The 115,343-nt window shown below is 61.5% G+C and carries 89 protein-coding genes and 2 pseudogenes (1 of these 91 running past the window's edge); 41 read left to right on the forward strand and 50 right to left on the reverse strand.

The features are described 5' to 3' along the window. Positions 1-9 precede the first annotated feature (9 nt). The 5 genes and pseudogenes from KEC16_RS06195 to KEC16_RS06215 form a co-directional block, all read right to left on the reverse strand. On the reverse strand, positions 10-399 hold the full coding sequence (locus tag KEC16_RS06195) for a DUF4238 domain-containing protein (RefSeq protein WP_211546939.1): 390 nt from the start codon (positions 397-399) through the stop codon (positions 10-12). A 55-nt stretch (positions 400-454) separates the two neighbouring features. Continuing rightward, positions 455-4,339 carry a hypothetical protein gene (locus KEC16_RS06200; protein WP_211546941.1) on the reverse strand — a complete coding sequence of 1,295 codons (3,885 nt, stop codon included), beginning with the start codon at positions 4,337-4,339 and terminating at the stop codon, positions 455-457. A 256-nt stretch (positions 4,340-4,595) separates the two neighbouring features. Beyond that, entirely contained in the window at positions 4,596-5,483 is an 888-nt protein-coding gene (locus tag KEC16_RS06205; protein WP_211546943.1) for a HEPN domain-containing protein, read from the reverse strand. Positions 5,484-5,775: 292 nt separating this feature from the next. Continuing rightward, positions 5,776-6,575 (reverse strand): annotated as a pseudogene (locus tag KEC16_RS06210) (IS5 family transposase). Positions 6,576-6,647: 72 nt separating this feature from the next. Continuing rightward, a pseudogene (locus KEC16_RS06215) lies at positions 6,648-6,899 on the reverse strand (transposase); the annotation flags it as partial. Positions 6,900-7,053: 154 nt separating this feature from the next. On the opposite strand from KEC16_RS06215, the gene KEC16_RS06220 reads away from it, so the two are divergent. Further along, a complete protein-coding gene (locus KEC16_RS06220; RefSeq protein WP_211546945.1) occupies positions 7,054-7,389 on the forward strand; it encodes a DUF6916 family protein in 336 nt (111 codons plus the stop codon). Here KEC16_RS06220 and KEC16_RS06225 read toward each other — a convergent pair. The 4 genes from KEC16_RS06225 to KEC16_RS06240 form a co-directional block, all read right to left on the reverse strand. Next, on the reverse strand, positions 7,382-7,936 hold the full coding sequence (locus KEC16_RS06225; RefSeq protein ID WP_211546947.1) for a GNAT family N-acetyltransferase: 555 nt from the start codon (positions 7,934-7,936) through the stop codon (positions 7,382-7,384). The two genes, KEC16_RS06220 and KEC16_RS06225, sit on opposite strands and share 8 nt — an antisense overlap. 91 nt (positions 7,937-8,027) lie before the next feature. After that, positions 8,028-8,597: a phage tail protein gene (locus KEC16_RS06230; RefSeq protein ID WP_211546949.1), complete on the reverse strand. Its 570-nt coding sequence runs from the start codon at positions 8,595-8,597 to the stop codon at positions 8,028-8,030. 30 nt (positions 8,598-8,627) lie between these two features. Next, positions 8,628-9,179 carry a phage tail protein gene (locus KEC16_RS06235; protein ID WP_211546951.1) on the reverse strand — a complete coding sequence of 184 codons (552 nt, stop codon included), beginning with the start codon at positions 9,177-9,179 and terminating at the stop codon, positions 8,628-8,630. Positions 9,180-9,228: 49 nt separating this feature from the next. Next, the gene (locus KEC16_RS06240) at positions 9,229-9,759 is read right to left on the reverse strand and encodes a phage tail protein (RefSeq protein WP_211546953.1); all 531 of its coding nucleotides are present in this window, start codon (positions 9,757-9,759) and stop codon (positions 9,229-9,231) included. 367 nt (positions 9,760-10,126) lie between these two features. Here KEC16_RS06240 and KEC16_RS19975 point away from each other — a divergent pair, with 367 nt between their 5' ends. The 6 genes from KEC16_RS19975 (at position 10,127) to KEC16_RS06270 (ending at position 22,501) form a co-directional block, all read left to right on the forward strand. After that, on the forward strand, positions 10,127-16,063 hold the full coding sequence (locus tag KEC16_RS19975) for a cadherin-like domain-containing protein (RefSeq protein ID WP_211546955.1): 5,937 nt from the start codon (positions 10,127-10,129) through the stop codon (positions 16,061-16,063). 31 nt (positions 16,064-16,094) lie between these two features. Then, positions 16,095-17,816, forward strand: a complete 1,722-nt coding sequence (locus KEC16_RS06250; protein WP_211546957.1) for a TolC family protein — start codon at positions 16,095-16,097, stop codon at positions 17,814-17,816. A gap of 2 nt (positions 17,817-17,818) precedes the next feature. Then, positions 17,819-18,580 carry an efflux RND transporter periplasmic adaptor subunit gene (locus KEC16_RS06255; protein ID WP_211546959.1) on the forward strand — a complete coding sequence of 254 codons (762 nt, stop codon included), beginning with the start codon at positions 17,819-17,821 and terminating at the stop codon, positions 18,578-18,580. Continuing rightward, positions 18,577-19,908 carry an efflux RND transporter periplasmic adaptor subunit gene (locus KEC16_RS06260; protein WP_211546961.1) on the forward strand — a complete coding sequence of 444 codons (1,332 nt, stop codon included), beginning with the start codon at positions 18,577-18,579 and terminating at the stop codon, positions 19,906-19,908. The genes KEC16_RS06255 and KEC16_RS06260 overlap by 4 nt, the downstream gene beginning before the upstream one ends. A gap of 3 nt (positions 19,909-19,911) precedes the next feature. Further along, positions 19,912-22,014, forward strand: a complete 2,103-nt coding sequence (locus KEC16_RS06265; protein ID WP_211546963.1) for a site-2 protease family protein — start codon at positions 19,912-19,914, stop codon at positions 22,012-22,014. A gap of 172 nt (positions 22,015-22,186) precedes the next feature. Then, a complete protein-coding gene (locus KEC16_RS06270; RefSeq protein WP_211546965.1) occupies positions 22,187-22,501 on the forward strand; it encodes a hypothetical protein in 315 nt (104 codons plus the stop codon). A 35-nt stretch (positions 22,502-22,536) separates the two neighbouring features. On the opposite strand, the gene KEC16_RS06275 is transcribed toward KEC16_RS06270, so the two are convergent. Beyond that, positions 22,537-22,839, reverse strand: a complete 303-nt coding sequence (locus tag KEC16_RS06275; protein ID WP_211546967.1) for an STAS domain-containing protein — start codon at positions 22,837-22,839, stop codon at positions 22,537-22,539. A 202-nt stretch (positions 22,840-23,041) separates the two neighbouring features. Here KEC16_RS06275 and KEC16_RS06280 point away from each other — a divergent pair, with 202 nt between their 5' ends. Further along, a complete protein-coding gene (locus KEC16_RS06280; protein ID WP_211546969.1) occupies positions 23,042-24,796 on the forward strand; it encodes a fused response regulator/phosphatase in 1,755 nt (584 codons plus the stop codon). A 22-nt stretch (positions 24,797-24,818) separates the two neighbouring features. Here the strand turns inward: KEC16_RS06280 and KEC16_RS06285 are convergent, their stop codons facing one another. Then, on the reverse strand, positions 24,819-26,144 hold the full coding sequence (locus KEC16_RS06285; protein WP_346344042.1) for a methyl-accepting chemotaxis protein: 1,326 nt from the start codon (positions 26,142-26,144) through the stop codon (positions 24,819-24,821). Between the two features lie 143 nt (positions 26,145-26,287). After that, positions 26,288-35,260, reverse strand: coding sequence for a M10 family metallopeptidase C-terminal domain-containing protein (locus KEC16_RS06290; RefSeq protein WP_211546971.1), 8,973 nt, complete (start codon positions 35,258-35,260; stop codon positions 26,288-26,290). 296 nt (positions 35,261-35,556) lie between these two features. Here KEC16_RS06290 and soxX point away from each other — a divergent pair, with 296 nt between their 5' ends. The 6 genes from soxX to KEC16_RS06320 are packed head-to-tail and all read left to right on the forward strand — an operon-like array spanning position 35,557 to position 40,138. Beyond that, positions 35,557-36,009, forward strand: coding sequence for a sulfur oxidation c-type cytochrome SoxX (soxX, locus tag KEC16_RS06295; RefSeq protein ID WP_211546973.1), 453 nt, complete (start codon positions 35,557-35,559; stop codon positions 36,007-36,009). 34 nt (positions 36,010-36,043) lie between these two features. Continuing rightward, positions 36,044-36,493 (forward strand): thiosulfate oxidation carrier protein SoxY, encoded by a 450-nt coding sequence (gene soxY / locus KEC16_RS06300; protein ID WP_211546975.1) that lies wholly within the window; start codon positions 36,044-36,046, stop codon positions 36,491-36,493. 25 nt (positions 36,494-36,518) lie between these two features. After that, positions 36,519-36,839: a thiosulfate oxidation carrier complex protein SoxZ gene (gene soxZ, locus KEC16_RS06305; RefSeq protein ID WP_211546977.1), complete on the forward strand. Its 321-nt coding sequence runs from the start codon at positions 36,519-36,521 to the stop codon at positions 36,837-36,839. A 25-nt stretch (positions 36,840-36,864) separates the two neighbouring features. Then, positions 36,865-37,683, forward strand: coding sequence for a sulfur oxidation c-type cytochrome SoxA (gene soxA / locus KEC16_RS06310; protein WP_211546979.1), 819 nt, complete (start codon positions 36,865-36,867; stop codon positions 37,681-37,683). A gap of 47 nt (positions 37,684-37,730) precedes the next feature. Beyond that, positions 37,731-39,416, forward strand: coding sequence for a thiosulfohydrolase SoxB (gene soxB / locus KEC16_RS06315; RefSeq protein WP_211546981.1), 1,686 nt, complete (start codon positions 37,731-37,733; stop codon positions 39,414-39,416). Next, the gene (locus tag KEC16_RS06320; RefSeq protein ID WP_346344043.1) at positions 39,413-40,138 is read left to right on the forward strand and encodes a cytochrome c biogenesis CcdA family protein; all 726 of its coding nucleotides are present in this window, start codon (positions 39,413-39,415) and stop codon (positions 40,136-40,138) included. The genes soxB and KEC16_RS06320 overlap by 4 nt, the downstream gene beginning before the upstream one ends. 1 nt (position 40,139) lies before the next feature. Here KEC16_RS06320 and KEC16_RS06325 read toward each other — a convergent pair whose 3' ends face one another. The 5 genes from KEC16_RS06325 to KEC16_RS06345 form a co-directional block, all read right to left on the reverse strand. Further along, a complete protein-coding gene (locus KEC16_RS06325; protein WP_211546985.1) occupies positions 40,140-40,844 on the reverse strand; it encodes a hypothetical protein in 705 nt (234 codons plus the stop codon). Continuing rightward, a complete protein-coding gene (locus KEC16_RS06330; protein WP_211546988.1) occupies positions 40,837-42,021 on the reverse strand; it encodes an AAA family ATPase in 1,185 nt (394 codons plus the stop codon). The genes KEC16_RS06325 and KEC16_RS06330 overlap by 8 nt, the downstream gene beginning before the upstream one ends. 77 nt (positions 42,022-42,098) lie before the next feature. After that, positions 42,099-43,109, reverse strand: coding sequence for an extracellular solute-binding protein (locus tag KEC16_RS06335; protein ID WP_211546990.1), 1,011 nt, complete (start codon positions 43,107-43,109; stop codon positions 42,099-42,101). 16 nt (positions 43,110-43,125) lie between these two features. Then, entirely contained in the window at positions 43,126-43,704 is a 579-nt protein-coding gene (locus tag KEC16_RS06340) for a thioredoxin family protein (RefSeq protein WP_211546992.1), read from the reverse strand. A 10-nt stretch (positions 43,705-43,714) separates the two neighbouring features. Next, complete coding sequence (locus KEC16_RS06345) at positions 43,715-44,158, reverse strand: DsrE family protein (protein WP_211546994.1); 444 nt, start codon at positions 44,156-44,158, stop codon at positions 43,715-43,717. 72 nt (positions 44,159-44,230) lie between these two features. On the opposite strand from KEC16_RS06345, the gene KEC16_RS06350 reads away from it, so the two are divergent. From KEC16_RS06350 to KEC16_RS06375, 6 genes are all read left to right on the forward strand, one after another. Beyond that, positions 44,231-45,784, forward strand: coding sequence for a fused MFS/spermidine synthase (locus KEC16_RS06350; RefSeq protein ID WP_283091887.1), 1,554 nt, complete (start codon positions 44,231-44,233; stop codon positions 45,782-45,784). A 63-nt stretch (positions 45,785-45,847) separates the two neighbouring features. Then, positions 45,848-47,107 carry an iron transporter MagA gene (magA, locus tag KEC16_RS06355; RefSeq protein WP_211546998.1) on the forward strand — a complete coding sequence of 420 codons (1,260 nt, stop codon included), beginning with the start codon at positions 45,848-45,850 and terminating at the stop codon, positions 47,105-47,107. After that, entirely contained in the window at positions 47,100-47,705 is a 606-nt protein-coding gene (gene rnhB / locus KEC16_RS06360) for a ribonuclease HII (protein WP_211547000.1), read from the forward strand. Before magA ends, rnhB begins: the two co-directional genes overlap by 8 nt. Before the next feature lie 263 nt (positions 47,706-47,968). Beyond that, entirely contained in the window at positions 47,969-49,786 is a 1,818-nt protein-coding gene (locus KEC16_RS06365; protein WP_211547002.1) for a putative bifunctional diguanylate cyclase/phosphodiesterase, read from the forward strand. Positions 49,787-49,852: 66 nt separating this feature from the next. Then, positions 49,853-50,926: a site-specific DNA-methyltransferase gene (locus KEC16_RS06370; protein WP_211547004.1), complete on the forward strand. Its 1,074-nt coding sequence runs from the start codon at positions 49,853-49,855 to the stop codon at positions 50,924-50,926. 375 nt (positions 50,927-51,301) lie between these two features. Further along, on the forward strand, positions 51,302-51,916 hold the full coding sequence (locus tag KEC16_RS06375; protein ID WP_211547006.1) for an EF-hand domain-containing protein: 615 nt from the start codon (positions 51,302-51,304) through the stop codon (positions 51,914-51,916). Here KEC16_RS06375 and KEC16_RS06380 read toward each other — a convergent pair. Together KEC16_RS06380 and KEC16_RS06385 are read right to left on the reverse strand one after the other, a co-directional pair. Then, on the reverse strand, positions 51,913-52,641 hold the full coding sequence (locus KEC16_RS06380) for a YkgJ family cysteine cluster protein (RefSeq protein ID WP_211547008.1): 729 nt from the start codon (positions 52,639-52,641) through the stop codon (positions 51,913-51,915). The two genes, KEC16_RS06375 and KEC16_RS06380, sit on opposite strands and share 4 nt — an antisense overlap. 1 nt (position 52,642) lies before the next feature. Then, positions 52,643-53,116 (reverse strand): YchJ family protein, encoded by a 474-nt coding sequence (locus KEC16_RS06385; RefSeq protein ID WP_211547010.1) that lies wholly within the window; start codon positions 53,114-53,116, stop codon positions 52,643-52,645. Positions 53,117-53,239: 123 nt separating this feature from the next. Here KEC16_RS06385 and KEC16_RS06390 point away from each other — a divergent pair, with 123 nt between their 5' ends. Then, complete coding sequence (locus KEC16_RS06390) at positions 53,240-54,826, forward strand: lysine--tRNA ligase (protein ID WP_211547012.1); 1,587 nt, start codon at positions 53,240-53,242, stop codon at positions 54,824-54,826. Positions 54,827-54,828: 2 nt separating this feature from the next. Here KEC16_RS06390 and KEC16_RS06395 read toward each other — a convergent pair whose 3' ends face one another. The 7 genes from KEC16_RS06395 to KEC16_RS06425 form a co-directional block, all read right to left on the reverse strand. Then, positions 54,829-55,290 (reverse strand): response regulator, encoded by a 462-nt coding sequence (locus KEC16_RS06395; RefSeq protein WP_211547014.1) that lies wholly within the window; start codon positions 55,288-55,290, stop codon positions 54,829-54,831. Positions 55,291-55,302: 12 nt separating this feature from the next. Beyond that, entirely contained in the window at positions 55,303-56,034 is a 732-nt protein-coding gene (locus tag KEC16_RS06400; RefSeq protein ID WP_211547016.1) for a hypothetical protein, read from the reverse strand. 40 nt (positions 56,035-56,074) lie between these two features. Next, positions 56,075-57,373 (reverse strand): diguanylate cyclase, encoded by a 1,299-nt coding sequence (locus KEC16_RS06405; RefSeq protein WP_211547018.1) that lies wholly within the window; start codon positions 57,371-57,373, stop codon positions 56,075-56,077. Between the two features lie 155 nt (positions 57,374-57,528). Beyond that, positions 57,529-60,213, reverse strand: coding sequence for a pyruvate, phosphate dikinase (ppdK, locus tag KEC16_RS06410; RefSeq protein WP_211547020.1), 2,685 nt, complete (start codon positions 60,211-60,213; stop codon positions 57,529-57,531). Between the two features lie 92 nt (positions 60,214-60,305). Then, entirely contained in the window at positions 60,306-62,378 is a 2,073-nt protein-coding gene (gene glyS, locus KEC16_RS06415) for a glycine--tRNA ligase subunit beta (protein ID WP_211547022.1), read from the reverse strand. 3 nt (positions 62,379-62,381) lie between these two features. Next, positions 62,382-63,263 (reverse strand): glycine--tRNA ligase subunit alpha, encoded by an 882-nt coding sequence (locus KEC16_RS06420; RefSeq protein ID WP_211547024.1) that lies wholly within the window; start codon positions 63,261-63,263, stop codon positions 62,382-62,384. A gap of 99 nt (positions 63,264-63,362) precedes the next feature. Further along, on the reverse strand, positions 63,363-65,090 hold the full coding sequence (locus KEC16_RS06425; protein WP_211547027.1) for a B12-binding domain-containing radical SAM protein: 1,728 nt from the start codon (positions 65,088-65,090) through the stop codon (positions 63,363-63,365). 294 nt (positions 65,091-65,384) lie between these two features. Between KEC16_RS06425 and KEC16_RS06430 the strand changes: the two genes are divergently transcribed. Genes KEC16_RS06430 through KEC16_RS06455 form a run of 6 tightly spaced genes read left to right on the forward strand, consistent with a single transcriptional unit; the run spans position 65,385 to position 71,713 of the window. Next, entirely contained in the window at positions 65,385-66,497 is a 1,113-nt protein-coding gene (locus KEC16_RS06430) for a radical SAM protein (protein WP_211547029.1), read from the forward strand. Positions 66,498-66,519: 22 nt separating this feature from the next. Then, positions 66,520-67,947 carry a class I adenylate-forming enzyme family protein gene (locus KEC16_RS06435; protein WP_211547030.1) on the forward strand — a complete coding sequence of 476 codons (1,428 nt, stop codon included), beginning with the start codon at positions 66,520-66,522 and terminating at the stop codon, positions 67,945-67,947. A 6-nt stretch (positions 67,948-67,953) separates the two neighbouring features. Beyond that, positions 67,954-69,375: an aldehyde dehydrogenase family protein gene (locus KEC16_RS06440; protein ID WP_211547032.1), complete on the forward strand. Its 1,422-nt coding sequence runs from the start codon at positions 67,954-67,956 to the stop codon at positions 69,373-69,375. Beyond that, the gene (locus KEC16_RS06445) at positions 69,372-69,614 is read left to right on the forward strand and encodes an acyl carrier protein (RefSeq protein WP_211547035.1); all 243 of its coding nucleotides are present in this window, start codon (positions 69,372-69,374) and stop codon (positions 69,612-69,614) included. Before KEC16_RS06440 ends, KEC16_RS06445 begins: the two co-directional genes overlap by 4 nt. Further along, positions 69,607-70,410 carry an AAC(3) family N-acetyltransferase gene (locus KEC16_RS06450; protein ID WP_211547037.1) on the forward strand — a complete coding sequence of 268 codons (804 nt, stop codon included), beginning with the start codon at positions 69,607-69,609 and terminating at the stop codon, positions 70,408-70,410. Before KEC16_RS06445 ends, KEC16_RS06450 begins: the two co-directional genes overlap by 8 nt. Positions 70,411-70,423: 13 nt before the next feature. Beyond that, positions 70,424-71,713: a DUF4910 domain-containing protein gene (locus KEC16_RS06455; RefSeq protein ID WP_211547038.1), complete on the forward strand. Its 1,290-nt coding sequence runs from the start codon at positions 70,424-70,426 to the stop codon at positions 71,711-71,713. On the opposite strand, the gene KEC16_RS06460 is transcribed toward KEC16_RS06455, so the two are convergent. The 12 genes from KEC16_RS06460 to KEC16_RS06515 all read right to left on the reverse strand — a co-directional run bounded on the left by KEC16_RS06460 (position 71,707) and on the right by KEC16_RS06515 (position 85,254). Next, a complete protein-coding gene (locus tag KEC16_RS06460; RefSeq protein ID WP_211547040.1) occupies positions 71,707-73,713 on the reverse strand; it encodes a motility associated factor glycosyltransferase family protein in 2,007 nt (668 codons plus the stop codon). The genes KEC16_RS06455 and KEC16_RS06460 overlap by 7 nt on opposite strands. Then, the gene (locus KEC16_RS06465) at positions 73,710-75,620 is read right to left on the reverse strand and encodes a tetratricopeptide repeat protein (RefSeq protein ID WP_211547043.1); all 1,911 of its coding nucleotides are present in this window, start codon (positions 75,618-75,620) and stop codon (positions 73,710-73,712) included. The genes KEC16_RS06460 and KEC16_RS06465 overlap by 4 nt, the downstream gene beginning before the upstream one ends. Positions 75,621-75,656: 36 nt before the next feature. Continuing rightward, positions 75,657-76,091 carry a flagellar biosynthesis regulator FlaF gene (locus KEC16_RS06470; protein ID WP_211547045.1) on the reverse strand — a complete coding sequence of 145 codons (435 nt, stop codon included), beginning with the start codon at positions 76,089-76,091 and terminating at the stop codon, positions 75,657-75,659. 188 nt (positions 76,092-76,279) lie between these two features. Beyond that, positions 76,280-77,161 (reverse strand): flagellin, encoded by an 882-nt coding sequence (locus KEC16_RS06475; protein ID WP_211547047.1) that lies wholly within the window; start codon positions 77,159-77,161, stop codon positions 76,280-76,282. Positions 77,162-77,365: 204 nt separating this feature from the next. Next, complete coding sequence (locus tag KEC16_RS06480) at positions 77,366-78,280, reverse strand: class I SAM-dependent methyltransferase (RefSeq protein ID WP_211547049.1); 915 nt, start codon at positions 78,278-78,280, stop codon at positions 77,366-77,368. 3 nt (positions 78,281-78,283) lie between these two features. Continuing rightward, a complete protein-coding gene (locus KEC16_RS06485; protein WP_211547051.1) occupies positions 78,284-79,486 on the reverse strand; it encodes an acyl-CoA reductase in 1,203 nt (400 codons plus the stop codon). Continuing rightward, complete coding sequence (locus KEC16_RS06490) at positions 79,483-80,550, reverse strand: LuxE/PaaK family acyltransferase (RefSeq protein WP_211547053.1); 1,068 nt, start codon at positions 80,548-80,550, stop codon at positions 79,483-79,485. Before KEC16_RS06490 ends, KEC16_RS06485 begins: the two co-directional genes overlap by 4 nt. After that, positions 80,547-81,899 carry an AMP-binding protein gene (locus KEC16_RS06495; protein WP_211547055.1) on the reverse strand — a complete coding sequence of 451 codons (1,353 nt, stop codon included), beginning with the start codon at positions 81,897-81,899 and terminating at the stop codon, positions 80,547-80,549. Before KEC16_RS06495 ends, KEC16_RS06490 begins: the two co-directional genes overlap by 4 nt. A gap of 3 nt (positions 81,900-81,902) precedes the next feature. After that, a complete protein-coding gene (locus tag KEC16_RS06500; RefSeq protein WP_211547057.1) occupies positions 81,903-82,139 on the reverse strand; it encodes an acyl carrier protein in 237 nt (78 codons plus the stop codon). 11 nt (positions 82,140-82,150) lie between these two features. Then, positions 82,151-83,899, reverse strand: a complete 1,749-nt coding sequence (locus tag KEC16_RS06505; protein WP_211547059.1) for a tetratricopeptide repeat protein — start codon at positions 83,897-83,899, stop codon at positions 82,151-82,153. An 18-nt stretch (positions 83,900-83,917) separates the two neighbouring features. Further along, positions 83,918-84,562, reverse strand: a complete 645-nt coding sequence (locus KEC16_RS06510) for a NeuD/PglB/VioB family sugar acetyltransferase (RefSeq protein ID WP_211547061.1) — start codon at positions 84,560-84,562, stop codon at positions 83,918-83,920. Further along, on the reverse strand, positions 84,559-85,254 hold the full coding sequence (locus tag KEC16_RS06515; protein WP_211547063.1) for an SDR family NAD(P)-dependent oxidoreductase: 696 nt from the start codon (positions 85,252-85,254) through the stop codon (positions 84,559-84,561). Before KEC16_RS06515 ends, KEC16_RS06510 begins: the two co-directional genes overlap by 4 nt. 132 nt (positions 85,255-85,386) lie before the next feature. Between KEC16_RS06515 and KEC16_RS06520 the strand changes: the two genes are divergently transcribed. Continuing rightward, on the forward strand, positions 85,387-86,472 hold the full coding sequence (locus KEC16_RS06520) for a DegT/DnrJ/EryC1/StrS family aminotransferase (RefSeq protein ID WP_211547065.1): 1,086 nt from the start codon (positions 85,387-85,389) through the stop codon (positions 86,470-86,472). Here KEC16_RS06520 and rfbA read toward each other — a convergent pair. Then, positions 86,444-87,328, reverse strand: a complete 885-nt coding sequence (gene rfbA / locus KEC16_RS06525) for a glucose-1-phosphate thymidylyltransferase RfbA (RefSeq protein ID WP_211547067.1) — start codon at positions 87,326-87,328, stop codon at positions 86,444-86,446. The two genes, KEC16_RS06520 and rfbA, sit on opposite strands and share 29 nt — an antisense overlap. 106 nt (positions 87,329-87,434) lie before the next feature. Here rfbA and asnB point away from each other — a divergent pair, with 106 nt between their 5' ends. Beyond that, positions 87,435-89,249 (forward strand): asparagine synthase (glutamine-hydrolyzing), encoded by a 1,815-nt coding sequence (gene asnB / locus KEC16_RS06530; protein ID WP_211547069.1) that lies wholly within the window; start codon positions 87,435-87,437, stop codon positions 89,247-89,249. Here asnB and KEC16_RS06535 read toward each other — a convergent pair. The 6 genes from KEC16_RS06535 to KEC16_RS06560 are packed head-to-tail and all read right to left on the reverse strand — an operon-like array spanning position 89,227 to position 97,563. Beyond that, on the reverse strand, positions 89,227-90,840 hold the full coding sequence (locus KEC16_RS06535; RefSeq protein ID WP_211547070.1) for a glycosyltransferase family 4 protein: 1,614 nt from the start codon (positions 90,838-90,840) through the stop codon (positions 89,227-89,229). The genes asnB and KEC16_RS06535 overlap by 23 nt on opposite strands. Next, positions 90,837-91,556: a WbqC family protein gene (locus KEC16_RS06540; RefSeq protein ID WP_211547071.1), complete on the reverse strand. Its 720-nt coding sequence runs from the start codon at positions 91,554-91,556 to the stop codon at positions 90,837-90,839. The genes KEC16_RS06535 and KEC16_RS06540 overlap by 4 nt, the downstream gene beginning before the upstream one ends. A 10-nt stretch (positions 91,557-91,566) precedes the next feature. Next, complete coding sequence (locus KEC16_RS06545; RefSeq protein ID WP_211547072.1) at positions 91,567-92,550, reverse strand: radical SAM/SPASM domain-containing protein; 984 nt, start codon at positions 92,548-92,550, stop codon at positions 91,567-91,569. Beyond that, positions 92,547-93,734 carry a DegT/DnrJ/EryC1/StrS family aminotransferase gene (locus KEC16_RS06550; protein ID WP_211547073.1) on the reverse strand — a complete coding sequence of 396 codons (1,188 nt, stop codon included), beginning with the start codon at positions 93,732-93,734 and terminating at the stop codon, positions 92,547-92,549. Before KEC16_RS06550 ends, KEC16_RS06545 begins: the two co-directional genes overlap by 4 nt. Beyond that, positions 93,731-96,106 carry a tetratricopeptide repeat protein gene (locus KEC16_RS06555; protein WP_211547074.1) on the reverse strand — a complete coding sequence of 792 codons (2,376 nt, stop codon included), beginning with the start codon at positions 96,104-96,106 and terminating at the stop codon, positions 93,731-93,733. The genes KEC16_RS06550 and KEC16_RS06555 overlap by 4 nt, the downstream gene beginning before the upstream one ends. Continuing rightward, entirely contained in the window at positions 96,103-97,563 is a 1,461-nt protein-coding gene (locus tag KEC16_RS06560; protein ID WP_211547075.1) for a radical SAM/SPASM domain-containing protein, read from the reverse strand. Before KEC16_RS06560 ends, KEC16_RS06555 begins: the two co-directional genes overlap by 4 nt. 416 nt (positions 97,564-97,979) lie before the next feature. Here KEC16_RS06560 and KEC16_RS06565 point away from each other — a divergent pair, with 416 nt between their 5' ends. Then, on the forward strand, positions 97,980-99,698 hold the full coding sequence (locus KEC16_RS06565) for a glycosyltransferase (protein WP_211547076.1): 1,719 nt from the start codon (positions 97,980-97,982) through the stop codon (positions 99,696-99,698). A gap of 39 nt (positions 99,699-99,737) precedes the next feature. Here the strand turns inward: KEC16_RS06565 and KEC16_RS06570 are convergent, their stop codons facing one another. Next, positions 99,738-101,645: a glycosyltransferase gene (locus tag KEC16_RS06570; RefSeq protein WP_211547077.1), complete on the reverse strand. Its 1,908-nt coding sequence runs from the start codon at positions 101,643-101,645 to the stop codon at positions 99,738-99,740. Between the two features lie 160 nt (positions 101,646-101,805). After that, entirely contained in the window at positions 101,806-102,177 is a 372-nt protein-coding gene (locus tag KEC16_RS06575; protein WP_211547078.1) for a hypothetical protein, read from the reverse strand. Positions 102,178-102,274: 97 nt separating this feature from the next. On the opposite strand from KEC16_RS06575, the gene KEC16_RS06580 reads away from it, so the two are divergent. From KEC16_RS06580 to KEC16_RS06590, 3 genes are read left to right on the forward strand one after another with little or no spacing between them, the layout of a single operon-like run. Then, positions 102,275-103,024 carry an ABC transporter ATP-binding protein gene (locus KEC16_RS06580; RefSeq protein WP_211547079.1) on the forward strand — a complete coding sequence of 250 codons (750 nt, stop codon included), beginning with the start codon at positions 102,275-102,277 and terminating at the stop codon, positions 103,022-103,024. Then, positions 103,021-103,821 carry an ABC transporter permease gene (locus tag KEC16_RS06585; RefSeq protein WP_211547080.1) on the forward strand — a complete coding sequence of 267 codons (801 nt, stop codon included), beginning with the start codon at positions 103,021-103,023 and terminating at the stop codon, positions 103,819-103,821. Before KEC16_RS06580 ends, KEC16_RS06585 begins: the two co-directional genes overlap by 4 nt. Before the next feature lie 2 nt (positions 103,822-103,823). Continuing rightward, on the forward strand, positions 103,824-104,570 hold the full coding sequence (locus KEC16_RS06590) for a class I SAM-dependent methyltransferase (RefSeq protein WP_211547081.1): 747 nt from the start codon (positions 103,824-103,826) through the stop codon (positions 104,568-104,570). 33 nt (positions 104,571-104,603) lie between these two features. Here KEC16_RS06590 and KEC16_RS06595 read toward each other — a convergent pair whose 3' ends face one another. The 3 genes from KEC16_RS06595 to metX form a co-directional block, all read right to left on the reverse strand. Then, on the reverse strand, positions 104,604-106,082 hold the full coding sequence (locus KEC16_RS06595; protein ID WP_211547082.1) for a CoA transferase: 1,479 nt from the start codon (positions 106,080-106,082) through the stop codon (positions 104,604-104,606). Between the two features lie 111 nt (positions 106,083-106,193). Then, a complete protein-coding gene (metW, locus tag KEC16_RS06600) occupies positions 106,194-106,820 on the reverse strand; it encodes a methionine biosynthesis protein MetW (RefSeq protein WP_211547371.1) in 627 nt (208 codons plus the stop codon). Positions 106,821-106,826: 6 nt separating this feature from the next. Further along, the gene (gene metX / locus KEC16_RS06605) at positions 106,827-108,002 is read right to left on the reverse strand and encodes a homoserine O-acetyltransferase MetX (RefSeq protein ID WP_211547083.1); all 1,176 of its coding nucleotides are present in this window, start codon (positions 108,000-108,002) and stop codon (positions 106,827-106,829) included. A 131-nt stretch (positions 108,003-108,133) separates the two neighbouring features. Here metX and KEC16_RS06610 point away from each other — a divergent pair, with 131 nt between their 5' ends. The 8 genes from KEC16_RS06610 to KEC16_RS06645 form a co-directional block, all read left to right on the forward strand. Then, positions 108,134-108,997 carry a chorismate mutase gene (locus tag KEC16_RS06610; RefSeq protein WP_249208876.1) on the forward strand — a complete coding sequence of 288 codons (864 nt, stop codon included), beginning with the start codon at positions 108,134-108,136 and terminating at the stop codon, positions 108,995-108,997. Positions 108,998-109,034: 37 nt separating this feature from the next. After that, the gene (hisC, locus tag KEC16_RS06615) at positions 109,035-110,132 is read left to right on the forward strand and encodes a histidinol-phosphate transaminase (RefSeq protein ID WP_211547084.1); all 1,098 of its coding nucleotides are present in this window, start codon (positions 109,035-109,037) and stop codon (positions 110,130-110,132) included. Between the two features lies 1 nt (position 110,133). Further along, positions 110,134-111,021: a prephenate/arogenate dehydrogenase family protein gene (locus tag KEC16_RS06620; protein WP_211547085.1), complete on the forward strand. Its 888-nt coding sequence runs from the start codon at positions 110,134-110,136 to the stop codon at positions 111,019-111,021. A gap of 118 nt (positions 111,022-111,139) precedes the next feature. Then, positions 111,140-111,991, forward strand: a complete 852-nt coding sequence (locus KEC16_RS06625; protein ID WP_211547086.1) for a VOC family protein — start codon at positions 111,140-111,142, stop codon at positions 111,989-111,991. A gap of 4 nt (positions 111,992-111,995) precedes the next feature. After that, complete coding sequence (locus KEC16_RS06630; protein WP_211547087.1) at positions 111,996-112,850, forward strand: alpha/beta fold hydrolase; 855 nt, start codon at positions 111,996-111,998, stop codon at positions 112,848-112,850. A 77-nt stretch (positions 112,851-112,927) separates the two neighbouring features. Next, the gene (locus KEC16_RS06635; RefSeq protein ID WP_211547088.1) at positions 112,928-113,200 is read left to right on the forward strand and encodes a metal-sulfur cluster assembly factor; all 273 of its coding nucleotides are present in this window, start codon (positions 112,928-112,930) and stop codon (positions 113,198-113,200) included. Continuing rightward, the gene (locus tag KEC16_RS06640) at positions 113,200-114,282 is read left to right on the forward strand and encodes a hypothetical protein (RefSeq protein ID WP_211547090.1); all 1,083 of its coding nucleotides are present in this window, start codon (positions 113,200-113,202) and stop codon (positions 114,280-114,282) included. Before KEC16_RS06635 ends, KEC16_RS06640 begins: the two co-directional genes overlap by 1 nt. Before the next feature lie 111 nt (positions 114,283-114,393). After that, positions 114,394-115,343: the 5' portion of a sensor histidine kinase gene (locus KEC16_RS06645; RefSeq protein ID WP_211547092.1), read on the forward strand. 751 nt of this gene lie beyond the right edge of the window; 950 of the gene's 1,701 nt are visible here — the first part of the coding sequence; the start codon lies at positions 114,394-114,396; its stop codon lies beyond the right edge, outside the window.

Raw genomic sequence — 115,343 nt, forward strand, 5'->3', positions numbered from 1 at the left:
TAGACGCCTTCACCCCTGCCGAGTGCGAGAACTTCTTCGCCGCTGCCGGATATGACCGTGATTGAGCGGAAAATGCTTTAGAAGGGCCAGCATTTTCCGCAATGGCTCCCAATCTAGGTCTACGAAATCTGAGCACAGAGTGCGCCAGATCGGCGCTCCGAACCAACTTTCCTGGGTCGCGAGCTTCTTCTCGAAGCTGTCGTCACGTTGGCCATCGGTATCCATAGGGGCGTAAAGGTGGAATTTGACGGCCACCTTCTCGATTGCCTTCAGTTCGCGATCTCCCCGTTCCCGACCGAACCGCCATATTTTGGGCCTTTTCTCGTATGGATCGGTGGCAAATGCCTTGAGGTAGGATTGGGATAGCCAGTGGCAGCGCTTCGTGGTCTGTTTTGCCATTTGCTGCTCCAATACGAGATATGAAGTCGGGTGCCGCTATTGGGGCACAACCGCGCTACGAGCCAGTCCTTGCTGCCAGGTCATACAAAGACGCACGCACGTTAGATGGCATGCTGACCGAAGCTGCCGGCGCAGCAGCCAGAAGTAGGCGCGCGGCCGCCCCCAATGTTCGGTCAGGGTGGGGGAGGACAGCTTCGATCGGCGGAACGTTAATCACAGGTACGGTGAGGCGGAAACGCGCTTGGTGGGCCAGGTGGCCCCATCCGTCGAAAATCCATGAAATTAGGGGGTCCGCAACCCGATCACTCAGTTGTGAGGCACGGACATGGAGGAGCATCCATATCCCGCACCAAAGAAAAGCGGCTGGAAGAGCGACGATATCTTGCCGAAGAGCATTGACCGCCAGAGCCGCCGCCTCGCGTTCTGTCGCGAATTCGAGTGTTCGCCCCGCCATTCGTTCAAAGAGCGGGTGCAAGGCGACAAGTTCCGGAGCTTTGAGTCCCACTTCGACTATCGTATCTACAGCCTCAAAGTTGCCGTTGATCGCTGCGGCGATTGCGAAGCTCAACAGGAAATCCGCGCCACCTCTCAGCACATCTGTCCCGGCATCTGCGTCGATACCTGCCAGCGGGATTGTGCCCCGCCTTGGATTATGAAGGTCTCCGACGAGCTCCTTCGCGCCATCCACTGAGACGAAAGCTGCCATAGCCGCATGTCGCCGAAGCCGGCTCACAAAATCCGTGGTGTCCTGCGTGCTGATGGCCTTGCGGGCTTCTGCGATAGCTCGGGACAGTTCCAGCGAAAGAATTGGCCCATCGGCTAGATAATTCCGAAATTCGCGGTAGAACCCGGTTGGTTGGGTAAGCGCCTCATCAGCGTCAGCCAGGAGGTAGAACGCCATATCCAGTGCGGCTACCGGATGTGACCTGATCGCTTCGACAGGATCCGGATTGCTGGCACAGCCCGGCGCATACTGAATGTCCATGTCTGTTTGCGAGAGGCGTCCAGTAATTTCATGGAGGAGCCACAAAACTGCATGCCGCACGACCCGATGACAATGTGCCTCGGTAAGCTCTCCATCAGGGTCTACGGTCGGCAAGAGAATTAGTGCATCGCGTAATTTCCGTATCGCGATACCGTGGTGCCCAGCGTGGTATGCTGCATGCGCCGTATCTGCGAGCAGACCGATTGCTTGAGCCCGGACCGAAGGCAAACGTATGCCCGATGCAGCAACTTGTGCGCGGTCGAACCAGTTTTGGGCCGCTTCCCAGTCCCCAAGTTCGGCAGCGCTGATGCCTGCCTCGCGTGCAATATAGGCACGTTCGAGCGGGTCTTGCCCGCCTTGTGCGGCAGCAGCGGTAAGTAGTGGCAACGCAGTCGCAAAATCACGTCGGCGCCAATGAATTTTGGCCCTTGCGCGAGACAGCGCAACGTCGGCACCGAAACGTTGCTCTGCTTCGGAAAGGCTGGCGAGCGCACGAACGGGGTCATCCCCAAATTCGTCGTAGCAAATAGCTTGAGCTATTGCACATCGGGCCGCCAGCGTTGGATTTTGCCACCCCATCGCAAGATCGACACAGGTAGCATAATCGCTGGCCGCCCCTTCCCAATCAAAACCTCCACTCCGTGATTCTTTGAGCCAGCCATGGTTAACCAAGATCGAGATGTCACCGCTGCCAAGCCGAAAGGTGGAAAAGAACCGCTCTCGGACTGCTGCGGTTTCACAATTGAGCTGTTCAAATATTTCCCTAAAGCTGCGCACGGTTCGTATGTTGCGCATTTGACTGGCGAACATTACGCCGCTTGCATAGATGTTGTCCCCTGTCGTCGACTGGAAGCCGCTAGTCGCGGCTAACTGCTCGTCGGACTGGGTAAGCTGATCGAGACGCAGCAAGAGGTTGATCCAGTTAGGGAAAAACTCCCCAGCACGCGGATGCAGAAGCAATTTGGAAAGAAGAAGCCCCTCGAATAGCGTCGCGCCTTTCACGTCCTTTCGTTCACGTTCGAGGGCTTCCCAACATTGCTGCGCTGCGACAGCCGAGCCAGAGGAAAGCAGCAGAAGCATTTGAGCAAATCTCAGCATCGCCGAAGCTGCGAGGTCTTGGGGGAAGATCGGGGCCTCATTCTTGAATGACAGCAACTCGCCAACGAAAGGTGAGAGCATGTCGAGCGTTTCGGGATTGCAGGCGATTAGGCTGGAGGCAAAAGCTACAACTAACTCTGGGGATTCGCTTTTCAGCGCGTGACGCAGCACCACTCCCGCATCGAGCACAGACACGCTGCCGCTGTGCAGCAGTGTCTTGACAATACGTTCATGGATCATCCGGCACTCAGCGGCAGGGAACACATCGTTCGCTGTCCCTTGGAGCAGTGGCGACACACGCAGCCGGTTATGCATTATTGGCTCAATCCAAGGCCCAATTAGTCTATCAAGCACCAGGCCGGCCAAAGGGATCGCCGGCCTAATTTCGCCGAGCGCCATCGCGAGTTTCCGGTCGAAGCTGCCCTCAATCACTGCTGTGCGAAACAAAAGGGTTTGCGCCTCAGCCGACATCGCTGTGACGAGCCGCTGACGAACCGCACGTCGTTCGGCGTTTAGTTCAGTCTGAGGCTGTCCACCAAGTACCGCAGCTAGGGAAGCTCGCGACCATCCTGCTGCAGCGAGATTCAAAAGGGCGGCCATAGTGAGTTGCGGATGCCCGCGTGAGGTAGCGCGATAAACCACTCCCGCGTATTTAGCTTCCCCACCAGTTATTTCGACCAGATCGGCGACCTCGTCCTCACTTAAATAGGGGATTTCCACCACAGGTGAACCAGCAGGGCAAAGCTGATGCAATGTCGTCGAGGTCGGCGCTCGATAGGTCGTGAAAATCGCGGTTTCGTCACGCCGACGAAGGCCTGCGAGCAGCCGGATTAAGAGGTCCCTTACCGCAGGGTCATCTACCTCGTTGAGATCATCCAAGATTACGCTGGCGGCTGGGGACGCAGTGAGCTCACCGATCAGGAGCGACAGGCGAGCGGCGGTTTCAGCGGCACCTAGATCACGGAAATTGGCAATCAGCCAACGTTTGTTCGTCTGTTTTGCTACGAGCCTTGCCGTAAACGATTTGCCAAGACCGGTTGCGCCCGTCGCAATCACGAGGCCGATTGTGCGACGCGTTGTATCGAGCACGGCCACCAACTCTTCGCGTGGAGTGATAATCATGGGCAGTGGCAGCTCGGAGGAAGGAGTAAGCTGGGAGGGACGAGAGAAACCAATAGCTCCAGTTTGCCATTGCAAGGTTGCTAGCAACTGTTCCTGGGGCACGGACACCAGGGTTGAGTTGTCGATCAGCTCAATAAGGTCAGCTTTACGCAACTGGCGCGAACCATCAGAGACTGCCGTCATCAACAGGCGTTCAACAACAGCAGGCAAAACCGCCTTTGCCGCTTGGCTCGACAGTCTCCGTACCGTGGCAGCGTACTCGATCAGGCCCGCTTCAAGATCCGCACGAACGTTGTCCAGGCCAGGAGCGCCGCAGAACCAGTGGATGCGGCCAAGAAATTCCCGTCTCAGGGCGTCATCAGTCAGCGCGCCAATATGAGCTTTGGTTTCGGGTTTCAGATCAAGATCAGTAAGCAGCACTCTTAGGGGGGCAACGTCGGCACCAGCCGCTGCGCGGCGCCAGTAAAGCAGCGCCGATTCATTGTCCACCCGCTGGCCCTTGCTCCGCTCAATACCGACATCGGATGTCGTCAGGTAGTGAAGAGAGACTACTCGCCCGGGGTTGCGTGTGACGAGATCAACAAAGGAATCTATGGCCGCCCTCACATTCGCGGACTGTAGCGTGATATTTCCGCTGCCGGCAGTATCCTTGACCTGGACACCGGCCAGCGCCTCACGGCTGGCAATCGCATAATCCTCTGCTACCTCGAGATAAAGGAGTTCGCCGTCGGCCAATCCCAACCATGCTAGTCCTGACGCATAAAGCTGGTAACCGTAGCCACGTAGAGCGGCTACTGCTTGGCGGGCGGGATCGCCTTGCGGTGCGTCGAGGCGCGGTCCTGATCCGAAGAGTTCCATTGTCGAACTTTAGCACAACCGATTGGGAATATCGGCGCCCCATTCGAAATCCCTAGGCAACAGGTCATTTTTGAACTTCCGGCTGACCGGCATCGCCCGCATGAGCCATAAGCACGTTGATGCCCGATTATATTTACAATGCCTCTTCATTTAGTCTGGTGGCTAGCATCTCAAAAAATGATCTAACATGATCAATGACCTCTTCTGCTTGTCGCTCGTCGTACGTCGCGCGGCCGTGTGCTACACGAACGCGCCATCCATTCTTGAAGAAACGAAATTGAGCAGACAACTCGCTGTAAAAAAGTAGGTCATAATCCCTATTTTTAGTTTTTGACGGCAAGTTTTCGATGTCTCTAATTTTTGATGAAAGCATGTTTATCATATCCTGCCATCCAAGTAGATCAATTGATCTTGGTCCTCTGCATGGAATATCCAGTGCAACAATTAGAGTGCGGACTCCAATTTCTACGGCGCGCATCGCATGAAAGACTGCAGCTGTGTATTGTGCAGCAGCAAAGCATGTTCCTGAGCTTTTGATTTCTTCATACGCCTGCGGGAAAGCATTTATTACATCGTCGCTTACGATATCCTCGCAGTCGTAATATGGCGCTCGGTGGGCTGGAACGGTTAAGAATAACTGGCTATCCATTTCCTCCAGAACCATATCGACCAGCATGGTCAGTTCAGGTTCAGTAGCGGGAGGTTCGTCCAGTTTGCGCGAAATGATTGCGGTAGAAACTGGCAGTGATAGCTCGTCGCAAAATGATAACAACGTTTCCATTTCATTTCTCAGAGCGGATACGCCGGTTTCATTGAGGCTTTTCTTGGAGGAAAATAACCTTTTAAGAAGTCCATTCTGATGAAACATACTTAAATGATAAATGAAACGCGCATCCAGCATTTGACGTCCAAGCAAAACGTAACGGACCGCGTTGATCTTAAACATATCCAGCAAGCTCCAGAGCCGGCGGGATTTGGAACGCCTATGGATGCGGTAGGGGCCGTCGGCTTTAGGCATCATAGCTCACCCCTCTGCGCATGGGTATGGGGGTAGATCTGCGGCGCATCTCCACAATCAATCCGGGGTAAAGCTGAGATTTTCGAATATGTTCGGGAAACGCCCAGCCTGATATCCGGATCAAAGGCCGAAATAGCTGGCGCGGCCTGCTGCTGTTGTCCGGCTCGCTCCTGAAACCGACAAGGCTGTTCGCCTCGGATTGGTACGCCCCAGACGCAGACAGAGAAGGGGAGTGTTTCTGGTTTCCTTTAATCTCCCTGTTCACTGGGATGAGGATAGAGTCCGTCTCGAAAGGTCATGAAGCCCGCGCCAACCGCCGGAGCATGATGCCTATCATGGCGAGTTTGACCATGGTGGCGCTGATATCGGCGCGCGTCTCGAAATCACGGGCGAGGCGGCGGTGGCGGATCAGCCAGCCGAAGGTGCGTTCGACGATCCGGCGTTTGGGCAGGAACCACGAAGCCCTTGGCGGTGTCGGAGCGCTTGACGATTTCCAGGCGGCAGCGATGCACCTGGAAGACATCAAGGGCGAGTTCGTCGCCGGTATAGCCGCCATCGGCAAACATTTTCTGGATGAACGGCTGGCGGGACCGGAGAATTGGTAGAACCAGCCTAGCCCCCTCGCGATCCTGAATGTCCGCTGCATGGACGATGACGGCGACGATCAGGCCGAGGGTGTCGACGACGATATGCCGCTTTCGGCCCCAGATTTTCTTGCCCGCATCGTAGCCGCGATCCCCCCTTTTTCCCCGCCACACTTGACGCTTTGCGAGTCAATGATGATGGCGGTGGGAGCGGCCTCCTTGCCTTCGTGTTCGCGCACCGCCTTGTGCAGCGCTCTTGGAACTGGCGCAAAATGCGGTAGACCGACTTCCATGGCGGGAAGTCCTTCGGCAACTGCCGCCACGAGCAGCCCGTCCGCAGCAGGTAAAGAACGGCGTTGAGGAACTCCCGCATGTCCGTCGTGCGCGGACGGCCACCGGCCCTGGCCGCAGGGATCAACGCGGTAATCCGCGCCCATTCGTCATCGCGCAGATCGCTCGGATAACGCTGCTCGGAGCGTTCATATCGAGATCGGTTCTCTGAAGTCCACATCGTCGCATCCGGCGGCTGTTCGAATTCGCCGAGGACAGAATCACACCGGATTCTCAGCGGTCAACCACTTTCGAGACGGACTCTCAGCAATTCATTTTGCATGCTGAACTCGGCGAACATCTTCTTCAGACGCCGGTTTTCGTCCTCCAGCCCCTTCATTTCCGAGATCATCGACGCGTCCATGCCACCGTATTTGGCACGCCACTTATAGAAGGTCGCGCTGCTCATCTGGTGTTCGCGGCACAGATCCGTCACCGGCATGCCGCCCTCCGCTTGGCGCAGGATCGCCATGATCTGCGTTTCCGTAAAACGACTCGTCTTCATCCGAATCTCCTCGTGCGTCGTGCCGAGAAAATTCTACGTCAGCATCCCCTTATTTGCTGGGGGGATTACCGTTGCGCGACTTTTCAATCCATGCGACTTTTGCGAATAAAGTTATTTGGCGAAATTGTCGACTTGCTTTCAGACGGGGGTATCAGTGGCCATCGATATCGGGACATGTATCGCGCAGGATTTTGCCGCCCATGTGGGGTCCGCATTCCACTTCCAGCATTCCTCGGGGTCTGGGATCGACTTTCACTTGCTGTCCATCAAGGACACGCCGGAATTCAAGCCGAACACCCTGTGGGCCAAGCGTCCGCCGTTTTCGCTGTTCTTCGCGGCGCCAAAGGGCCTTGAAGTCGGTCAGGGCAACTTCACATTGCAGCATCCGGTACTGGGTCCGATGATGGTTTTCATGGTCCCCATCGGCCGGGTCGGCGGCAATAATTTCGACCCCAATCAGCCGCTTTTGATGCAATGCAGCTTTAACTGACCGCGATGGCGGCCGGCTCCAGACACATAAAATCATAAGGGCCGTGTGACGCTGTGGTCTGGACAAAGCCAAGCCGCTGATAAAGCCGGCGGGCCGGGTTGCCCTGCTGCACATGCAACTCGACCCCCGCTCCGGCCCCTTCGCACAGGTTGATCAGCCAGCGGAGCAAAAGCGTGCCGCAGCCGCGGCCCTGCATTTTCGTCACCAGGGAAATATCGACAACCCGCAGCCGCCCAGGGCTGGTTTCGGCCAGATAAAGACGGCCGATGGGCTTGCCTTGGCGCAGGACAAGGCAGAACCGACGCTGCACGAATCTGTTTTCGTAATCGAAATGCTGGGCGGTGAATTGCTGCGACAAAAAGGCCCGCTTGTGCTCCTCGGGCCACGGCACCAGGGCCATTTCTCGGGCACGGGACTGGCGATAGAGATCCAGCAGAAAGGCTAAATCGGCAGGCAGGGTGATGGGGCGCAACGCAAACGGCGACGGCGGCGGATTTGCATCCACCGCCGTCAAAAGCAAAGCTTCGGCAAGCCACGTCCCCGTCATTGCCCGCGCCCCAACACTTTCATCACATCGTCCCCGCGCCGGCGCGGCACAAGCAAGCTCAGCCCCCCTTCCGTCTGGATCAGGGCGCCGGTTAGGGCCTGACGGGAAAATAGCCGTCGATGCAAATGCAAAGATTCAACGCCACGTAAGGTTGCTGATTACCGACAACCGCCGTCCCGGCGCCACCAAAAGGCGATATCGTGGTGTTCGCCATGGGAACGGCCGTGTTTTGATTATAGGCCGTATAGATGTTGCGCGGGCGTTGCCCTGCGGGTCCGCTGCCATAATAGCCTTCTGCCAGCACCTTGCCCGCTGGCAGCAAAGTTGCCGGATCATTCGCAACGGCATTGGCGGCAACGACCGCGTGAGTATGCGTCGGCAGATTGCTGGCGGAAACGACGGTTTGTAAGCTCCCCACCTTTTCGCTATAGACGCCAGCGTAACCGGCATCACCGGTGCCAATTCCCGACAAACCATAGCCCCCACGCAAATCTGGAAGATTGAATTTCTGGTTAGATGTGCTGCCAAAAGTAGTGCCGATAACGGCATACAAGGCTTGATACTGCATCACTAAAAGCTCGCTGCCGCTGCAATATGCCCAATCCTGTGGGACAAAGCTAAAACCAAACATGCCGATCTGGCCAACGAATGCTTCTGCCATGATTGTCCTCCTGTCAACGGGGGTGGGGTACTATGGCCTGTTCGGATAAAGACCTTGCACACAGATCATCGCCGTCAACGCCATGGTCGGCATCAAATTGATGATCGACGACGGATTAGCCACCCCACCAGCCTGGCTAAGGGTCTGTGGCGCCATCGCGACCACGCTGGGGGTCGTGCTGGGCAGATAGCACGACGCATTCCCCGTCCCTCCTTCGTTTGCCCCCGTCAAGAATGCATTTTGGGGAGAAGGCATTCCCGGCTGTCCCGACGCATCGGCTAGCATTGTATGAGTATGGGCAGGGATATTCGCCGTGGAAAGCGACACCAAACATGCGCCGAATTTCGTCCCTATCGAATAATTGAACGATGACCCTGTTCTTTGCCCCATCCCGACCGGAATGCGAGCGCGAAGGTCAGGTAAAGCAATGGTGTTGACCCCGTCGCCACCATAAGTGGTTCCGATCAGAGAAAAAAGAGCACTATACTGCGTTATAGACACAGTCATACCATTGCAGAGCATGAAGTTCTCTGGGGCATAATTGCCGGCAAAGAAGATAATCTCACCACAATAGGAATCCATTGGTTGGCCCCCCTGTTCTTGTGTTGCACACTGTCACATCATCCCACCCCTATGGCCGGGGAGGATAAGATCCAGCGGTGGCGATACAAAAATTCAAAGCCAGCGACGGCTGGCGATTTTCCATTGGCTGGCTGGCCCCGGCGGTACCGACGGCGATGCCGGCCATAGCCGCTTGGCTGGTCGACGCCGTGGTATAAAGACCGGTAATGGGGGTCGTTCCATTGCTCGGCAAAGTCGCCAGTGCAGCGCCCTGCGGCGACAGCACCGTTGGCGGCGTCGACATGGCGCTGGCAAGGTGCATGTGCGCCGGCAAAACGTCGCTGGGCAGAGCAATACTGTCCACCCCCCCACTATTTCCAAGCGTGCGCCCAGCGGAATTATCGGCAAAAATCGAAGCACGGCCGCGCATATCCGGTAGATTGAAAAAAGTCCGCAGATCACCACCAAAATAATTGCCGAGCAATGAAGCTAGCGCCTGATTCTGAGTGATCTGAATGGTTGCGCCGTTACATATGGCCCAGCCGGTGGGGGCAAAAGCAAAGGAATAAAGCGCAATTTGTCCGATGAATGGCTCGTCCACGATGTACCCTCCCCTAAAAGATATCATTATTGGTCAGCATCATCTCGTACATGAAACGCGAAACGAACACAGATTGCCAACGCAAACACCTAATACGCGTTAAGTATGCGAAACTTCCCCTGCGCCCGCAACCGTTCATGCTCGTCTTCTCGAAAATTTTACAGCCTTTAAATCACCGAGCGACCAGCGGAAGATATCAAAGGTGATTTCATCGTGCGAGTCAGCCCCAACAGCGGCACTATAAAATCACAAAAATCGACCGGCGATTGTAATAATATGTGACAAGGCAACGCATTCGCTTGCAGCCACAACGTGTGGATTGTAGTGTATTAGAGGGATGCCTTTAAGCCTTTAGTCGGGGACAGCCATGGCCCACCGCCAGAATTCACGCCGCCACAGCGGCCGCGCCGAAAACACGCACGAAACCGCCAAGCGCCGCCCCGCCATCGGCATCATGGCGCTTGAGCCGCGCATGATGTTCGACGGTGCCGCCGTAGTCACCGCCATCGACGCCACCACCGATACTGACACCCATGATTCGCAACACGCCACCGACGCGAACACCCCTGATGTGGACAACTCGGGCGTTGACACCCCTGTTGCAATCGCCACGGCGGCGGCGCAACCCCCGGTACGCGAAGTGGTGTTCGTCGATAGCGGCGTCACCGATTACCAGACCCTGGTGGATGCCGCCCGCAGCGACGTGACGGTGGTGGTTCTTGATGCCGGCAGCGATGGCCTGCAACAGATTTCCGACTGGCTGTCGGCCCATGCGGCGGAAACGCCCGAGGGTGGCTGGTCGGCCTTTCACTTTATCGGTCACGGTGAAGCGGGAACCGTTCATCTCGGCACCACGGTCCTCAACGATGCATCCCTGACCGCCGACGGCCAGATCTTGGCCGATATCGGATCAGCCTTGAATGCCGATGGCGACATTTTGCTCTATGGCTGCGACATCGCCAAGGGCGAGACGGGGCAAAATTTCATCGCCAATCTGGCCGTGGTCACGGGGGCCGACATCGTCGCTTCCGATGATGTCACCGGCTCCGCCGCCCTGGGAGGCGACTGGACTCTGGAAGCTGCGACCGGCGCGATCGAGACCGCATCCTTTCTACGAGAAGGCGCAGCCTATGACGGTTACGACCGCGCATTGGCTGATTACACCATCGACTTCGACAGTGGATCGGTTGTGAGTGGGAATATCGAGGTCACGGTTGACACTCGCACGCTGGTCATCAACGGATCGAATGTCGCGTTGAGCATCGAAGATTACAATGGTGACGGAAACCAATCCGCCTATGTGCTCGAATCAAACGCCGAATCAAGTGTCTCCGTTTACTTCAGTGACAATGCAAAATTTGATCTTGACGGCATTTCTTTTATTCAAGCCATTGTAAAGGCAGTCACCTGGCCCTACTCGGACGGAAACACATATACTTCCGTTAATTTTAAGATCGTCATCACCCCCTATGATGGGGCGACGGCGAAAACGGCCTATGAGTACACCCCAACCGTTGGCGAATACGCGGGGGCGGGGGCAGTTACTCTTGATAAGACAATATCCGAGGCCGATCTCGGCAGTTCATTTAACGGCATCACCAAATTCGTCGTTCAAATGGTCAACGCGACCTCCAACCCTGGCGCCGCAGTCGGATCGATCAGTTGTTTCATGGGCTGCATCGACAACATTTTGCTGACCAATGTCGGCACCGTCGCCGACATCACCGCACCGACGGTCTCCTCGGTCACGCTGCCGTCCAACAGCACCTATAAGACCGGCGACAATCTGGACTTCACCGTCAAATTCGATGAAGCCGTCACCATCACCGGCACGCCGCGCATTGCCATCACCCTGGACACCGGCGGCACCGTCTATGCCGATTACCAATCGGGAACCGGCACCACCGATGTGGTGTTCCGCTATACCGTGGCGTCGGGCAACGTCGACACCACCGGTATCAGCGTCGGCGCCTTGGGCCTGAACAGCGGCACCATCAAGGACGCCGCCGGCAATGTCGCCGATCTGACCGCTTTCAGCCCCGGTTCCACCGCCAACGTCAAAATCGACGCCGTCGCCCCGGTCTTCACCAACAATAGCGGCGGCACCAGCGTCAGCGTCAACGCCGCCGAGAACCAAAGCGCGGTGACCACGGTGACCACCACCGACGCCACCGCCGTCACCTATGCCATCACCGGCGGCGCCGACGCCGCCAAATTCGGACTGTCCTCGGGCGTGCTGACCTTCGCTTCGCCGCCCAATTACGAAAGCCCGACGGATGGCGGCGCCGACAATATCTATGTGGTGCAAGTCACCGCCACCGACGCCGCCGGCAACACCAGCGTGCAAACGCTGTCGGTCACCGTCACCGACGTCAACGAATCCCCCAGTGTCGCCACCAATACCGGCCTGTCCGTCAACCAGGGCAGCACCGGCACCATTACCACCACGCAATTGAACGAGGGCGATGTCGACGATGCCGGCGCCGGCCTGACCTATACGGTGACCACCGCCACCACCCATGGCTCATTGTGGATCGATGCCGACGGCTCGGGCACCATCAACGGCGCCGAGGCGGCGCTGGGGGCTGGCGGCACCTTTACCCAACAAGACATCATCGACGGCAAGGTCAAGTACCTGCACGACAATGGTGTCGATGGCGCCGACAGCTTCGGCTTCAGCTTGGCCGATGGTGGCGAAAACGGCGCCACGCCGGTAACCGGACAGACCTTTTCCTTCACCATCACCCAGGCCCCGGCTGTCGATCTCAATGGCGGCGGCGCCGGCAGCGGTAATGCGGTCAGCTATACGGAAAACGGCAGCGCCGTGTCGCTGGTCGATGCCACCGCCACCTTGACCGACGGCGACAGCGCCAACATGAGCGGCGCCACCATCCAGATCACCAACGCCCAGACCGGCGATGCCCTTAGCCTCAACGGCTACGCCAATGGCGCCACCTTTAACGGCATCACCATCACCTATACCTCCGCCAGTCTGATCACCCTGTCGGGATCCGGCACCGCCGCCGATTATCTGACGCTGATCAAGGCGGCGCAATTCGTCAACAGTTCAGAGCTCGACAACACCACCACGCGCAGTGTCGCCGTCACCGTCACCGACAGTGAAAGCCATGCCGGGACGGCGGCCACCGCCTCGGTGGCGGTGACAGCTGTCAACGACGCCCCCAGCCTGTCCGGTAACATGACCTTGGCGGCGGTGAACGAAGACACCACCAATCCGGCCGGGGCGACCATTGCGTCATTGGCCTTGGGCCTGTACAGCGACCCCGACAGCGCCAGCCAAACCAGTCCGGGCGGTCTGGCCATCATCGGCAACAGCGCCAATGCCTCGACCCAGGGGGAGTGGCAATATTCCACCGACGGCGCCACGTGGTACACCATCGCCACCGTCGGCGACGACGCCACCGCCTTGGCCCTGTCCGCCACCACCTCGTTGCGTTTCGTCCCGGTGGCCGATTACAACGGCACCCCCCCGGCTTTGTCGGTGCGGGCCTTGGATGCCAGCTATGGCGCCGGTTGGACCAGTGGCGCCACGCGGGTAACGGTGAACACCTCCGCCCCCGGCGGCAGCACCGCCATCGACGCCACCGCCCGCAGCGTCGGCACCAGCATCACCGCCGTCAACGATGCGCCGGTGCTGGCCGCCAATACCGGCCTGACCGTGGCCGAAGGCTCCACCAACACCGTCATCGAAAACAACCCCAACCTGCGGGTGGACGACGTCGAGCAATCAGCCGCCAACCGGACCTTTACGGTCGAGACGGCGCCGGCCAACGGCACCTTGTACAAGAATGGCGTGGCGCTTAGCGCTCATGACACTTTTACCCAGGCCGATATCGACAGCAGCCTGATCACCTATAGCCATAACGGCGGCGAAACCATCTCGGACAGCTTTACCTTCACCGTCAGCGACGGTGCCGGCGGCAGCATCCCCGCAACCACTTTCGCCATCACCGTCACCCCGGTCAACGACGCCCCCAGCGTCGCCACCAATACCGGCCTGACCGTCAGCAAGGGCACGGCCACCGCCATTACCACCACGCAATTGAACGAGGGCGATCCCGACGATGCCGGCACCGGCCTGACCTATACGGTGACCACCGCCGCCACCCACGGCTCGGTGTGGATCGATGCCGACGGCTCGGGCACCATCAACGGCGCCGAGGCGGCGCTGGGGGTTGGCGGCAGCTTTACCCAGCAAGACATCATCGACGGCAAGGTCAAGTACCTGCACGACAATGGTGTCGATGGCGCCGACAGCTTCGTCTTCACCCTGGCCGATGGCGGCGAGAACGGCGCGGCGGCGGTGACCAACCAGACCTTCAATTTCACCATCGTCATGGCGCCGGAAACTGATCTTAACGGCGGCAGCGCCGGCACCGGCAATACCGTCACCTACACGGAAAACGGCAGCGCCGTGTCACTGGTCGATGCCGCCGCCACCCTGACCGATGGCGACAGCGCCAACATGAGCGGCGCCACCATCCAGATCACCGCCGGCGGCGAAGCCGGCGATGCCCTCAGCCTCAATGGTTACGCCAATGGCGCCACCTTCAACGGCATCACCATCACCTATACTTCCGCCAGTCTGATCACCTTGTCCGGCCCCGGCACCGCCGCCGATTACCTGACCCTGATCAAGGCGGCGCAATTCTCCAGCACCTCGGACCAGAACGCCGCCGACCGCACGGTGACGGTGATCGTCACCGACAGCGAAAGCCATGCCGGCCCGGCGGCCAGCGCCACGGTGGCGGTCACTGCGATCAATGACGCCCCCACCGGCTCGGTCACCGCCGCCAATCCCGGCTTCACCGAAAATGGTGCCGCTCAGGCTCTGTTCTCGGCCGCGACCTTGAACACGGTCGAAACCGGACAGAACTTTGCCTCGGCGATCATCACCGTCGGCAACCTCGCCGATGGCAGCGCCGAAAAACTGGTGGTCGGCACCACGCAGATCTCGTTGACGGCAGGCGCCAGCGGCACCACCAGCAACGGAATCGCCTACACCGTCGCGGTCACCGGCTCGACCGCCACCGTGACCCTGACCAAGGCCGACACCGCCGCCAACTGGCAGGGTTTCCTGACCGGGGTCAAATACGAAAACACCTCGGATAACCCGACCACCACCGGCGGCCGCACCGTCACCTTGGTATCGGTCACCGATGCCGGCGGCACCGCCAATGGCGGCGTTGCCACCACCGCCATTGGCACCGCCTCTACCGTCACCCTGACCGCAGTCAACGACAGCCCCGGCATGACGACCGGCCCCGGCAACGTTCAAAACGGCAATACGCTGATCATCACCAGCGCCATCTTGAACGAAACCGACCCCGACGACAGCGGTGCCGGGGTGACCTATACGCTGACGGCGGCTCCCACCGGCGGCACCTTGTCGAAAAACGGCGTTGTCCTGGCCAACGGCGACAGCTTCACTCAGGCTGATATTGACGCCGGCTTGATTTCCTTCACCCCCAGCGGAATCGGTACCGCCAACTTTAGCGTCAGCTTGGCCGATGGCGGCGCCGATGGCTCCACTCCTGCAACCGGCACCGTCAGCATTTCCGTGACGGCGGCGGATGTCCCGACGCCGGCACCGGCACCAGCACCGCCGGCACCGCCGGCACCGCCGCCGCCAGAGCCGGCGCCACTCCCGCCGGAACCGCCGCCGGTCGTTGTTGCGCCGCCGCCGCCGCCAACCATACAGCCCGCACCAATCGTCATCGCCGAAGCGCCAACCCTGACCAAGGTTTCACCTGCGGGTGGCTTTGCCGTGGCGGTGATGAGCAACACCTCCAGCAGTCTGGGCGATGGCTTGGCGGTCAATCGCGGCATGCAAGATACCGCCGTCGCCATTGGCGGACGGACGGTCATCGGTATTCCAGTGGACGCCTTCGCCCACAGCGATCCCAATGCGGTGGTGCAACTGGCCGCCACCCAAGCCGATGGCAAGCCGTTGCCACCTTGGGTGGCTTTCGATCCCAAAACCGGCAAATTCACCATTCAGCCGCCGGCGGGGGCCAAAGGCGTGTTCAACATCCGGGTGGTTGCCCGTGACGACCAAGGCCGCGAAGCCATCACCACCTTCAAGGTGGTGGTTGGCAATGCCCAAACCGGGGATGCCTCCGATGCTCTGGATCGCGACGGCAATCCGATCAAGGACAGCAAGCAAGCCTTCGCCGGTAAACCCGGACTGATGGCCCAGATGAAAACATCCACCCTTGCCGGGCGCTTGGCGGCGGGCAAGACAGTATTGATGGAAGCGGCTCGCGCGGCCGCCAGAACCTGATCCGATAAGGACATTAAAGGGGGTTGTTTTGGTGACAAAGCTTCAAGAGGGGGGGATGCGCTGGGTTCAGTGGGGCATCGCCGCTTCGACGTTGGTGCTGCTCTCCGCCTGCGCGATCGAGCCGCAGCCTTATAGCCGCGAGGAATTTGCCGCCAAGGCGGCCGCCGAGCAAAAAGCCATTGCCAAGGACGTGGAGGCGATCTCGCGGCCGCTCACCTTGCCCGAAGCCGTGGCCCGCGCGGTGAAATACAATTTCGAGGCTCGGGTCCGGATGATGGAGGAAGCCCAGGCGCTGGGGCAACTCGACGTCTCACGCTGGGAGTTGCTGCCCAAGCTGGTCGCCAATGCCGGCTATAACGGGCGCTCGGAACCCAACGCCACCCGCTCGCGCGGTCTTTATTCGCAGAGCACGTCGACCAGCGAGCCGACCTATTCGCAAGACCGCGATCACGCCACCGCCGATCTGACCGCCACCTGGAATCTGCTGGATTTCGGCGTCGGTTACTTCAATGCCAAGGCCCAGGCTGATCGTGCCCTGATCGCCACCGAACGCCGGCGCAAGACTTTGCACAACCTGACCCAGGAAGTGCGGGCGGCGTGGTGGCGGGCGGCTTCGGCGCAAAAGCTGCGCGGCGAAGTGGCCCGCACCCTGACCCAGGCGGAACAGGCGCTGGAGGCATCGCGCGAAGTGGAAGCGGCCAATATCCGCAATCCCATCGACATTTTGCGCTATCAGCGTTCGCTGATCGACACCATCCGCCAGCTCGAAACCATCGAGCAGGAATTGTCCACCGCCAAGACCGAATTGTCGGTGTTGATCGGTATGCCGCCGGGAACCGAATTCGCCGTGGCTGTCCCCGATGACGACCAACTGGCCGCGCCGCAATGGACCATGCCCATCGAGCGCATGGAAGAACAGGCGCTGACCAGCAACGCCGATTTGCACGAAGCCGCCTATCTGCAACGCATTTCCGTCCAAGAAACCCGTCGCGCCATCGTTCGCCTGTTCCCCGGCATCACCTTGTCGGGCGGGCGTCAGTTCGACGGCAATTCCTTCCTGATGGCCAATCGCTGGTGGGAAGCCGGCGCCAAGGTCACCTGGAACCTGATGACGGTATTTTCCGGCCCCTCCGAGATCAAGGCGGCGGAAGCCGCCGAGGCGGTCACCGATGCCCGCGCCTTGGCCATGCACATGGCGGTGCTGTCCCAGGCTCATATTGCCTTGCGCCAATTCGACATCGCCGTGCGCCAGTTCCAGCGGGCCAGTCAGATTCACGACATCGACAAGCGCATCCTCAGCCATTCCCAGGCCCGCGAGGCGGCGAACACCCAAGGTGAGTTGGAACGTATTTCCAATGACACCACCATGATCGTCGGTCTGCTGCGCCGTTACCAGACCCTGGCCCAGGTCCATGCCGCCCTTGGCCGGATTCAGGCCACCCTGGGCATCGACCCGATTCCCAACGAAGTGGCCAGCCAGGATATCAACACCCTGACGGAAGAAATCGCCCACCGTCTGTCCAAGTTGGAAGGCGGCGATGGCGCATTGCCCGCGGACGCCCCGACCACTCCCCCCGCCGCACCGATTTCCAGTGCGGCGCCGGTGGCATTAGCTCCTGGATCGGGCAACGCTCACAACGACGAAGGCAAACCGCTGCTGTCAGAGCTGACCCAGTGGTTCGCGCCTCCGGCACAAGAGACGGTCGCCTTGGCCCCCGCCTCGGCGGCAGAGCAGGGAGTGGCAATCCACTGATTATGCGCGTTTCCGTTTCCGTCATCCTTGGCACAGTCCTGCTTGCCGTTCCGCTGTTTTCCGTGCAGCGGGCGGCGGCGCAGGACAGTAAAATGCAGGTTCCGGGCACCGAGTTGCGCGGCCAGCTTATCCCCCGACGCTTCACCACCTTGGCCAGCGAAGTGGCGGCCAAGGTGGACAAGATTGTTGTGCGCGAAGGCGACCGATTCAAGGACGGCCAGACCCTGGTCAGCCTGGATTGTTCCATCCAACGCGCCCAACTGGAACGTGCCCGCACCGTCTTTGCCACCGCCGAACGCCTGCATAGCGCCCATCAGCGTCTGGTCGAACTGAAATCGGCGGGAGAACTGGAATCGGCCGCTTCGGCCATGGAAGCGGCCAAGGCAAAGGGGGAATTGCAGGTACTGCAAGCCACCCTGGCCAAATGTTCGATCTCGGCCCCCTTCGCCGGACGGGTAGTCGAGCAAAAGGTCCGCGATCAGCAATTCGTCCAAGCGGGGCAGGCACTGCTGGATATTTTGGACGACAGCGTGCTGGAACTGGAATTCATTATTCCGTCGCGGGCGCTGGCTTGGCTGAAAACGGGAACCACCTTCCAGATTCAGATCGAAGAAATGGCTAAGGCTTATCCGGCCAAGATCACCCGGATTGGCGCCAAGGTCGATCCCGTCAGTCAATCGGTGAAGGTCGTCGGCGAAATCGCCGGCTCGTTCCCCGAATTGGTGGCCGGCATGAGTGGCAAGATCCTGCTGTCGGCTCCATGACCCCGCCCCCGTCCCCGTCCTCATCGCCGTCTCCATCCCAGGCCGAACGCCTCGGCATCTTGCTGCATCTGGAAGAACGCGCCCGCAACGCGGCCGAAATGGCCGAATTGGGCTTTGTCATCGTCAACGACACCTTGGCGATACAATCCTATCGACAGGCCGCCTTATGGATCGACGGTGTCCGCGCCCTGTCCGGGGTACCGCAGGTCGAAGCCGGGGCGCCGTTCATTCTGTGGCTGGCCCGCATCGGCCGCCGCCTCAGCGCAAACGCCATTGCCGGCCCGGTCGATCCGTCCCAGCTTGATCCCGTCGATGCCGCCGAATGGGAGGAATGGCTGCCGCCTTTCGCCCTGTGGTTGCCGCTGGCCCAGGGGGGATTGCTGTTGGCCGACGACGCCCCCTTTGCCGAAGGTGATGTCGCCCTTCTGACCCACTTGGCCGGCGCCTATGGTCACGCTTGGACCGCCTTGCACCGCCCTGGCCCGCTGGATCTGCTCCGCAATCGCCTGCGGGCCATGCCGCGACGCCGGATCAAATGGATCGCCGCCGGATTGGTGGTCTTGTCGCTGATCCCGGTTCGCTTGTCGGTCTTGGCCCAAGGCGAGATGGTTCCCGCCGCCCCGGTGCTGGTGCGCTCGCCGTTGGACGGGGTGGTCGAAACCATTCACGTCGTGCCCAACGACCCGGTCGAGGAAGGCCAACCGCTGTTCGAATTGGATGCGACATCCTTGGCGTCACGCCTGGACGTGGCGGCCAAGGCCCTGGCCGGAGCGGAAGCCGAATATCGCCAATCCGTACAGGCCGCATTATGGGACCCCAAGGCCAAGGCCCAACTGGCCATTATCGGCGGCCGCATCGAGGAACGCCGGGCCGAAGCCGACTATCTGCAAGGCCAACTCGCCCGCACCCAGGTCAAGGCGCCCAAGACCGGCATCGTCGTTTTCGACGATCCCTCCACTTGGTTGGGCCGCCCGGTCAGCCTGGGGGAAAAGGTGATGGCGGTAACCGGTGAAACCGATACCGAGGTGGAAGCCTGGCTGGCGGTGGGCGATGCCATTCCGTTAGCCGCCGACGCCCCGGTCACCATGTTCCTGAACAGCGCCCCGCTCTCACCGGTTCATGCGCGGCTGCGCATCATCGGTTATCAGGCTCAGCCCCGCCCCGACGGATTGTTGGGCTATCGCCTGCGCGCGACGGTCAAAGAGGGCGAGGAACACCCCCGCGTCGGCCAGATGGGAACCGTGCGGGTCGATGGCGATCGGGTTCCGTTGATTTACTGGCTGTTCCGCAAGCCATTGGCGGCAGCGCGGCAATGGCTGGGCATCTAAGCCATGCTGCCGCCGCTGCGCGACGAATTGGTCTTGCACGCCGGCCCCACCGCCGGCGACGGTTCACCCACCTGGACCCTGCACGACCCCGCCCGCAACCGCTATTTCCGCCTTTCCTGGCAAGCCTTCGAGATTTTGTCGCGCTGGGATGCCGGTGATCTGGACACCGTCGCCCAACGCGTCAATGCCGAAACCACCCTGAACCTGGATGCCGAAGACGTCGAGGCGATGGCCCGCTTCATCGTCGGCAATTTTCTCACCCGCCCCGGTGTCGACGGCACCGCCCGCCTGCTTCAAGCCGCCAAAGCCACCCAACATTCCTGGGGCCAATGGCTGTTGCATCATTATCTGTTCTTCCGCATTCCCTTGGTCCGCCCGGACCACTGGCTTGGCCAGAGCCTGCCCCATTTAGCGTGGATCTTTCGCCCGGCCGCCGGCTGGGTGACCCTGGCCGCCCTGATCCTTGGCTTGATCTTGGTGCAACGGCAATGGGATCATTTCGTCACCACCTTGGTCTCCACCGCCACCTTGTCCGGTTTGGCCTGGTACGGACTGGCCCTGGCCGGCGCCAAGGTCTGTCACGAATTGGGACACGCCTTTACCGCCAAACGCCTGGGCTGCCGCGTGCCGACAATGGGGGTCGCCTTCCTGGTCATGTGGCCGGTCCTGTACACCGACGTCACCGATGCCTGGAAACTGACCTCGCGCCGGCAACGCCTGGCCATCGGCAGCGCCGGCATCGCCACCGAACTGATCATCGCCGCCTGGGCGACGCTGGCCTGGGCGATCCTGCCCGACGGCCCCGCCCGCTCGGCCGCCTTCGTGCTGGCGACCACCACTTGGATCGGCACCCTGGTGGTCAATCTCAGCCCGTTCATGCGCTTTGACGGGTACTTCCTGGCCATGGACGCCTTTGACCTGCCGAACCTGCATGGCCGGGCCTTTGCCCAAGCCCGTTGGTGGCTGCGCGAGGTCCTGTTTTCCCTGGGCGAACCCGCCCCCGAACCGTTCCCCCCCCTGCGCCGGGCGTGGCTGATCGCCTTCGCCATCGGCACCTGGATTTATCGGCTGGCGCTGTTTCTCGGCATCGCCGTGCTGGTCTACCATTTCTTCATCAAAGCGGTCGGCGTTCTGTTGTTCGTGGTTGAAATCGGATGGTTCGTGTTGTTGCCATTGAAAAATGAAATCAAGGAATGGTGGGAACGCCGACAGGCCATTGCCGCCGCCCGCCGGGGCCGTCTGTGGCTGGCGGCTTTGCTGGCTTTGCTGCTGCTGGCGGTAATCCCCTGGCAATCGCGGTTATCGGCGCCGGCGATGCTCAAGGCCGGGGGCCATAGCCCTCTTTTCACCCCGGCGCCGGGGCAGGTGCTCCGCCTCGACGTCATCGAGGGACAGCAAGTCGAAGCCGGACAGGTCATCGCGGTTCTCACCTCCCCCGATCTGGAATATCGGCTGAAACGCGCCCGTGCCCGTGCGGCGGTGCTTGATTACGAAATGGCCGGCATCGGCTTTGAACCCAGCTTCCTGGCTCAGGCCCAGCAACTGACCGAGGGATTGGCCGGCGCCATGGCCGAAATCCAAGGGCTGGAACAAGAAATCGAACGACTGACGATCACCGCCCCGGTTTCCGGCCGCGTCGTCGATCTGGATAGCACGGTAAGACCGCGACAATGGCTGGCCACGAAGACTCGACTGATGGGGCTGGTTGAAGCCAAGCCCCCCCTGGCCGAGGCCATCGTCGACGAGCACGACCGCGAACGCTTGAGCATCGGTGACACCTGCACCTTTTATCCCGAGCAACCGGCTTGGCCGGTAATGCCCTGTCGGGTAAGCAGTATCGACAAGGTCGGATCAGCGCTGTTGCCGCTGCCGCAACTGGCCGACCTTAACGGTGGCCCCATCGCCGTCCGCTCCAGCGCCAACCAATTGGTGTCACAAAAATCCTTGACCCGTATTCGCCTGGATATGGTGCCCGGAGAAGATCCGCCCCCCATCCCGACCATGGAAATCAGGGGCAATGTGACCATATCCGCCGGTCGCACCAGCCTGCTGGGAGGCGCGTTGCGTTCAGTCCTGGCGGTGATGATCCGCGAATTCGGCGTCTGAGATCGCCACGGCCAAGCGATTGACTCAGCGGAACCAGCGAAGCCCGTGGTCCGATCCAGACGGACCACAAAATCAACAAATTGGGCACTGATTCATTCAGCTGGCCGGTGTACCATTCTGAATGAATCAGTGCCCTAGCGTATACTCAAAATTGTAGTAAGGAGTCTTGCCCATGACACGCTGGACCTTCCCGTGGGGGGTTGCCGCCCTGTTCGCCAGCACCCTGCTGACGCCAGCCCTGGCGGCTGACCCGGCGGCCAACAGTGCGGCCACCGCCGCCGCTAAATCGGCCGCCATCGAAGGCGCGCGCATGCGCCTGTCCACCCGCCCCAGCCCCTCGGGGACCGCGGCGCTGATCGAGGCGCAAGAAGCCCTGCGCCGCTATCAACAAGCCCCCATGGATAAGAAAACCGAGGCGCAGGCCATCCTTGACGCCGCCATTGCCCGCCTGCACATGGAAAGCGAAGCGCCCCCCGCCCGCCCGTGATCCGATCGCTCCAGGGGCAAGCGGGATCCCCTGGTTCAGGCGATCTCGAAATACTTATGCAGCTTGCCGATGGCGATCAGCTTTTCCACTTGCCCTGACGCCCCTTTCAGCACCACCACCCGCTCTTGCTGAACGGCGGCGTCCCGCACGATCAACAGCATGCCCAAGGCCGAGGAATCCAGAAACTCGGCCTTGCCCAGGTCAAAGACGATGCGGCTGCTGCCGGCTTCGTTAATCGTGTTGAGAATGCCCCGAAAACCACGATGATCGGCATGAGTCATCCGCCCGCTGACCTGAACGTGAAACTCGTTACCGTGGGTCTCGCATGCATATTCCATATTTCGCCTCTTCCAGCTGGGGGCCAATGGTTGTATCGGAAAGCACGTGGCGTCAGGGTAGAATTGCCAAAAAGCCGGGCCGGAGCAAACTACAATGACTATAAAAGCGGTAATCGCAGATGATTGCGCCAAGGGCAGAACTTTATCCGAATCCATAGGCCTATCGGAAACGGAAACAAGAAATCATTCCGATCATTCTATTTTGATCACCTCCGGCATTGACGGCGACGGATTGCGTCACGCCTTGCGCCCACCGCATCGTGGCGCCATCGAAGTCGGCGCCACCGATTGGCGGCAATCGGGCCAACGCTTTTTGCAGCATCTCCGCCAAGGGGGACTGGGCTTGGCGCTCCGCACCACCACCGCCTATGCCGAGGATGCCGCCTTCATCTTCAGCCAATCCCTGATCCCCCATTTACGCGACAGCGGCTTCGTCTGCCCGATTGATCTGGAATTGGTGGTGCACGAGGCGCTGGCCAACGCCATGATTCACGGCAACCTGGCGGTTGACGCCACCACCAGCGGCTCGGTCGAGGATATGCTGCGCTTTGGCGAAATGGTTGACGACGGCTTGGCCAATCCAGATCTGTGCGGACGCATGATCTGGTTGTCGGCCGCCATCAGCGGCGCCAGCCTGCAATTAGCCGTCGAGGATCAGGGCCAAGGCTTCCACGGACACCACAAAGTCCGTGATATCCGTCCCCACGGCCTGGACCTGATCGGCGACGCCGCCCTGGGCCAACGCCGCGAGAATGACGGCCGCACCCTGGTGCTGGACTTGCCGCTGGAACAACGGCACCTGCCACGGCAGGCATTCTCGGGCGCATCGATCTTGGTGGTCGATGACAATCCCTTCAATCGCCGCATGCTGGAAGCCTTGATTAAAACTGTCGGCGTCGGCCGCATCGACCTTGCCACCGATGGAATCGAAGGTTTGGCCGCCATTGCCGCCAACCAACCCGATCTGGTCTTGCTGGACGTGATGATGCCCAACATGGATGGGCTGGAAATGTGCAGGCGGCTGCGCGCCGACCATGCCTTATCCGACCTGCCGGTTCTGTTCATCACCGCGCTTGAGGATGCCAAAAGCCGCACCGCCTGCTTTGCCGCCGGCGGCAACGACGTTATCTCCAAACCCATCGACACCGACGAAGTGTTGGCCCGCGTCCGTGTGCACCTGCAAAACGCCCTGCTGATGGGCAAGCTCAATGCCTATCGCAATCGTGTGCGCGACGAATTGGAAAGCGCCCGCGCCGCCCAAGCCACCCTCATCCCCACCGACAGCCACTTGGCGGCCATCCGCAGCCGCACCGGCTTGTCCATTGAAGGGGTGGTGGAAAGCTCGTCCGAACTGGGCGGCGATTTCTGGACCCTGTTCGACGCCGGCCCGCGCCGGTTGGGAATTCTGGCCGCCGATTTTTCCGGCCATGGCCTCGCCGCCGCTTTCAACGTCTTTCGTCTGCATGTGCTGCTCAGCCGATTGCCGCGCCGGCCGCCTGGCCCGGCGGCGATGATGGCGCAGTTGAACCAAGAGCTTAAACTGTTGCTCAAGCCGGGTGAATTTGCCGCCTTGTTCATCGGCCTGATCGACCTGGATGAAGAAACCCTGACCTATAGCGGCGCCGCCACCCCGGCCCCGGTTCTGATCGTCGATGGGCGTCCGCGCTTTCTCGACGTCGCCGGCCCGCCGCTGGGGGCCTTTGCCGATGCCGAATACGACGAAAGCACCGTGGTTTTTCCCGCCAACGCCTCGCTGCTGGTCTATAGCGACGCCCTGATCGAAAGCGAAATCGACGGACGGCAAATCTGCGATGACGAGACCTTGCTGCGGTGGACCGCCGACGCAGCCCCCATCGATCACCTGATCACCTTTATCCTCAACCGCTTTCACGCCCGCATTCCGGGGGAGCCCCCGGACGATCTGACATTGCTGCATGTCCGCCGACTCGCGCAATGATCACGCGCCGACTCGCGCATGATCAGGCGAAAGCGGCGGCCAGTTCATCCAGCAGGTTCTGGACTTCCTGCGAGGGTTCCTCGATCGAGGCGACCGCAGCCACGGCAGCGTCGAAATCGCCATCCCGAAACAGCTTGGCGGCGTGGATCCCTTGATGGTGCACCCGCTCATGCGGCTTTTCCAGGGCGATAAAAGCAGGATGCTTGCGGATTTCCTGGTCGGTGATGGCGTCGTACCACTTGCCCAGACGGCAGGTGTGGTGATTGGCCAGCTCGTCCGGGTTCAGACTGGTCCGCCCCGCCAGCATTTCCGCCAGACGCCGCCGCCAGACCATGTGGTCCGACTTGGCCAGCAAGATGACGGCGTTGTGCATTTCCACCTTCGCCACTTCGCTCAGCATCTCGGACAAGGTATTGCTCGCCTGGGACGAGATTTCGATGACCTTGTCGATAGCGTTGGTATCGTCGACCGAACGGGCGGCGGCGGCTTCCAGGTTATTGGCGATTTCCTGGGCGGCGACACGCTGTTGGCTCAGATGCTCGGCGATTTCCTGCATCAAGGTGGTCACATCCTGAATTTCGGTGCTGACCAAGCGCATTTTATCGACCGAGGCCAAAACCACCATTTCGCCCTGACGCACCACTTCCGCCCCACGGGTCATCCCGTGCAAAATATTGCCGGTTTCCTGGGTCAGCGTGTCGATCCTGGCGCGGATGTCGTGGGTCGCCTGGGCGGTCTGGTTGGCGAGGTTCTTGACCTCGTTGGCGACAACGGCGAAGCCTTTGCCGGCATTGCCGGCACGGGCCGCCTCGATGGTGGCGTTAAGGGCCAAGATGTTGGTTTGCCGGGCGATCTGTTCGATCTGCTTGACGATGGCGCCGATGCTGGACGAAGCGTCGGACAAATGACCGACATGATCGGCGGTCTGTTCCACCGTATCGACAATGGTGCGCATGGTGGTGACCACCGCCTCAGTGCTGCGCGCCCCGTCATTGGACAGCTCGCGCACCGAATCGGCGTTGGCGGCGGCCAGTTCCGAGGTCCGGCTGATCGCCTGGACGGTGGAAACCATTTCTTCGGTGGCCGAAGAAATCGATGCCATCCGCCGGCTCATTTCGCGGATCGACCGCAGGGTCTGCACCGCCTGGGTCACCGTGCCGTTCAGATAGACGGACATGTCAACCGATCGGTTCAGCAACCCCTTGGAGCGGCTTTCCAACCCATCCGCCAAGTGCCGCAGCTTATCGGCCAAAGGTCCGGTCCCATCTGGCAAGGACAGATAGCCGCCTTCCATCATGCGGTCGATCATGGCTTCAAGGCTGGCGATATCAACACCGGGTTCCGACACGTCATACCCCTCCAAAGGCTACGGCTATTGCGAATTCTCACAATAAACCGCGCCGTCGGGAAGGAAAAAGCGAAACCAGGAAAAAGAAAGCGGTGAAATGCCCGCCGTCATTCTGAAAATGCGCACATTTCGCATCTCAATGGTCAGGCAACCTTTTCAAAATCGCTTGATTGGACGGACGTACTATCGACATTGGTCAAATTCGCCAATTGATAGCTATTGGTCTGACTGGCGGCGGAGACGTCATCCGTGTACCACACTTGCGAATCGCTGCCGGAACCGATGACGATGATACCGGCGCCGGCGGAATCATCGCTGGAATAATCCCCCCCAACCGAAACATCCATCTCCATCGTGCTTTCCCAGAACTGCGAGGCCGACAACGAGCCGGTTCCCCCCAGATCGAAGAAATCGACATCCAGGCCGATCTTATCGACCCCCGTGGTGAAATCGGTAATGGTGTCGGTGCCCATGCCGGCGACATCAACCACCGCCCCCGAACCGCTGAACAAGAAGACATCGGCGCCGCCATTACCGGTCAGTTCGTCGTTGCCGCCACTGCCGCCGATGGTTTCAGCCATGTTGGAGCCAAGGATGATGTCGTCGCTTTCCGACCCGCCGACGAACAGGCTGTCACCGCTATCCCAATTGACAAAGCTTATGCCGGAAACGTCGAACGACCCTGCCGCGATATCGATTTCCACCGATTGATTGCCGCCGGCACCGCTGATCTTTAGGCCCGTCAGCGCCCAATTCTCGGCACCGGCGAGAGTGATGGTTTCGAAGCCATGGATCGCGGCGCCATTCAACGTCGCGCCGAAAGCAACCACCAAGCCATCCGTACCGTCACCACCTTCCAAGGCGGCAGAGCCGGAGAGCGAGACATAGTCGCCAACGGTCAGGGTGTCGTTGCCCTCTCCCAGGTCAACCAGCATGGTCTGATCGGTAACGCTATTGCCCATGTTAACGGAATCATCGCCGCTCCCGCCCAGCACGGTGGTCGCATACTCGCCGACCATTGCGGTCGCCGTCAAAGCAGTGGTGGCGGCCGAGGCGTCGATGGTCAACGAGGTCAGATCGTGGAAATAGACATTTGACAGCGATTCCAACAGATCACCGCCGCCGCTGGCGTCAATGCTGAAATCGACGCTGTGATTGCTGTTCAAGCTATTGGCGCCGAAAACCATCGGAGCCCCTTCAGAGTGCTCTGCCGCCATGACAGCGGCGGCAAAGCTCTGGGCGCTGATGGAAACCGACGTGACATGGTCGGTGCCCGGCATCGCCCCCTGGAATTCGACGAACTCCACGCCGGTAAGGGTAACATCGTCCAGATTGATCGCGCCAGAACCGGCAATGATCAAGCTATCTTGCCCCTGGCCACCATCGACCACGGCCCCGACCATAGCGGCGCCCCGCAGATAGATGCGGTCAAAGCCGCTACCGGCATCAATCTGATCGGCGCCGCCATTGGCGACGATCAGATCGTTCCCCGCCAAAGAAGCGATGACATCAACGCCGGAGGTGCCGATGACATAATCGTCAAACTCGGTCTGTTCACTTTGCAGCGCGGCGAAATCCGACAGATTGGCAGCGGTCAGGTTGGCGACGGAAACACCGCTGAGCACCCCGATCAAGCTGAGTTCGCCGGTCGTGACCCGACCATCGGCGGGGGTTTGGCCTGCGGAAATATCCGACCATTGCCACACAGCGGTGGCGGTGCCGTCGGACACCAGGAAAACGCCTTGGGAACCTTGGTGAAAGCCACTGAGGGTATTGATCTTGCCGGCGACCACACTGGCGACCAGATGCTCGCCGCTGGTGGTCAGGCTGTCCATGGCCACAACGCTGGTGGCGGAACCAACGACACCGCCATCGGCCAGATGTTGGAAATCGCGGCCACCGCCATCGATCAGGAAGGTCAAGATATCGGTATCGCCATTGGCGCCGAAATCGGTGACGCTATCGGTCCCCTCGCCGTTCAAGGCGAAGGTGTCATTGCCGGTACCGCCGGTCAGGATGTCGTCGCCAACACCGCCATCCAGCATGTCGTCGCCGGCCCCGCCATCCAGCATGTCGTCGCCGGCCAAACCGGCGATATTGTCGTCGCCGCTGGTGCCGATCAGCACATCATCGCCATTGCTGGCGACCACGGCTGAACTGGTGAAAACGCTTGTGCCATCGAATATCGGGGCCGAGGTGACGCCGGTCAGCTTGACCAGGGCGGTATCAAAGCTGCTGCTTCCGCTCCCGCTCCCCTGGGCATACAGATAGCCATCGCCATTATAGACGAAGAAACCGATCGTATTGGGATTGATGGACAACAGGCTGGCGGCCTGGCTGACCGCCGCCGCCAAATCGGCCGGAGCCGACAAAGCCAAATTGGAATTATAGGTGTAACCAGCCGCCTGAGCAAAAACGATCCGGTCGTTGCCAGTGCCGAAATCGGTGATGGTGTCATGGCCATCGCTAAGGTTGGACTGATAAAAATTAGCGATCAGGAAAGTATCGCCGCCGCCACCGCCGGTCAGCACATCGGCCCCGTGATAGCCATTCAGGGTTTCGGCCGCGTCGCCGCCGCTTATCGTATCGTCATGGGCCGAGCCGGTGACCGCCTCGATGCTGACAAGGGTGTCAGTCCCTTCGCCCGTGGCGATGCCGGCCAACAAATCAACCGTAACCGCCGCCGACGACGCGGTATAAAGCAAGCTGTCTTCGCCGTCGCCACCGTTGATATAATCATCGCCGCCACTGCCGCCGAAGGTGTCCCGACCATCATCGCCATACAGGCTGTCGGCGCCGTTTCCGCCATAGATGTGATCGTCGCCGCCGCCGCCCCTGACGATAACGTCATCATCCGAGCCCTGCACGGTGTCGTCATAGGCTGAGCCGGTGATGGCTTCGATGGCGCTGAACGTGGTGGTGCTACCACCCGAAATCGCCGTATGACTGATGAAATTGGCGTTGACGCTGGCCGAGGCGCCGGAATAATCCAGCGTATCAATCCCGTCGCCACCATCGACAACATCGGTGCCGGCACTGGCGATAATGGTGTCATTGCCGGCCAAGCTGGCAATATTATCGCTGCCGCTGCTTCCAGCCAGAATGTCATCGCCCTCGGTCGCATAGGGCACGGCGACCAAGGTATTGCCGCCGGAAAGCACCGGGGCCGAGGTAACGCCCGCCAGCTCAATCAAGGTGCCGTCATAGCTGACGCTGCCGCTGCCGGCTCCCTTGACATAGACGTAGCCGCTGCCATTCCAGGTGAAGAAAATAATCGAATTGGCCGCCATGGTGCCGGCAACATAACTGATGACGGCGGCCATGCTGGGGTCAGCGCCCACCTCGGACTCAATCGCGGCCTCGGCGGCGGCGGTATAACCGGCGGCGCCGTACAGATTGATGGTGTCCATGCCGTTGCCAAAATCGGTGATGGTGTCATAGGCATCGACGGTGGATTGGCCGTTTTGCTCGTAGATGAATTGATCGGCGCCACCGCGGCCGGTCAATTCATCGGCGCCGGCCTGACCGGACAGAGCGTTGTTTTGATCATTGCCGACGATGACATCGTCGAATTTCGAACCGAACACCTGTTCGACGTCGTAGATGTCGTCAACATCACCGAAGCCGTCATTGGAAACTGTTTCGAAGAAAAGATCGACGTGAACCCCAGCTTCGGTGTTCCAAAACGTGATCGTGTCCCAACCATCGCCGCCCCTGAAGGTGTCGTTGCCGCCGCCGGCCTCGAAGGTGTCGTTGCCGCTGGATCCAGAGAAACTGTCGCCAAAGGCGGAACCGACGAAATGGTGAATGCCGTGGGTGGTATCGATGCCCGACGCCCCGGTGACGATGCCCGTTCCGGCATCGTCCAGGCTGATATTGACTCCGAAGTACGGCCCAGCGGTATCGCTGTAATCCGCCACCGTGCGCCCGGTGCCGCCGTCATACAGCACGTCGTCGCCCAAGCCGCCATTCAAGGTGGAATAGCCGGTGGTAACCGCCGCCCCATACAGCACGTCGGCGCCGCCGGTCCCGGTGATGTCGACGATCCCCTGATAGGCCTGGGTCCAGGAATTACCCAACCCGTTATTCAAGGTGGCCGAGCCATCGCCGCTGGCGCTCAGCGCCCCGGTCATGACCAAGCCGCCGGCATCGCTGTTGAAATTGGTCAGAACGGTGTAATTGACGCCATCCCGGCCGTCGCCGGCAAAGGTATCCGCGCCGCCATCGCCGAAGAATTCGTCTTGGCCGCCGCCGCCGGTCAACACTTCGCCGCCAGTGGTGCCGATGATCATTTCGTCCAGCGCCGTCCCGGTCAGGCCGTTGGCGATGTATTCGTACATGTCGCCAGTGGATTTGGTGAGGAATCGTTCGACCGCATGACCGTTGAAATGGTCATTGATGACGATGGTGCCGCCGCCGGCTCCGGCGTCCAGATGCAGCACCAGATCGTCGCCGTCACGGGTCATACCGTCAAAGGCGTACTCATAGGCGGCGTTTTCCGACAGCACCCGCACATCGATGGTATCCATCCCACCTGTGTCGGAGATCTTGATCATGCCCTCGAACGGCTTGCCCGACTGGCTATCGGCAACCAGTTTATAGATGTCGTCGCCGGTGCCACCCGTGGCCTGATCACCACTGCCGATGTTAAAAATGACGCTGCTGTCGTCGCCGACCAAAACATCGGCGGCACTGGATTGTCCGGCCAGTTCGATGTGATCGTCCGCCCCCCAATTGCTCGTGGTCAAACCGGCGCTGATGTCGCTGACATTGGTCAACACCACGGTCATCGCCGTATCGGCGCCGCTGATTTCCAGCCCGGCGGCTTGCGCCGCCGTCAGCGCCACCATCGTGACGGGACCGCCGCCCTTCAGCTTTTCAAAGCCGGACAAGGTCGCGCCGGACAGGTCGACCGCGCCCCAAGCCTCGATCGTGTCGGTCCCGCTGTTGCCTTGGATGGCCATGCCGGCCACATTGCTTTGCGCGTCCACCACCAAGGTGTCGTCGCCACCATTCAGGCGGACAATGTCCAAGCCATCGCCAACCAGCACTGAATTGGCCGTATCGCTGAAATCCAGATAGATGTCGCCATCATTGCCGATAGTGGCGGCGCCATCGGCAAAATAAAGGCTATAGCCCCCCATCAGGTTCTTGATGTCGGTGATGATATCGGAGCCGTCGAAACCGGCGGTCTCGGGATCGCGTTGGTCACTGACGATAATCACGCCATTTTCACTGAATTCGCCCGAGAACCGATAATGGGCGACATTGCCGTGAAAGCCGACATTACCGCCGGCTTCGGCGACAAACGACTCGTTGGTTTCGTCGGAAACGTTGTCAAGGGCAGCGCTGACCGAACCACTGCCGGTGATGTGCCCATTCAAGGAGGCCTGTTGATCCGGGGTCATGGAGGTATCGCCACTCAACACCAGATCGGTGACCACCGACAGATCAAGCCCGCTGATGTCGCCGGACACCCCGGTCACGGTCAGTTTGTGACCATCGACAGAGAATATCGCGCCGGCATCGATCAGCGCCTGGTACTGCGCCAATGTCATGGTGACGTCGCCGGTCACCTCGACCACATCAATCGCCCCCAGACGATTGCTGCTCACGCTCAAAGAGTCTGAGACGCTCAGAATCAGGTTATAGCCATTCCTGGTGATAAAGGGCTCGTGCGTGCTGATCTCGGCGTATTGCGCCTGCGTCAGCGTCACATCACCGGTGAAACTCAGCGCATTGACCACCTGCAAATCCGCGGCCGACAACGTCAGCGTCCCCGACACCTGGGTCAGGCCCATCCAATGGCCGTTCATGCTGACGCTGGCGCCGGCAGTCCGCAACCCGGCATACTGATCTTCGGTCATGGTGACCGCGCCGGTCGCGTTCAGGCTATCGACGCCGCTGAAATCGACGGCGGTGACATCGCCGATCACGCCGGTGACGGCCAAGGTGTTGTCGCCCTTGATGACGTTGGCACCCCAGCTGACGAACTGGCTCTGTGACAACGTGACGGCGCCAGTGACGATCAGCCGATCGGCCTGATCAAGCATCATGAACGAGACATCGCCGGAAACCTGGACATCCAGGTTGCCGCTGCCCTTGTTGACCGGCCAGGAGAACAAAGCCATGCGCTGGAGCTGGGCCGCGCTTAGGGTGACATGGGCGCCATCTTCCACATCGATCTGACGCACGACGCCAAAAACATCCGTTCCGTCCACCCCCCAACTGACCAGGGAATCACCATCACTCAGGCGAACGCCATAGGTCAGGGTGATGGAATTGGAGGTGGTGGTGATGGCGCGATAGGCGTTGAAATTGTCATAGCCATAGACGACCGTGGCGTCGCCGCCATCGTCCACCACGATGCTGGTGACGCCGCTAAAATCGTGGGCGTTGATGTCGCTGGTCCAACCGCGGACCCCAACTTGGGCGCCGCCGCTGACGATGAAGGTCAGGCCATCGACATCGGCCGGGGACAGATCGGTGACCGAGCCCGAGGTGATATGCAAGGAGGTGACACCCTGCGCCTGCAAGTAGGACAAATTCGCCCGGATGTTCTCGATATTATTAGGGTCGCCGGTCACCCCCGCACTGGACAGACCATCGAAATTCTGGTCAAGAAAATCATCCAACGCGGTCGGATTGCTCTGCGCCAGCGCGGCGGCTTGGCTGGCAAGATTGGTCAGCGAGGTCAGCTTGATGCCGCTGAGCCCAAGATCGCTCAGCGTGTCGGAAAGCGCCGTGGCGAAATCCACCGTCCCGCCGGCAGCGTTGTTCAGCACCGTGGCCAGGGCCGAAAACACCGAGCTTGACGTCTCGCCGCTGGAACCCAGGCCGGCGGTCATGACGCTGACCGCCGCCAACACCTTGGCCCCGGCCGCGCTCAGGGCGGTATTGCCGGTGGGGTCGGTGGATAGCGAGGTTCCGGCCGGCAGGCCCAGCGCTTCGACGATCTTGGCTTCGTTGGCGGCCAGGGTCTGGGCCGAGGGATTGGGCCCGGACAATTCACGCAGCAAGGTGGTCAACGGCGTCACCAGCCCGGATGTCCCATAGGCCTTGAGCACGATGGTCACCGACGCGCCGCTGGTGGTATCGGTGCCGCCGGGCAAGGTAACCAGGGAACCGCCGCTGCCCGGCACCGTCACGCTGCCATCGGCGTTGGGAATGGCGTATTGCTCGCCCGGATCGAAGAGACCATCGCTATCGGCATCGCGGAACTTGGTGCCGGCAGGCAGCGCGATGATGGTGCCGCCCGTCCCCGCCAGATTGACATAGCCGCTGGCATCGGTGCGGCCATAGGCTTCGCCGACATCGAACCGACCATCATTATTGGCGTCGCGAAAAACGAAAATACCGCTGACCGGGCCATCGACGATGCGGACGTTACCGACGACGGTCGGCGTCGGATCGGTGTTTCCGCCGGTTTCGGTCTCATTGCCAAGATCAGAGGAAACCCCCCCGGTCCCGGTATTTGAAGACCCGGTCCCAGGGGTGACGCCAATAGCGCCGGTCCCGGCCCCCGTACTGCCGCCGTTAATGACGGTGTCGACGATATCGCCGCCGCCGCTCGCCGCATTGCCCACCACTTGCTTGGCGTCATTGGCAGAACTGGTCCCGCCGTTGCTTCCCGCGGCGTTGCCGGCGCCCCCGACCAACTCGGTCGCGGTTGAATTGCCGCCGGTCGCCGCCGCCGAATTCTGCTGAATGACCTCGGCGATGGTGGTGCTCGGAGGGGTGATCCCGGTCGTGCTGGGAATCACCGGGCCGGGTGTATAGCGCGAAAAGCCGTCGTCGCCCGTGCCGCCAGGATTAGCGTTTCCACCGGGATTGCCATCGCCAGTCGGCGCGGCATTACCGCCCGTGCCCGTGCCGGTTCCAGTCGTGCCGGTTCCAGTCGTGCCGGTTCCAGTCGCTCCGGTCCCTGCCTGTTCCGTTGCTCCTGCCGCCCCCGCCGCTTCACCACCGCTGACGGCGCCGTTTTGGCTGCCCGCATTTTGCTCGGTCGGAGCACCCGGCTCGGCCGCGCCCCCCTGAGGCGTTGTGTCCGGCGCGGTTGTCGGCGCCGGCGGCATCACCTGGGTTCCACCGGGAGAATCCACCTGGATGGTGGCGCCCGCTTCCGGGCGCTGCTGAATCTGTTCGGTCGGCGCCGGCTGATTTTGACCGGGGACGGTATTCCATTCCAGGGTGCTGGTGGTCGGCGGCACCGGCAGGCTGCCGACCGCGTCACCGAACGTATTGGCGATGACGCTGGGCTCGACCACCACCGGCGGCGCGAACGGCGCGAATGACGATTGCACCGACAGCATGGTGTTGGGCTGGCTGAGCACCTGCATACCAGACGCATTGGAAACGGTGATCTGCCCCGACCCGCCACCGGGATCGCCGACCAAGGCAACGCTGGTCTCGCCATTGTCGCCGACTTGGCCGGCGACGGTGGTGCCGCGGACGCCGATGGTCATCACCGGGGTCCGCACCTGCATGGCGTCGGGACCGGAATGGGCGATCTGGCCGGAAACGAAGCTGAAATTGCCCTTCAGCACCGACATGCTGGCGTGGCCATCCTTGGCCGCCGGATCATAGACCAGTTCGTCCATGACCATGCGCCCAGAGGAACCAAGCGAGAAAGTCGAGCGGTCAGCCAGCACGATACCAACGGCGCCGCTGGGCGGGGTGATGATTTCATCCCCCTGATAGATTGGGCTGCCCTGTTGCAAAGTCTCGGTGGTGCCGTCGGCGTGACGCACCGTCACCGTGCCGGAAAGCTTATCGACCACGCCGATCTGAACCAAATCGGAACCGCCGCCACCGGCCTGAGCGAATTGTCCGGGGGCCAGCGGCCCGGCCAACCGCGCCACCAGATCCGCCGGCAACATTTGACCGTCGATGGTGGACAGGGCCGGCGAACCGCCGCCGCCAAAAAAGTCGGGCAGAACGATGTGCCGGCCGTCGGGCAGAACAATTTCCAGATCACCGCCATGGCGGATGAACTGCGCATCGCCAAGGTTCAAGCCGGCCGGCAGCGTCACCACCTGCGCCCCAGCGGGAACAGCGATGGCAACGGCATCGGGCTCATGCGCGGCACTGGCCCCGGTGGTGGTGGAAATGCTCATGGTGTCCTGCCCCTAACGTCCCAATCCATCAAGCCCGCAAACGGCTTTTCGGATGATCGCATTATGCCAAACTCGAAAGCCCGATACCATCCGGTTGACGCCCGATCCCCCCTAATGGCGGATTTCCTGCCCGCCGGCCATGCTGCACCCGCACAATATTACACACCGCACCCGCACAATAGAATCAGTATTGATTTATATATGAATGTCGTGAACTATGCATATAAAGGACCGGCTAGACTAATTCCGGCCAAAGTTAAAGAATGCAAGGCCCACATGGCCACACGGGAGGTCTTATGTTTAAACCCATCTCCTGGGGTATCGCTTCGGCGGCCCTGGCGGTGATCCTGGCTGTCCATGCCCAGGCTGCATCGCCAAAGAAGCCCCCGGAACGGGGCTATTTCGACGTTTCGCGCATGGCCCCGCTGACCGATCAGCCCGGCGACCCCGTCAATGGGCGCGTGATCGCGGCAGGCAAGGGATTATGTCTGTCGTGCCACGTCATGCCGATCCCCGAGCAAGCCGATCACGGCGATGTCGGGCCGGAACTGGCCGGGGTGGGCTCGCGGTTGCAACCGCCCGAGCTGCGCCTCCGCATCGCTGATCCCAAGGTGCTTAATCCCGACACGCCGATGCCGTCCTTCTACAAAAAGGACCTTAACCGGGTGGCGAAGAAGTGGCAGGGCCAAAGCATCTTGACCGCGCAAGAGGTCGAGGACGTGGTCGCCTATCTCGGCACCTTGAAATAGCTCATACATAACGCCCATTCAGGAGATTTCAGGCATGTCCCAACTGAACCGCCGCACCGTGCTGGCCGGAATCGGCGCCGGCGCCGCCGCCATGGCGGTGGCGCCCCAGCTGGCCCTGGCCGACAAGGCCGCCGCCGATGACATGATTTCCAAGCTGATCAACGGCGCCAAGCCGCAGGACGGCAAGGTCCGCATCAAGCTGCCGCAGATCGCCGAGAACGGCAACACCGTTCCTTTCACCGTCACCGTCGACAGCCCGATGACCGAAGCCAGCTACGTCAAGGCCATCCATGTGGTCGCCGACGGCAATCCGGCGCCGGGCGTCGCCAGCTTTTATTTCACCCCCACCGGCAAGGCCGAGGTGTCCATGCGCATGCGCTTGGGCAAGACCCAGGACGTCCGCGCCGTGGCGCTGATGTCGGACGGCTCCGCCTGGCAGGTGTCGCAGGAAATCAAGGTCACCATCGGCGGCTGCGGCGGCTGAAAAGCATTTTCAGGAGAACACGACAATGCCCACTCCCCGCGTCAAGATGCCGGCCACCGCCGCCAAGGGCGAGATTTTCGAGGTCAAGACCACCATCGACCACGACATGGAATCCGGTCAGCGCAAGGACAAGGATGGCAAGCCGATCCCGCGCAAGATCATCAACAAGTTCACCGTCACCTATAACGGCAAACAGGTGTTCTGGTCGGAATGGGCTTCGGCCGTGTCCGCCAACCCCTATTGCTCGTTCTTCCTGACGGCCACCGAAAGCGGCACCGTCGAAATGCAATGGCACGACGATGACGGCCAGGTCTATGCGACGAGCCAGAAGATCACGGTGGCGTGACGCCGCAGCCTAAGGAGGAATGCCCATGAGGAAAACCTTGATGGCGGCAACCCTGGCGGCCGTGGCCGCCGGACTGGCCGTACAAGCCCAAGCGGACCCGCCGTTCGATCCCAAGGATCCCAAGATGGCGCCTTTTATCGCTGGCGCCAAACGTTCGGGCTATACCTTCGCCGAACCGGAAACGCGGGCGATGCAGGACGACGACTTCACCAATCCCGGCTTCTTGTGGGTCGAGGATGGCAAGAAGATGTGGTCCAAGGCCGAAGGCAAGGCCGGCAAAGCCTGTCAGGATTGCCATGGCGACGCCGAAAAAAGCATGAAGGGCGTGGGCACGGTCTATCCGCGCTTTGACCCGCATGCGGGCATGCTGCTGACCTTGGAACAAAAGATCAATCAGTGCCGCACCGAACGCATGGGCGCGGCGGAATTCAAATTCGATTCCAAGCCCTATAACGCCATCGCCACCTATGTAAAGCATCAGTCATTCGGCATGCCCATCGCGGTGCAGACCGATGGGCCGGTGGCGCCCTATTTCGACATGGGCCGGCGGCTTTACTACGAGCGTCGGGGCATGAGCGATATTGCCTGCAAGCATTGCCACGAGGATTTGGCCGGCATGCACATGCGCACGGAATTGCTGAGCCAGGGCATGCCCAACGGCTTCCCGCAATACCGGCTGAAATGGCAAACCCTGGGCAGCGCGCAAAAACGCATCCGGGGCTGTTTCGACGAAGTCCGGGCCGAGCCCTATCCGGTGGATTCCCTGGAAAACACCGTCCTGGAACTGTACGCCACCTGGCGCGCCAACGGTCTTCGGGTCGAAAGCCCGGCCGTGCGCAAATAGCCGCGCGGGGGAGAGGCGGCGCCTCTCCCCCGCTTAGGGGACCGATCATGCTGACCCGCCGCGATTTTCTGCAGGTGGCCGCCGCCGCCTCTGTTGTAATGTCCGGAGCCTCGCTGGCCCGCGCCAGCGCCCGCCAATCCATCACCCAGGAGACCTTGCTGGCGATGAAGCCTGTCGGGCAAGTGACGCTGCTGAACTTCACCGACATCCATGCCCAATTGATGCCGCTGTATTTCCGCGAACCCTCGGTCAATCTGGGGGTGGGCGCCGCGCATGGTCTGGTCCCGCATCTGTCGGGCAAGGCCTTCCTCAACGCCTATGGAATAAAGGCCGGAACCGCCGAAGCCTATGCCTTGACCCACGAGGATTTCGCCGCCCTGGCCAAGACCTATGGCCGCGTCGGCGGCCTGGACCGCATGGCCACCCTGGTCAAGGCCGTCCGCGCCGCCCGCCCCGACAACACCTTGCTGATCGATTGCGGCGACACCTGGCAGGGCAGCTATACCGCCTTGATGAACAAGGGCGAGGACATGGTCGAGGCCATGAACCTGTTGGGCGTCGACGTCATGGTGCCGCATTGGGAATTCACCTATGGCGAGGCCAGGGTCAAGGAGCTGATCGCCAAGCTGAAATTCCCGTTCCTGGCGCAAAACGTCAAGGACACCGAATGGGAGGAAGACGCCTTTCCCCATACCGCCACCTTCGAACGCGGCGGCGTCAAGATCGCGGTCATCGGTCAGGCCTTTCCCTACACCCCGGTCGCCAATCCCCGCTACATGATGCCGAAATGGAGTTTCGGCATCCGCGACGAGGACATGCAAAAACGCATCGACGACGCCCGCGCCAACGGCGCCGAACTGATCGTGGTGGCCAGCCATAACGGCTTTGACGTCGACCGCAAGATGGCCAGCCGGGTCAAGGGCATCGACGTGCTGTTGACCGGTCACACCCATGACGCCATTCCGGCGGTGGTCAAGGTCGGCGACACGCTGCTGGTGGCCTCGGGCTCGCACGGGAAGTTCCTGGCCCGCCTGGATCTCGAGGTGAAGAACAAAAAGGTGGTCAGCCATGCTTTCAAACTGATGCCGGTCTTTGCCGACGCCATCGCCGCCGATGCCGAGATGGCGGCGCTGATCGCCAAAATCCGCGCTCCGCATCAGGCGGTGCTGGGGCGCAAGCTGGCCCGCACCGAATCGCTGTTGTATCGGCGCGGCAATTTCAACGGCACTTTCGACGACCTGATCTGTCAGGCCTTGCTGGACGAACGCCAGGCGGAAATCTCGCTGTCGCCGGGGTTTCGCTGGGGTTCCAGCGTGCCGTCGGGGGCCGACATCACCCTGGAAGACGTCTATAACCAGACCGCCATCACCTATCCCAACGCCTATCGCTCGGACATGACCGGGCAATTGCTGAAAGACATCTTGGAGGATGTCGCCGACAATCTGTTCAACCCCGATCCCTATTACCAGCAGGGCGGCGACATGGTCCGCGTCGGCGGCATGGGCTATCGCATCGACATCGCCAAGCCCATGGGCAGCCGCATCAGCGACATGACCATGTTGAAAACCGGGGCGAAGATCGAGGCGGCGAAATCCTATGTGGTTTCCGGCTGGGCCAGCGTCAACGAAGGCACCCAAGGCCCGCCGGTATGGGATGTGGTCGCGGGCTGGTTGGAAAAACATCCGCGCGTCCGTTTCGACGGCAACCGGGCGGTCAAGGTGGTGGGCGCGTGAACGGCTTCGATGTCAGCTTCGCCGGCGCTTTCGGCGCCGGCGCCCTCAGCTTCCTGTCACCCTGCGTGCTGCCGCTGATTCCCGCCTATCTCTGCTTTCTTGGCGGCATCGGTCTGGACCAACTGACCGAGCGGCGTCAGCGCGGCGTGCTTGCCGCCGCCCTCGCCTTCGTCTTGGGCTTTTCCACCGTCTTCATCGCCATGGGCGCCAGCGCCTCGGCGCTGAACCGGTTGATCATGGACAATATGCGTTGGCTGTCGGTGGCGGCCGGATTGGTGATCATCGTTTTCGGCCTGCATTACATGGGGGTGCTGCGCATCGCCTTTTTGAATTTCGAAAAGCGCATGCATGTGCAGCAACGCCCGGCCGGGCTGATCGGCGCCTTTGTCTTGGGATTGGCCTTCGCCTTTGGCTGGACCCCTTGTGTCGGTCCAATCCTGGCCACCATCTTGATGCTGGCCGCCGGCGGCGACAGCATTTGGTATGGCACCGCGCTGCTGGCCGCTTACGCCGCCGGCCTGGGCCTGCCCTTCCTGATCGCCGCCGCCGCCGCCCGCCCGTTCATGAGCTTTCTCGCCCGCTTCCGCCGCCACATGCGCACCGTCGAGCTGACCATCGGCAGCCTGCTGGTCATTACCGGCCTGCTGATCTTGACCGGCAACATGAACACCGTCGGCAATTGGCTGATGCAGATGGTCCCGGCCTTCCAAAGCCTGGGGTGAATTATGGCAATGGTATAGCCAAAACCTGAGCCTCGAAATCTGCCGCCTGAGAACAGGCCAACCGAATGTCGGCCCACCGCCCTTGCAATTGGGGCGCATTGGCCTGGTAATCGACGTTGCTTTTCTCCTTGACCCTCCGTCCTTTGGGCAGGATCGCCAATTTCTTGGCAAGATCGAGGCGGCATTCGACCGAAGTCAACAAAGGGTCACCGGCCGGCAGAACCGCCACGGACAGCCAGGATTCCACGGCCTTGGAAGGTATGCAATGAACCGTACGTCCCCCTCGGCGTGCCAAGCCCAGCCACGACAGCAAGCATTTCTCCAGATATTGGGTCGCATTCTGGGGCGGCGGGCAATCCGTGGGACCAGGCAAGACCGCCCAGCCGGACTGCGCCGCCAATTGCGGACATTCCAGACCGCAATCGGCGTAATTCTTTCCGGCGACATCCGCATCTATATGCAAAATGATCATATCGTAACGGAACAGAAGCGGATCAACCTCAAGGCTGGCGACGCCACGACGGCTGAAAGCATCGCACCATTTCAACACGCCACACCAGCCGCTGCCCATTTCCGGACGCGTCGCTTCCGGTTGCAGAAAAGTAAGCACGAAGGTGCGTGGCAGAATTGCCTTCAATGCCGCCTCGATCACGATTTTGTCGGTGGGTCCTTCCGCGACCAACGCAATCCGGACATCCTCAGACATTGGGTAATGCCCCCAAACTGCCCATCAGCCACAACCTGGACAACGGATAGTCCCGGTTCATCCGCCGCAATTCATCGGTCAGGAGCACCCGCCTAACCACCGTATGCCCATTTGAATTCCTGTCTACCGTGAACAAACGGACCTCATCGTCCGACAAGTCCAAACCATCCAACACCCCGGGATTGTGGCAGGTGAACAGCATCTGCGCTTGGCGCGAGGATTGTTTCAGCCACTGACCTATTCGGCTGAGCAAGCGTGACGCCAAGCGCGGATTAAGGGCTTGGTCCAAATTATCAATGGCGAAAAAGCGCGGGGATGCCGGAGACAGGCACAAAATAGCGCTAAACAGGACATATAAAGCCCCTTCGCTCGCATCGTAGGCCGTCAGCGTATTGCGGCTGCGGCGCATGAAGCGATCCGTGAACTTCAAAACGCTTTTAGCTCGTGGAACCGAGGGAGACAGCAGGGAGGACGCAGTCTGCACCACATCGATGCTGGCAACCCAGTCGATCAAGCCCACGATATCGTCAAAGAGACCATCGTTATCTTCCAGCACTTGGCGCCGCAATGACTCGAAGCCTTCGGCCAGCAATCCCCCCGACAACCCGACGGGCTCCCGCGGTTGCGGATCGGTGACCATTCCTCGCAACGCCAGGGTATTCGGAGTGTAAAGCGCGTATTGCTGAAGATTTTGCATCAACTCTGCCGCGGGATTCGCCTCATCCACACCCAAGAGCCTCAACGCCGCCAGTCCGTTCGTCTTGGGCATCTTATCCGGCCGAGGTTTCCGGACTCCATCGGAAACGATTTCCTCGTTCCCGTCATACAAGTATTCCGTCTTGAATTGCCAAGCCGGCCTGGGACGATCAAGCGGGTTAAGCAAGGTAACCCGATAGGTTTCGCCCATATTCCCTGCGGCGCTGAGATGAATATGAGGCGGTGTTACATCATCGGCGAATGAGGATTTATACAAACGGGGGACACCTGGACGGACTCCACGACGCAGCAGCGCCTCATCATCGACGATTCCTTTCGCAGCAGCTCCTAAAATGCCGATAGCTTCCAGAACATTGCTTTTACCCGCGCCATTTGCACCAATGAAGCAGTTCAGGCGACCAAGGGGAATATCCTGAGACTTGATGGACTTGAAACCATCGACATGAATTGTCCGAATCATAATTCGTCTCCGCCTCTCAACAAGCTAACAGAGAAGCTATAGGACATTGATAATTCAAAAAAAATAAGCTGACAACATCACTTTTCCATCTCGCGCCGCAAGTCTTCCCAAAGGGCTTCTTGGCGGATTTCGGCGCCGTTGCCGCAATAGGTGAAGAAATCCAGAGCCGAGGACGGCGGCGTGATGATTTCCGGGGCATTGAGCAGCGAAGAATCCATGAACGCCTCGGCCCCGCGAATCATGTTGGCGTAGCCGTTGTAATTGCTTTGCATGGCCGCGATTTCCGGCCGCATCATGAATGACAAAAAGGCCAGGGCGTTGGCGCGGTTGGGGGCTCCCTTGGGGACCGCCAACACATCGGTCCACACCAAGGCGCCTTCCGCCGGGTTGGCGTAACGCAAGCTGGGCCGGTCCTTGCGCGCCTTCAGCGCATCGCCGTTCCACATCACCGCCAAGGCATAGCGTCCGGCGATCATATCGGCGACGATGCGGTCAGACCGGACCACCGCCACCCGTTTCAACAGCGGCCGCAACAAGTCGTAAACCTTGTCGATATCCGCTGGCTGGGTCGAACAGCGCGGCAAATGCAGCCAGACCAAGGCCAATTGGATCATGTCGAACCCGCTATCGGTCAAAGCCATGCGATTGGCCAAAGAGGCCGGCGGCTGGAACACCAGACGCAAACTATCGATGTTGCCGCCATAGACAGCCGTGTCGACGGCAAAGGCGGTGGTCCCCCAAACGTGGGGGATGGTGTATTCGTTACGCGGATCGAAGGCGCGTGAGCGCCAGACGTCATCCACATTCCAAAAATTGGCCAGACGATCGGCCTCGACCTTCTCCAGCAATTCCCGTTCGATCAGATCGCGCACCTGGAAATCAGCGGGAAAGGCCACGTCATAGGTGCTGTTTCCGCCCGAAAGCGGCTCCATCATCGCCGTGTAACTGGTGACCGTATCGACCTGAACGGTGATCCCGGTCTCTTGCTGGAACCGCTGCACCACCTGCGGCGACAGGTAATCGTTCCAAGAAATCACTCGCAACGAATTGGCCAGGGCCGGCGCCGCTGACAGCAGCGCCAGCGTCATCGCCGCGAAGCAAACCCTATTGAGCGGATTTTTCCAAGATATAGCGCTGGAAGTCCTGACCCTTGGCATAACGCTTATCCCAGACATATTCGAACATGGCGAGAAAGTGGAAGGAGCGGAAATAGCCGGGCATGCGCGCCACCTCCACCGCATCCCCCTTTTTGCCCTGGGTTTCGGCCACTGTCTCGGGGAAAAACTGAATGGTTGGGGTGAAATTAATACGGTACTTGCGGGCCATTTCCTTTTCCGACAGCACTTGGCCATCGAAATCGGTGACTTCGCGGTCGCCCCACAGATTCAGCTGCAAGATGCTATAGCGCTGCTTGATCCATTCGCGCAGCTTGTCGTCGGCGAAATTGACGGTATGGACATCGCGACAATAAGGACAGCCCTTTTGTTCCCAAATGATGGCGAAGCGTTTGCCGGCCTTGGTCGCCTCGGCCATGTCCTCCTTGAGATCAAGAAAGGAATTGATGAACCAATCTTGATGGTAAAGACCGTCATCGTTCATCTTGGCCTGATAGGCGCCCTCGGCCCAAGCCGGCGACACCAACAGCAACAAAGCGGCCCACAGGGCGAGAACCCAAGCTTTCATGCTTCCTCCTTCACGGGGCGATGACCTGCCAGCCCGTCAATTGTCGTTCCATGATTTCGGGAATGCCAAAGGGAACCACGGCGATGCCGGGCAGCAGATCGCCGGCATTCTTGCCCAGAACCTCCAAGGTGTTGCCGCAGGCGACGAATTCAACCTCGTAATCCTTTAGCGAGGCGATGCGCGCGCCAACGGTGCTGTCGGCCTTCAACAAGGCGCGCACGCCGGGGCCAAAGGCGATGACCGCCACCTTGACATTGTCCTGGCCATAGAATTTCTGGATATTGATGGCATTGTACAAAACATTATTGACGTGCCGAACGTCGTCGTTGGTCAATTGCAACACCACCTTGCGCGGATTGTCCCAGCTTGGCTTGGGGTCGGCCACAATGGTGTCAGCGGCCCCCGCCGGAACCGCCAGCATCAGGGTCAGAAGAAAGGCCAGTACAGCACGCATGCGACCCCCTGCTTTATAATGATTTGATGATATAGTCTTTCCCATCGGCTTTCCTTGGTTTTTTAATTGCTCATGCAAACAAGATCATCCTTTTTTCTTCACCTCGGCTACGCAACGACTCTCTTTCTGGCTTCGGCGGCGGCGCTGGTGCTGGAAATCGTTGCCGGCCGCCTGCTTGCCCCTTACGTGGGCATGAGCCTGTATACCTGGACCGCGATCATTTCAGTGGTGCTGGCCGGGCTGACCATCGGTCATTGGATCGGCGGCCGCTTGGCCGAAAGCGCCGCCGATGCCGCCGCCGCCCATCGCCGCACCGCCATCGCCTTGGCCCTGGCGGCGCTCAGCGCCGCCGCCACCCTGCCCTTGCTGCGCCTGGCCGCGACGCCGCTGCTGGCCTTGGGGCTTGATCCGGTGACGGCGATCATCGGCTTGGCGGCTTTTTTGTTCCTGCCGCCATCGTTGTTCGCCGGCATCGTCTCGCCCATTCTGACCAAGCTGGCGGTGGATGCCGACCGTGCCCGCACCGGGCGCACCATCGGCCGCATGTATGCGCTGGGGGCGGCGGGCAGTATCTTGGGGACCCTTAGCGCCGGTTATCTGTTCATCTCGTGGATCGGCTCGGTCGGTACCGTGCTGGCGGTGGCCGGGCTTTACGCCATCTTGGCCGTGGGCTTGCTGATCGGGCAAAAACGGCTGCTGCTGGCCGCCCTGGCCGCCTTTGTCCTGGCCGGCGGCGGTCTGGCGGCGACACCGCGGGCCCTGGCTTCGCCCTGCACGGTGGAAAGCGATTATTATTGCCTGCGGGTCGAGGATTTTTCCGGGCAAAGCGGCCGCGCCAGCGCCGTGCTGGTGCTTGACCACCTGGGCCACGGCATCAACGACGCCGCCCAGCCCGGCCTGTTCTATTCCTCGTATCTCCAGTTCACCGACGAGATGGCGGCGCGGCGCTTTGGCCGCGACCGGCTGGATGCTTTTTTCATCGGCGGCGGCGCCTTTACCCTGCCGCGAGCCTGGAGCCAATCCTTCGCCGACCCGCACCTGCATGTGGCCGAGATCGACCCCAGCGTCACCGCCCTGGCCCATGATCGCCTATGGCTGGCCCCCACCGCCAAGGGGCTGACCATTGATCATCGCGACGCCCGACTGGCCCTGCAATCCTTGTCCGCCGCGCCGCGCTTCGACGTGGTCTTTGGCGATGCCTTTCATGATATCGGCATCCCGTCGCATCTGGTGACCCGTGAATTTCACCGCCAGATCGCCGCCCGGCTGAAACCCGGCGGCTTTTACGCCATCAACGTCATCGAGTCCCGGCACGAGCCGCGTTTCCTGTTCGCCCTGTTGCAAACCCTGGCCCACGATTTCGCCGCCGTCGAGGTGTGGATTGACGGCGACGAGATGGCCCAGGGCGAGCGCATCACCTATCTGGTGCTGGCTTCGGACCAGGCCAGCGACACGCCGATCCTGCGTTCCGACCGCTTTTTTTCCCGCCACTGGCTGCGTCTTAAGGGCGATCAGGTCCGGGCCAAGGTGGCCGAGGCGCGGGTGCCCGACCTGACCGACGATTTCAGCCCGGTGGACCGGCTGATGGCCCATGTGCTGTTGTCGCCGGAAATCGGCGAGAAATGACACAATCTCGCCACGACAAGCGCCTAAACCAGCCGGGCAAACCATGGTAAGAACACCACGATTATGGACATCCAGCATTCGGAACTGACCGCCGTCGCCATTGTCGCCCTGGCCGCTTTGGCCTGCGGCGTCATCATGACGCGGCTGCGCCAACCGGCCATCGTCGGCTATATCCTGGCCGGGGTGGTGCTGGGACCGTCCGGGCTCAAGCTCATCAGCAACCGCGATGCGGTTTCCACCTTGGCCGAATTCGGCGTGTTGATGCTGTTGTTCGTCATCGGCATCGAATTGGAATTACGCCGCTTCATCCAGGGCTGGAAAGTGGCGGTGGTCACCACCTTGATCCAGATCGCCGGCTCGGTCGGCACCGCGTTGGCCTTACGCCATCTGCTGGGCTGGAGCTTTGGCCTGTCCATGGTGCTGGGCTTCGCCGTGGCGGTGTCGTCCACCGCCGTGGTCATCAAGATGCTGGAGAGTTCCGGCGACCTGGATAAACCGGTCGGCCGCACGGTCATCGGCATCCTTATCGCCCAGGACATGGCGGTGGTGCCGATGATGCTGTTTCTCGGCAGCATGGAACGCAAGGGCATCATGCCCATCGACGTCGCCAAGGTGGTGTTCTCGGTCGCCTTTCTCGCCGGATTGTTCTGGCTGCTGGTCAGAAAGCAGGTGCGCTTGCCGGTAACCAACAAACTGGCCAAAAGCGGCGAGCTGGGACCATTGACCGCCCTGGCCTGGTGTTTCGGCGCCGCCGCCTTGTCGGGGTTGATGGATTTGTCGCCGGCCTATGGCGCCTTTCTCGCCGGCGTCGTCATCGGCAACTCGACCCAGCGCGAAACCATCTTGAAAAGCGCCGAGCCGGTGCAAAGCGTCTTGCTGATGGTGTTCTTCCTGTCCATTGGGCTGCTGCTGGATTTCAGCTTTATCTGGAAGCATCTGGGCCAGGTCATGACCTTGCTGCTGATGGTCACCTTGTTCAAGACCGTCTTGAATATCGCCGCCCTGCGTCTGTTGCGCCAGGATTGGCGGTTGTCCTTCGTCGCCGGCGTCGCCTTGGCCCAAATCGGCGAGTTTTCCTTTTTGCTGGCCGAGGTCGGCAAGGCGGCCAAGCTGATCACCGGGGCGGAAACCAAATTGGTGGTGGCGGTGGCGGTACTGTCGCTGATCCTCAGTCCGCTTTGGCTGCTGGCCATGCGTCGCCTGCATGCGGTGGCGGAAACCGGCGCCCTGAGCCTGCGCGACCTGCTCTCGCATGCCTTTGTCCACGAGGCTCGCATCGCCCAAAAGCTGATCCGCCGCCGCTCGGGGAATAAGGATGCCTGATCTCTCGCGGGAAGCCGCCTTGAGCGGCATCGTCGCCGGCATCGACGAAGTCGGCCGCGGGCCGCTGGCCGGGCCGGTGGTGGCGGCGGCGGTGATCATCGATCCGGCGAATTTGCCGGCGGAACTGGCCGCGCATCTGAACGATTCAAAGAAATTGAGCGCACGCAAGCGCGACCATCTGGCGGCCCTGGTCACCGACCATTGCCGTTTTGCCATCGGCGAAGCCAGCGTCGCCGAAATCGACCGCCTCAACATTCTGCAAGCGACCTTCTTGGCCATGGGCCGCGCCGTCGCTGGCTTGGGACGGACCATCGACCACGCCCTGGTCGATGGCAACCGACCGCCGCCGCTGCCCTGCACCGTCCATTGCGTCATCGGCGGTGATGGCAAGTCACTGTCCATCGCCGCCGCTTCGGTGGTGGCCAAGGTTTACCGGGATCGGCTGATGGCGGAACTGGACACCACCTTCCCCGGCTACGGCTGGGCCGGCAATTCCGGCTATGGCACCCAAGCCCACCTGGAGGCCTTGCGCCGTCTGGGACCAACCCCGCATCACCGCAAAAGCTTTGCCCCGGTGGCCCAGCTGCTATTGCTGTAAGTCTGCGGCATCATAATTTCATACCCATATTTTTCCTACGGTGTTAGCGTATCCCGTCGGGGATCGAAGAACACAAGCACATGAACACAAAAGGAAATACGACGTCGCCAACGCTTCGCTCAGTGGTTATGCGCACCGCGTCCACTGTGGGCATACTTTGGTCTTTCGTAATCACACTCTCTCTTTGGTGGAACGTTGACTGGCAGCAATCCCTCTCCTTTGGGTTGCAGGAGTACAGCCTGAACACTCCTGTCTACGGGGCTTTGCTTTTACGCCACCTCCAATCCGTTACGCTGTCCCATGCCGCCATCTGGCTGCTCGGCCTCACCTGTCTGATCTATGGTTCCCGCCGCGCTTTGCTGCGCCTCGCCGAAAAGGCCGAAGCCGAGGAAGAAAACCGCCTGGCCGCCCATGTTTTCGCCAACGCCTTGGAAGCCTTGGTGGTGACCACCGGCGATGGCTCCATCGTCCGCATCAATCCGGCCTTCACCAAGCTCACCGGCTATGGCCCCGCCGAGGTGTTGGGCCACAAGGCCAACGTGCTGCGCTCGTATCACCACGACGATGATTTCTATGCCCAGATGTGGCATTCCCTGCTGACCACCGGATCGTGGCAGGGTGAATTGAAGAACCGCCGCAAGGATGGGTCGATCTTCGTCGCCCGTGAAAACATCGCCGCCTTGTTCGAACCCGGTCTGGACCTGCCGCGGTACTATGTCGCCAGTTTCACCGACATCACCGCACAGGTGGAAAGTCAGCGCCACATCGAGCATCTGGCCCATTACGACCCGCTGACCGACCTGCCCAACCGGGCATTGTTCCGTGACCGCCTGAACCATGCGGTCACCCTGGCCAGCCGTGAATCCCGCAAGATCGCGGTGCTGTTTTTGGACCTGGATGGCTTTAAAAAGGTCAATGACAGCATCGGCCACCGGGCCGGCGACGCCTTGCTGGTCGAGGTGGCGCGGCGCTTGCGTGCCTGCACCCGCTCGTCCGACACCATTTCCCGCCTGGGCGGCGACGAATTCGCCCTGGTGCTGGAACGCATAGAAACCGCCGCGGACGTCATCTTGGTGGCGGAAAAGCTGCTGACGGCCTTGTCGGCGGTGTTCATGCTGGAAGGCCGCGAGGCCTTTGTCGGCTCCTCCATCGGCATCAGTCTGTACCCCGAGGATGGCAGCGACGCCGAAACCTTGCTGAAATACGCCGACACCGCCATGTACCAAGCCAAGGACGAGGGCAAGGGCCGCTTCAAATTCTATTCCACCGACATGACCCAACGCCAAGAGCGTCGGCTGGAACTGGAATCGGCCTTGCGCGCGGCCATCGAAGCCCGTGCCTTTGATGTGCATTACCAGCCCAAGCAAACGCTCAGAGGCGGGGCCATCGCCGGCTTCGAGGCGCTGGTGCGCTGGCACCACCCCAATCTTGGCCACATCCCGCCCATCGATTTCATTCCCCTGGCCGAGGAACTGGGCCTGATCACCCAGATTGATCTCTTCGTGCTGGAAAAAGCCTGCGCCGTCGGGGTGGAATGCCTGGAGCGCGGCCACCCCGTCACCATGGCCGTCAATCTGTCCAGCCTGGACCTGAAAAACCCCGATCTGCCGACCCTGGTCGCCGGAATCCTGACCCAAACCGGTCTGCCGGCGGAAATGCTGGTGCTGGAAATCACCGAAAGCTTCGCCATGGAAGTGGGCCAGGGGCAATCGAACATCTTGCAGCACTTGACCGCCTTGGGCATCAGTCTGGCCATCGACGATTTCGGCACCGGCTATTCGTCGCTGTCCTATCTCAAGGCGCTGCCGGTCAATTCGGTCAAGATCGACCGTTCATTTGTCCGCGACATCGGCAACGATGCCCGCGACACCATGCTGGTCTCGACCATCGTCGGACTGGCCCATTCGCTCAACCTGAAAGTGGTGGCCGAAGGGGTCGAGGACAATCAGCAAAAGGACCTGCTGCATCATCACCTTTGTGATGAAGCCCAGGGCTATCTGGTGGCCCGGCCGATGCCGGCCGACCAGATCTTCGGCTTCCTTGATCAGGCCGCGCTGAATTTAGCGCAGCAAGCCGGGTAATCGTTAAGAATTCATTGATTCCAATAGGTTCTTGACGGAATCTGTCATTTGACTCAAAGTGTGGTCATGACACTGCCGCTCGACACCATTTTGGTGGGTGATTGTATCGCCGCCATGGAATCCCTGCCCGCCAAATCGGTGGACTTGGTCTTCGCCGACCCGCCCTATAATCTTCAGTTGGGCGGCGAGCTTTTGCGCCCCAACAACAGCCGCGTCGATGGCGTCGATGACGATTGGGATCGTTTCGACAGCTTCCGCGACTATGACGATTTCACCCGCCGCTGGCTGGCCGCCGCCCGCCGCATCCTTAAGGATGACGGCGCCTTGTGGGTGATCGGCAGCTATCACAACATCTTCCGGGTCGGCGCCAGTTTGCAGGATCTGGGATTTTGGCTGCTTAACGATATCGTTTGGCGCAAATCCAACCCCATGCCCAATTTCCGCGGCACCCGTTTCACCAACGCCCACGAGACCCTGATCTGGTGCGCCAAATCGGCGGAAAGTCGCTATACCTTCAACTATGAAGCGATGAAGGCGCTCAACGACGATTTGCAGATGCGCAGCGACTGGACCATCCCGTTATGCACCGGCTCGGAACGGCTGAAGAATGACGGCACCAAGGTGCATCCGACGCAAAAGCCGGAAATGCTGCTGTACCGGGTGCTGATGGCCACCACCAAGCCCGGCGATGTGGTGCTGGACCCGTTCTTTGGCACCGGCACCACCGGCGCGGTGGCGAAAAAGCTGAAACGCCATTTCATCGGCTGCGAACGCGATCCCGATTACATCAAGGCGGCCGAGGCGCGCATCGGCAAGGTGCGTCCAGTGTCGGACCTGTCGCTGCTGTCGACGCCGTCGAAGAAATCGGAACCGCGCGTCCCCTTTGGCACCGTGGTCGAGCGCGGCCTGCTGGAGGTCGGCACCGTGCTGTACGGCAATGGCAAGGACACCCTGACCGCCAAGGTGCGCGCCGACGGCACCTTGATCAGCGCCGATCATCGCGGATCAATCCACAAGGTCGGGGCCTTGGTGCAGAACGCCCCGGCCTGCAACGGCTGGACCTTCTGGCATTTGAAGCAAGGCGATGAATTGGTGCCCATCGACGTACTGCGCCAAAAAATCCGGGCCGAATTGCATTAGTGGGATTTGGTTAGGCTCAGGCTGCCGCGCGCCCTATGCCGCGGATGGCCCGCCGATTAAGGGTCCCGGTGGTCGCTTCCGCTCAGCGGTATGATTAGAGCGCCGAGCGTTAAATCAGGATCACTTCGTGACGGGGCTGCCGCCCCGGCCCAGCCTGGGGTGACCCCCAGACCCCCTTTTTTTTAATCAATAAAATCAAAGAGGACCGGGGTTCGCCCCGGATGGGTTTGGGCGATAGCCCATTTGCGAAGCAATCCTACAGGCGCTTCCGATTTAACGCTCTGCGCTTTAGGGCCATGGTTTCCTGACGCAGATCCGCACAAACGCGCTGATGCTCCAGCCAGCCTCGTTTGAAGAAAGAAAGACCATGCGTTTTTGCCTTGCTCTCCTTGCCGTGTCGTTATCGCTTGCCGGCTGCGCCTCATCCCCCCCAGGACAGAGCACGACAGCAATCCCCATGACGGCGCCCCCGCATTCCGGCAACTGATCCACAGCCCCAATGGCGAACCGCTGGGCCGGGCTCTCTGCCACGACGCCTTAACCGTCTGGTTCGCCCACACCGGCAGCAACCGCGACGGCCTGATCACGAACGACGAGTTCGAGGCCGATTCAACCGCACAATTCACCCGCCTTGACCGTGACGACGACGGCGTCATCACTGCCGATGAATTGCAAGAAATCCGCCGCCCGTTCCTGATCGAGCCGCAAAATAAGGACCTGTCGCCATCCCCAGAGGGAAATATCGACAGCAATCATGCCGATCTGCCTGACGCGGGGGCCGCCCCCAATTCCTGGTTTCGTCACCACAGCGTTGGCAGAGGTGAAGACCCGGTGATGACCGCTGATAGCAACCTGGATTTCAAGGTCAGCCGTGCCGAATTCCGCACCCGGGCAAAAGAGGTCTTCGCCCGTCTCGATCGCGACAAAAACCAAGCACTGGCCCAGGAGGAGGTCACCGCCTCCTGTCTCCCCCCTTCGCCGTCCCGTTAACCCCGCAGCCTCTCCATCTCGGCTTTGAAGCCGGCGATATTGCGCCGGTAAGCGGCGTCGCCCTTATCGGCCCAAGCCGCCAGCACCGCCACCTGGGCACGGGCCACCGCTGTTTTATCCACTTCCGGCAAGCGGCGCAGCAAGGTGGAAAACCCCACGATAACCTCGCCGCCCTGGGGCTTGGCGGCGATGGCCGCCAGCGCCGGCCCCAGCCCCGCCGCCAGGGGCAGCAGCCGTTCGCCATAGCCGCGCAACACCGCGCCTTGTTCTTCCAAGGCGGCGCGTTCCGCCGCAAAGTCAGTGCGGTCCAAAATCTTGCCCCCGTCGTAAACCGCCGGAGCATCCGCCGCGGTATCGCAAGCCCAACCGGCGCGGGGAACCAGCAGATCGACCTGCTCGGCCTCGGCCCGCCAGGCGAAAAACGGCATGGCCCGGCACCGCACCGGCTTATGATCGTGGATGGAACATAAACCGTCCGCCGCCAAGGCCGGACAACTGGCGTCACGGGGCAGATAGGCTATCGGCATGACCCGGAGCGCCGTCTTCTTGTCCAGCATCATTCCCAACCGCGCCGCGATCTCAAACGATTTCGCCTTGGCCCGGATGGGGACGAACATGACCGCCAACGGAAAGCGTCCGGCATGTTCCAAAGCTTCGGCCACGGTCAGCGGCAACACACCATGGCAGCATTTGCCGCAAGCGGTGCAGGCGAAATGCCGGGCCATCTCAGGCGCCGCAGCACTTCTTGTATTTCTGCCCCGACCCGCACGAGCACGGATCGTTGCGCCCGACCTTTTCCACCTGACGCGGCGCCGTCTTCGGATTGACCTCGCCGTCCACATACAGCCATGTGCCGTCTTCTTGTCGAAAATGCCCCACTTCATGGTGAGCGTGCGGCTGGTTGTTGATACGGAAATAGGCGACATACTCGATTTCGGCCACATCGCCTCGGTCATTGACCCGGCGCACCTCGACGAATTGCGGCTTAACCAGTTTGGCCGAGGCCTCGACCTCGGCCCGTTCGAAATCGTCCATCCGCTCTGGCGCCAAGGTGGCGGCAAGAAAATCAAGATCGCCTGTGCAAAAGGCGACGTAACGGGCCCGCAGCAAAGCCTCGGCGCTGGCCGCCGGGGTGCCGCTGATCACCGGGGCGCAACATTGGTCGACATCAAGGCCGGAGCCGCAGACGCATTTGCTCATGGATCATCCCTTCCCAAACATTTCCACACCATAACCGTCCCGGTAAAAGCCGGCAATTGATTGACCTTACCGCCGGGGCGGCTTAGGTTTCCGCTCTTCACTTTCGTCATGGGACCGAAAATCATGTCCGATCTTGCCGCTCTCGCCCGCACTTCCTCGGCCTGGCCCTTCCAAGAAGCCAAGACGCTGCTGGACGAGCGGCTGAAAGGCAAATGCCCGGACAAAGGCTATGTGCTGTTCGAGACCGGCTATGGTCCGTCCGGCCTGCCCCATATCGGCACCTTCGGCGAAGTGGTGCGCACCACCATGGTTCGCAACGCCTTCAAGATTTTGGCGCCCCATATCCCCACCCGCCTGTTCGCCTTTTCCGACGACATGGACGGCTTGCGCAAGGTGCCCGACAACATCCCCAACAAGGACATCGTCGCGCCGCATCTGGGCAAGCCGCTGACCCGTATCCCCGACCCGTTCGGCACCCATGAAAGCTTTGGCCATCACAACAACGCCCGCCTGCGCGCGTTTTTGGACAGCTTCGGCTTTGAATACGAATTCCAGTCGGCGACCGAATGGTACGAAACCGGCAAGTTCGACGCCGCCAAGCTGCGGATCCTTGAATGCTATGAGCAGGTCATCAACGTCATCTTGCCGACCCTGGGCGAGGAACGGCGCCAGACCTATTCCCCCTTCTTGCCGGTCTGCCCGGAAACCGGGGTGGTGCTGCAAGTCCCGGTGGTCGAACGCAACGTCGCCGCCGGCACCATCGTCTACAAGCGCGAAGACGGCACGCTGGTGGAAACCCCGGTCACCGGCGCCCATTGCAAGATGCAGTGGAAGGCCGATTGGGCCATGCGCTGGTACGCGCTGGGCGTCGATTACGAAATGAGCGGCAAGGACCTGATCCCCTCGGTGGAACTGTCCGGCCGCATCTGCCGCAACATCGGCGGCACCCCGCCCTTGAACCTGACCTACGAGCTGTTCTTGGACGACCAGGGCCAAAAGATTTCCAAATCCAAGGGCAATGGCCTGGCGGTGGAAGATTGGCTGAAATACGCGCCGCCCGAATCGCTGTCGCTGTTCATGTACCAAAAGCCCAAGGCGGCCAAGCGGCTGTATTTCGACGTCATCCCGCGGTCGGTCGATGATTACCTGACCTTTTTGGCCAAGTTCGATATCGACGAGACGCAAAAGCGGTTGGACAGCCCGATCTGGCACATCCACAACGGTCAGCCGCCGCGTGAGGATTCGCACCTGACCTTCTCGATCCTGCTGAACTTGGCTTCGGTGTGCAATTCCGAAGACAAGGCGGTGCTGTGGGGGTTCATCCAGCGTTACGCGCCGGGCGCCAGCCCCGAAACCGCCCCCATCCTCGACAAATTGGTCGATGGCGCCGTTGCCTATTACCGCGACTTCGTCAAGCCGGCAAAGAAGTACCGCACCGCCAGCGCCGATGAAGCCCAAGCCTTCGCCGATCTGGAAACGGCGTTGCGGGGATTGGCCGCCGACGCCTCGGCCGAGGACATCCAATCAGCCGTCTATGACATCGGCAAGCGTGAATGCTTCGGTGAGCTGAAGGCGTGGTTCAAGGCCTGTTACGAGGTGCTGCTGGGCCAGGATCAGGGGCCGCGCATGGGCAGCTTCATCAAGCTTTACGGCGTCGACAACACCATCGCCTTGCTGGCCAAAGCGGCCAAGGGCGAAAGCCTGGCCTAGCTTTATTCCGACGGTGGAGGAGTGCCCGCACTCCTCCAATCGGCTTTGTAATGCTTGGCCACCATATCGCACATATAGGTGGCGAAGCCCTTGGGATTGAAGGGCTTGAGCAGATAGCCCTGCACCCCCAGCCCCTTGGCCTTTTCCATGGCGGCACTGTCCTTCGAGCCGGTGAACATCACCACCGGCAACGCCGACACCTTGGGATCCAGCGCCGCCCGCACGCCCCCCAGAAACGACAATCCATCGACCGGGGCCATCTCGATATCGCAGATGGCGATGGTCGGCTTGTGTTCCCAGGCCAGCCGCAGACCGTCGCCCCCATGGGCCGCCTCGAGGATTTGCGCGGCCCCCATGGTTTTCAGCATGCGGCACAGCAGGGATCGGGTGGTGTCGTCATCCTCGACCACTAAAATGGTGAGATTGTCGGCGGCGAAGCGTTCGAGTTTGGGCGGTGTGCTCATACGCCTATCCTATCAGCGTGCATCCTTGAAACGGAAATCCAACCTTAGATCAAAAGGTGCTTTTTCGCGCAAGCCCGGCGGCAGGGCCAAGGGCTGTGATTTGCGGATGGCGCCATAGATGGCGTCGATGATCCGCCGTTGGATGGCCCCCGGCGGCAAGGACTGATAGCCGTCGAAGACCTCGACCGGATTCCACGGCCGGCGCGCATCGTAAATATCGGAAAAATGACCATCGGCCAGCACCTTGACCTTCAGGCTGATATCGGCCTTGTCATAGGCGGACAGGCCCGATGGCGGCTTCCAGTGGCGCAACACCCGCGACAGCACCCAGTCGCGTTCGTTTTGATTGACCGGGGCCGGCTTTTTCTCTTTTGCCGCCGGCACCGCCGCCACCGGGTTGGGTTGGGCTGGTTTTGGACTTTGCGTTTCCGATACCGGCGTCGATTTTTCCGCCAACTCGCCTTCGGCCAATTGCGGGATCGGCTTGCCGTCGGGACCAGCCTTGGCCGCCGGGGCTGATTGTTGTTTGGACGGGGCTGATGCTGCTGGCGGCGGCGGCGGCGGCACGATATCCACGGTCATGGCTTGCGGTTCTGGGTCTGGCAGATCCGGCAGCGGAAAGCCCATCCACGCCAAGGCCAACAGCAGGTGCAACAACACCGACAGTACCGGCGCCAGATGGCGGGTACGTGGTGGGGGCGATTGCACGCGGGTTTGCAGGGCACGGTCTGGGGTGGTGGTCATGGCGCGGCAAGGTAGCGCGAGCCGGCATCGGGGGGAAGCCTCAAGCGGCGACAACCCGATTTCGCCCCAGGGCCTTGGCTTGATACAAAGCTTGGTCGGCCATGGCCAGCAAAGTGTCCGCCGTATCCGTATGGCGCAAGGTGGCGATGCCGGCGCTGACCGTATGGTGACACGATGTCGGGCCGACATGGCTGGCCATGGCCTGACGGATTCGTTCGCCCAGCACCACCGCCTGCTCCTGGTTGGTGTCGGGACACAAGACCAGGAATTCCTCGCCGCCCCAGCGCCCCAGGATGTCGGACTGACGGGCCTGCGCCCGCATGATCGCGGCAAAGGCGACCAGCACCTGGTCCCCCGCCAGATGACCAAACCGGTCGTTGATCGCCTTGAAGTAATCCAAATCCAGCAAGATGATTGAAAATGGCCGACTATAGCGTTTGCAGCGCGGGATCTCGGCCGCCATGTGATCATTGAGAAAGGCGCGATTGCCCAGGCTGGTCAGGCGGTCGGTGAGCGACAGCCTTTTCAATTCGGCATTGACGGCTTTCAGCTTCAACGCCCAAAAGAAGCTGGTGATCAAAATGACGCCAAAGATCGCCCCAAGATTGCGGACCAGCACGGGATCAACCCCAGTCCGCACGGTAATCGAGACATGGCGGTTGGCGATCGCCGCCCGTTCCTGCACGTCGATGGTGGCGATGGCCTGGTTCAGTCGCTCAACCAGGGCATCGTTCCCCCGGCGCACGCCGATCCGCAACAAATTGTCGTAGCCGGGCACTTGGCCGGAAACCTTGAGATTGAACCAGCCTTCTTTCTTGATGGTGTAAACGGCGACGGTCAGCGAGCGCAAAGTCATGTCCGCCTGCCGACCCGACACCATGGCGAACGCCTCGGCCTCGGTTTCAGTGGTCAAAATGCTGAGATTGGGAAAGTCGCGCCGCAACCGTTCCTCGACCGAGGTTCCCTTGGGCAGAACCAGGGTCTCGCGGGTCATCGCCGCCAGATCCGAGACCAGGGCATGGTCTTCACGGGTGACGATCACATTGGGATCGACGAAGACCGGCTTGGTGAAATCCAGCCACTCGGCCCGCGCCGGGGTGGCGTTGAGAAAACTGAGAAACTGACAGCGGCCGTCTTCGGCCGCATTCAGGCTTTCTTGCCAATTGGCGGTGCGCACCAAGCTCAGTTCCAGCCCGGCCCTGTCGGCAATCACCCGCAGCAGATCGGCGGCAATGCCTTGATGGCGGCCGTGCTCGTCGATGATTTCATAGGGGGGCCAGTCGGGATCGACACAAAAGCGGACCGGTTCAGCCAGCGTCAGCGCCGGCCAGAACAGCACCAACAGCGCGCCGACACCCCCATGAAACCAAGAAAGAAGTAGCCTTGTATTCATGCCGGGAAAAGTAGCGCCTTGGCCGCGGCCAGGAAAGAAAGAAGCAACCAAAAAGCCCCGGCCTTGCGGCCGGGGCTTTATTTTTCACCTCAGCGGCGAAATCAGTGCATGCCGCTGCCCTTGGCGTCGCCAAGCGCCGCTTGGGCGGCGGCAAGGCGGGCGATCGGCACCCGATAGGGCGAGCACGAAACGTAATCCAGGCCGACGCTTTGGCAGAACGCGATCGACGACGGATCACCGCCATGTTCGCCACAGATGCCCAACTTCAGACCGGGACGGGCGGCGCGGCCGCGTTCACTGGCGATCTTGACCAGTTCCCCCACACCCGCCTGATCAAGCTGGGCGAAGGGGTCGTGTTCATAGATGCCCTTGGCCCGATAGACTTCCAGGAACGGGCCGGAATCGTCACGGCTCATGCCGAAGGTGGTTTGGGTCAGGTCGTTGGTGCCGAACGAGAAGAACTCGGCCGATTCGGCGATCTGACCGGCCAACAGGGCCGCACGCGGCAATTCGATCATGGTGCCGACCATGTATTTGAGCTGGTAAGCGCTTTCCTCGAACACCGCCAGCGCCACCTTGTCGATGGACGCTTTCAAGATGTCGAGTTCCTTTTTGGCCCCCACCAGCGGGATCATGATTTCCGGCGTCACCGTCCGCCCGGTTTCCCGCGACACCTGCACCGCCGCCTCGAAAATGGCGCGGGCCTGCATCTCATAGATTTCCGGATAGGTGATGCCCAAACGACAGCCGCGATGGCCGAGCATGGGGTTGGATTCATGCAACGAGGCATTGCGCGCCTTGACCGCATCGGGTTCAACCCCGGCGGCGGCGGCGATCTCGTCGATTTCCGCGTCGGTATGGGGCAAGAACTCATGCAGCGGCGGATCAAGCAGGCGAATGGTCACCGGCAAGCCTTGCATGATGTTGAACAAATCGGTGAAATCCTGGCGCTGGAACGGCAACAACTTGGCCAGGGCGGTGCGGCGGCCCTTTTCGTTGGCGGCCAGGATCATTTCGCGTACCGCCAAGATGCGTTCGGGGGCAAAGAACATGTGCTCGGTCCGACACAGGCCGATGCCCTCGGCCCCGAATTTGCGGGCGGTGGCCGCATCGGTCGGGGTTTCAGCATTGGCCCGCACCTTCAAGATGCGGATAGTGTCGACCCATTCCATCAAGGTGGCGAAATCGCCGGTCAGTTCCGGCTGCACGGTGGGAACCGCCCCCAAGAACACTTCGCCGGTGCCGCCATCGATGGTGATGACGTCCCCTTCGCTGACGACGCGGCCAGCCACCTTCAAGGTCTTGGCGGCATAATCGACGCGGACTTCGCCGCAACCGGCGACGCAGGGCGTGCCCATGCCGCGGGCGACCACGGCGGCGTGGCTGGTCATGCCGCCGCGGGTGGTCAAGATGCCCTGAGACACATGCATGCCGCCGATATCTTCCGGGCTGGTCTCGATCCGGACCAAGATGACCTGTTCTTTCTTGTCCTTGACCCAGGCCTCGGCATCCTCGGCCGAGAACACCACCTTGCCCGAAGCGGCCCCCGGCGAGGCCGGCAGACCACGGGCCAGCAGATTGCGCTCGGCCTTGGGGTCCAAGGTCGGATGCAGCAATTGGTCCAGCGCCGCCGGGTCAATGCGGCCGATGGCTTCCTTGCGGGTGATCAGGCCTTCGCGCGCCATATCGACGGCGATTTTCAGGGCGGCGTTGGTGGTACGTTTGCCGGTGCGGGTTTGCAGCATCCACAGGCGTTTTTGCTGCACCGTGAATTCCATGTCCTGCATGTCGGTATAATGCGCTTCCAGCTTGTGGCGGATGGCGTTCAACTCGCGGAACACCTCGGGCATCACCTCTTCCATGGACGGCAGATCGGAACGCTGCAACTCGCGGCCATGCTTGGTCAATTGCTGCGGCGTGCGAATGCCGGCGACCACGTCCTCGCCCTGGGCATTGACCAGGAATTCGCCATAGAAATCGTTGTCGCCGTTGGACGGATCGCGGGTGAAGCAGACACCGGTACAGCAATCGTCGCCCATATTGCCGAACACCATGGCCTGAACATTGACGGCGGTGCCCCAGATTTCGGGGATGTCATGCAGGCGGCGATAGGTGATGGCGCGCTGGTTCATCCAAGACCCGAACACGGCGCCGACCGCCCCCCACAACTGGTCATGAACGTCTTGCGGAAAGGGGGCGCCCAACTGGGCCAGAACCTTGTCCTTGTACTTGCCGACCACCTTTTTCCAATCATCGGCGGTCAGTTCGGTGTCCAAGGTGATGTCGCGATCGGTCTTGGCTTCTTCCAAGATGTCTTCGAAGTGATGATGCTCGACCCCCAGCACCACGTCGGAATACATCTGAATGAAACGGCGATAGGAATCATAGGCGAAGCGGGCATCGCCCGAGCGCTTGGCCAAGCCTTCGACCGAGACGTCGTTCAAGCCCAGATTCAAGATGGTGTCCATCATGCCGGGCATGGACGCCCGCGCCCCCGAGCGCACCGACACCAGCAACGGGTTGGCGGCATCGCCGAACTTGGCCCCCATGATCTCTTCGACCCGGTTCAAGGCCTCGGCGACCTGTTCGATCAGCGCCGCCGGATAGGTGTTGCCGTTGGAATAGTAATAGGTGCACACCTCGGTCGGAATGGTGAAACCGGGTGGCACCGGAATGCCCAGATTGGCCATCTCCGCCAGATTGGCGCCCTTGCCCCCCAGCAGGTTCTTCATGTCGGCGCGCCCTTCGGCACGACCACCACCGAAGCCGTAGACCCATTTGCTCATGGTTGTGTCCTTTTCAACGCTTCCGGCCCCGACATAAAGGGGGCGCATCCCGCGATTAGCGGCGGGGGTACGCCCCCGCCATTAGCCGATTGTTAGCCTTCGACCTTGGCGAAATCGGCCACTTCACCCATGGCAGCACCGATTTCGGCCAATAGTTTCAGGCGGTTCACACGCAACTCGGATTCGTCGGCATTCACCGTCACCTTGTCGAAGAAGGCATCCACCGGCCGGCGCAACCCAGCCAGGGCAGCCATGGCGTCAGCGAAGTTTTCCGCCTTCAGCGCATGGGCCAAGGCATCGCGCGCCGGAACCAAGGCCTCCACCAAAGCGCGTTCCTCGGGTTCGCGCAAGAGGGCCGCGTCGGTAGCCCCGGCAAAGCTGGCGCCGTCCTTCTTTTCTTCGATCTTAACGATATTCGTGGCGCGGCGATATGCGATCAGCAGATTGGCGCCATCGTCAGAACGCAGGAAGTCGGCCAAAGCATCGACGCGAGCAAGCAGACGAACCAGATCGTCCTCGTCGCCCAAGGCGAAGACTGCGTTGACCAGATCGTGGCGCACGCCCTTTTCCTTGAGATGGACCTTCATGCGGTCGGCGAAGAAATCCAACAGATCGTTGGCGACCATCTTCGGCTCGGCCGCCAAAACCCCCGGCTTGTACAGCGAATGGGCGAACTGGAGCACGGTGAACAACGGCAGACGCAGATTGTTTTCCACCACCAGCCGGATCACCCCCAGGGCGGCGCGCCGCAGGGCGAAGGGGTCCTTGGAGCCGGTGGGCTTTTCGTCGATGGCGAAAAAGCCGACCAAGCTGTCGATCTTGTCGGCCAAGGCGGCGCAGATGGTGAGCGGCGCAGTCGGCACCGCATCCGACGGCCCTTGCGGGGCGTAATGGCCGGCGATGGCATCGGCCACTTCGGGCTTCTCACCGTCGTTCAGGGCGTAATAACGGCCCATGATGCCCTGGAGTTCGGGGAACTCGCCAACCATTTCGGTGGACAGATCGGCCTTGGCCAGCCGGGCGGCACGCTCGGCGTCATCGGCATGGGCGGCCTCGACGAAAGCGGTCAGGTGGCGCGACAAGGTGGCGATGCGCTCGACCTTGTCGGCCATGGTGCCAAGCTTGGCATAGAACAGACGCTCGGCCAGCTTGGGCAGCCGCGATTCCAGCGTTTGCTTGCGGTCGGTGTCCCAGAAGAAGGCGGCGTCGGACAAGCGGGCGCGCAAAACGCGCTGATTGCCGGCGGTGATGGCGGCGCCGTTATCATTGGTCGCCATGTTGGACACCACCAAGAAGCGCGGCGCCAGCGAACCATCGGCTTTCAGCAGCGAGAAATATTTCTGATGCGACCGCATGGAGGTGATCAGCACCTCTTGCGGCACCGCCATGAATTTATCGTCGATAGTGCCGACCATGACGTTGGGATATTCCACCAACCCGGTGACCTCGGCCAGCAAACCGTCATCGGCGCGCAAAGCGAAGCCCTCGCGGGCGACGGCTTCTTCGGCCTGGCGCAAAATGGCGTGACGGCGTTCCACCGGGTCCAGCACCACCTTGGCGGCGGCCAGCTTGGTGGAATAATCGGCGAAATCGGTCACGGTGAAATCGGCGGGAGCCAAAAAGCGGTGGCCGCGCGATACGTTGCCGGCACGAATGGGGCCAAAGCTGACCGGCACCACGGCGCCGGCGAACAGGCACAAGAGAGATTGCAACGGCCGCACCCACCGCACCGTATTGGCGCCCCAGCGCTGCGATTTCGGCCAGGGGAAATCGGTCAAGGCCGCTTCGATGACGTCCTTGGCGGCGTCCACGGTCGGACGCCCTTTCTTGTTGATGACGGCGAAATAGAACACGCCCTTGCCGGTGTCGCGCTGTTCCAATTGATCCAGGCTCATGCCGGTCGAGGCCAGGAACCCGGCCATGGCCTGTTCGGGGGCGCCGACACGGGGGCCGCGCTTTTCTTCCGATACATCGGGACCAGCGGCAGGCAATCCCTCGATCACCAGCACCAGACGGCGGGGCGTGACAAAGGATTTGGCGCCGTCAAAGGACAAACCGTTCTTGGCCAAGCCTTCGCCGACCAGGCGCAGCAGATCCTCGGCGGCGCGGGCTTGCATGCGGGCGGGGATTTCTTCCGAGAAGATTTCCAGCAGCAACTCGGCCATGACTTAAGCCCCCTTCTTCGTGCTGTCGGCCAACCAGCCTTCACAGCAGGCCTTGGCCAAGGCGCGGACGCGGCCGATATAGCTTTGCCGTTCGGTCACCGAGATGACGCCGCGCGCATCAAGCAGATTGAAGCGATGCGACGCCTTGATGCACTGGTCATAGGCCGGCAATGACAGACCGGCGGCCAACAGATTCTGGCATTCGGTCTCGGCATCGACGAAGTGGCGGTACAGCATGTCGGTGTCGGCATGTTCGAAATTATGGGCGGAATATTCCTTTTCCGCCTGCAAGAAGACGTCGCCGTATTTGACGCCTTGGCCATTGAAATCCAGGTCATAGACGTTTTCCACGCCCTGGATGTACATGGCCAGACGTTCCAGCCCATAGGTCAGTTCCACCGCCACCGGATCGCATTCGATGCCGCCGACCTGCTGGAAATAGGTGAACTGGGTCACCTCCATGCCGTCGCACCACACTTCCCAGCCCAGGCCCCAGGCGCCCAGGGTCGGGCTTTCCCAATCATCCTCGACAAAACGGATGTCGTGGGCCAGGGGATCGACGCCCAGCCGGCGCAGGCTTTCCAGGTACAATTCCTGCGAATTGGCCGGGCTTGGCTTCAACAGCACCTGGAATTGATAGTAATGCTGAAGACGGTTGGGGTTCTCGCCATACCGCCCATCCTTGGGCCGGCGCGACGGCTGCACATAGGCGCATTTCCACGGGTCTGGCCCCAAGGCGCGCAAAGTGGTGGCCGGGTGAAAGGTCCCCGCGCCCACTTCCATGTCATAGGGCTGTAAGATGACACAGCCCTGCTCCGCCCAGAAATTCTGTAGCGTCAGGATCAATTGCTGGAAGCTGGGCTTCTTGGCGCCGATTTGGCCCATGGATTTCCGCCGTCCGAATGGTGAAAAGGATGGACGGCAAACCTAACCAGCGCAAGAACCCGGGTCAAGGGCGGAACCCTGCCCGCCCCGACCAGATCGTCACGCCACCAGGGACGAGGCGGCGCGAGCGTCCACTTGCCCTAGGCGGCTGACCAGTTCAGGCACCAGATCGCCGTATTTTCGCAGCATGTCGGCCGAGGAATCCACCGTCTCCACCAGATGGCGGATATGGGCCAGACGCTCCATCGCCTCGACGTTGCGCCCCAGATGCTCCAGGCATTGCAAGATCAGGTAATGGGCGATGACATGGAAGGGGTGCAGATCGGCGACGTCGGTGAAGACGCCGATGGCCAATTCCCACTGGCCAAGCCGCATCTGCCGGTTATTGAGAAAATTAACCTCAAGATTGGCACGATAGGCGACCTCGACCAATTCACTGGCGGTGAAGTCTTCGGTATCGAAACCGCGATCCCAATAGGTGTTTTCCCAATTACGGCTGTCGAAATCCAACACCCCCATGGCGTTGAACTGGTCGAACATCTCGGAGCCCAAAAGCGGCGTCGCCACCTGGATGACCGACCAATCGGCACCCAGGGTTTTGGCGAAGTCGATGGTCTCTTGGATATGCTCCATCTTCTCGTTGGGAAAACCGATGATGAAATTCACCCGCGTATAGAGGTCACGGTCGTTGGCGTATTTCACCAGTCGGCGGGCGCGGTCCAGATTGACCCGTTTCTTGATCAACTGGACCTGGGTGTGGGGCGACCCCGATTCCACCGCCAGCGAAAACAGCCGCATGCCCGAACGGCACAAGGCATCGATCACATCCTCGTCCAAGGTATTGACCGACAAGGCGTTGGGGAATTCCATCTCCAGTCCGGGGATATCCAACCCGCGGATGCCTTCCAGCAAGGCCAAGGTCCGCTTTTTGTTGGCGGTGAACAGATCATCCTCGGGGACGAACAAGGTGGCACCGAAGCGGCGGTAAATCTCGTTCATTTCCGCCAGCACGTTGTCCACCGAGCGGAACCGCATCTTCCGTCCATGCACTGAATGCGAGGCGCAGAATGTGCAACTGAACGGGCAGCCGCGCGATGTCATGATCGAAACGTTGCGGGTTCCCACCTCAGAGACGAAATCGCGTTTCCGCTTGGATTTGGTCGCCTGATAGGATTCAACCTCGATGATAGCCCAATCGGGGAACGGCAATTCATCCAGTTCCTCGGGATAGACGCAAATGGCGCAGGTGCCCTTGCCCTCGGCCAAGTCGGCCTTGCCATAAAAGCCTTGAACCACCGGCCGGTCGGTTTCCGCCAACTGATTGATAAACTGGGGGAAAGCCCAATCGGCCTCGCCCCGGCAGACGTAATCCACGTCCGGGTGCGACAGCAGATAAGGCACATCGTTGGTGGCATGGTTGCCGCCAAAAATCACCATGGCCTTGGGCCATTTGCGCTTGAGCGCCTCGGTGATCTGCATGGCGATCAACCGCGAGGTGGAAAACATCAGCGATACGGCGATGACGTCGGGCACCCGCCCCGCCGCCGCTTCCGCCGCCACTTCGTTGATGAAGAGTTCGGGACCATCGCGATAGGCCGACAGATCACGGTCATCGTCGATCACGTCCAGCCGCAGATCGCGTGCGGCGACGGCATAATCGATGGTGAAGATGTCGGCGGCGATGGATTTTTGCTTCAGCGTCGCCGACAGATACATGATGCCCAGGGGCATGCACAGATAGGGCGGATCGGCCCCCAAATCGAAAATCTGCCCGTACAGCACGGTGGGGAGATGGACGAAGGCGATAACCGGCGCTTTATTTGGCATTTATATTCTCCTGCCCCTGCCATGGCCCTAACGACATCGACCTGCGTAAAGACCTTCCGCGGGACAGCACAGAATGATTGATTTTTGTCGAGCAACACCGATGACGCCATAATAACGCCATGAGCAAGAACCTCCAACCCTTTATAAAAAACGGGATTTAAGGGATTCTTTACCGATCAGGCCACACCCTTGCCCAATGGTAAAAATCGCGATCAGGCAAAGCTTGGCGCGGGTATTTCTTGCCGACTTTGCCCCGTCGCGGGCGTTGTTTACACAGAAGGTGTGAGGCCAGACATGGAAAAGGGCCGGGAGCTCTCGCTTGAGGGCAAGCTGCGTCAGTCCGCCATCCGCGATCGTATTGGCGAGTTGCTTGCCGACCCCAGCCGTTCGCATCCTTGGGTCATCGAAATGGACCCGACCACCGCCTGCAATCTGGCCTGTCACGACTGCATCAGCGCCAATCTGCTGAACCAAGGTGGATTCGAGCGCGAACGCATCAAGGAAATGGCCCGCGAATTCAAGGAGATGGGGGTCCGCGCCGTTGTCCTGATCGGTGGCGGCGAGCCCATGGCCCACCCGGAATTCGGCACCTTGGTGGACTATTTCCACGAAAACGACATCCATGTCGGGGTGACCTCCAACGGCACGTTGATCAGCCGCTACATGGACCAATTGGCCAACAAGTGCAAATGGGTGCGCATCTCCGTCGATGCCGGCACCGACGAGACCTTCCGTGAATTCCGCCCCGCCCCCAACGGCCGTTCCATGTTCGGCACGGTGATCGAGGGCATGCGCGAACTGGGCAAGCGCAAGACCGGTAAGCTGGGCTATTCCTTCCTGGTGCTGTCCAAGACCGACGAAGCCGGCACCCTGATCGCCACCAACGCCCGCGACATCGCCGCCGCCGCCCATGTGGCCAAAGAGGTCGGCTGCGATTACTTCGAGGTCAAACCCTCCTTCGACATGATGCATTTCCTGGTCAACCAGCAGGTATCGGTCAACGACATCGTCGCCGAGCAGATGAAGCAGATCGCCCATCTGCAAACCGACACCTTCAAGATCATCTCGCCCTATACCTTGGGTGAATCGCTGGACGGCGCCACCACCCAGATCAAGCCCTATACCCGATGCTTGGTGGCGAGCACCCGAACCGTGGTCACCCCCAGCGGGGTCTATGTCTGCCCCTATCATCGCGGCAATCTGAACATGCGTATCGGCGATTCAAACAAGCAAAGCCTGGGCGAAATCTGGGAAAGCGCCCGGCGTGATTCGGTGATGAAGCGCTTGAACCCAGCTATCCATTGCAGTTTCCACTGCATCCGCCACAAATCCAACCTGCTGTTGGAAAAATGGGCGGCAGAGGGCATCAACGAACCGCCCGTCGACGATTACGACTTTTTCGTCTGAACCCTAAGACCGTGGTGGCGCCATGACAGCTTCCCTTCTTGCCGACATCGCCCAACGTCCCGGCGACACCGTGTTACTGACCCATGCCGATGGACACACCACCAGCCTGGAGGGGATGTTCGCCGCCGCCGCCAACATGGCCCGCCGTCTGGGGGAACTGGGCGTCGGCCCTGGCGATCGCCTGTTGGTGCAGGCGGAAAATTCCGATCAGTTGCTGACCTTCTATGTGGCTTGCGCCCTGGCCCGTATCGCCGCCTGCCCGTTGGACCCGGCATTGCCGCCAGCCCGTGTCGCCGGCCTGCGCACCACCATCGCCCCCAAAATGCTGATCGATGCCGCCACCCTGACGACGCTGGCCGCGCCGGCCGCCGATCCAATGGCGGCGCTGCCCGGCCCCGACGACGCAGCCGAATGGATGATCATCTTTTCCTCGGGCACCACCGGTGAGCCCAAAGGCATCGTCCACACCCAAGGCTCGCTTATGGCCAGCGCCAAATCCTTTGCCGCCTTATCGGAATTGGGGCCGGAATCGGTGATCTATCACCACTTCCCCATGTTCTACATGGCCGGCATCTTCAATATGTTCCTGTGTCCGCTGGTGGCCGGCGCCCGCATCGTGCTCGGGCAGAAATTTTCCCAGATGCAGATGCTGAGTTTCTGGGAAGAACCACGCCGTCACGGGGTTAACCATCTAACCCTGACGCCAACCATGGCCCTGTCGCTGTGCCAGTTATACCGCCGCGATGACAAGCTGCTGGACCATCTGGCCCAGTACCAGACCATCATCTCGACCAGTTCGACCCTGCACCCCAGCGTCGCCGAACGCTTCCACCAGACTTTCGCCGTGCCCTTGCGCACCTGTTATGGGGTCACCGAGATTGGCGGCTCGATCACCGTGCAATCCTGGGCCGAGGGGCTGGCGTTTGAATCCTGCGGCGCCTTCAGCCCCGAAACCAGCATCCGCGCCGGCAGCGATGCCAATCACCCCGGTGAAATCCTGGTCAAGACGCCGTTCATGATGAAGGGCTATCTGACCCGAAGCGGGTTGTCGCAGCCCTTCGATGCCGATGGCTATTTTTCCACCGGCGATCTGGGCTATGTCGAGGATGGACGGCTGTTCGTCACCGGGCGCGAGAATGATCTGGTGAAAAAAGGCGGCGAATTCATCAGCCTGGGGCTGATCGAAAACCTGGCCCTGTCCCTGTCCCAGGTGGCCGAGGTTTCGGTGGTGGCGGTCCCCGACGATTATTGGGGCAACAAGATCGTGCTGTTCTATGTTCCCGCCGCCGGTGTCGGTATGGACGAAATGGAAAACGCGGCCAAGGATCTGTTCGGCGCCAACCTGCGCAAGATCGAGATTCCCGACAAGCTGATCGCCGTGCCGTGGTTCCCCAAGACCTCGATCGGCAAAACCATCAAGCGGGACCTGGTTTCCCGCTACACGCTGTAACCGCCCATGCCCACGATCCACCACTGGGGCATGGTCATCGGCGGCACAGATATCGCCGCCAATCAGCGCCCCCGCCTCGAACGTCATCATCCGGCCAGCGGTCAGTTGGTGGCCAGCTTTGCTCAAGGAAGCGAAGTCGATGTGAACGCCGCTGTCGCCGCCGCCGCAAGCGCCGGCGACGATCCTTCCTGGCGGGACCTGACACCGGCGCATCGTTCCGACCTGATCTTTGAAGCCGCCCGTCTGCTGTTGGCGGAAAAAGAGGATTTGGCCGCCATCGAAGCGGCCGAGACCGGCAAACCCCTGCATCAGGCTGTGGGCGAAATCGAAGCCGGGGCACAATTGTGGAAATATGCCGCCGCCGTACTGCGCGCCCAGCATGGCCAATTCTATCCCCACCTAGCCGACAACCGTGCCGGCTTGGTCTGGCATGACCCGGTCGGCGTCGTCGCCCTGATCCTGCCGTGGAATTTCCCCTTCATCGTCGCCGCCGAACGTCTGCCCTTTATCCTCGCCGCCGGATGCACCGTGGTAGCCAAGCCCAGCGAATACGCCTCGGGTTCATGCTTGGCCACCGCCGCCATATTGAAGCGCGCCGGCTTTCCCGACGGGGTCTACAACGTCGTCACCGGTCTTGGCCCGCAGGTCGGGGCGCCGCTGGTCGATCATCCCGGCGTGGCGATGATTTCGTTCACCGGCTCCACCGACACTGGCCGCGCCGTCATGGCCGCCGCCAGCCGCACCTTGAAGCGGGTCAGCTTGGAACTGGGGGGCAAAAGTCCGGTGGTCGTCTTCGCCGACGCCGATTTGGACGCCGCCGCCGCCGCCGTCATTCATGGCTTCACCCATAATGGCGGGCAATGCTGCATCGCCACCTCGCGCCTGCTGGTGCAAGACACCATCGCCGCCGATTTTCAAGCCCGGCTGCGCCGCGATCTGGCGTCATTCATCCCGGTTCAAGCCGCCGCCAATCAGCCGCAATGGCACAAGGTGGTGGCCTTCATGGACAAAGGCCGGAGCGAAGGCCGGACCATCGTCGAAGGCGGCCCCACCAATGACGGCCTGACCCTGCGCCCAGCGGTATTCGCCGACCTTGCCACCGATGCCAGCGTGTGGCGGGACGAGGTGTTCGGCCCGGTGCTGGCCATGGCCAGCTTCACCGACGAAGCCGACGCCATCGCCCAAGCCAACGACACCATCTTCGGTTTGGCCGCCTGCGTGTGGAGTGGCGACGAAGCCCGTGCCATGCGGGTGGCCCGCCGCCTGAAGGCTGGCCGCTTGTGGATCAACGCCCCCCAAGACAATTTCCCTGAATTGCCGGTGGGCGGTTTCGGTGCCTCGGGCATTGGCCGTGAGGCCGGTCTATCCGGCATCGCCACCTATTGCGAGGTCAAATCAGCCGTCATCCGCAAGCAGGAGAAAGCATGAGCGAACAAGATATTCTGGCCGCCTTGCAAGGGTGGTTCGTGGAAAAGACCGGAACCGAAGCCGACCCCGCCAGCCGTTACCTGGAAACCTCGGGCCTGGATTCCTTTGAGGTCATCGAACTGATCGGCTTCATCGAAGCGAATTTCCCCTTTCGCTTCCAGTCCGGCGACTTCCAAAAAGCCGAGTTTTTCAGTCTGAACGGTTTGTCCCACATGATCGCCGCAGGCGGCAATGGCTGATTACACCCTGGCCGATCTGCGCCGCGTCCTTGACGAGACCGGGATCGAGCGCGGCGACACCGTCTATTGTCACAGCAATATCGGCGTGTTCGGCCGGCCCGAAGGCATCGGTTCCAGCCATGAACTGGCGCAGATGTATCTGGATGCCATCACCGACGCCATCGGCCCCACCGGCACCTTGATCGTGCCGACCTATACCTATTCCTTTTGCCGCAAACAAACCTTTGACCCGGCGACAACGCCATCGGCCATGGGCTTGCTGGCGGAATGGGTGCGGACCCGTCCTGACGCTGTCCGCTCGGCCGACCCGTGTTTTTCCGTCGCGCTTCTTGGCCGCGATCCCGACCGGTTCTGTCACCACCTGCCGACCAACAGTTTCGCCCCCGGCAGCACCTTCGACCGTTTCACCGCCGAGAACGGCAAGATGCTGTGCCTGAACCATCCCGGCTGCACCTTGTTGCATTACGTCGAGCGGCAATTGGCGGTGCCCTATCGTTTCGACAAGGCTTTCGCCGGCACCATGACCATCAATGGAAACAGCCGTGCTTTGGATTGGGAAATCTTTGTCCGCTATCTCAGCGATGACCGCCTGGAACACGACCCGCATCCCTTCGTTGATCTCATCAAATCCACGGGGGTGGCGCGCTGGCGTCCTCTGGGCCGGGGCGAGGTGCTCGCCATCACCGCCCGTCAAGTGTTCGACAGCGTCGCCCAGGCCCTGCCAAACGCCCCGTGGTTGCTGACCGAAGCCCACGCCGCCGGTCATAGCCCGGTCATCGACAGCAGCCAGCGTTAACGGGAGAGCCGCCATGGAGCATCTGGCCACCGGTGAGGAGATGTATGGCTGGGCCGCCGAGCTGTTCCCTTTTTGCCGCAGCCTGACCGGACCAGGGGTGCGTCAGACCCTGGATTACCTGGGCCGCCTGATCCCTGGTTTGCGCCGTTACACTGTGCCGTCGGGGACGCAGGTCTTTGATTGGACAATCCCGGATGAATGGACCATCCGCGACGCCTATATCGCTGACGCCGATGGTCACCGCGCTGTGGATTTTCGCGCCCAGAACCTGCATGTCATGGGCTATTCCGCACCGGTCGACCGGGTAATGGATCTGGCCGAACTGCAAGACCATCTATATTCCGATCCCGACCAGCCCGATTCTATTCCCTATGTGACGTCGTATTACAAACGGAACTGGGGGTTTTGCCTAACACATCGGCAACGGCAATCGCTGCCTCCCGGACTCTATCGGGTGGTGGTGGACGCCGACTTGCAGCCCGGTGTGATGGATTACGCGGATCTGCTCATTCCCGGCCAAGACAGCCGCGAAATCCTGCTTTCCACCTATATCTGCCATCCATCCATGGCCAATAATGAATTATCCGGCCCGGTTCTGGCGGCGGCCTTGGCCCGTTGGCTGGCCTCGGTCCCGCGCCGCTTCAGCTATCGCCTTGTCTTCGTCCCGGAAACCCTTGGCGCCATCGCCTATCTCAGCCGGAACCTGACGGGCATGAAGCAAAACACCATTGCCGGCTTCATGCTGACCTGCGTCGGCGACGACCGCGCCTGGTCTTATCTGCCATCACGCCAGGGCGACACCCTGGCCGATCGAACGGCCCGCCATGCGCTGCGCCATTACGCCGGCGCATTCGACACCTACAGCTTTTTGCAGCGCGGCAGCGATGAACGGCAATATTGCTGGCCCGGCATCGATTTACCGGTCTGTTCGGTCATGCGGTCAAAATACGGCACCTATCCGGAATATCATTCCTCGCGTGATGACCTGTCATTGATCTGCGCCTCGGGATTAAGCAAGTCCTTCGACCTGCATCGCCGCATGCTGTCGATCATCGAGGCCAACCGGCTCTGGCGCACCGCCTCGTATGGGGAACCGCAATTGGGCAAGCGCGGCCTGTATCCTGCCATCAGCACCAAGAATTCATACTTAGAAGCACAAAAAATGGTCGATGTGCTGGCCTATGCCGATGGCGGTCTGGACCTGATCGCCTTGGCTGAAGCGGTGGAAATGGACGCGCTGTCGGCGGCGGCAATTTTTGACAAAATGGCCGCCGCCGGACTGGTCAAAAGCATGGATCAGTAAGATGTACCGGGCACCCGCGGCTTGCCGTCCGCCCATTCGGGTTCCGCCCCACCTTCGACCATGATCTTGGCTTCAACGAAAATTGTCCGTCCCTCGTCCAGCATTTCTTCATGCAAGCTGCGATAAATCGCCAGAAACCGTTCCAAGAATTTTATCCGCTCGCCGTCAGCGTAGATGCGATTGATAAAATAGGAAGCGGCTTTGGTGAAGCCAACGATCGAACCTTGGAACAGCGCATAAACGTGCTTGTACGGGCCGGCGGAACCTTCACGGTGGAAGTCGGTCAAGCGGGCAACCAAGAGGCGGAAATCAATCTTCTCCGCCTCGGCCTGATCCAACAAGGCCAAGAAATCCGCCCGCAGGTGATCGACTTCCGCGATATAGCGCGCCATATCGTGATGCGCCAGGAATGCGCCCGCGGCAAAGAACTCTGACTCATCGCGGATCCGTTGGAAAACCGCTTCTTTGTCCAATGGCTTATTGGCAAAGAACAAGCTCTCGGGCAGCTTCGGCGTTGTCCCGTGAATATAGGCACCGTCCGAACAATTGAACATCTTAAGCCCGAACAGCTTCACCTTTTGCTCGATCATGTCACGAGTCCAGGTAAAGATTAAGTTTGAATAAACGGTTCCACCGAAATTTCCAGGAGAGCTGAACTCGCCATCAAAACGATCCGTTTTAAATCCATCCAAGGTGTAATACATAGTATTTTTTGAATGGTGATTACATGGATCACGCCAACCGCAATCGACACCGAACAAATACATATTTTCAAAGCCAAGTCGCGCCGCCACCGAAATACAGGTATTGGAGATCGACGGACCGACGCCATTCATGATTTCGATACCCTCGCCGAAACAAGTGGTCGAAACCGCGCAATCTCGATAGAAGAAGTAATTCTCGTCGAATAAAGGCGGCACCAATGGGCTGACCGACGTCGATGCAATCATCTTGGTCCCGGTGAAGCGGCCATCGGGAAACAGCTCGGGCCGCTGTTCCAAAATATGCATGCACACTTGATGGGTGGTGGCGACGTTTTCCAGCTCGATATGGTAATCGGGCATGATGCCCGCCTTGACCAAGGCCTGAAGCGTGGTCCCCGCAGAAAAGATGATGCCGTGATCCTTCCATTGCCGCAAATACTCAATGGACTCGTCCAGCGATGGACCAGCAGCGACGATGAAGGCAGGAACACCGTGACGGCGGCGGAACTGTCCGCGCACGAGATAGTGATCGAATTTGTGCAGATTAACCACGCCATGGCGGATCATCTTGCGCTCGTCTTCGTAATAGCCGCGCCCCACCATCCGCATCGGCAATTCCGACCGAATTCGCTTATAGGCCTCATCTAAAGCCCAAAAGGGGTAATGGCGGAAGAAGTAGGCGCCATCCAAAAACATCTCGCCGACGGCTTCGATCACCCGATTGATATTGCCGGCCAAAACAACAGGATCGCTGTTTACGAACAAGTGCAGAACTTGGTTACGTTCCTCCATGCCCTTGTGCAGGGCACTCCAGTCAATGGCGCGCAAGGACCAGGACAGGAATTCATCCACGGCCTCGACGATAACCACATGCTCGACATCCACCCCCTCAATCAAGGGGGCGAGATGGAAGCCCAAGCCGATGCCGAAGGTGAACATGAAGCTTGCCCGGCCAAGCGGCTCGGGCGAAATCGCATCGACGCCAACATCTTTCAGCGCCTCGTGGATCTGATCGTAATAACGGCGCGAGACGATGCTGTCCGAGGCGATGCCTTCGACCGATTTATACCCCGAGCGCGATGGCGCGGCGATGAAACTGGCGGCCTGGCTGTCCCCGGTCAGCCGCCCATCGCCCTTGTACAATCTGCCGCTGCCGAGATTAAGGTCGATAATCACCCCATCTTCGATAACGGGCTGAGAAATCTTGTTATCCAGCATGGCTATTTGGTCATACACCTGGGGAAAGTGCTTTTGCAGGAACCCAAGATTGCGATCGTACAGGCCCTGGTTAATCATGCCGAAGCTGCCTTCTCTTGAAGCTCGGTCAAACGTTCGCACAAGGTATCGCCAAAACTCTTGGCGTAAGCCTGACTGTTAAAAGCCACAGAGCCTGCTAACGCCGCGCGCGCGCCGCCGCGGAACGCGACCAACTCGGCGGGTGTTTGCGCCCAAGAGCGCGCCAACTCGATATAGCTCGCCTCGTCCGCGGCAACCATCCGGTCGCAAACCGAAGTCCCCGCCAGTGCTGCAGCCAAATCCATCGCCATCACCCCGCCATGCTTGACGATCACAGGCATCCCCGCCGCCACCATGCGACCGTATTCCAGCACGTCGAAATGCGGAGATGGGGCCAGAATCACATCCACTTGAGCACAAAATGCCGGCACGTCGGCACGAATGACATCAATACGCTGAGCAACACCGTAATTGCCGAATAGATCAATAATGGTGGCGATGCTTTCCTGCTCGTTGAATTGACCGCGATCACGCAGCAACAGCATGCTGTCAGGCACCGCCATCAGCACCCGCGACCACAACGCCACCGTATCCGGGTTCATCTCGGCCATACTGACATCGGCGCCGAACGCTAACGACATACCGTGCTGGGCGGACGGCACCGGACCGGCATTGAAACGCGCCACATCCAACAAATACCGACCGCCGGGAAGGACCAATTCCCCCGGCAATCCTTGCGGGGCGGAAACCATATGCATGGTCGCTCCGGGCACGGCTCCGTGAACCGGTCCACCCAGCCACGCCGCTTGAACCGGGGCGCAATTGCGCAAGAACAGACCGGCGCGGGCAGGTTGACGCAGGCCATCCATATCCAGCAAAACGGCAACACCTTCGCCGCGAATCAACGCCCCCAAGGTCAGCACATCCAAATCGCTCACATTGCGCCAACGGTCGAACAGATTGCGGAACGGCAGATTGTGTTGAACTTCCAGTTCGCCGCAGCCCAGACCCAAGGTGCTAAATTTACTCTTGTCCAAATTATTGATTAAAATCAGCAACATCTCGCGTTCAAGCGCAGACAGCGGGCTGGAACACAAGAAGGCGATGGTAAAATGATCCCCCGTCGGCAGGGCCGCTGCCGCCCGTGGCGACTTCACCGCATTGGCGTTGACGCATGCGGCCCAACCCGCCGTCAACGCAACCACATCGGAACGATCGGCGGGAAGGAACCCTAGGTCGGCGACCACATTGCCCCACAACGCAATCGAGCCGGGAGCGCTGGCCAAAGCCGTGCGATGATTGGCCAAGCCCTGAGCAAGCTGCCCCATGGACACCAGACAGGCGCCGATCCGCGAGACCAGGGTCGGCTTCAGCCCGGCCATGGTCACCAAGGAACGCAGCATCCCCAACGCCTTGTTGGGCTGGCCCGCCAGCATCAATGCCTTGGCGTAAAGGTCGATTGCCTCGACATCGGAAGGATCAATCAGCAAATGCTGTTCAAGGTGAACAATGGCGGTTTTGACATCGCCACGATCAAGGGCAACCACCCCATTGCGCATCAACGGCTTTTGGATGATACCAGCCAAGGCGGCACTGAACTCGGGAAAATCCGGGCCATAAAAGCAGATCAGGTGTCCATCCTTGGGCGTGATCGAAGCCTCTTTGCCGTAATAAAGAGCCTTCGCCAGCAAACCTGCCCGACAATAAAGGATTGCCAGGATTTCGTTGGTATCGGGGTGAACTTCACCCGTTGCAGCATAATCCGAGATCAATTGAATGGCATTGCCAATCAACCCGCGCCGATAACACGCGGCGGACAATGCGTAGATCGCCACCGGGACTTCCCGTCCTTCCACCAAGGCGGCTTCAGCCAATTCCATCACCGCCACGGGTTCATTGCGATCCAGCAGCGCCTTGACCTCGGCGTACAGCCCATGGTGAGCAGACGGATTCCAGGTGTCCGACATTTTCACATCCCCTAACAGCTTGATGATAAACGGCCCTTAGACCATGTCATTGGTGGACAACGGCGTAGGAACACCCTGTTCTGCCGTTTCACCCTCGGCCGGCGGCGGCACCGTGAACAGCCCCGCTGCGATTTGGCGATTGATGTTGACCAGAATATCAAGCTTGCTGCGATCACTATCGGCAATGATCTCAACGGTTCGTTTATCAACGAAATTGCACAGCGACAGCATGTCTTGACGCATTTCCAGCGGCAACGCGCATTCCGGCCCGGCCAGTTCGGCCTGGAAGATCGTCCAGAGCCGCCAATTCAACCGCACCGCCGCCAACATATCATCTTCCGAAATATCGGCTTGTTTCGCCACAGACATGCGTCGGGCGGATTCGGTCAAAGCCCAAGCTTCGGTCTCGCGCGGGTTTCCCGGTTGCGGCATCGATTTGTAAGTGCTCTGACCGTAATTGGGATATGCCATGGACAATCATCTCCGCAAAGGGCGCGAATATAGTCTGTAAGTATCGCCCTGAAACGCTTAAATAAGGGTGAATAATGGCGGATTCGCAGCATTCGCGCCACACCAGCCGGCAGCACCAAACAACACGACGGCACAAAAAAAGAGCGGCAGAGAAAACTCTGCCGCTCCCTTCAAACCATTCCGAAGGATTACCGGAACAGAGACAGCACGCCTTGTTCCTGCTGACCGGCGAACGACAGGGCCTGAATGCCCAGCTGCTGGCGGGTCTGCAAGGCAACCAAGTTGGCGCCTTCTTCGTTCAGGTCGGCCAAGCTCAGCTTGTCCGCACCTTCCTTCAGGGTATTCACATAGGACTTGGTGAAGTCGGCACGCGTCTGCAGCAAGGCAACGTTGGTACCAATGTTCTTCGCGTTGGTACGAATGGTGCTGATCGCCGAGTCCATCTTTTCGATGACCTTGTCGAACACCGACACCGAATTCGACACCGAGGTCCAACTACCGGCATAAGTGGTATCGAAAGTCGACAGCGACACCGCGTTGGCGGTAGCAGAGGCAGTCGAGAAGCCGGCGAACTGCGAAACACGCATATCGACGCCATCGACCTGCAACTGAGCGGCGGTCTTGTCCGAGAACTGAATGGTCATCTGCGCCGTGGTGGCGTTGACCAGATTCAGACCCTGATAAGAAGCGTCGTTAACCAAGTTGTTGACCTGAGCCGACAAGGTCTGGAACTGAGTGGCCAGATCGCCGCGTTCGGTGTTAGTCGCCGACTTGGCGCTAAGAATAACACCCTTCATCTGGACCATCAGCTTTTCGGCCGATTCCAGAGTGGTCAGAGCGGTCTTCAGTCCGGAAATACCTTGGTCGATACCACTCTTGCGCTCGGTCAAATCGCCGGCGCGGTCATTCAGTCCCTTGGACTGGAAGTACGCGACCGCGTCATCAATAGCGCTGGAAACCTTCAGGCCGGTGGACAAGCGCGAATTGGTGCGCTGCACCATCGTCGAAGTCTGATTCAACGACAGCAGGTTCGAGCGGATCGAATTGGATAGAGTAACAGAGTCAGCCATGGCACACCCCCTTCTGGACGGCCTAGTTAAACAATGTCTCCGAACGGACTGCCTTTTAGGCGCGTCGAGTGTTCATCAACAGCTTCAAGCTTGGCGAGGCTATCACACCCACCGCAGGCAAGGCTAACTTTATTTCTGTCGCCCTGCCGAGCTTTTCCACAGGCATACTATGCGCGCCGGTTGGTTAAAAGGAAATGAAGAAATTCATGCGGCCGGCTTATGGCAGACGATGACGCTGAACATATCGAAGGCCGTGTAACTCTTGGCGAAAATGTCCTTGGCCACCACCAGGGGCTCGATCAGCCCGGCAGCGACCGCCTTACCGATGGCCGCGCTCAAATCACCATTCAGCTTGCCCAGGGCACAGACTTCGGCTTGCTTGCGCGACAAAGGATGAGCGGCTCCCCATTGAAAGCCGACGGGCTCGCAGAACACCAAGGTTGCCTCCCCCGGCCATTGGGCCAATGCCGAGAAGAAATCATCGGCCATACGGTCCACATACATCAGCGACCAGGCGCTGAAGATCAAGGCTTTGCGGCTGCCATTCAACACCGACCAATCGGGAGACCGCAGATCGAACGCAACCGATTGGAACCGCATGCCCGATTCCAAACGCGCCAGACATTCGGCCATATCCCGGCCGGCGGGACTGATTTCCGCCCCCACATAACGAGCCTGAGCCGGGCCGCCGCCATGATACAGCCGAAAAAGCTGCAACCCGAAACCCGAGCCTAGTTCCAAGATGGTGTCGGCCCCTTCGGCGAAATCGACCAACATGCCGGAAAGGTCGAACTGAATGTGCTCGAGAAACTCGCTGTCCCCCCCGCGCAACACCCCTTTACGCCACGTTTCGAGCCGGTCCAGCGCCGTGCCCGTCTCCTTGATCGGCAAGTACCCCAAGGTGCCGGTCGGCATCCCTTCCATGACATGGCCGCGCAGCTCGTAACGTTTTTCAAAATTGACGAAACGCGACAGCAGACGCGGCAAGCTCGCTTCCCCCTCGGCGATCAAGTCATTGATGACCTCCCGCCGCACTTGCCACGAGACCTCATAATATTGCAACGGGTCCAAGGCTCGACCGGCCAGTTCGGGAAAATAGCGTTCGTATTGGCAATCCATTCCCTATTCCTCGATCCAGACCAATCGGAGAGCGGCGCGCAACAGGTCGTGCCCATCCCACACCGAAGCGAATTCCAACGCCTTCCCCACCGGCATCATGCGATCCAACGCCCGGCCGTTCAACCGCCGCGCCAATTGCCGCAAGGAATCGCCGTCAAAACCGAAATGAACCAGGGTTTGGTACCGTCGATCCAAAAGATCCGCCAAGTGCTCAAGTCCGTCGATTCGCCATTCGGCCAACATGCCGCCGCCACAATGATCGGGCTCGGCCCCATCGGCCTTGAGCACCAGCAAGCCGGCATCGAAACGATGCACCACCGCCTCGGGGCCATCCAGCACGGCGCGGGCGGCGTTGACCAATTTGCGCATGGCGATGGCCGGCTCGGATTGCGCCAACACCGCCCCCAGACGGGGACGGAAATCCGCCGCCGCCGGCTCGGCGTCGGGGCCGCACCATACCAAAAGCCGCGGTGACGAACAGGCCATCTGATCAAAGGCCGACAGATCGGCGGCAAAGCCACGGATCAAGCGATCGCGCGCCGTCGGCTCCAGGGACAGATAGGCCGAGGCGGCAAAGACCGCCAGCGACCGCCGATCGGGAAAAGTCACCTCGGTCGCCGCCGGCCCCAAGGCATGACTGCGGATGGCGGCAATGCTGGCATCGCCGCCCCAGATCACCCGCAAATCGCAAAGCCCGGACAGGGCCGCGCCGGCGGCATCATCGTGCGGCCAGGACAGCAGACGGGTGGCGGCAGCGTGCACGGCGAAAGCCGGTTGCGCCAGCACCCGCGCCAGCACGGCGACGATGCTGTCGGTCAGGGCCGAACGCTGCCCGGTCAAGCGCACGGCGACCCGGTTGCCCGCCAACAGGGCCAGCCACCAGGAATACACGAACATGGTATCGACATTGCCGGGGGCGAACACCAGACAGCGCCCGCGCGGCACCGCCAGGCACCGATCCGGCAGGCCATGCCCGATTTGGGCGATCAAACGGCGAGAATGGCTTTGACGCAGGAAAAAGGCCAGGGCCACCACCTCCGCCCGCCGCCCCAGATCGGCATCGGCCAGCAGAGAACGCGATATTTCCTGCCCCAAGGCCACCGTGGTCTCGGCGAAGCAGGCATGCGCCGGACCGGCGAACCAGTGTTCCAGTTCGGTCAACTCGATCGTGCCGCCGGGACCATCCAGACGCGTGACGGCGCTCATGCCGGGCCTCTGGCGGCGAAAGTATCGCTGCACCCGCGCAATTCCGCCTGCTTCAGCCGCCCCAGCACCGAAAATGCCTTGCCGCCCCACACCCCCGTATCAATGGTCTCAATCATGCCCATATCCTCGGTCAGCAGGCTGTGACCAGGGTAAGACCGGGGCAACAGCGACATTATCTGAATGAGCCCCGGCCGGCCCGGCGGCAAGGGCGCCAAAGTCAATGGATCGCGGATCAGGATATCGACGAAGGGCGGTGGATGCAGAAAACCATCCTCGCCCTCCAGGCAAATCCCCCCCACCTGCTCGGCCATGCCGTAATAGGAATGCACCCGCCGCACCCCGATCTCCTCGGCCAGCCGGCGCTTGAAGGTGGCGTTGTCCACCGCCTGATCCGCCAGCGCCTTCCAACCGCCGCCATGAACCAACAGGGCCGCCGCGGACAAACGCAGACCGGCGGCGACAAGCGCCGGCAGCGCATGGGCCCAAACCATATAGGTGAAGCCGAACACCAGCATCGGCCCCTCCCCCCACCGACGCAAGAACGCGGTCACCGCCTCGGTGCGCAAGGCCATCTCGCCATCCAGGGCAAACACCGCATCCCGCCCCAACCGCATCATCCCCAAAATGCCGGCGGCACGGGCGGAATAGGCCGAGCCCTGCGCCAGCACCGCCTCGGAATCCAAGATCAGCAACGGCAATCGCGCCCCGCCGGTCAAGCGCGCCATGATGCCGGCCAAGGCGCGGACCTGTGCGTCGGCGGTAGCGCGGTCCAAGCGCACCCGGCTGGGCTGACCGCCGGTCCCTGAACTGGTGACGGCGGCGACAATGTCTGTTTCCGGCACGCTGATGGGGGAATGGGTCTTGAACACCCCCACCGGCAACCACGGCAGATCTTCAAGCCGCGGCCAATCGCCGGCCGGGCCGAACATCGCCCGCACCCAACGGCCATATTCGGGGCAATGCGTCAGATGGTGCCGGGTCAGCGCCGCCAGCTCCGGCGCCAGCCAGCGCTCGCGCGCCGCCTGGGATTGGGAAAAATCCGGACGCCGCAACCAGTCGGTCACAACAATGCCTCCGCTGCCGCCACATCCACCTTGCCATTGCCCCCCAGCGGAATAGCCGTCACCGAGCGCCAGCGGATCGCCGCCGCCGGCACCCCCAGATCGGCGGCGAAGGCCGCCCGCGTCTCCGCCATCGGCACAGCCCCGGCAATCAGCATGATCAGATCATCGCCGCGCACCAGCGCCGCCGTCGGCCCCAGCATGGCGGCCCGCGCCTGCACCTCGTCCAGATCCAGGCGCAACCCGACCACCTTGACCACCCGGCCGGCCCGCCCCTCCAGCCACAAATAGCCGTCCTCGTCCACATGGCCCAGATCGCCGGTCGGCAGCACCCCGTTCATCTGGTCCGCCAAGGCAAGATCGGCACGGTCACACGCATAGCCCATCATCACATTGGCCCCTTGATAGACCACCGCGCCGCCGTCAATGGCGATCGCCCCACCGGGAATGGCCCGACCGACCGAGCCGGCGCGGGCCGGCAATTGATCGGGGGACAGCACGGTCATGCGCGCCGTTGCCTCGGTCTGCCCATACATGGTGATCATGCCGCCGCCGCGTCGGGCGAATATATCGTGGAAATGAAGCGTCAGGCGCGGATCCAACCGCCCACCGGCCTGGGTGCCAAAGCGCAACGACGGCGGCGCCAAAGCCGCCAGATCCAATCGGCGCAGACTTTGCCAAAGAAATGGAACCCCGGCCAACGAGGTCAGGCGGCAAGAGGCCGCCAAATCCCAAAACGGCCGCGACAGCACCGAAAGATCACTCAGCACCACCGCGGCCCCAGCCGCCAGATGGGAATGCAGCAGCGACAGGCCATAGGAATATGACAGCGGCAAGGTGGTGGCGACGCGATCTTCGCCGCCAAGCGCCAAGGCCACAGCGATGGCCCCGGCATTGGCTTCGACCGCGCGGCGCGACAGCCGCACCATGCGCGGCGAGCCCGCACTGCCCGACGTCGACAACAGCAGGCACAGATCAGGGTGCAAAAGACCGCCATCGGGTTGGAACCGCCGGGCAAATCCGGCCGGACCGGGGCCATACCCCGACTGTTCCGGCCATCCCAACAACAAATCAGGTCGGTAAAGCTCGATCAGCGTTGACAGCCGAGCCGCCGCCAGATCGGGCGGCAGCAACATCACCGCATGACCGGCCTGCATGGCGGCAAGCCAGCAGACCACCGCGTCCATCCCACACGACGCGGCAACCATGGCCAATTGCTTGTCACCGGCCAACTCCGCCGCGCGTTCGGCCACCGCCGCCGCCAAGGCGCCATATGTCAGCGCCCGCCCCGAGGACGGCTCGCTTAAGGCCAGCCCCCCGTCCCGTCCCGGCGCCGTCAGCCCCAGGATCATGGCTTACCCGTCCAGATGGCGGGACAGAATTTCACAAGCCTTATCAAAGCAGGACAGATCAATCACTTCGTCAGTGTCGAGCATGACGTCGAATTCGCTTTCCAGCGCCGCCACCAAGCGCATGTGGCCAACCGAATCCCAGGCGGGAACGGCGCGATAGGCCAAGCCGTCAACCTCCGCATCGGCCCCCAGATCCAAGGCGTCGCGGAAAACCTGGCGCAATTTGTCATGCCAATGCATGGCGGCTCCCCTCATCGTCCAGCCAAGGCGACCAGTTCAGCCCGCAGGCCGGCGAACACCGTCGGCCAATCCCCGGCCACCGGTTGGCGCAATATTTTAAGCACACCGGGATACCACGGGGAATCGGCCATGCCCAGCATCCACAAAAATCCGTTGGAGGGCTTGGACAGCAAGACCCGCACCGGCTTGCCCAAGGCCCCCGCCAGATGGACGACGCCGGTATCGACCGAAATCACCAGATCCAAGGCGGCGATGGCGGCGGCGGTATCGGCGAAATCACCCAGGCGCGGAGCCAAATCGACGATGCCGGGCAAATCGGCGATTTGGTCGGCCAGGGGACCGACCTGCAAGGAAAAGAAACGGCAGCCCGGCACGTCCAGCAATGGGGCGAAATCGGCGGCGCGGCAGGATCGCTGCGAATTATCGCGCCGGCTGGCGCCGCCGGCCCAGACCAGCCCGACCTTCAATCCCGGCTGCGCCGCCACATCGGCAAAAGACGCCACCGCGTCGGGAACGGCCAGATAAGGCAGCGCCGCCGGCAAATCGGCCAAGGTCGCCTGCAAACGATGCGGCAAGCTCATCAACGGCACGGTCAGATCAAAAGCGCCGTATTCGTCGCCAGGACTGACCACCCGCTCCACGCCGGCCAAGGTGGCGAACAACCGCTTCAGCCCGGCCCGGCATTCCATCACCACCGTCGCCCCGCGCGCCGCCAACAGCGGCACGAAACGGCAAAACTCGATGGCGTCCCCAAATCCCTGTTCGGCACTGACCAGAACGGTCTTGCCGGCGACATCGCCGCCATCCCATTGCGGGCGGCCGAAATCACGGGCGAAGGGCAGGAAAGTCGGCATCCGCCAACGCCATTCATATTCGCGCCAGCCATCGGCCCACTTGCCCTGCATCAACAAGGTCAGGGCCAGATTCCAGTGCAGATCCGGGCTGTCGGGGGCCAGCTCGATGGCGGCGCGCAGGCATGCCTCGGATTCGGACAACCGCTCCATGTCCTTCAAGGTGGTGCCCAGATTGTTATGGGCATCGACATAGCCGGGAGCTTGTTCCAGCGCGATCCGATATTCCGCCTCGGCTTCGCTCAGCCGCCCCAGCGCGGCCAGGGAATTCGCCAGATTGTAATGCTTGATCGGAGCGTCGGCCAAGCCGATCGACCGGCGATAGACGGCCAGCGCCTCGTCGTGCTTGTCCTGCGCCGCCAAGGCCGTGCCGATATTGAACCACGGCGCGTCCCAGTCGGGACGAAGGTAAACCGCTTTTTGAAAGGCCTCGATGGCTTCTTCCGGGCTGTCCATGCCGGCCAGGGAATTGCCGAAAGTGTTATGGGCCTCGGGCAGCGAGGAATCGATGACGATGGCCTCGACCGCCATCTTCACCGCTTCGGCGTGACGGCCCAGTTCGTTCAGGGCGCTGGCCAGATTGATGTAGGCCTCGGGCTGTTCCGGGTTCAGCGTCACCGCCTTTTGAAAGGCATCCGCCGCGCGCGCCACGTCGCCCGCCGCCTGACAGGCATTGCCAAAGGAAACATAGGGCGCCGCCCAGTCGGGCTGCAATTGGATGGCCCGCCATGCCAATTGGGCGGCCATGGTGTTGTCGCCGGCCATTTGCGCCAGCACGCTCATCAGATTAAGCGCGTCAACGTTATCGGGATCGGCCTGCAACACCGCCTGATAACAGCGCCCGGCATCGCCCAATCGCCCCTGACGATGATATTCGCGCCCTTCGTTCAGCTTCGCAGCCACGTCCATGCTTCGATCCCTATCGTATCACGCTGTTTTCGGCGCCGGCGGCAAGGCCCGCGCAGGATTTCCCCAGACCGTCCGCCCTGCGGCCACATCGGACAGAACCACCGAACCGGCGGAAATCTGCGCCCCGGCCCCGACATTCAAACCCGGCGTCACCACCGCCGACGACCCCACCATGACGTGATCCTGCACATGGGCAAAGCCATTGACCACGCCGTGGGGCGAGATGACCACGCATTGCCCCAAACGGCAATCGTGACCGATGCCCGCATGGGTATTGATCAAACAATGCGGCCCCAAACGAGCGTTAAGCCCGATGGTGGCAAAAGGCGCGACGATGCAGCCTGGGGCCAATTCCGATGGCTGCGCCACATAGGCCAAGGGATGAACCAACAAGCCGAAATGGGCGCCGCGCGCCGTCAATCGTCCGGCGATGGCCGCGCGGGCGGCGGGCGCCCCCACCGCCACCAGAACCGCGTCATGCGGCCGCGGGCGGTAATCGTCGATGGTCGACACAACGGGAATATCCAGCCCATACCCGGCGGGGGCGGCATCGGTATCGTCAAGAAAGCCACGGACGGAAAGCCCGGCTTCGCGGGCATAGACCGCCACCTCGCGCCCCAATCCACCGGCGCCGGCGATGACGAAACAGGTCGAACCGCTCATAGCACCATGCCTCCATCGACGCCGATCACCTGCCCGGTAACATAACGGGCGGCGTCCGAACACAAAAAGACAATGACCTCGGCCACGTCGTCGGCCGTGCCGGCACGGCCCAAAGGAATGGCGGCCAGGCGCTGCGCCGTGGTCTCGGCGTCAAGATGGGCGATCATGTCGGTGGCGATGAATCCGGGCGCCACCGCATTGACGCGAATATGATCGGCCGCCAGTTCCTTGGCCGCCGACAAGGTGACGCCGACAATGCCGGCCTTGGTGGCGGCATAGACAACCTGCCCTTCATTGCCGCGTAAGCCGATGATGGACGACACCGACACGATGGCGCCGCCGCCCGAACGCCGCATCAGCTTGGATGCGGCCTGGATGTTGACGATGACCCCTTTCAGGTTGACGTCGATCACTCGCCCCATCATCTCGTCGGCGATCATGCCCAGGCGGGCATCCCCCAGCATGCCGGCATTGTTGACCAAGATATCCAAACGGCCGAAACGCTTATGGACATGGCGGTAAAGGGCGGCGACCTGATCGGACTTGCCCATGTCGGCCTGAAAATAATCGTCGCCGTCTTCCTGACCCAGACCGGTCCGCACCACCGTGGCGTCCCGGGCCGCCAACAGCCGCGCCACGGCCAAGCCGATGCCCCGCCCCGCCCCGGTCACCACCGCCACCTTGCCCTGCATGGAAACCCCTGACATCATTGCTCCCCGGACGGATGGTGCCACAGCCTGTTCGCCATGCCCAGCGTCGAACACCATGGCGCGGCTGCGCCGGTTGTGTAGAGTGTGACGATCAGTCCTTGCGAGCGAACGGTTATGTCCTTCTCCCTGCCGGTCATGCGGCCCTTGTTGCCGACCCGACGCGCCCTGGCGCCGTATTTGCGGCGCATCGACCATAATCGCTGGTATTCCAACATGGGGCCGTTGGCCCAGGAACTGGCCTTGCGTCTTGGCCATCACCACGGCGCCCCGGCCTTGCCCTTGGCCAACGCCACCGTCGGCCTGACCGCCGCCTTGCTGGCGCACGACCTGCCGCCTGGCGGCAGATGCCTGATGCCGTCATGGTCGTTCGCCGCCACCGCCCAGGCGGCGCGGATGGCCGGCTTGACCCCCTTTTTCTGCGACGTCGCCCCCGAACACGGCCAACTGACCCCGCAGCTGGCCGAGCAATCCCTGGCCACCGCCGCCGGCCCGGTGGTCGCGGTGATGCCGGTTTGTCCCTTTGGTCATCCGGTGGATTGGCTCGGCTGGCAGGATTTCCGCCGCCGTCATAGCGTCGCCGTCATCATCGACGCCGCCGCCGCCTTCGACACCGTCCAGGCCAGCGAAATTCCGGCGGTGGTCAGCCTGCACGCCACCAAGGCGCTGGGGGCAGGCGAAGGCGGCTATGCCCTGTGCCGCGACGAAGAATTGTTGCGACGAATGGTCCGCGTCATCAATTTCGGCATGGATGAAAGCCGGCAATCGGTCACCTTGGGCGGCAACGGCAAGCTTAGTGAATATCATGCCGCCGTCGCCCTGGCCGGTCTTGACCACTGGCCCCAGCGCCGCCGCCGATTGGCGACGCTGCTGGGGCGCCTGCGCCGCGCCGTCGGTGATTTCGCCCACTGGCCGGCGGGCTTAGGCGACGCTTACGTCACCAGCACCGCCTGCGTCGGTTTCGCCGATTCCTGGGCAATGGAACAAGCCTTACGCGACCACGGCATAGAAACCCGACGCTGGTGGAGCGGCCCGCTGCACCGCCATCCGGCTTTCGCCGATGGTCAGCAATTGCCGATCACCGAACATCTGGCCGCGACCACTTTGGGGCTGCCCTGCTGGATCGGCATGGGCCGCACAGAAATAACGGCGCTCGCCCAGGCCCTGGCCCACGTCAATCATGATCGGCCCGCCACTCGGTGATCAGGCCGCGCAAGTAGCGCCCATACGCCGTGTCTCCGGCCCGTTGGGCCAAGACGGTGAATTGATCCAGATCGATCAGCTTCTTGCTAAAAGCGATTTCTTCCAGACAAGCCACCTTCAATCCCTGACGACTTTCCACCGTGCGGACAAATTCCGATGCTTCCAGCAGGCTGTCATGGGTGCCGGCGTCGAACCAGGCATAGCCCCGCCCCATCTTGAGCACATCCAATTGCGCATCGGCCAGATAGTCTTTGAGCAAATCGACCATCTCAAGCTCGCCCCGCAAGGAAGGCCTGAGCCGCGCCACCCGCTCGACGACATCGGAACCGACCACGTACAGCCCGGTCAACGCCCAATCCGAAAGCGGATTCTTGGGTTTTTCCTGCAAATCCCGCACCTTGCCATCCGGGCCAAACGCCACCACGCCGTAACGCTGAGGATCGGTGACCCGCGTGCAAAAGGCGGATGCGCCCGAACTTTGGCTGATGACGTGATCAAGCATGCTGCCCATGCCTTCGCCAAAGAAAATGTTATCGCCCAAGATCATGGCGACGCGATCATCGCCGATATGGTCGGCGCCGATGGTGAAAGCCTGGGGCAGCCCTTCGGGCTTGGGTTGGATGGCGTAAGTCAGGCGGATGCCCCATTGGCCGCCATCGCCCAGCAGTTCCTGAAACACCGGCAGATCGCGCGGGGTCGAGATCAGCAAGATATCGCGAATGCCCGCCAGCATCAGCACCGACAGCGGGTAATAGACCATGGGCTTGTCGTAAACGGGCAGCAATTGCTTGCACACCGCCAAAGTCACCGGATGCAACCGACTGCCGGTCCCTCCGGCCAGGATGATGCCCTTCATGGCTGCGCTCCTCGTCCATTGCCCCAACTTCACCATCAACCCACCAAGATTGAGTTAACGTTTGCGGTGCTAGCATGGCCGCATCGGAGCGAAGGATAGGGACGCCATGTGCGGCATCGCCGGTTTGCTGGATTACGGAAATAAACTGCCGCTTCCGCACAAGCGCGGCGCCGTTACCGCCATGACCGTCGATATGCGCCATCGCGGCCCCGATGATGGCGGAATCTGGCAATCGGATGATGGCGTCTGCACCTTGGGCCATCGCCGTCTCAGCATTCTTGATCTCAGCCCCGCCGGCCATCAGCCCATGCTGGCCCCCGATGGTCAGGCATTGACTTTCAATGGCGAGATTTACAATTACCGCCCCTTGCGCCAACAGCTCGAGGCCGAAGGCTGGCGCTTTGCCTCCGCCACCGACACCGAGGTTCTGCTGGCCGGATTGGTCCTGCACGGCCCGGCCTTCATCGACCGGCTGGACGGCATGTATGCCTTTGCCTGGTGGAATCCGATCACCCGCACCGTGCTGCTGGGCCGCGATCGGTTCGGCGAAAAGCCGCTTTACCTCTATCGCTCGGGCGGGGTGATCGCCTTTGCCTCGGAAGTCCGGGCGTTGGCCTGCCTGCCCGATTTCGACAGCCGCGTCGATGCGCAAACCCTGGCCGGCTATCTGGCTTTCCAATATTTTCCCGCCGGCAAGACCATCTATGCCGCCGCCACCACATTGGCGCCGGGGCAGGTGGCTGAAATCGGCGCCGATGGGGAGATGCGGGTGCTGGCGCAATGGCGCTTCACCACCGCGCCGCGCCAGCGTTCCAACCGGAATATCGACGACCTGGCCGACGAATTGGAAGACATCTTGATCCGCAGCGTCGCCGATCGGCTGGTCAGTGACGTGCCGGTGGGGGCGTTCTTGTCCGGCGGCGTCGATTCCTCGACCATTGTCGCCATCGCCACCAAGCGGCTGAACCGCAGCATCCGCACCTATTCCATCGGCTTTGCCGGGGCCGAGGACAGCGAGCACGCCGAGGCCGAAGCCATGGCCCGCCATCTCGGCACCGAGCACACCACCGGGATGCTGACGCCCGAAGGCATGGGCGAACAGGCCGCGCGCATGGGCGCCATGCTGGATGAACCCAACGGCGACAGCTCGTGCATGCCCACCTGGCATCTGGCGCGACTGGCCCGCCAAGACATCACCGTCGCCCTGTCCGGTGATGGCGGCGATGAATTGTTCGGCGGCTACGGCCGCTATTTCACCACCCTGGCCGAAGCGGAACAGGCCGAACCGGGGTGGAATCCTGGCGCCGCCTATTTCGATTCCTGGCGCATCTTGTTATTCGCGCAACGGCCGATGACCGCCTTGCTGGGACTGGTGCCGCCCACCTTGGCCGAGCATGTGGCCAGCCTGAAAGCGCAATTGGACAGCGACACCCTGCCGCTGATGAACCGGATGCGTCAGGTCGACGCGGCGACCTATATGCCCGGCGCCGTCCTGGCCAAGGTCGACCGCATGAGCATGCGCCATTCTTTGGAAGTGCGCGCGCCGCTGCTTGGCCGGGAAGTCGCCGATTTCGCCGCCACCCTTGCCGCCGACGAATGCGGTGGCAAGGATGGCGGCAAACGCGTGTTGAAAGCGGTCGCCCGTCGCTTCATCCCCGCCGACTGGATCGACCGGCCCAAGCGCGGCTTTGGCCTGCCCATGCGCGGCTGGGCCGAACAAAGCGCCCTGGTCGATGCCGAGGCCCTGTTCGGCCACGGCGACAGCCAATTGGCGCGATGGCTGGGCGATGGCGCCATCAGCCGTTTCCTGGCGGCCCAACGCCGCCAGCCGATGATGTATCAGATCTGGGAAATGATGGTGCTGGAACATTGGCTGCGCAGCCATCCGGCGACGCCGTTCAACGCCCCAGCAGGCGTTTGAACAAGGCGACCCGTGGCCCCATCTGCGCCGCTTCCCCCCACACCGCCCGCGTCGTCTGCTCGCCGGCGGCGGCCAGGGCGTAAAGAGCGTCAGGCCGGGTCAACCACGATTCCAGGCACGCGGCCAGACGGGCGGCATCGGCATCGATCGCCACGTAATCAAGCCCATCGGTCAGGGCGAAATTAAGCTTCATGGGATCGGTGGCGAACAAAGCGGCGCCGCACATGGCCGCTTCGATACAGGTCGTCACCGGAAAGCCGTCAAAGGCCCCACGGGTGATCTGGTGCGGCCGGTTGGGGGAAACGATGGCGTCCATATCGGCGTAAAAACCCGCCAACCACGATTGTGGTTGCAGCCCGTAAAAATGGATCCGTTCGCCCAGGGCGCCGACGTCCAAAATGTCGGGGGTATAGTCGCCAAAGACATGAAAGCGGAGCTGGGGGAAGCGGTCTTTCAGCCGATGAGCGGCGGCAATGAACAGATCATAGCCCTTATCCGTTCCCGTCGGCGTATAGCGTACGCCACCGAAACAAATATCCAGCGTCATCTTATCGATACCGAAACGACGCTTGGGCCGTCGATGGGCCATCAACAAATTTTCAACGACGATGGTCCCCGGAATCAGGGTGATGCGATCATCGGGAACGCCGAAGCGGTGGCGGATGTAATCGCGGGTCAAGCCATAGGTGACGATCACCCGCTGGAAGCGGGGCGACGCGAACACCCGCCGCAACCGATCATCGGAATACGCGTCATCAAGCCGAAATCCACCGCCGGGGTTCAAGGTAAAGGTGAAATCAATCCCCACCTGCTCGTACAACGGCCGGAACAGATCGGCGTTCATGGCGAAGATATTGTGGGCCAGGGCGGGACGGTGAAAATCGCGCCCCTTGGCCAGACGTAACCGCGTCACCCGCGCTTGCGCCGGCGCCGCGTCCAATGCGGGCACCAATTGACTGACTTGTCCGGCCTGCGCCGGAAACGCCGCCGACCATGCGTCCATGGCGGCGGCGAACTGGCCACGACCATAGGGTTCCAACACCTTGCGGCCGAAGGAATAGGCCCGGCAATCGGGGAAGTGACGCAGATAGGTCTGAAACTGCTGCAACAAGAAGCCATAAGTGTGGGGAAAGCGATCGCAAAACAACCCCAACCCGCCGGCGTGGTCCGCCCCATCGGTGAAAGCGGCAAAGGTGGCGCCGGCATCGATGGGGTCGCGCAACAAGCTGAACGCCACATTGGTTTCCGCCCACGGATTATCCGGGTCCAACCGCGCCGCCCGCTGAAACGCCGCCAAGGCTTCATCGTGGCGACACGCCGCCCGCAAGGCCAAACCCAGGTGATTTTGCAAGGCCGCGCTGTGCTGACGATGCCGCGCCGCCTGCGTCAAAACCGCGACCGCGGCGCCGGCCCGCCCATCCTGACGCAGCAACGTTGCCGCCAGGATGGCAATGTCGTCGTAATCAGGGCCAGTGGGATCGGCACAGCGCGCCGCCGCCTCGGCCCGTTCCGCCGCCAGCTCCAGACGGCATTCCGCCTGGGCCGTGCGCGCCGCCGCCGCCAAGGCGCGCCAGTCTTGTTCCGTCGTCATCGACCGCCCGCCGTCGCGCTGGCCGGACGCATGGCAAGGACGCTGCGAAGATGTTCGGCGGCGTCCGGGCCAAGATTGAACAGCATGTCGATGGCCGAAACGTCACCGCGAAAATCCCCATGCAATTGGCGGTAAGGCTGATAATCGTAAAGCTTGAAGAACAAGGCGATGCCGGCGCGGTCATAGCGTTCGGGGGTCGAGTACGCCTCGGCGCTGGGGCCGTTGACGAAAACCGTCGCCCCCAGTTTTTCCAACAGATCCAGCACCCGATCCTCGCCTTGGCCCTGGGCGGCGAAGGACCGCGCCTGCACGATCGGCGTGGCAATGGCCAATTCGTCGGCGACCCAGCGCAACAGGTTTTCGTTCAGGGCGGAAATGCTGGGATAAGATTGCGCCAGCAGGGCGAACAACGGCTCGCTGTAGCGACGGAAAAACGGCGCTTGCCGATAGGCGGCCCGGATCTGCCCGGCAATGCGGCCGCGCCAGTCCTGATCGTCGTCAAGCGGGGTCTGGTCGATGCTCAATCGCGGCCAGGCATGGCGAACCGGCACGCTGATCCAACTGACCCCGGCCGCCGTCTTGATTTGGTTGCGCGAACGCCAGGACTTGCTGACAAAGGCGACATCGTCGAACAAAACGAAGCGATCAACGCAGGCCATCAGGTCGAAATAACCGCGCCACGGCAGGAAGCTTGATTGCATGATGGCGATACGCATGGCGCCAGCCTCAATCACCCTGACCGCCCAAGGTCTTGCGGTCCTTGAATTCGCGCATGACGGTGGCATAGCTGCGCCCTTCGGACGGCCAGCGGATCGCCGACCAATCCGGGCACTGGGCGCAAAAGGGAAATTCCCCATAATCATTGTCGCGATGGGCCTGCCGCAACGCCGTCATCGCCGGGCCGGTCCACACCTCCGCCACGGTCGAGGTGGCGATGTCGCCCAATTCCGCCTGATGCAGCCAATCGGCTGGACAGAAACTGAATTTTCCATCGGGCTTGATCACCAGACGTTCCCATGGATACAGGCATGGCGTCCGGGCGCCGGCCGCCGCCCACATGGTTTTGGCCATCTCGGCCATGGAGCCGGCGCAGGAATGCTGACGCCGGATCACCACGAAATCGGCCCCGGCCTGTTCCCAGAAAGTTTGAAACGCCTCGGCCTCGCCGTCATTGAGGGGCTGACGAACGAAACTGACCATGACTTTCGGCGCATGGCCCGCCTTGCCCGCCAGCTCGATCAAGCGCAAGACATTGGCGCGCGCCAGGTTCAGATCACCACCGACGCGGACCTTGGCATAGGTTTCCGGCAGATGGGCATCCAGGCTGATATCGAAGACCGCCACCCCATGATCCACCAAAATCCGAGCCCGCCGCTCGTCCAGCAACAGGCCGTTGGTGGTCAGGTTGACCGGCAAGCCGGTCCGCTTGACCGCATAGCCCAGCAATTCGGCATGTTCGGGATGCAACAGCGGTTCGCCGTCGCCGGTGTAACGGATGAACTGACAGGACGGGATGCCGATTTCGGCGATTTCGTCGATCAGCTTGTGATGCAGCGCCACATCAAGATGCCGCCGCGCCTTGCCCTTGATCTTGGTCACCGCCTCATAGGGGCAATGAATACAGGCAAGATTGCAGAACTCGGTGATGTCCATGTTGATCTGCGACGGAAATTGCGCCGAAAGGTATCCATCGAATGTTCCCGGTTTCATGGATGACCTCCGTGTGTGGCCAAACAGGCGATCAGTTCGGACCAGCAATAGCGCGCCTCGTCCAGGGACATGGAGGCGCTGATGGGCAACGTCATGATGCGGTCCGCCAGAAAATCCGTCACCGGCAAAGCCGGTTGCGGCTGATACAGCGGCATGCCGTGCAGCGGAACATAATGGATGGAAATGCCGATCCCCTTGGCCCGCAAGGTCGAAACCAGCGTCGCCCGGTCACACGTCATGTTTTCCAGCGGCAAGCGCACGGCGAACAGATGCCGGGCGTGGCGCGCATCCCCCACCCTGGCTTGCGGCCGCAATCGCGGCCAATCGCGGGCGATGGCGTCGAGATAGCAATCGGCGATGGCCTGACGCCGGGCGGCGAACTCGGCTTGCCGGCGCAACTGGACGCGACCGATGGCGGCTTGCAGATCGGTGTAGTTCAGCTTGTAGCCCAATTCGCTCAGGCCTTGCAGGGCGAAAGGCTGACGCGGCTGGCTGTATCGCGCCCAGGCATCCGAGGCCAAGCCGTGCTGACGCAGCGACGCCAGATGCGCGGCCACCTGCGCCGATGGGCAACAGATGGCCCCCCCTTCGCCGGTGGACAGGTTCTTGTTGGCGTAGAAACTGAAACAGGTGAGATTGCCCGAGGCCCCCACCGGCGTGCCGTCCGGGTACCGCGCCCCCAAGGCGTGGGCGGCGTCCTCGACAATGGCGACATGGGCCGGCAGGACGCGGCGCAAAGCCGCGACATCCAGGGCCAGGCCGCCGTAATGAACCACGATGACCGCCTTGGTCCGATCACTGACCTTGGCCAAAACCGAGTGCGGCGTCGCCAGCATGGTCTGCTCGTCGACGTCACAAAACACCGGCACCGCGCCAAGGTACAAGGCGACATTGGCGGTGCTGCACCACGTCAATGACGGGCAGATCACCTCGTCACCGGCGCCGACCCCCAGGCTGACAAGGCTTAGAAACAAGGCGCCGGTGCAAGACGAAACCGAGACCACATTACCGACACCGACGGCGGCGGCCAGTTCTTGTTCGAACAAGAGGGTTTCCTGGCCCATGCCGATCCAGCCCGACCGCATCACGCGGGTGACCGCTTCGATCTCTTCGTCGGAAAAATTCGGCCGCCCGAAGGCAATGGGCAAATTCACCCGATGATTGGTTGCTCCGCCGCCCGTCATGCCGACACATCCCGAGACGGTGAAACATCGCGGCGCCACGCCTTGGCGGCAAGACCTTGCCAGGTCTCCTGCCCCGTCGGCGATAGCGGCGGCACCTGCACCGAAAGTGGGTCCCACCAGCAAAAGCCGACGATGTCAAACCACCATCTCTGATAAATCGATTCGACTTCCCAAACGATGGACTTTTCCTCGGTCTTCAGCCACGAGGCCAGGGCCTGACGCGTGGGCTGGCGGATCTTCGACAGATAAACCGGATCGGCGGCCAGCGCCTTGGCTTGTTCCACATAATGCTGCGCATCGCCGGCGATGCACGTGGCCAAGCCAACCGCCCGCAAGGCCGCCGGCGTGGTCGAGGAGGCCGCCGACACCACATCCAGGCAAACCACCGGCACCCCCATGAACAAGGTGAACAACGAGGTTGTCGCGCCGCCATAAGGATGGGTGTCCAAAGCGATGTCGATATCGCCAATGGCCGACAAGAAGGCGGACAACGCCATCGTTTCCCGTGTTTCCAACCGCTCCGGCGCGATGCCGTGGCGCTGAAAGCGCTCGCTCAATTCGTGCCCGACCGCCACGTCATCGACGCCAAAAATCACCAGCCGGGCCGACGGGCAGGCGGCCAGGACGCGAGACCACAAAATCACGGTTTCATCGGTGATTTTCTGGATCTTGTTGCATGAACCAAAGGTCGGATAGCCCTTGCGCATCATCGGCGCGTCCGGCCGCAACGCCACCTCTTCAGGCAAGCGAAATGGTGGACCGGGGGTATAAGACAGCTTCTCGCTGTGACAATGATCATTTTGGCCGCGCGGATTGGCGATGGTGTCGGTCATCTTGAAGTCGATCCGGGTCATCCCGGTTGTTCCGGGATAACCGATCCAACTGGCCTGAACCGGGGCGGGTTTGAAGGCGAAGATCGGCAAGCCATTGCCCGCCGTGTGTCCGGCCAGATCGATCAGAATGTCGATTTCATCCTCGCGGATCAGCCGTGCGGCCTGTTCGGGCGACAGATGGGCGATATGACGCCACTCCCGCGCCAACGACCGCAACCGATCCGTCACCGCATCGCTTCCCACCCCGGTATGATAGCAATAGGTGTGCACCCGCCGCGGATCATGGTGGGCCAAAATGGGCTCGATGAAACGGGCCATGATGTGATCCTTGAAATCAGGCGAAACATAGCCCACCCGCAACAATCGGGCCGCTTCCCAATAATCCGGCTGTGGCCGGGGGGCCATGGGGTGAATATGCGCTTCCAGCCGCTGGCCAAAACGGCGATGCTCGGCAACCACGTCGGGATGCGTCAACCCGAGGTCATGCACCATGAAATACAACAGATTGCTGTACAGGGCGAAATTGTCTGGAGCCAAGGCCATGGCCCGCCGCAGGCATTCTATGCCGCCGACACTATCCCCCATGGCATTTTTCACCGCCCCCAGGTTTCCCAAGGCATCCACATGATCCGGGTCGATGGACAAGGCCCGGGCCAAGGCCGCCGCCGCCGCCGCAAGGCGTCCGCGCTTGAGTTCCAGAACCCCCAATTGGTTCCACAGACCGGCATGGTTCGGATGGGACGGCGCCACCGCCATCAGCATATCGACGGCGCTTTGCCAGCGCCCCAAGGCTTGCAAGGCGATGGCATGATTACAGGCCGTGGCGGCATCCATCGGCAGCACCGCTTCCGCCCGCCGAAAAACCTCAAGGGATTGTTCGGCCTGGCCAAGCCGAACCAGCAAATTGCCATGGGCATTCAATACGGCCGCATTGTCGGGGGCACGGTGGCAAGCGCGCTGAAAACAGTCAAGCGCCAGGTCACACGCGCCCATGCGGTCATGGACATGGCCCATATTGGCCAAAATGTCGGCGCGTTCGGGCTGCAAACGATGGGCGGCGGACAAAGCCTCAAGCGCTTCGCTCAGACGTTCCTGAGCGGCCAACAGGTTGCCCAGATTATACCAGGCATCCACATAGCCCGGCTGTTGGATGGTCAGCCCGCGCCAAATCTCTTCCGCCTCGGCATCGCGGCCTTGCCGCCGCAACGCCCAGCCCAGGTTATAAGACGCCTGCGCCAAGGTCGGGCGCACCGCCAAGGCTCGGCGAAAAGCTTCAGCCGCCCCGGCATCCGCGCCCAAGGCAAGCCGGCATACCCCCAGCTCGAAGCAGGCATCGGCATTTTCGCCATCCTCGGCGACCGCCGCAGTGAAGTGAATCTCCGCCGCCTGATGACGGCCCAGATGCATTTCCACCCGGCCCAGCAAGCGACGGAGTTCAACATCCCGAGGATCGGCGGCCACCGCGTCGCGCAGGTATTCGCATGCCTCGATCAGCTGGCCGGCACGGATCAGTCGTTCGGCTTTTTGCAGAACGGTCATGGCGCCGCAGCCTGTCGCCGCAATTCATAACGGCGATCATTGCGCATGGGGTCAGAGCCGTCACTGGACGAGAAAAACAAAGAATTGCCCTTATAACCATAGCGGCCCGCCCCCAAGGTCCGAACCTCCTCCTGAGGCGCCGCCGCCGGTCCCAGCCGGCCCTCATCCTCGAACAATTCGTATTCCGTCAGATCAAGCCCCAGCGGAATCCGGGCGACAAAGGAATGACCGTCGGCAAAAAGACGCTGCACCATCAACAGCGGAACCACCGGCTCCCGGCAGACCAAGGCCATGGCGCCATCGCCCTTGCCGGCGGTGTAATCGACCACCTGTCGTTCCGGTTCGCCGGGAATTTGCCCCTCGATGCAGGGTTTGCAAGGCGGCAAGGGCAAGGCGGAGCTCACCCCGCGTTCCAGCGACTGACGGATCCGCTGGTAATTCTGCCCGAACCACACGGCGGCAAAGGCCTCGGCCGAAGTGGCGAAGCCCAAGGGCTCGGTCTGCGTCCGACAGCAGACCGCCACCTCGCCGTTCATGCCGATCTCGACATAATCGAACGGCGCCCGGCACAGACTGGTCGGGTGCGCATAGGGGGACGTCCCCGCCAAGGGATAACAGGGCTGGCCGGGGAAAAAGCGGCCTTTGGCGGCGGAAGCCATTCCCTGACGTCCCAACCGTCCTGCATGGACGACATCGCCCTGGACAAGGATCTTGACGGCGGAATCCTGTCGAGAAGCCCATTGCTGTATGGCGTCGCGCTGGCGAGCCAGTTCATCAAGATCGGGAACGGCCTCGGTTCCCAACCAGATGGGGTTGTAGAGATGATAATCGACCACATCAATGCCGATCTCGTCCGCCCATTGCGCGACATCCAACATGCCGCCCACGGTCCGCGCGGTGATGGTCGGATACAGTTGCAGGCGCAACCGCTCAACCCGACGACGCGCGGCCAATTGGCGGATCATGGGATCGGCCTTGCTCCACACCCCGTTACGTCGCACCTGATCAAACAGATCGCCAACCGCATCGATGGAGATGGATACGGTTCCGATTGCCCCCATCAGCAGATCAAGAATCTCCGGCGTGAAAACCGTGCCATTGGTCTGCACCCTTAGATTGCACTCATGCTTGGCGACTGTCGACAAAACGTCTTCGATGTGGGGATAAAAAAGCGGATCGCCTTGGCTGTTCAGTTCGACCGTCACCGCTGTTGGAAACAAAGTCTCGGCAACGGCGTGAAAAATCTCGAGCGGCATGCTGGTTCTGGCGGTCTTGCTGCGATCAAGTGTTTGCTGGCTGCCGCATATGTCACAGCGCAAATTGCACTTATTCGTCAACACCACGCCGACATGGGCGGGCGGGGTGATTTTCCCGCCGGCCAAAGGCAGCAGCATGTCCGCGTGAGGATGCATCCCCCACCATTGCGCAAGCAAATCCGCCGGCGAGGAAGGGCTCATCGTATTTTCCATCCCATCGGCCGTCACCCCTGTGCCCGCAGGGCCGGCATGGGGCGTTTGACACTTCTGTGGCGGCATGACATCTCTTCCCATTCTGGGTGCGCGCAGTTTCGATTATCAGCGCAGGCATGCTGAATCATTCGTTAATTCGGACACTATGCCTGAAAGAGCGGAGAGACACAGGCAACATCCGTTCATGCTTTTTTTACGCTCCCCCCCCGAAGATACAAACTCAATACCCTGGCAGCCGGAATGGCTCGGCTGCCTTGAGCCAGGATGAACAGAATGTTCGCCGTCACCGACCGGAAATCCAATCATTCTTATGCTAAGGCGCTATTGCGTGATCTGCTGAGTATGCGGAGGTAATTGTGCCCTGCGTCCCCAAACAGACTCTCCCGAGACTCATTCACGAAGCCTTGGCCGGCCGCCTGCGCGTCATCGTCTGGGGGGCGGGCGATAGCGCCGCGTTGAACCGCTGGCGCTTACCGTTGCCGGTATCTTATTACATCGACACCGACTGGGCCAAGTGGGGCACGTCGGTTTTCGGCGCGCCCATCCGCTCCCCCGAACGCCTGATCGACGAAATTCCCGACAAAACGCTGATCGTCCTGAATTACTATTACTACCGCAGTTTTCCGGAACAGCTTCGGTTATTGGAACGACTTGGCGATTGCTGGTGGATCACCGCCACCGCCTTGGATGAAGCGCTCGATGAAAGCCGGCCCGATGGCGACACTCGCGTCGAGGACATCCTCGCCTTCGAACAGATAATCAGCGCAATTGATGTCCGCCATCCCGACCTTTCGGCCTATGCCCACGCTCTTTGCCAAACCCCGCTGAACGGTCGCCATGCCCAGCGCGCCCGCAACGCCATCGCCCGCCATCGCCAGACCATGCCGCCGCGCCCGCTCAGCGGTCGCGCGGTTTTGCTGATCGAGCGGCTCAACCTGGGCGGGGCCGAGCGCCAATTGTGCAATCTGGCGGTCGGGTTGGCCCGCGCCGGCCATCAGGTGGTTTTAGCCGCTCTGGAGACCGAACCAGCCGGAGCCAGCCATTACGTCGCCAGCCTGCGCAAGGCCGGAATTGATTACCGCATTCTACCCGCAGCCGGAGCACCCGGAGACATCCAATCCCTGGTCGGCCAGTTCTGGCGGCCTTCGGCGACATCGGTGTTTTGGCATGCACCCACGGCTTTGGGCACGGCAATGCTGTCGGTGGCCCGTTTTCTCGCCGATTACCAACCCGACCGGATCATCTGCTATCTGGACCGCCCCAATATCATTGGCGCTCTGGCCGCGACCCTGACCGACGTCCCCCACATCGTCATGTCGGGGCGCAACGTTAACCCCACCCATTTCCCCCATTTCTATAGCTGTCAGACCGACGATTTCCGCAAGGCCTACAAGATGCTGGTGCATCAGCCCGGCATCAGCCTGACCGCCAATTCGCGGATCGGGGCGCAATCTTACGCCGAGTGGCTGGGGCTTACGGAAAAGGACCAGCCGATCATTCTCAATTGCGTTTCGGACTTTCTCTCGATCCCCCCCCGTCGCGGCACCCTGACCGGCTTGCGTTCCCTTCTTGGCGTTACCCGCGACCACGATATCGTGCTGGGTATTTTCCGGCTGGCACCGGAAAAACAACCCCTGCACTTCATCGAAGCCTTTGCCAAACTTCACGCGCACCGTCCGCAGACCCGAGCGGTGATCTGCGGCAGTGGCAACCTAGAGCCAGAAATACGAGCGGCAATCACCCAGCATGGGTTGGACGATAGGGTGACGCTTCTGGGGGACGTCGAAGACGTCGGCCTGGTCATTCGCATCAGCGCCATCATGCTGCACACCTCGGTCTTCGAAGGAACCGCCAATGTGCTGCTGGAAGCCCAAGCCCTGGGGCTTCCCATTGTCTGTTACCGCAATGGCGGCTCGGAAAGCGCCCTGGCGCCGCAATTGCTGGACTATTGTTGCGACCAGGGCGATACCGACGCCTTGGCGGAACAATGCCGCATCTTGCTTGACGATCCCGCCTTGCGCCGTCGCCTGAAAAACAAGCTGGCCACCTTCATCCAACGCCATTTCAGCATTGATCGGCTGGTGCACGAAACGCTGAACGTCGGCGAGAATCCGCCGCCATGACCGGACGACCGCACCCGGAAAGCTTCACCTGATTTTCGGTTACGATCGAGCCTGCCCGAGCGAGTGATCGGCGCCGCAAGCCGAAGCGGCGGAAAGCTGTTCCAGCACCGCTTCCAGCGCCGTGGCCGTCAAATCAGGCCGATGGAACACCTCGACCGCGCGCAAGCCGTCTTCGGCCAATTCCTGGCGCAATGGCGGGTTTTCGATCAACTGCCCGATCCGCTCGATAAAGGCATCGACGTCATTGGCGGCGACGCCGAAATGCCCTGGCGGAAACAACTCCATCGCCGGGCGCCAGGTCCGCTCGTGAAACTGCTCCAGATAGTCGTCATCCATCGAGACCACGGCAATCTTGCGGGCCATGGCTTCGTTGATGGCGTAACCGCCACCATTGGGAATGGTATCGACAAAAATATCGGCGGCGGCGATCACCGCCTGATGATCGTTGCGCCACCCTAAGGCGACAATCCGGGCCAAGACGTCATCCGCAACGCCAAATTCGCGGGCTAAATCCCACAGACCGGTTTCGTCGATGCCGACCATCCCCCACCAAACCGTCGGATGGGCGGTCATGACCGCCTGAACCGCCTGCCAAAACATCGATTCCCGATATTTGACCGGACGGGCCGAGCTCATCAGCAAAACGACATCGTCGGCAATCCCCAGCGCCGCTCGCGACGCCACAGCCCCCGACAAAATGAACCGGCCCTTGGGCATGAACGGCGGAATGACGGCGGAGCGGCACAACCCATCCATGGCAGGTTTGAGGGTGAAGTGAGTAGCGATATCCATGTGGCGGCTGGTGTAAAGATGGGTTTCCCCCAATCCCATCCCGATCTGATGATGGGCGGGATGCAGGGCCGCAAGCAAAAAATACCAGCCCGACTGGGCGAAATAGATCAGATGATCAAGCCCCAGGGCGGCAATGTCGTCGGCAACCGAGGCGGCGGCGGCAAAACAGTCGTAACCGCGTTCCCCCGGCGGCCAGAACATCACCGGACAGCCCACGCGCCGCAACCGCTCCGCCAGGGCGGGATAAAATGGATTGCGCGCTTCGACCTCAGCCTGCGGCTGCAACGAGATGACCATGACGTCGAAACGATTCCGGTCATGATGCTCGACCAGTTCGACGACGATTTCGGGCAAACTGCAATAGGCCTCCTCGTTCTCGCCGGCAAGGATATATGCCAGACGCAAACGCCCGTCGCCCCCTTCTGGTCGGGCCGCGACCGAACGGCGGTGATCGGCCAGCACGGCCGAGACAGGGTCAACGATCAGAACATCCTGAAACGGACTGCCCCGCCGCAAAGGATAGGTTTGATAGACCAAACGGTGATAATCGAGAACGATCTCAGCGGCCTGCCCCGCCGCTTCATCCTCTCCATCGACCATCAAGGCCTGAGCGGCCGAACGCAAGGTCGCGGTTGCTTCGTCGAATTGACCGTGACGGCAAAGCCATTCGTGCAACCACGACCGGCATAGGGGGTGACGCCACCCCAGCGCCCAGGCGCGCAAGAACAACGCACCGGCAAGGTCTTCGTCGCCGCCCTGCTGCGCCGCCAAGGCCAAGTGGTGAAACAAATATGCTCGTTGCCCCGGATCCGGAATCAGCAACATGTCCGTCAACGTCGCCTGATCAGGGCGCTTCTTCTGCCGCAAGGAATTGACCGCCACGTCCAGCACGGCGCAGGTCTCTTGGCTCAGCGGGCCTTCGTACAGCAGTTCATAGCGACGCCCATTGGTGCGCGGATCGGTGCCGTCGCTGCTGGAAAAATACAGCCACCATCCCCAATGGGAAAACCGCCCCTGCCCCATGGCGCGCACAGGGTCGCGCCCGGCATGTCCCGGACCAAGTCTGCGACCATCTTCCAACACCGACACCGCCGAATGACGCGCATGCCACCGGTTCAGCGTGCCATCCCCATTCGGCAAGGGCAGTTCGGGCACCAGCCAACACAGCCCTTGTTCCTGCACAAATGAATTCGGGTCAAGGGCATGGATGAAGGGCATGGTGTGCGGATCTTTGGTCAAAAGCCACGGGAAACAGGCGTCATGCTTGCCCAATCCGTGACTTTTGGCTATCGCAAATTTCGCCGTCTTTCCGGCATCAGCCGCCGCCGCACGAACCACAGCAGACATCGCCCGCGTAGGAAAGCCGCGCCACCAATTGACGGCCGCCATCACGCGGCGGCAAAAACTGCACCAGCGCCTGCGACAGCTCCGCCGGCAGCGCCAGACGTTCCCCGGTCAACCGCATCATCCGCGCCGCCCCCGGCTGATAACAATCGCCGTCGTCGCACAAGGCGAAGGCGTCGGCGAGAAAATCGGCAGCCTGGGCGGGGCTCAGCTCCGCCATCAGGACCGCGTCGCCGCGCACCATGGCCACCAGTCGAAAAACGTCGTCATCGCCACGCAGATGGATTTCATTGGCATGAATGCGGGTGGCGGCGATCAGGTGGTCGGCGAAGCGATCGGTCATGGGGGAAACTCCGAAATTTGTTCCCTCCAGAAACGGCAAAGCCGCTGTTGTCGGCGTTGAGCTTGATCAAGACGACCGCCATCGCCATAGTCCGGGGATGATCGACGCTGCCATCCACGTGGAAAAACTCAGCAAGAGTTTCGCCGGCCAACCGGCGGTGGACGCCATTTCCTTTTCCGTCGCCACCGGCTCGACCACCGCGCTGCTGGGCGGCAACGGCGCCGGCAAGACCACCACCATTTCCATGCTGCTGGGCCTGCTTCTGCCCGATTCCGGCACCATCCGCGTGCTGGGCGAAGACATGGTCAAGCATCGCTATCGCGTCCTGCCACGGGTCAATTTCTCCAGCCCCTACGTGGAATTGCCGCATCGTCTCAGCGTGCGTGAAAATCTGACCGTCTATGGCCACCTGTACGGCGTAAGCAAGCTGAAACAACGCATCGCCCAATTGGCCGAGGAATTAGAGCTGATCGACTTCCTCGACCGTGCCTCGGGCCGGCTGTCGGCGGGGCAAAAAACCCGCGTCGCCATCGCCAAGGCCATGTTGAACCAGCCCGAATTACTGCTGCTGGACGAGCCGACGGCATCGCTGGATCCCGACACCGCCGATTGGGTGCGCGGTTATTTCCGCGCCTATCAACAGCGCAGCGGCGCCACCATCTTGCTGGCCAGCCACAACATGGCCGAGGTCGAACGCCTGTGCGACCAGGTCGTGATGATGAAGCAAGGCGGCATTGTCGATGCCGGCTCGCCGGCTCAATTGCGTGAGCGCTATGGCCGCAACGATCTTGAACAGGTGTTCCTCGACATCGCCCGCAACCGCCGGCTCCCCCATGGTGCCGCATGAGCGGCAGCGCCCTGCGCCGCGTCGGCGCCATCATGCTGCGCCACCTGTACATCCTGCGCGGCTCGTGGCCTCGGGTGCTGGAAATGGCCTATTGGCCCGCCATCAACATGACGCTGTGGGGTTTCACCAGCCAGTTCTTCGTCACCCATTCATCCTGGGTGGCGCAGACCGGCGGGATCCTGATCGGCGCCGTCGTGCTGTGGGACGTGATGTTTCGCGGCAATCTGGGGGTGGCGCTGTCGTTCATGGAAGAAATGTGGTCGCGCAATCTGGGCCATCTGTCGGTCAGCCCGCTGCGCCCGCATGAGCTGATGGCCGGCATGCTGGGCATGAGCCTGGTCCGCACCACCATCGGCGTGCTGCCCGCCGCCCTGCTGGCCATTCCCATGTACCATTATTCGCTGTTTTCCATGGGGCTGCCGCTGCTGACCTTTTGGCTGAACCTGATGATCTCGGGCTGGGCCATCGGCCTGGGGGTCTCGGCCCTGGTGCTGCGCTTTGGCCTGGGGGCCGAAAGCATGGCCTGGGTGCTGATTTTCGCCTTGGCGCCGCTGGCCGGCATCTACTATCCGATCTCCACCCTGCCATCCTGGCTGCAACCGCTGGCATGGTCGCTGCCGCCGGCCTATGTGTTCGAGGGCATGCGCGCCGTCATGCAGGGCAAAGGCCTGGACGGGCACTTGCTGGCCGGCGCCGTCGGCCTAAATATTGTCTATGTGAGCGCCGCCGCCCTGATCTTTCTGCGCGTCCACCATATCGCCCGCAAGCGCGGGTTGCTGCTGAACGTGGGGGAATAAGCATGCAGAACCTGCAACCCGCCTGGACTCCGGGAAGCTGGACCGACGTGGTCGATCTGCGCGATTTCTATGATGGCAGCCTGGGCCAATCCACCCGCCGCCTGCTGCGGCGGCACTTGCGGCAATTGTGGCCCGACACCCACGACCTCCGCATTCTCGGCCTTGGCTTCGCCACGCCGCTGCTGCGCCCGTTCCTGAACGAAGCCGAACGGGTGATCGCGGTCATGCCGGCCAATCAGGGGGTGCTGCACTGGCCGCCGGAAGGCCCCGGCCTGACCGTGCTTGCCGATGAAAGCGATCTGCCGCTGCCCGATTCATCCATGGACCGCATCGTCTTGATGCACGCGCTGGAATCGACCGAACAGGTGCGGGCGATGATGCGCGAGGTTTGGCGGGTCCTTGCCGATGGCGGCCGGCTGGTGATCATCGCCCCCAATCGTCGCGGCATCTGGGCCCGGCTGGAACGGACGCCCTTCGGCAACGGCCGCCCATACACCGGCGGCCAATTGGCGCGCATGCTGCGCGACAACATGTTCACCCCGGTTTCCCTGTCCGGCGCCTTGTTCCTGCCGCCCACCACCTCCCGCGTGATGCTGCGTTCCGCCCCGGCCTTCGAGCAGGTGGGCCGGCGTTGGTTCCAGACCTTCGCCGGCGTCAATATCGTCGAGGCGACCAAGCAGATCTATGCCGCCACGCCGTCGCGCGCCAGCAAACGCCGCGCCTATGTCATCGCCCCACAGGGGTTTTAACCCCCCTGTTCGCCGCGGCGGCTGGCCCCCGTCTCAGGGCAGATCGGCGGCCGAGAACCCATCCGCCTGGGTGTGCCGCAACTCCTCGCCGCCTAAACCGCCGGCCTTGATCGGCCAGCGCGCCAGATTGGCCCCCAGCGGCATGGTCGGCACATCCCAGCCCGAGCGTGTCGCCGCATAATCCAGCACCGGCCCTAAAAAGGTCAGCGGACCAAAGGCCGGATTCTCGTGGGTGCGCAGGTAATGGGCGATCTCAGCCGGGGCAATGGCCGGCGGCGGCAAATGCGCCTTGTCGATCCGCCCTTGCTCTTGCATCCACATGGCGGTGCGGCACAAGGCGACGCGCACATGATACGAACCGCCCTCGTCGGCGCGACGCAGCAGCGCCATCAGCGTGCCCAAGGCCCCCAGGAAACCGGTGACATAATCATTGGGATAGACCGACTGCAATTGCGGGTTATCAGGCGTGCCCTGCGCCAAGGTCATGCCGGTGGCCACCTGGGCCAGTTGCTCCCAGCCCGGCCGATATTGCCAAGGCCCGGCCCAGCCATAACAATTGACCGAGACATAGATGCTGCCGGGGCGGATGGCGGCGACGGTTTGCGGCGAAAAACCCAGTTTGGTCATGGAACCGGGACGATAGGATTCGACGAAGACGTCGCTTTGCCCGATCAGTTCGCGCAAGGTGGCGGCGTCGTTGGCATTGGTCAGGGTCAGCAGCGCTTCCAGTTTGCCGTGGCCGGTATCGACGTCGAACGGCGGCAGGGCCGGCTGGGTCGGGCTGGTGATGCGCATGACCTCGGCCCCTTGTTCGGCCAGGGTCTTGCCAATGGTCGGCCCGGCAATGACATGGGTCAGGTCCAGCACCTTGGTCCCCGATAGCGGCCGGTCGCCGGGTTGCGCCGGGGCAAAGGGTTCGGGCGCCGAATCGCCGATCTTGATGATCTCGATGATCGGGGTGGCGGCGATGGCTTGGCCTTGTTCGCTCGCCAGCCATTCCGGGTACGACCGCGCCACCGCGCCGCACAGGCCTTGATCGGCGATCGCCTGTTCCAGGGCAAAGGCATCCCAGCCGGCCACCTTGTTGGCGATATCGGTGGGATTCATGGTGCAGTCCAGCAGGTTCTGCAACCCATTGCGCAGCAGCGGAAACGCGCCGTGCAACATGATCCAGCGATTGTCGCGGGCGGGATAAAGCTGCACCAGCGGATAGGACGGCTCGGGCTGCGGAATGGCATAGCCATGCTGCGACTGATAGCCGACGCTATAGGCGGCCAAAGCCCCGGCCAGGGCGTTGATGGAAACCTGTTGACGCTCGCCCGAACGGCGGCGCCAGATTTCCGCCACCCCGGCAGCCTGAGCCCCCAGCACGGCGGCGGTGCATTCGCCGATGCGGAACACCGAATCGATCACCGGGTCAGCCCCCGACAACGTCACATCGGCCGTGGTCGGCCAGGTAATGTTCAATTGCGACAGCAGCGCCTGATAAATATCGGTGATGGTCCCGGTCATGATGCCCTCCGCATGATCACTCTTTTTGCGAGCATGCCAGAGGTTATGGACTACCTGAATATGTCTTAGGGTGCATCCCTGAAGAAATTTTGGTGACGGCCGCCGTCGGCATTACCCTTTACGGCTGAGGACAAACAGGCCTTGCGCCGCGAAAATGTTGGCCAGCCAGCCGGCGCCGGCCATGGGCAGCACCGCGCCGTCACGATCCAGGGCGATGCCGGTATCGATGTGAATGCCCAGGCTCCGGCACAATTCAAGGAAGTCGCGAATGGTGCAAAAATGAATATTGGGCGTGTCGTACCATTCATAGGTCAGGGTATCGGTCACCGGCATGCGGCCGCCGATGGCCAAGCCGCCGCGAACCCGCCAATGGCCGAAATTGGGGAACGAGACGATGGCGCGGCGGCCGATGCGCAGCATATTGGCCAGCACATCCTTGGGGGCGCGGGTGGCTTGCAGGGTCTGGCTTAGAATAACCGTGTCGAAAGCGCCGGCGGGATAATCCTTAAGATCCGTGTCGGCATCGCCCTGGATCACCGACAGCCCTTGCGCCACCGCCGCCGACACCCCGGCCATGGACAATTCAATGCCCCGCCCATCGACGTCCTTGTTCTCGCCCAGCCACGACAGCAAGGTGCCGTCACCGCAACCGACGTCCAACACGCGCGAGCCCGGCTCGACCATGTCGGCAATCAGCTTCAGATCAACGCGCAGCGTTCCGTTAACCAAGCTCATCATCATCGCCTACCCCTTTCGCGGCAAACCGCGATGCCGCGCCGCCCCTTCAAGGAAGCCGCCCAGCGTGGCGTGAAATTCCGGCTCGTCCAACAAAAAGGCGTCATGGCCCTTGTCCGACTGAATTTCGACAAAACTGACATTGGCCGCCACCGCGTTCAACGCATGGACGACAGCCCGGCTTTCCGGCGTCGGGAACAGCCAGTCCGACGAGATCGAGGCGACGCAGAACCGCGTCTTGGTGCCTCGGAAGGCGTTGGCCAGCACGCCGCCATGTTCCGCCGCCAGATCGAAGTAATCCATGGCTCGGGTGATATACAGGTAAGAATTGGCGTCAAAGCGATCGACAAAGGTCGATCCCTGGTGCCGCAAATAGCTTTCCACCTGGAAATCAGCGCCAAAACCATAGGAAAAGGCGTCGCGGTCCCCTTGCAGGTTGCGGCCGAACTTGCGGTGCAAGGCGGGTTCCGACAGATAGGTGATGTGGGCGGCCATACGGGCCACCGCCAGACCGCGTCGCGGCCGGGTGTCGTGCAATTGGTACTCGCCGTTCTTCCAATCGGGGTCGGCGATGATCGCTTGGCGGCCAACTTCGTTGAAGGCGATGTTTTGGGCCGAGTGGCGGGCGGCGGTGGCGATGGGCACGGCGGCGAACACCCGTTGGGGGTAGCTGGCGCACCATTCCAGCACCTGCATGCCGCCCATCGAGCCGCCAATGGCGCAAAACAACTGGTCGATGCCGAGATGATCAAGCAGACGCGCCTGCACCTGAACCATGTCGCCGATGGTGATGACCGGGAAGCCTTGGCCCCACGGCTTGCCGGTGGCCGGATTGGTGTCCATGGGCCCGGTGGTGCCCATGCAACCGCCCAGCACGTTGGAGCACACCAGGAAATAGCGGTCGGTATCAAGCAGCTTGCCGGGACCGACCAGATCAAGCCACCAACCGGGCTTGCCGGTCAGCGGATGCGGATCGGCGACATAATGGTCGCCGGTCAGGGCGTGACAGATCAAGATGGCATTCGAAGCTTCGGCATTCAGCCGGCCATAGGTCTGATAGGCCACCGTGACCGACGGCATCTCGATGCCGCAATCCAGACGGATGGGACGATCCAGTCCCAGCTCGACACTCAGGCCAAGGGGATTGTGGGGAAAAGCATCGGCGACGGAAGCGGGGGCGGACATGGCGAAAACGGCGATCCTGGCAAGCGGGGTGACGATTAGCTATGGATGCGCACCCCCACTGTCAACGTTTTCTTTGATTTCGCCACGATCAGGCACTACACCTATGCGGCTTTGCAGCAGAAACTTCGCATATGGCCATGAACACAAATTCCGACGCCCTTGACCGCATCCGCCGCGACATCGACCGCATCGACGATCGTCTCCACGATCTGCTGATGGAGCGTACCGCCTTGGTCGAAAAGGTCGCCCTGGCCAAAGCCCCCGACGATTCGGTCGCCCTGCGCCCCGGACGCGAGGCCGAGATCATGCGCCGGCTGACCGTTCGCCATCAGGGCCGTTTCCCGTTGCCGGCGCTGGTGCGCATCTGGCGCGAGATCATGGGCGCGCTGGTCGGCCTGCAAAAGCCGTTTTCCATCGCCGTCTGCCAGCCGGAACGCGGCGATGGCTATATCGAGTTGGCCCGCGACCATTTCGGCGTAGTCTGGACCAAGACCATCTTCCCCTCGCCCGGCCACGTCGTCCGCGCCGTCGCCGATGGTCAAGCCTCGGTCGGCGTGGTGCCGTTGCCGCATGAAAACGACCAGGAACCATGGTGGCTGTCGCTGACCGCCGGGTCAGGCAACCTGCCGCAGGTGGTCACCCGCCTGCCGGTGCTGGCCCAAGCCCCCATTGCCGGCCGGGCCGAACCGTTCGAAGCCTTTGTCATCGCCTGCCGGCCCCATGACGATACCGGCGCCGACCGCACCCTGATCGCGGTGGAAACCGTGCCCGACATTAGCCGTGACCGCCTGCGCGCGCTGTTCACCGCCGCCGGCATCGAAGAGGCCTCGGTGATCGGCACCCATCGGGCCGAGGACCACCGAGTGTACTTGAGCGAGGTGGATTCCTTCATCACCGCCGACGACCCGCGCCTGGTCGCCCTGGTCGGCGGCGGCAAGGACACAGTCCGCCACGTCCGTATCATCGGCGGCTATCCGCTGCCGCTTGCCCTTTGATCCATCCGCACGCTTTTTTGCCAGGAGTTTTCTTGCGATGACCGCTCCCACTCCCCGTCCCGACATCATGGACATCCGCCCCTATGTCGGCGGCGAATCGGCGCTTGAAGGTGCTGCGCGGGTGATCAAGTTGTCCTCGAACGAAGGGGCGCTTGGCCCCAGCCCCAAGGCGATGGAGGCCTTCCGCGCCCAGGCCGCGGACATGCATCGTTATCCCGATGGCGGCGCCACCCGCCTGCGCAAGGCCCTGGCCAGCCGCTGGGGCGTCGATGCCGAGCGCATCGTCTGCGGCGCCGGGTCCGATGAATTGCTGGGTCTGCTGTGTCGCGCCTTTGCCGGCCCCGGCGACGAAGTGCTGTATTCCGCCCACGGCTTTTTGATGTACGCCATCGCCGCCAAGTCCTGCGGCGCCACCCCGGTGACCGCGCCGGAGGTGGATTTGACCGCCAGCGTCGATAATCTGCTGGCGGCGGTGACGCCCAGGACCAAGGTCCTGTTCCTGGCCAACCCCAACAACCCCACCGGGACCTATCTGCCGGCGGATGAGGTCAAGCGCCTGCGGGCCGGGCTGCGCCCGGACATCTTGCTGGTGATCGACGCCGCTTATTGCGAATTCGTCGTCAAGAACGACTATACCCCGGGCATCGAGTTGGTCGATTCATCCGACAACACCGTCATGTGCCGCACCTTCTCGAAGATCTTCGCCCTTGGCGGCCTGCGCCTGGGCTGGGCCTATTGCCCGCCGGGCATCGCCGATGTGCTGAACCGGGTCCGCAACCCGTTCAATGTCGCCGCCCCCGCTTTGGCTGCCGGCGTCGCCGCGTTGGAAGACACCGCCTTTGCCGACCTGACCCGCGGCCACAATGATTACTGGCTGCCTTGGATGCGCGACGAATTGGCCAAGTTGGGACTACCGACCACTCCGTCGGTGTGCAATTTCGTCCTGATCCAATTCCCCAAGGCCGAAGGCTGCACCGCCCAGGCCGCCGACGCCTATCTGCGCGGCCAAGGCATCATCACTCGCGCCATGGCCGGCTATGGCCTGCCCGATTGGCTGCGCATCACCATCGGCAATGGCGAGGAAAACCAGGCGGTGATCGCCGCTTTGGCCGCCTTCAAGGCAAGTTGGAAATAAAATGACCGCGTCCCCCCTGTTCGGCACCCTTTGTCTGGTCGGTATCGGCCTGATCAATTCGTCCATCGCCCGCGCCGCCCGCCTGCACGGGCTGGCCGGCCGCATCGTCACCTTGGACGCGTCGCAACAGGCCTGTGAAACCGCGCTTAAGCTGGGCATCGTCGATGCCGCCGGCACCGACCCGGCCACCGTGCTGGCCGGGGCCGATCTGATCATCGTCGGCACCCCGGTGGGGGCCATGGCCGCGGTCGGCGCCGCCATCGGCCCGCACCTTATGCCCGGAACCATCGTTTCCGATGTGGGGTCGGTGAAAATGGCGGTGGTCCGCGATCTGCTGCCGCATCTGCCCGAAGGCGTCCATTTCGTTCCCGGCCATCCCATCGCCGGCACCGAACATTCCGGCCCCGATGCCGGTTTCGCCGAATTGTTCCAGGGCCGCTGGTGCATCCTGACGCCGCTGCCCGGCACCGATGCGGTGGCGGTGGACAAGGTAACCACCTTGTGGCGGACCATGGGCTCGATGATCGAGATCATGGAACCGCACCACCACGACAAGGTTCTGGCCATCACCTCGCATTTGCCGCACCTGATCGCCTATACCATCGTCGGAACCGCCAGCGATCTGGAAGACGATCTTCAGCAAGAAGTGATCAAGTTTTCCGCCTCGGGCTTTCGCGATTTCACCCGCATCGCCGCCAGCGACCCGATCATGTGGCGCGACGTTTTCTTGAACAACAAGGAAGCGGTGCTGGAAGTCATCCAACGTTTCACCGAGGACCTGACCGCCCTGCAACGGGCCATCCGCTGGGGCGAAGGGGAAACGCTGGAAACCCATTTCCGCGAAACCCGCGCCATCCGCCGCGCCATCATTGACGCCAAGCAGGCGTAATCCGCCTTTACCTCTTGGCCATGACCTATGGTCAGCCTTTATTTTTCACCCACCCGTGGGTTGACTCCTCCCCCCCGATCCGTGCGACCCTTCGCAGGTGCCACAGCGGGAGGAAATCATGGCGAACAACATCAATGGATTGGATCATGCCGTCATCGCCGTGCGGGATCTGACCATCGCCGACGCCGCCTTTCACCGGCTGGGCTTCACCCTGACCCCGCGCGGCGAGCACCCGGAATGGGGCACCGCCAACCATTGCATCATGTTCCGCCAGGATTACATCGCCCTGCAAGCCGCCGTCGGCGCCGGCGAGGTCGCCGACGAATTGCGGGCCTTCACCGATGCGCATGAGGGGCTGCACGGCATCTCGTTGGGCACCGATAACGGCGCGGCGGTCATCGAACGCCTGCAATCCTTGGGCCTTGATGTGCCGTTGCCGCGCTCTCTCAGCCGCCGCATCGACACTGATCAGGGCCAAGCGACGCTGATGTTCTCGGAAACCCTGTTGCCGATGGAAGCCACGCCGGGCATCCATACCCGCGTCACCCAGCACATCACCGCCGAACGCGAACGTTTCCCCGATTGGCTGGTTCACCCCAATGGCGCCATCGGCATTGCCTCGGTCACCGCCATCGTCGCCGAACCGGTGGAGCTGACCGCCGCCTGGGATCTGGTGCTGGGGCCGCACCGGGCGGTGATCACCGACGACACCGTCACCTTGCACACCGGGCGCGGCCTGATTTTCTTGTCCAAACCCGATGACCTCACCCAATTGCATCCCGAAGCCGAGTTGGACGAATTGCCGCCCGCCCCCGCCTTGGTGGCGCTGGCCGTGCTGGTCGCCGACACCGACCGCGCCGCCCAATGGCTCACACATAACGATGTCGAATTTTCCCGCGACCGCGAAGGCACCATCCGCATTCCACCGTCGGAAGCCTGCGGCGTCCATCTGGAAATGGTCAAGGGCTGACCCCATGCGATTGGTTTTCCGCCTGCTGCTGATCCTGGTCTTGCTCGCCCCGGCGGCGGCCCTGGCCAAGGATGGGCAATCCCGCTTCGCCGGCACCGACGGCGTTTTGGTCCACTACAAAAGCTGGGGCAAGGGCAGCCCGGTCATCCTGATCCACGGCTTCACCCTCAACCAGAGTTTTTGGCGTCTTCAAGTGCCGGAACTGGCCAAAGCCCATCAGGTCATCGCCCTGGATCTGCCCGGCCACGGCCAGTCGGGCAAGCCGCGCGACACCGTCTATGACATGGATTTCTATGCCCGCGCCGTCGAGGCGGTGGCCAAGGACGCCGGTCTCGACCATGCCGCCCTGATCGGTCATTCCATGGGCTTGCCGGTCATCCACACGGTGATGCGCCATGGCGTCTTGAAAGTGGACAAGGCGGTGTTCGTCGATGGCGCCATCTTGGCCCAGCCTTCCGATCCGGCGGCCAAGGCGGCGCAGCAAGCCTGGATGAAAAGCATGATCGAGGGGCTGAACAGTCCCGGCTACCAACTGGTGCTGGAACAGTTCTTCCAACGTTTTTCCACCAAGGTTTCACCCAAGCAGAAACAGGAATTGATGACCACGGCGCGCGCCATCGACCAATCCGTGGCGGTCAGCACCTTCACCCATTTCAGTGATGACGCCGTCTGGGCCCCTGCCCATTACGACATCCCGGTGCTGGGGCTCTATGCCGCCGCCTCGCAGACGGGGGTAAAGGAATGGCTGGCGATGAATTACCCTAAGGCCAAGCTGGTGGTCTGGGACGATGTCGATCACTTTCCGCAGCTGACCCAGCCCCAGCGGGTCAACCAAGCCCTGGTTGCGTTCCTGCGGTAGCTTGACCACCCTCAAGGCGCGGACATGGCGGCGGGGATAGGGTCAAGCATCCCTGGAACGATTTCGGTTCGCATGCCATGAATCCGTTGCTTGAAACCCTAAAGCAGATCATCGACCCCGATATTGGCGTCAACATCGTCGATCTGGGGCTGGTGGAATCGGTCAGCGACAGTGAGGGCGCCATCCGCATCGCCCTGATCATGACCACCCCGGCCTGCCCACAATCGGGCTATCTGCGCGACGAAGCCAAGCGCCTGATCCCCGGCGCCCAGGTTGAGATTCTGGAACACCCCCTGTGGCAACCCGAACGCATGAGCGCCGCCGCCAAAGCCATTTTGGGCTGGCCGTGATGACCATGCCGCGTCTGCCCTTTCTGCTGCTGGGGGCGATCTCGCTGCTCAGCGGGATGCTGGCCGGACTGGCTCGGATGGGGTGGGACTTGCCCGCACTCGACTGGACCGATATCCACGGTCCGCTGATGGTCTGCGGCTTTTTCGGCACCGTCATCGGCCTGGAGCGCGCCGTCGCCCTGAACCGCCCGTGGGGGTTCGCCGCCCCCGCCGCCAGCGCCGCCGGCGGCCTGTTCCTGCTGATCGGCTGGCGCTTTCAGGGGGCGGTCTTGCTGCTGATGGGCAGTCTGCTGTTTCTGGCCATGGCCGTCATCGTCGCCCGCCGTCAGGCCGAACCCTTCACCAAATTGATGGCGTTGGGGGCGTTTTGCTGGGCCTTGGGCAATGGAATGTGGCTGGCCGGGGCCATGGTGGCGGAAATTGTCGCCCTGTGGGCGGCCTTTCTGGTGCTGACCATTGCCGGCGAACGGCTGGAACTGGCCCGTTTCCTGCCGCCGAACCAATGGCGCAATCCCACCTTGGCCCCGCCTTTGCTGCTGATCGGCATCGGCGCGGTGCAAAGCGTCGTCGGCGCCGGGCCAGCCTGGACGGCGTTTGGCGCCGGCTTGGTTTTGCTGGTGGCCTGGAGCCTGTGGAACGATGTCGTCCGCCGGACCATCCGCCAAACCGGCCTGACCCGCTATGTCGCCGTCTGCCTGCTGTCGGGCTATGTCTGGCTGGCCGTGGCTGGCGCGCTGATGCCCATATTGGATGGCGGCGTGGCGACACCGGTCTATGACGCCGCCTTGCATGCCCTGTTCGTCGGCTTCGTCTTTTCCATGGTGTTCGGCCATGCCCCGATCATCTTGCCGGCCATTTTGGCGGTCCGGCTGCCGTTCCATTCCGCCTTTTATCTGCCGCTGGCCATGCTGCACCTGTCGCTGAGCCTGCGCCTCGCCGGCGATCTGCTGGATCTCAGCCCCAGCCGCCAGTGGGGCGGGCTGCTCAATGCCGCCGCCATCGTCGCCTTCATCATCGTGACGGCAACGCGGGTGCTGACGGCACGACCAAAGAAACCCGATACCATCTGCCCGGATCCGTGACGCCACCGACGTTGCAGACCACCCAAAATAGAGGGGGCGCGACAGGATACTACCCTTTAGGATATGACCTCTATATGCTGTTCGTCAGTGCAGCATATAGAGGGAACTGCGATGCCAGTTTGTCCTCGGGATCAGACCAGACCGAGTATCACCATCCGCGCCGGAGGACCTCTGTTCCTGGGGCCGCTGCTGCTGATTCTTGGCCTGCTGACCTATCAATGCTGGACCGGCTATCAAGCCGCCCGCCGCGAGGCACAAACCACCGTCATCAATCTCGCCGATATGCTGACCCTTACCATCAAAAGCTCGTTGGATCGCATCAGCACCGATCTGGATGTCTTCGCCAGCATCATCGCCAAAGAACATGACTTTCCCCTCAGCATCGCCGCCGCCCGGAACGCTGAAATCGAAGAACATATGCGGATTTCCCTGCAAGGGTTCGAAGCCGTCTTGAATTATCGAATTTTCGACGCCGCCGGCCAAAGCGTGCTGGGAATCGGCCGCGTCGATCCTCGGGTTAAGATCAACGTGGCGGACCGGGACTGGTTCCAAAAACTGCAAAACGCCCCCACCCGAACATTCGTTTTATCGGAGGTCCTGATCAGCAAGGCCAGCGGCCGCTTGGGCGTTGTCTTCGCCCACCCCATCCGCGACGATGCCGGCCGCTTCCTGGGGAGCGTCAATGCCTATATCGACCTCGACTGGTTCCAGACCATCATCGACGCCTTGAATATTGGTGACGAGGGATTGGTGACATTGCGGCACCGCGAATTGTCCCGGCTCTTGCTGCGTCGGCCCAAGGTCGAAGCGCAACTCAACGAATCCCTGACCGGGCTTTATCAGTTGCATACATCCAACCTCACCAGGGTCGAGGGTGAATTCGAATCCGCCATCGACCACCTGAGACGATTATATGCATTCCGCGGCATGGGATCCTATCCGCTGACCGTGGTTGTTGCCGTCAGCGCCAATGATTACCTCAAGCCCTGGTATATCCAGGCCACCGTCACGGCGGCGATCGCCTTGCTGTTAAGCGCAATCCAGATCGTCATCTACCGGCG

Source organism: Magnetospirillum sulfuroxidans, assembly GCF_018224925.1.
Lineage (GTDB): Bacteria > Pseudomonadota > Alphaproteobacteria > Rhodospirillales > Magnetospirillaceae > Magnetospirillum > Magnetospirillum sulfuroxidans.

What these genes read in the sequence shown, in the direction of transcription:
- KEC16_RS06425 (WP_211547027.1), bottom strand. Translation starts at nt 65,090, where the DNA reads ATGCCAAATAAAGCGCCGGTTATCGCCTTCGTCCATCTCCCCACCGTG.
- KEC16_RS06595 (WP_211547082.1), bottom strand. Translation starts at nt 106,082, where the DNA reads ATGACCGGGACCATCACCGATATTTATCAGGCGCTGCTGTCGCAATTG.
- KEC16_RS06520 (WP_211547065.1), top strand. Translation starts at nt 85,387, where the DNA reads ATGTCCTTCTCCCTGCCGGTCATGCGGCCCTTGTTGCCGACCCGACGC.
- KEC16_RS06400 (WP_211547016.1), bottom strand. Translation starts at nt 56,034, where the DNA reads ATGACCACCACCCCAGACCGTGCCCTGCAAACCCGCGTGCAATCGCCC.
- KEC16_RS06535 (WP_211547070.1), bottom strand. Translation starts at nt 90,840, where the DNA reads ATGACGACGGAACAAGACTGGCGCGCCTTGGCGGCGGCGGCGCGCACG.
- soxX (WP_211546973.1), top strand. Translation starts at nt 35,557, where the DNA reads ATGTTTAAACCCATCTCCTGGGGTATCGCTTCGGCGGCCCTGGCGGTG.
- KEC16_RS06550 (WP_211547073.1), bottom strand. Translation starts at nt 93,734, where the DNA reads ATGACGGGCGGCGGAGCAACCAATCATCGGGTGAATTTGCCCATTGCC.
- KEC16_RS06465 (WP_211547043.1), bottom strand. Translation starts at nt 75,620, where the DNA reads ATGTCGGACACCTGGAATCCGTCTGCTCACCATGGGCTGTACGCCGAG.
- KEC16_RS06325 (WP_211546985.1), bottom strand. Translation starts at nt 40,844, where the DNA reads ATGTCTGAGGATGTCCGGATTGCGTTGGTCGCGGAAGGACCCACCGAC.
- soxA (WP_211546979.1), top strand. Translation starts at nt 36,865, where the DNA reads ATGAGGAAAACCTTGATGGCGGCAACCCTGGCGGCCGTGGCCGCCGGA.
- KEC16_RS06460 (WP_211547040.1), bottom strand. Translation starts at nt 73,713, where the DNA reads ATGATTAACCAGGGCCTGTACGATCGCAATCTTGGGTTCCTGCAAAAG.
- KEC16_RS06370 (WP_211547004.1), top strand. Translation starts at nt 49,853, where the DNA reads ATGACACTGCCGCTCGACACCATTTTGGTGGGTGATTGTATCGCCGCC.
- KEC16_RS06330 (WP_211546988.1), bottom strand. Translation starts at nt 42,021, where the DNA reads ATGATTCGGACAATTCATGTCGATGGTTTCAAGTCCATCAAGTCTCAG.
- KEC16_RS06205 (WP_211546943.1), bottom strand. Translation starts at nt 5,483, where the DNA reads ATGATGCCTAAAGCCGACGGCCCCTACCGCATCCATAGGCGTTCCAAA.
- KEC16_RS06340 (WP_211546992.1), bottom strand. Translation starts at nt 43,704, where the DNA reads ATGAAAGCTTGGGTTCTCGCCCTGTGGGCCGCTTTGTTGCTGTTGGTG.
- KEC16_RS06540 (WP_211547071.1), bottom strand. Translation starts at nt 91,556, where the DNA reads ATGCGTATCGCCATCATGCAATCAAGCTTCCTGCCGTGGCGCGGTTAT.
- KEC16_RS06510 (WP_211547061.1), bottom strand. Translation starts at nt 84,562, where the DNA reads ATGAGCGGTTCGACCTGTTTCGTCATCGCCGGCGCCGGTGGATTGGGG.
- KEC16_RS06225 (WP_211546947.1), bottom strand. Translation starts at nt 7,936, where the DNA reads ATGACGGGGACGTGGCTTGCCGAAGCTTTGCTTTTGACGGCGGTGGAT.
- hisC (WP_211547084.1), top strand. Translation starts at nt 109,035, where the DNA reads ATGACCGCTCCCACTCCCCGTCCCGACATCATGGACATCCGCCCCTAT.
- KEC16_RS06580 (WP_211547079.1), top strand. Translation starts at nt 102,275, where the DNA reads ATGATCGACGCTGCCATCCACGTGGAAAAACTCAGCAAGAGTTTCGCC.
- KEC16_RS06620 (WP_211547085.1), top strand. Translation starts at nt 110,134, where the DNA reads ATGACCGCGTCCCCCCTGTTCGGCACCCTTTGTCTGGTCGGTATCGGC.
- KEC16_RS06390 (WP_211547012.1), top strand. Translation starts at nt 53,240, where the DNA reads ATGTCCGATCTTGCCGCTCTCGCCCGCACTTCCTCGGCCTGGCCCTTC.
- rnhB (WP_211547000.1), top strand. Translation starts at nt 47,100, where the DNA reads ATGCCTGATCTCTCGCGGGAAGCCGCCTTGAGCGGCATCGTCGCCGGC.
- KEC16_RS06505 (WP_211547059.1), bottom strand. Translation starts at nt 83,899, where the DNA reads ATGGACGTGGCTGCGAAGCTGAACGAAGGGCGCGAATATCATCGTCAG.
- KEC16_RS06260 (WP_211546961.1), top strand. Translation starts at nt 18,577, where the DNA reads ATGACCCCGCCCCCGTCCCCGTCCTCATCGCCGTCTCCATCCCAGGCC.
- KEC16_RS06575 (WP_211547078.1), bottom strand. Translation starts at nt 102,177, where the DNA reads ATGACCGATCGCTTCGCCGACCACCTGATCGCCGCCACCCGCATTCAT.
- KEC16_RS06485 (WP_211547051.1), bottom strand. Translation starts at nt 79,486, where the DNA reads ATGAGCGCCGTCACGCGTCTGGATGGTCCCGGCGGCACGATCGAGTTG.
- KEC16_RS06380 (WP_211547008.1), bottom strand. Translation starts at nt 52,641, where the DNA reads ATGGCCCGGCATTTCGCCTGCACCGCTTGCGGCAAATGCTGCCATGGT.
- KEC16_RS06230 (WP_211546949.1), bottom strand. Translation starts at nt 8,597, where the DNA reads ATGGCAGAAGCATTCGTTGGCCAGATCGGCATGTTTGGTTTTAGCTTT.
- KEC16_RS06345 (WP_211546994.1), bottom strand. Translation starts at nt 44,158, where the DNA reads ATGCGTGCTGTACTGGCCTTTCTTCTGACCCTGATGCTGGCGGTTCCG.
- KEC16_RS06635 (WP_211547088.1), top strand. Translation starts at nt 112,928, where the DNA reads ATGAATCCGTTGCTTGAAACCCTAAAGCAGATCATCGACCCCGATATT.
- KEC16_RS06515 (WP_211547063.1), bottom strand. Translation starts at nt 85,254, where the DNA reads ATGCAGGGCAAGGTGGCGGTGGTGACCGGGGCGGGGCGGGGCATCGGC.
- KEC16_RS06450 (WP_211547037.1), top strand. Translation starts at nt 69,607, where the DNA reads ATGGCTGATTACACCCTGGCCGATCTGCGCCGCGTCCTTGACGAGACC.
- KEC16_RS06590 (WP_211547081.1), top strand. Translation starts at nt 103,824, where the DNA reads ATGCAGAACCTGCAACCCGCCTGGACTCCGGGAAGCTGGACCGACGTG.
- KEC16_RS06430 (WP_211547029.1), top strand. Translation starts at nt 65,385, where the DNA reads ATGGAAAAGGGCCGGGAGCTCTCGCTTGAGGGCAAGCTGCGTCAGTCC.
- KEC16_RS06555 (WP_211547074.1), bottom strand. Translation starts at nt 96,106, where the DNA reads ATGACCGTTCTGCAAAAAGCCGAACGACTGATCCGTGCCGGCCAGCTG.
- KEC16_RS06350 (WP_283091887.1), top strand. Translation starts at nt 44,231, where the DNA reads ATGCAAACAAGATCATCCTTTTTTCTTCACCTCGGCTACGCAACGACT.
- magA (WP_211546998.1), top strand. Translation starts at nt 45,848, where the DNA reads ATGGACATCCAGCATTCGGAACTGACCGCCGTCGCCATTGTCGCCCTG.
- soxY (WP_211546975.1), top strand. Translation starts at nt 36,044, where the DNA reads ATGTCCCAACTGAACCGCCGCACCGTGCTGGCCGGAATCGGCGCCGGC.
- KEC16_RS06270 (WP_211546965.1), top strand. Translation starts at nt 22,187, where the DNA reads ATGACACGCTGGACCTTCCCGTGGGGGGTTGCCGCCCTGTTCGCCAGC.
- KEC16_RS06395 (WP_211547014.1), bottom strand. Translation starts at nt 55,290, where the DNA reads ATGAGCACACCGCCCAAACTCGAACGCTTCGCCGCCGACAATCTCACC.
- soxZ (WP_211546977.1), top strand. Translation starts at nt 36,519, where the DNA reads ATGCCCACTCCCCGCGTCAAGATGCCGGCCACCGCCGCCAAGGGCGAG.
- KEC16_RS06610 (WP_249208876.1), top strand. Translation starts at nt 108,134, where the DNA reads ATGGCCATGAACACAAATTCCGACGCCCTTGACCGCATCCGCCGCGAC.
- KEC16_RS06585 (WP_211547080.1), top strand. Translation starts at nt 103,021, where the DNA reads ATGAGCGGCAGCGCCCTGCGCCGCGTCGGCGCCATCATGCTGCGCCAC.
- KEC16_RS06625 (WP_211547086.1), top strand. Translation starts at nt 111,140, where the DNA reads ATGGCGAACAACATCAATGGATTGGATCATGCCGTCATCGCCGTGCGG.
- metX (WP_211547083.1), bottom strand. Translation starts at nt 108,002, where the DNA reads ATGTCCGCCCCCGCTTCCGTCGCCGATGCTTTTCCCCACAATCCCCTT.
- KEC16_RS06435 (WP_211547030.1), top strand. Translation starts at nt 66,520, where the DNA reads ATGACAGCTTCCCTTCTTGCCGACATCGCCCAACGTCCCGGCGACACC.
- soxB (WP_211546981.1), top strand. Translation starts at nt 37,731, where the DNA reads ATGCTGACCCGCCGCGATTTTCTGCAGGTGGCCGCCGCCGCCTCTGTT.
- KEC16_RS06455 (WP_211547038.1), top strand. Translation starts at nt 70,424, where the DNA reads ATGGAGCATCTGGCCACCGGTGAGGAGATGTATGGCTGGGCCGCCGAG.
- KEC16_RS06500 (WP_211547057.1), bottom strand. Translation starts at nt 82,139, where the DNA reads ATGCATTGGCATGACAAATTGCGCCAGGTTTTCCGCGACGCCTTGGAT.
- metW (WP_211547371.1), bottom strand. Translation starts at nt 106,820, where the DNA reads ATGATGAGCTTGGTTAACGGAACGCTGCGCGTTGATCTGAAGCTGATT.
- KEC16_RS06290 (WP_211546971.1), bottom strand. Translation starts at nt 35,260, where the DNA reads ATGAGCATTTCCACCACCACCGGGGCCAGTGCCGCGCATGAGCCCGAT.
- KEC16_RS06265 (WP_211546963.1), top strand. Translation starts at nt 19,912, where the DNA reads ATGCTGCCGCCGCTGCGCGACGAATTGGTCTTGCACGCCGGCCCCACC.
- KEC16_RS06440 (WP_211547032.1), top strand. Translation starts at nt 67,954, where the DNA reads ATGCCCACGATCCACCACTGGGGCATGGTCATCGGCGGCACAGATATC.
- KEC16_RS06420 (WP_211547024.1), bottom strand. Translation starts at nt 63,263, where the DNA reads ATGGGCCAAATCGGCGCCAAGAAGCCCAGCTTCCAGCAATTGATCCTG.
- KEC16_RS06445 (WP_211547035.1), top strand. Translation starts at nt 69,372, where the DNA reads ATGAGCGAACAAGATATTCTGGCCGCCTTGCAAGGGTGGTTCGTGGAA.
- asnB (WP_211547069.1), top strand. Translation starts at nt 87,435, where the DNA reads ATGTGCGGCATCGCCGGTTTGCTGGATTACGGAAATAAACTGCCGCTT.
- KEC16_RS06195 (WP_211546939.1), bottom strand. Translation starts at nt 399, where the DNA reads ATGGCAAAACAGACCACGAAGCGCTGCCACTGGCTATCCCAATCCTAC.
- ppdK (WP_211547020.1), bottom strand. Translation starts at nt 60,213, where the DNA reads ATGAGCAAATGGGTCTACGGCTTCGGTGGTGGTCGTGCCGAAGGGCGC.
- KEC16_RS06385 (WP_211547010.1), bottom strand. Translation starts at nt 53,116, where the DNA reads ATGAGCAAATGCGTCTGCGGCTCCGGCCTTGATGTCGACCAATGTTGC.
- KEC16_RS06470 (WP_211547045.1), bottom strand. Translation starts at nt 76,091, where the DNA reads ATGGCATATCCCAATTACGGTCAGAGCACTTACAAATCGATGCCGCAA.
- KEC16_RS06255 (WP_211546959.1), top strand. Translation starts at nt 17,819, where the DNA reads ATGCGCGTTTCCGTTTCCGTCATCCTTGGCACAGTCCTGCTTGCCGTT.
- KEC16_RS06495 (WP_211547055.1), bottom strand. Translation starts at nt 81,899, where the DNA reads ATGATCCTGGGGCTGACGGCGCCGGGACGGGACGGGGGGCTGGCCTTA.
- KEC16_RS06335 (WP_211546990.1), bottom strand. Translation starts at nt 43,109, where the DNA reads ATGACGCTGGCGCTGCTGTCAGCGGCGCCGGCCCTGGCCAATTCGTTG.
- KEC16_RS06475 (WP_211547047.1), bottom strand. Translation starts at nt 77,161, where the DNA reads ATGGCTGACTCTGTTACTCTATCCAATTCGATCCGCTCGAACCTGCTG.
- KEC16_RS06235 (WP_211546951.1), bottom strand. Translation starts at nt 9,179, where the DNA reads ATGGATTCCTATTGTGGTGAGATTATCTTCTTTGCCGGCAATTATGCC.
- KEC16_RS06630 (WP_211547087.1), top strand. Translation starts at nt 111,996, where the DNA reads ATGCGATTGGTTTTCCGCCTGCTGCTGATCCTGGTCTTGCTCGCCCCG.
- KEC16_RS06545 (WP_211547072.1), bottom strand. Translation starts at nt 92,550, where the DNA reads ATGAAACCGGGAACATTCGATGGATACCTTTCGGCGCAATTTCCGTCG.
- KEC16_RS06480 (WP_211547049.1), bottom strand. Translation starts at nt 78,280, where the DNA reads ATGGATTGCCAATACGAACGCTATTTTCCCGAACTGGCCGGTCGAGCC.
- KEC16_RS06640 (WP_211547090.1), top strand. Translation starts at nt 113,200, where the DNA reads ATGACCATGCCGCGTCTGCCCTTTCTGCTGCTGGGGGCGATCTCGCTG.
- glyS (WP_211547022.1), bottom strand. Translation starts at nt 62,378, where the DNA reads ATGGCCGAGTTGCTGCTGGAAATCTTCTCGGAAGAAATCCCCGCCCGC.
- rfbA (WP_211547067.1), bottom strand. Translation starts at nt 87,328, where the DNA reads ATGAAGGGCATCATCCTGGCCGGAGGGACCGGCAGTCGGTTGCATCCG.
- KEC16_RS06560 (WP_211547075.1), bottom strand. Translation starts at nt 97,563, where the DNA reads ATGAGCCCTTCCTCGCCGGCGGATTTGCTTGCGCAATGGTGGGGGATG.
- KEC16_RS06275 (WP_211546967.1), bottom strand. Translation starts at nt 22,839, where the DNA reads ATGGAATATGCATGCGAGACCCACGGTAACGAGTTTCACGTTCAGGTC.
- KEC16_RS19975 (WP_211546955.1), top strand. Translation starts at nt 10,127, where the DNA reads ATGGCCCACCGCCAGAATTCACGCCGCCACAGCGGCCGCGCCGAAAAC.